Source organism: Streptomyces sp. KM273126 (genome assembly GCF_004337435.2).
Lineage (GTDB): Bacteria > Actinomycetota > Actinomycetes > Streptomycetales > Streptomycetaceae > Streptomyces > Streptomyces acidicola.
The window spans coordinates 4,879,592-4,994,934 of sequence record NZ_SJXB02000001.1 but is presented as its reverse complement, the minus strand read 5'-3'; the positions used below and the strand labels follow the sequence as shown (position 1 = coordinate 4,994,934).

Here is a 115,343-nt window from a genome sequence, read left to right as displayed (position 1 = left end):
CCGGGCCGAAGTAGATGACGTCCGGGTCGTCCGGGTCGGGCCGCTGCGACTCGATCGGGTTGGCGTGCAACTGCAGGTTGTTGAAGATCTCGCCGTCGATCTCGATGGAGAGGTTGCGCGGCTCGGTGAGGGTGAAGCTCACCGTGTCGCCGTCCACCGTGAACGGGATGCCGTAGGACAGGGGGCGTATCCGTGCGGAGCCGATGGCTCCCTTGGACGAGGTGACGGCGACCTCGACGGTGCCCCTGAAGTCGAAAGTGGCGACGGAGGAGTTGAAGACGGGACCGCTGCCCGTGTTCGCGTCGATCTGCTTCGCTCTGGCGCGGTGGACCGGGACCGTCTGCCATGCACCGTCCGGCTTGCGGGCCTTGACGGAGAAGCTCGCGTTGGTCGGGACCCCGCTGGGGATCGGGTACACCACGAGCCGGTCGGCTGCTCCGGGCACGTCGGCTGCTCCCGTCGTGTCGTCGGCTCTCGCGGTGCCGGCCATGGCGCCGACCAGTGAGTACGCGGCGGCGGAGGCGCCCGCGGCCTGGAGGAGGGTGCGCCGGGACGGGCCGGTGCTCTGGATGTCGTTCATCGGTCACCTTCTGCAGGGGAACCACGGGGGGAACGGGACTCGGCACGGGAAGTAACAGGTAGGAAGCGGTTGCTACAGCCGAGTGGCCAGAGCTTCTGCCCGCGCGGAAAGCACGTCAAGGGTCTGCGCCGACTTTCGAAAACTCCGGGCGTTGGTCGCGCAGTTTCCCCGCGCCTCTGAACGACTGGGGCTGCACCCCAGGCTGTTAGGAGCGCGGGGCTGTTTCAACATGCGGCTCCGCCGCGCGGGCGCGACCAGCCACGACGAACCGGCTGCACACCACGGACAGCACCCGGCAGACGAGACCTGATTGACCCCTCACCGGGCGAGACTTACGGTAGAAGACGCTTTCAGAAAATGTTTCCCCACTTCAGGAGAGCCATGCCCAGCGCCCACCTGCCGAGGGCCGTGTTCGCCATGGATCCGGTACACCTCCCCCTGCTCTTCCCCGAGCCCCTCATGGCGCGGCTGCGGCAGACGGCCGAGATCGACCCCACGCTCGTCGTACGGGACTTCACCGCCCCGGCCGCCGCCCCGGCGCTGGCCCGCGCCGAGGTGCTCGTCACCGGCTGGGGCTGCCCGCGCCTCGACACGGACGCCCTGGCCGCGGCACCGAAACTGCGCGCCGTGCTGCACGCGGCGGGCTCCGTCCGCTCGCTGGTCGGCGACACCCTGTGGAAGCGCGGGGTCGCCGTCTCCAGCGCGGTCACCGGAAACGCCCTGCCGGTCGCGGAGTACACGCTCGCCATGATCCTCCTGGCCGGGAAGGACACCTTCACGCACCGCGAGCGCTACCGCGCCACCCACACCTATCCGACCGCCGACGAGACCGCGGCGACCGGCAACCTCGGCCGCCGTGTCGGCGTCATCGGCGCCTCACGCGTGGGCCGCCGCCTCCTCGAACTGCTGCGCCCGTACGACTTCGAGGTCCTCCTCCACGACCCCTATGTGGACGCCGCCGAGGCCGCGGCGCTCGGTGCCCGGTTGGTCTCGCTGGAGGACCTGCTGAGCCACAGCGACATCGTGAGCCTGCACGCCCCGGACATCCCCGAGACCCAGCGCATGCTCGACCGCGGCCGGCTCGCGCTGATCCGCGACGCCGGCGTGCTGATCAACACCTCGCGGGGCGCCCTCGTCGACCACGAAGCCCTCACCGGCGAGCTGCTCTCGGGCCGGCTCAGCGCGATCCTCGACGTCACCGACCCGGAGCCGCTGCCCGCCGCGTCCCCGCTCTACCGGCTCCCCAACGTGTACCTCACCCCCCACATCGCGGGCTCGCTCGGCAACGAACTGGAGCGGCTCGGCCGCATCGTCGTAGACGAGCTGGAACACCTGGCCGCGGGCCTGCCGCTGGCCCACGAGGTGCGGCACGCGGATCTGGCCAGGGTCGCCTGATGCGCACCGCCCGCGTCGCGTCCCGCCCCGTCCACAAGCCGTCCGGCCAGGAGTAACCATGGGATACGGTTTCGCCACCGGTAGGGGTCGGGTACCCGGCTTCTCCGGTGAACGGGACACTACGGTGAAGGAGCCGCAACGGTGAGTCAGCGCAAGGCGCCCAGTGACGCCGGACGGGCGACCATCCGCGACGTCGCGGAACGCGCGGGCGTCTCCGTGGCGAGCGTGTCCCGCGTCCTGTCGGGCAACTACCCGGTCTCGGACGAGCTGCGCCGCCGGGTGATGAAGGTCGTCCGGGACCTGGACTACGTCACCAACGCCCACGCCCGCTCGCTCGCGGGCGGCGGCACACCGACGGTGGCCATCCTCATCAACAACATCACCGGCGCCGCCTTCGCCCACGTGGCCAAGGGTGTCGAGGGCGCGGCCACGCTGCGCGGCTGGCTGTCCCTGGTCGGCACGACGGGCGACGACCCCGAGCGGGAGCTCGCCCTGGTGAACCTGATGCGCCAGCAGGGCGTCGCCGCGGTGGTCCTGCTCGGCGGCGCGTACGACTACGACGAGTACCAGCTGCGCATGGCCCGCTTCGCCCGCTCCCTCGACGCGGCCGGCTCGCACCTCGTCCTGGTCGGCAGGCCGCCCCTGGAGGGCGACGTCCCGGCGACGACGGTCGACTACGACAACGAGAGCGGCGCCTACGCGATGGCCAGCCACCTGCTGTCCGCCGGCCACCGCAAGATCCTGGTGCTGCCGGGGCACGCCGAACTCACCACCGCCCGCAGCCGGTTGAACGGTGCCCGGCGGGCCTTCGAGGCGTACGGCGTGCCCTTCGACCCGGGCATGGTGCGCCACGGGCCGTACGACTACGAGCACGGGTACGAGGCGGTCGAGACGAGTCTGCGGGAGGGCGCGGACTTCACCGCGGTGCTCGCCGGGACCGACGTGGTCGCCGCGGGCGCCATGCAGGCCCTGCGCGCGGCCGGGCTGCGCGTGCCCGAGGACGTCTCGATCGTCGGCTACGACGACATCCCCCTGGCCTCCCAGCTCACCCCTCAACTGACCACCGTGCACGTGCCGTACGAGGAGATGGGCCGCGTCGCACTGCGGGCCGTCGCCGACCGCCGCGAGGGCGGACCGGGCCGGCGCAGGGGCACGGACAGCGAGCACCTGGTGCTGGGCACCCATGTCGTCGTGCGGAACTCGGTCGCACCCCCGGCGCGGCGTGACTGACCCACCGTGCCGGGAGATCGTTTCGTAAACGGTTTCTCGAACTTTTCCACGTCGCCACGGGGCAGCCAGCAACCCCCGCCACCACCCCTGCCCACGCTTCAAAAGTCCCTCCACCTGCACGAATCCCGCCAGGAGGGCGCCTCGGGCTCACCCCGTCCAGTCCCACCCGACGGACAAACCGGCGTAACAAATTGGCCCGCGCCTCTTGCTATGCATCCCGGCCACGTCCTACCTTCCCTGCAACCGCTTACTACAGCTTCTGCTTGGCCGGTCCCCGCATCCGCGAGCCGACGGAACGCGGCCGCCGTTCCTGGCCGGCACCACTGAGCCGCCGTTCTCGTTCTGAGACGCCTGAATTCCAAAGGATCACGGTCAGATGAACTTCACCAGCCCCCGGAGAAGGTTCGCTCGCGCCGCAGTCGCGGGCCTCGCACTGACAGGACTGACAGGTCTGCTCTCCGCCTGCGGCGGTTCCGGCTCCTCGGACTCCGGGTCCGAGGCCTCCGGTCCCGTCACGCTCGACTTCTGGGGCTGGGCGAACGGCCAGGAGGCCGTCGTCAAGGCGTTCAACGCGAGCCACAAGGACGTCAAGCTGAAGTACACCAAGGTCACCGACCAGCTGACCATGCAGAAGCAGCTGACCAACGCGGTCAAGGCCGGCAACGCGCCCTGCCTGCTGCAGAACACCGGCGAGTACGTGACGAGCTGGGTCGCCCAGGGCGCGCTCGCCGACATCACCCAGTACGTCGAGGCCGACAAGGACAAGTTCAACCCCGGCTCGTGGGCCACCGGCCAGGTCCAGGACAAGGTCTACGGCGTCCCCACCAGCTCGGCGCCCGCCTTCACGATCTACCGCACCGACATCTTCGAGAAGTACGGCCTTCAGCCGCCCGCGACCTGGGACGACTTCATCGCCGCGGGCAAGGTGCTGAAGAAGCACGGCATCAAGATCACCAACTACGCCGGTGAGGACCCGAGCACCCTGGAGATCCTCGCCATGCAGGCCGGGGCGCACTGGTACAGCATCGACGGCGACTCCTGGAAGGTGGACTTCCAGGACGAGGGCACCCTCAAGGCCGCGAAGGTGATCCAGGAGATCATCGACAACGACCTGAACTCCAAGCTCTCCTTCGCCGACTACGCGGCCGTGCAGCGCAACTATGACAACGGTGGCACCGCCACCCGGCAGATCTCCACCTGGCAGATGTCCGGCATGGTGCAGAACTTCACCAAGTCCTTCGGCGACTGGGCGCTGTCCCCCTGGCCGGCCTTCAAGGGTGAGGCGCCCAAGACCCCCGCCGGCACCAACCAGAGCGGCAACCTCACCCTGGTGTCCGAGCAGTGCAAGAACAAGGAGCAGGCCGCCCAGGCCGCCCTGTGGATGTCCACCGACAGCGGAGCCGTCGAGACCATGGCGAGCCCGGAGACCGGCAGCGGTGTGATGCCGGCACTGGCCGACAGCGATGCCTACGTCTCCGAGGCGATCTCCGAGAAGCTGCTCGGCAAGAACTACGAGCCGGCCAAGAAGATCGTCACGGACAGCCTGGGCACCGTCACCACCGACTGGACCTTCGGCCCGAACTGGACCGCGATGTTCACGGAGATGCAGGACCAGTGGGCCGCGGTTGTCAGCAAGAAGCAGACGGTGAACGACCTGCTCGCACACATGCAGAAGTGGACGGTCGACGACCTGAAGCGCCGCGGCATCAGCGTCAAGGGCTGAGGCGGACTCCATGATTCGCTCCCAGCGCTGGAAGGGTGCCGCCTTCACGGTGCCCTTCCAGCTCGGCTTCGTCTTCCTCTACCTGCTTCCGATCGGCTACGCGATCTACCAGTCGATGTTCCTGCAGAAGCAGTCCGGACTCGGTCTCGGCGGCGCGACCAGGGAGTTCGTCGGGCTGGAGAACTACGGCCAGGGCCTGACCGACTCGGCGTTCATGACCTCCATCCTGAGGGTGGTGCTGTTCGCCTGCGTCCAGATCCCGTTCATGCTGCTCGTCAGCCTGGTGCTGGCGCTCGCCCTCGACGCGCTCACCTCGAAGGTGGCCGGCCGGTTCCGGATTCTGCTGCTGGTTCCGTACATGATCCCCGGCGTGGTCGCGGCCATCGTGTGGGTCAACCTGTACAGCCCCGAGGTGGGCCCCCTGACGCCGCTCGGCGAACTGTTCGGGTTCCACTGGAACTTCTTCGCCCCCTCCATGGTGTGGCCGGCCATCGGCAACCTGCTGACCTGGCACGGCATCGGCTACAACATGGTGATCATCTACTCGGCGCTCCAGGGCGTGCCCCGTGAGCAGTTCGAGGCCGCGCGGCTGGACGGCGCCTCGGAGCTGCGGATCGCGCTGAGCATCAAGGTCCCGTTCGTGCGCGGGGCGCTCGTCCTGACCACGCTGCTGTCGATCATCCAGATGCTGCAGATCTTCAACGAGCCCGCGCTGTTCCGGAACGTGACCCCGCAGACCGTCAGCGACAGCTTCACCCCCATCATGATCATCTACAACCAGGCGTTCAACGCCGGCAACTACCACTACGCCGCGGCCCTGTCCGTGCTCCTCGCCCTGATCCTCGGCGTCGCGTCCTTCCTCTTCTACCGGCTGACCTCGCGGGAGGCGGACTGATGGCGCTGACGGAAAACCGCAAGAAAAACGGAGCAGAGAACGGCGCGGCACAAGGCGCGGAGAACAGTGCGGAAAGCGGTGCGGAAAACGGCATGGGAACCGCCGCCGCGCCCTCCCGCGGGCGTACCGTCCGGCGGCTCACGCGTCCGGACCCGGCCGCGCGCTCCCGGGGCGGCCAGCGCTTCCTCCTCGTCGGTCTGGCCCTGGCCGGCGCCTACAGCCTGTTCCCCGTGTGGTGGCTGATCGTCGCCTCGACCAAGGACCGCGTGGGGCTGTACCAGAGCAACGGGCTGTGGTTCTCCGGCATGCACCTGTGGGACAACCTGCACCAGGTGTTCACGTACGAGGACGGCATCTTCCTGCGCTGGACCGCCAACTCGTTCCTGTACGCGGGCGTCGGCTCCCTCGGCGGCACCCTCATCGCCCTCGCCACGGGCTACGGGCTGGCCCGGTTCGACTTCCCCGGCCGGAGCGTGGTGTTCGCGGCCGTGGTGGGCTCCTTCCTCATCCCGATCGCACTGCTCACCCTGCCGCTGTACCTGCTGTTCTCGGCGATCGGTCTGGTCGACACCCCCTGGGCGATGCTGATCCCCTGCCTGATCAACCCGTTCAGCGTGTATCTGGCCAAGGTCTACACGGAGGCGACGATCCCCTTCGAGCTACTGGAGGCGGCCCGGATCGACGGCGCCGGGGAGCTCAGGATCTTCTTCAGCATCGTGCTGCGAATGATGACCACGGGCGGCGCGACGGTGTTCCTGCTCGCCTTCGTCAACACCTGGAACGCGTTCTTCCTCCCGCTGACCGTGCTGCGGGGCGAGGAGAACTGGACGCTCAACCTGGGTCTGTACAACTGGTCCGGCAAACGCCTGGAGTCGGGCATCGACGTGACCAGCCTGGTCCTGACCGGCGCCCTGCTCTCCATCATCCCCATGGCGATCATGATGGTCGCGATGCGCCGCTACTGGCGGACCGGCGTCACGCTGGGAGCCCTCAAGTGATGTCTCAAGCGATGTCGTCTCAAGCGATGTCGTCTCAAGGGATGTCGTCTCAAGGGATGTCTCAGGTGACGTCTCCAGTGACGCCCCGCGTGCTGCGCAACCCCGTCATCCGAGGCTTCGCCCCGGACCCGTCGATGGTCCGGGTGGGCGACTGGTACTACGTGGCGACGAGTTCGTTCGAGTGGTACCCGACCATCCCGATACACCGCTCCCGTGACCTGGCCCACTGGGAGTACGCGGGCCACGTCCGGGGCGCGGTCCCCGGGGACTCGCTCGCCGGGGTGCCCGACTCGGGCGGCGTCTGGGCGCCCTCCCTGAGCTGGGACGGCGAACGGTTCTGGGTGGTCTACTCCGTCGTACGCTCGGTCGGCACGCCGTACTTCGACCTGGACACTCACGTCAGTACGGCCACTCACGTGGCCGGGCAGTGGACGGCTCCGCGCAGGGTCGCGAGCCACGGCTTCGATCCCGCGCTGTTCCACGAGGACGGGCGGCTGTGGCTGCTCAACATGCAGAGCGACCACCGCCCCGGCGGGCAGCGCTTCGCCGGGATCGTCATGACCGAGCTGGACCGCGAGACGCTGGGCCCCGTCGGCGACACGCACCTGCTGCTCCAGCACGAACGGCTCGTCGAAGGTCCCAAGCTGCTGCGGCGCGGCGGCTGGTACCACCTGGTGCTCGCGGAGGGCGGCACCGGCGTCGAGCACGGCGTGCTGGTGGCACGCAGCCGCACCCTCACCGGCCCGTACCAGCTCGACACCCGGCCCTTGCTGACCTCCCGGGACGACCGGTCGGTGCCCTTGCAGAAGGCCGGGCACGCGGAGCTGGTCGAGACGCCGGACGGCGGCTGGGTCCTCAGCCATCTGACGGCGCGTCCGCTGCGGACACCGCACGGACCGCGCTGCACGCTCGGCCGGGAGACGGCGATCCAGACGGTGGTCTGGGACGCCGACGGCTGGCCGAGGCTGGGTCACGGGGGATGGCACCCGGCGGTCGAGGTCCAGGTCGGGATCGGGGGCGGGGTCGGGCTCGGAGGCGGGGTCCCCGCACCCGAAGAGGCGCCCGAGCCGTACGTCCCCGAACCGTCCGAGGTCCTGGCGTGGCCGTGGAGCACCCTGCGCTCGTACGCCGACGCCTCCTGGGCCGACACCACCACCTGCCCCGGCCGGATCCGGCTGCGCGGCCGGCACGGGCCGGAGTCCCGGTGGGCGCAGAGCCTGCTCGCCCAGCGGATCACCGAACACCGCGCGGAGGCGCAGGTCACGGTCGAGGCCCGGCCGCGCACCTTCACGCAGGCGGCGGGGCTGGTGCTGTGGTACTCCGCCGAGTCCTATCTGAGCCTGGACCTGACCTGGGCGGAGCCGGAGGGGGAGGCACAGCGCGGTCAGCAGTGGCGGGGCGGCGGGCGTACGGTGCTGAGTCTCGTGGAGCGCGACGAGGAAGGGGCGCGGCAGGCAGCCGTCGTCGAGGTCGACGCACGGAGGCCGGTCACGCTCGGGGTGACGGTCGAGGGTGCCGAGGCCCGCTTCTGGTTCGTCCGGAACCCGGACGGGAACGCGGACGGCGACGGAGACGCGGACGGGAACGCGGACGGCGACGGGGACGTGGACGGGGTTCGCGTGCCGGTCGGGCCGCCGCTGGACTTCAGTCGCCTCTCGGACGACTACGGGTCCCGGCTGCGCTTCACCGGCGCGATGGCGGGCATCCACGCACGGGATCTCGTCGACGCGTCCTTCACCGCCGACTTCAGCGGCTTCCGGCTGACGTGCGTGCCTGACTGAGGAGTCCTCGCCCTCCTCGCACCCGTCGAGCTCCTCGCACTCGTCGAACGCCTCGCTGTTCGACGTTTCGAAAGTTCAGGACCCACGTGATGCCGTGATTCCCGGTGTCTTCACGTCGCCTTGTGGCACATCTAGGGTAGGAAGCGCTTTCTGTCGGGCCGTTTTCGATCACGGCGGAAAACAGCGCTGGTCCAACTTTCGATGGCCCTCGGGCGGGCCGGAGAGGTGGTCTTCGATGGTCCGTTCCGGAAGCGGGGCCGTGGTCCCTGCCGGGGGCACGTCCCGCGAGGGAGGTGCGGCCCGTACGGGAAGTGCGGGCGCCCGTAGGGCAGGTGGCGGCGCGACGACGGGGCCGACACTGGCGGTGGTGGCGCGCGAGGCCGGGGTGTCGGTGCCGACCGCGTCCAAGGTGGTCAACGGGCGGGAGGACGTGGCGCCGGAGACCCGACGGCGGGTGACCGAGGCACTGGAGCGGCTCGGCTACGTCCGCAGACCCCGCGTCGAGGCGGCGAAGACACCTGGCCTGGTCGACCTGGTGGTGCACTCGCTGGACAGTTCCTGGTCGGGCGCGGTGCTGCACGGGGTGGAGGAGGCGGCGCACAACGCGGGCCTGGAGGTCGTGGTGTCGGCCTCGCTGAGCCGGACCCGGGGCGGGCACCCCGAGCGCGCCTGGCTCGACAAGCTGACCGCACGCGGTTCGTCGGGGGTCCTCCTCAACCTGGCCGAGCTGACCCCGTCCCAGTACACCTGGCTGGACCAGCACCGCATCCCGTTCGTGATGATCGACCCCGTCGTCGAACCCCCGCCGGGCGTCCTGTCGGTGGGCGCTGCCAACTGGCAGGGCGGGGTCAGCGCCGTCGAGCATCTGCTCGCGTTGGGCCACGAGCGGATCGCGTGCGTCGGCGGGTACCGGCGCAAGATGTGCAGCAGCGCGCGGATCGCTGGCTACCGCTCGGCGCTCGCGTCGGCCGGGATCCGGCATCGCCCCGAGTACGTCCGACACGGCGACTTCGACGAGACCTCGGCCTACCGCCGCATGCTGGAGCTCCTCGATCTGCCCGAACCGCCGACCGCCGTGTTCGTGTGCTCCGACCAGATGGCCTTCGGGGTGTACCGGGCGCTGGCCGAGCGGGGGATCCGCGTACCGGACGACATGAGCGTGGTCGGCTTCGACGACCTGCCGGAGGCCCGCTGGGCCTCCCCCGGCCTCACCACGGTCCGCCAGCCGCTGTCGGAGATGGCCGCGACGGCACTGCGCCTGCTGGTGCGGCTGATGGCGGGCGAACAACCCGAGGGCACGCGCACGGAGTTGTCGACGCGGCTGGTGGAGCGGGCGAGTACGGGGGCGCCGCGGGGGTGAGGCGCCCCCGTGCGGCCTCGCGGTGACTCGGCTCTCGTACCTCCCGGACAACGGAATGGCACCCCGGTGAACGGAAGGCGTCGCCGGCCCGTACCGTGAGTGGCGGTCCCCGCCTTCGGGCCGGTCCGTCGTACCACCGCACGGTTTCCATGGAAGGACCTCCGGGTTGTCGCACACACCCACTCCGCAGCTTCCGGCAACGGACCACGAGGCGGCCGCTGTTCCGGAGCGATCACCCGACGACGACAACCGGGCCGACGACACCGCAGCCGTGGACGGCGGGGAGACCTCGGAGGAGCCACGGGCGGACGGCAAGGCCGAACCGGCTGATGAGAAAGCCGCGTTGACGGCCGAATCGGCCGAGACGAAAACGAGCGACACGGACGACACGGACGACAAAGGCACAGGCGTCACCGATGAGGCCGACGTCGCTGCGGCCAAGGAGACGGACGCGAGCACCACCCAGCAGCAGACCTCCGACGGCGGCACCCCCGAACAGTCCAGCACCCCCGAACAGTCCGGCACTTCCGCTCAGTCAGCCGAACCCCCACCCCCGCAGCTGGCGCGAACGACGCCCCGGCCTGGCCCGCGCCCTGGCCTGGACCGTCACCGGGCTCGCCCTCGTGCTCGTGCTGTTCGCGCTGATCGTGCCGAACGACATCACGAAGTTCGAACCAGCGAGGTTCGTCCGCATCCCGGCGGAAGGGATTCTCGGCGCCGGGCTGCTGCTCCTCCTGCCGCCGAGGACACGGAAGTTGATGGCGGTGGTCATGGGCGCGGGCCTCGGGCTGCTGACCATCCTCAAACTTCTCGACATGGGCTTCTACTGGACCCTCGACCGGCCCTTCGACCTGGTGCTGGACTGGATCCTGCTGGACGACGCCCAGTCGTTCGTGAAGGACCTGGCCGGCGAGAGCGGCGCACTCGCGGCGACGATCGGGCTGATCGTGCTCGTGGCCGCATTCGTCGTTCTCCTGGTGCTGTCCGTGCTCCGGTTGACCCGCCTCATGGTGAGCAACCGTCACACCACGGGCCGTACGCTGCTCGTCCTCGGCACGGCCTGGATCACCTGCTCCACGCTGACGCTGGAGTTCTCCGGTGTGCCGGTCGCCTCTCACAGCGCGGCCACGCTCGTCGAGAACCGCGTCGAGGCGGTGCGTTCGGGCCTGCGGGACGGCAAGGCGTTCCAGAAGCAGGCGGACGACGACGCCTTCGCCGATGTCCCGCCGGACCAGTTGCTGACCGGGCTGCGCGGCAAGGACGTTCTGATCACGTTCATCGAGAGCTACGGCCGCTCCGCGATCGACGACCCGCAGATGGGCGAGCCGCTGGGCCAGACGCTGGAGCAGAGGACGAAGGAGCTGACGGACGCCGGGTACGCGTCCCGCAGTGGCTGGCTGCGCTCCCCCATCACGGGCGCCGGCAGCTGGCTCGGCCACTCCACGTTCCTGTCCGGTCTGTGGATCAAGAACCAGCAGCGCTACCGCAACCTCGTCTCGGGCGACCGCCTCACCCTCACCGAGGCCTTCCGCCGCACGGGCGCCTGGCGAACGGTCGGTATCGTGCCGGGCACCCAGAAGGCGTGGCCGGAGGGCAAGTACTTCGGCCTGGAGCACATCTACGACTCCGACGAACTCGGCTACAAAGGCCCGAAGTTCAGCTGGTCCACCATGCCCGACCAGTACACCCTGAAGGCCTTTGAGGAGCTGGAGCACGGAAAGAAGGACCGCGGGCCGATGATGGCGGAGATCATCCTGACCTCCAGCCACAACCCCTGGGCGCCCATCCCGAGGACGATCCCCGAGGACCGGGTCGGCGACGGCTCGGTCTACCACTCCCTCCAGAAGGAGGAGGGCAAGGACCCCGCGGAGGTCTGGAAGGACCCCTTGAACGTCCGCGACGAGTACCGCAAGTCCATCGAGTACTCGGTGACCAGCCTCGTCGACTACGTCGCGAAGTACGGCTCGAAGGACACCGTTCTGGTCTTCCTCGGCGACCACCAGCCCAACAAGACGGTCACCGGCGAGAACCCGAACTATGACGTGCCTGTCTCGATCGTCGCGCAGGACCCGAAGGTGCTGGACAAGATCTCCGACTGGGGCTGGACGGACGGGCTCAAGCCCGGCGACAACGCCCCGGAATGGCGGATGGACAAGTTCCGCGACCGCTTCATGACGGCGTTCGGCCCGCAGGGCGGCGGGACGACCTCCTGAGCGGAGCTGCCGAAGTCCGGTGCGGGTGGTCCCGTCACGGGTCCGGGGTATCGGACTGCTGGCGATCGACTGTGCACGGCCGTGTTCTGTAGCGCATGCGTGGAGACATCCAGCAACTGCCGACCCCCCGGGCGGTGAAAGGGCCGCGTCCGCCGGGTGCACGTTGGACACGCCGCGGCCCCGGATGCGCGATGCGTGGCACCCACCCACCCCGGCCCGAACACACAGGTCAGCCGGCGGCAGTGGCCGCTCTCCGATCAGGCCCGAAAGGTCACACGCGCATCGCCCACAGTGTGCCGCTGCCGTCGAGGATCACGATCGAGTCGCCGCTCGCGGCAGGCGCGCTGATGGCCGGGCTGTCGAACTGGCCTGTCCAGAGCGTGCGGCCGTGCTCCACTCCGACGATCCGTGCGCTGGTCCAGCGCTGGAACACTCGTGCCTGCTCTGTCCCGGAGAGCAGGGCGTATGTGCCGGTGGTCTCCACTCTCCGAGAATCGGCTTGCCACCGTTTTGTGCCGTCGTCGGCGGCCAGGCACACCGGTCCCGATCCCGTGGGCAGGACGAACCCACCCGCCACGCTGATCGTCGCCTGTTCCTTCAGGTCAACCTCTTGGTACGAACTGCCGTAGGTCCAGGTCTGCTCGCCGGTGAGTCCGTTCAGTGCGGTCGGTTTCCGGCGGGACCCCGCGGCCAGCGGAAGGAACACCGTGGTGCCCGACACCAGCTCGTCGAGCGGCTGGAAGGCTCCGACGACGAGGGTGTCCGGTTTGGTCTTCTGAAACGGGCTCCGCCACATCACCTCACCCGTGTCCGCCTTGCGGCAGACGAGGTCGACGGGGGCTGTCCTGCCGTCCTCGTAGCAGAGCAGGCCCTCGCCCAGGGGTTGCGCCAGGTCGCCCTGCGGCTGGAAGCCGGAGCGTGTCCACAGCTCCTTGCCCGTCTTGCCGAGTACTGCGGTTCCACCGCTGCAGAGGACCAGGTCGCCGGCCAGGATCGGTGTGGAGTGGTAGGGGGAGGACGCGTCGATCCCCCATCGCGAGGTGCCGGTGCGCGGATCGACTCCGCTCACGTAACCGTCCTCTGAGGTGATCAGCAGGCCGCTGGGCCGGTGCACATCCAGCCTCATGGCGCCGTAGGAGACCGAACGCCCCCACCGGCGCTCGCCGGTGGCAGCGTCGAAGGCGTGCAGCAGTCCGCCTTTGTCCTCGGAGTCCTGGGTCAGGGCGAGTACCGTGCCGCCGACGACCGCGAAGCGGGTTTCCCGGGACCAGGCCACGTCGAGGGACGCCTTCCACAGACGCTCACCGGTGGCAAGGTCGAAGGTGTGGAGCGCGGCGGTCTCCTTCCAGTAGTGACCGGCGGCCACATGACACCGGCCGTCGGCCAGGACGACGTCCGGACCGTCGGAGTTGATCACGTCTACGTCTGCGATCTTCTGCGACCAGGCGACCGGGTCCCGTTCGGGGTCGCCGGTCACGTACATCGCCGCCGCCCCTCCGGCGACCGCGACGGCGGCGACGCCCGCGCCCCTCAGGAGCAGGCTGCGCCGGCTCATCTCTGTTCCACCGGACGGCCCGGCGGGCGCCTGGACCGTAGCTGCCGCCGCGAGGTCGTCGGACACGGAGGCAGCCGGAGACGGTGAGCTCGCCCCTTGCTCCTCCCGGTCGACGACGGTGGGGGTGTAGCGACGGGCCGCGGGTACGGCCTGCCGCTCACCGCCGAAGCGCCGCAGCTCGTCGGCGAGCACGGCGGCCGATTCGTATCGCTCGCTGGGGTCCTTGGCCAGCAGCCGACCGACCAGGCGGTCCCACGGAGCGGAGACGCCGGGCACGAGGCTGCTCGGTGCCGGGGGCGGATCGTGAAGGTGCGCCGTGACATACCCGAGGGTGTCCGGGGAGTCGAACGGCAGCCGCCCGGTGAGCAGTTCGAACAGCACGCACCCGAGGGAGTACAGGTCGCTGCGCTGCTCGGGGCGCCCGCGTGCCTGCTCCGGTGCCATGTACGCGGCCGTGCCCACCATGAAGCCGGTGTGGGTCAGCCGGTCACCGGTGGCCGAGGGGTCGGCGGCGCGGGCGATCCCGAAGTCGAGCACCTTCAGGCTGCCCGAGGCCGTGACGAACAGATTTGCGGGCTTGATGTCACGGTGGAGGATACCGCCGGCATGCGCCTCACCCAGCGCGTCGCACACCTGCGCTCCCCACCGCGCCACCTCCTCCTCGCCGACAGGTCCGCGCCGGACAACGGCGTCCAGGCCCTCGCCCCGGAGCAGTTCCATCACGAGGAACGGCGTCGTGCCCTGGCCGGTGGTTGCCTCACCGAGGTCGTGAACGGTCACGATATGGGGATGCTGAAGCGCGGCGGTGATCCGCGCCTCCCGCAGGAACCGGGCGCGCGCCTCGTCGGCCCGACTGCCGCCGCCCGCAAGCACCGAGATCACCTTGACCGCGACCGGCCGCCGCAGACTGGCGTCCTGCGCCTCCCACACCTCCCCCATCCCGCCGCGCCCCAGCGGGCGCACCAGGCGGTAGCGGTCGGCGAGTATCAGATCCCGGTCGTCCATAGCCCCAAGTCCCCCGGTGGCAAGCGGTTTTTACTGGGCAGCGTTGATCGTAGACCGTGCCCCCCGATGTCACAGGACCTGGGCGACAGCAGACATCGCCCGTCCGCGCTCACGCAGGAACGCACCGGGTCACCCGTCCGGTGCTCCTTGCGGTACCCCAACCGGCCGACCCTGCCCTGGCCCCTGCCACGTCGCGGCGAGAACGAGGGCCCCACCAGGCCGGCGCTTCATGTCCCGACCAGCGCGAGTACACCTCTGCGCGCCCATGTGGTAGGCGGTCAGGATCGCGGATCCGTGCTGGTCACAGCCTCGTTGAGGGCCCTGGCATACTCTGCGAAATGAGATCGCTGCCTGCGGCCAGCACGGTCGCCGCATGGCGGTCGGCGAGCTTGATGCCCCGACATACTGCTAGCCGTCGATGTCGAGCGCTGTGCCGTACAGCCGGTCCACCTTCAACCGGATGACCACCCGGCGCTCGGCGACCAGTTGCTCCAGGAAAGCCTCTTCGTCCTCGGGCTTCGCGGCCTTCGGGATCATGCCGAGCAGTTCCCGCCCCACCGCGTCGCCGGGAACCGTCGTGATCTCGGAAACCTCGGCCTCGCCTTCGGCGACCGCGAACGACCACACGTCGCCGCCCTGCACATGCAGCGCCGCACGCGGGTTACGCCGCAGATGCCCGACCTTGACCCGGTCGGCCGTCGTCGAGAACCGCACCATGCGGGCTTCGGAATCCCAGCTGTACAGCATGGTGGTCAGGTGGGGGTGCCCACTGCGCTTGACGGTGGCGAGCGTGCCGAACTGATGCTTGCCCAGCAGGTGGGAGATGGCTTCCTCGGACAGTGGGCGAGGCGCTGGTCCTTGAGTCATGACATGGTCAACGTCCTTGGCGGCCCAGCAATTTCTTTCATGGACACCGTGAGCCCAACGCCCACTTCCGCATCACGCCCTAGGCCCTGTCGTCAAGGCGCGCCGCCCAGTTGATCCCGCCGAGCAGGTGGGCGCGGAAGTCGTACGCGTGCACCCCGACGGAGCCGCCACCCCCTTCGACGTACGGCGAGAGCCCTGCACGCCCCCGTCGGTCAGCACCTCACCACTGGTGGAGAGGAAGACGACAGCAGCGTACGAGTCGAGGGCCCCCACCAATCCTCCAGCGCGGCCAGGCCCTCTGTCGCGTCCACGTCGAAGGCAACGGGCAGCTCTGGGAGTTACGGACGCATGGTCCGGCCCTGCGCAGTGCCTTCCACGGCCTCCACATACGCACGGGCCACCTCACGGACGGGAGTACCGCCGGTCGAGTCCGCCCCCATGCTTTCCAGGGTCTCCTTGATCCACCCGGGGCTGATGAGATTGATCCGCAGACCCCGCGGCAGCTCTTCAGCCGCGTTGCGGACGAAGCCCTCCAGACCAGAGTTGATGAGGGCCCCCAACGAGCCGCCCGCCAGCGGAGCGGAGAAGGTGCCTCCGGTCAGGGTGACCGAACCGCCGTCCCGGAGATGACGCACGGCTCGCCGGGCCAGCGCGACCTGTCCCAAGAGCTTGCCCCGCACTCCGTCAGCGATCTCGTCATCCGTCGCTGACGCCAGGTCCACCAGCGGGCCACTGGCGGCACAGCACACCACCGCATCCAGGTCCGTCACCTCGCCGAAGAGCGCATCCAGGGAGGCAGGATCTTCCAGATCCACCGTCACCGGGCCTCTACGCGAAGCCTTCACGATCTGGTGAGAAGCCTCCAACGCGCCGGCGACAGCACTGCCGACCGTCCCCGTCGCCCCGATCACAAGTACTTTCATGTCACTGATCATGTCAGTGGTGGCGCCCCTTCCGGGGTGGAAGGTTCGGCAGGGCGCCGACGCTCCGAAGCGGCCGAAGCAATACTTCGGCGGGGGCAGGCCGGTGCCGCAGTGGCGGCATGGGCCGCGGCGGCGGGAAGCCGTCGGACATACGGCCGGGCAGGTCTTGAGGGGGGGCGGGGGCGGCTCACTGAATACGGTCACGCGGCGGCGGGCGCGGATGTGGTTCAGCTGGAGCGGTCCTGGAGGTCGGCCAGGGCGACGGCCCGGCGGATGTACTTGTTCCGGCCGAGGTCACCGACAGTTTTGATCCTCAACGCGGACAGTGCCTCACCGTGGGCGTCCGTCAGTCCCTGCAGCGCGGCCACCGGCGCGTCGAGGACCTCGTTGAGGGAGAGGTTCTCGTACTTCTTGTCCAGGACCTTGTCGAGGTTGCTCTGAACGGGCATGGGTCCCTCCAGGGTTCGTGTGGCGCCCGTACGACGCCGCAACCGGCCTGTGACCGGCTCTGTCCGTTCCACTGTTCCCCCGCGACCGCGGGCGCGCATGCCGGGTGCCGCGTTCGGGGGACGGTGGACGGTGGACGGACGGCGCCGCCCCCGCAACGACTCGGGCAGCAGCAGCCGGACGCACGGACGAACTCAGGAGCGTTCCGGGTGCACTTCGCATCCAGCGAGTCAGAGCCTCAAGCGGCACTGGTCCTCAGCTTCAACGAACACCTGCTGCCCCCAGTAGGCAGTGAGGCGGTGCGCGACATCGACCAGCCGACGGCGGTCTTCCCGCGTGTATGCAGGGAAACGTGCCCAGCCCTGGTCAGCGATCTCGTTGCCGAGTTCGCTGAACAACACAGACCGGAAGCGCCGCTCTTCCTCGTCGGTCAGTGGTGTGCCGGCACCCTCCACCGGCCGCAACCGGACGTTGTAAAGGTCGCGTATCACGATGCGGCTCGCAATCTGCTCAAGGTCCGTTCGCGAGAGCTTACCGGCCCAGGTTCGGCGACAGGCCCTCCCGGGACAGACGGGCCGCCCACCTGATCCCGCCGAGCAAGTGGGCGCGGAAGTCCGCGTCCTCGTACGCCTCCGAGGCGTGTCCGAGCGCGGTGTAGAAGACCCGGCCCGCGCCCTGCTCGCGGCACCAGACCAGCGGATGGTCGGCGCCCATCCCACCGCCGTCGTACGAGGACTCGTCGGCACAGGCCAGCACACGCACCGCCCCGCGCGGGTTGGCCCGGAAGTCGTACCACTCGTCCGTGAACTCCCATACGGCGGGCAGGTGCCGGGTCGCGGGATGTTCCCGGTCCTCGATCACGGCCTTGCCGGGCTGGTACTCGGGGTGGCGTGCGAACCGCGCACCGAGCAACTCGCCGTAGTACGGCCAGTCGTACTCGGTGCAGGCGGCCGCGTGCACCCCGACGAAGCCGCCACCCCCTTCGACGTACGACAAGAGCCGTGCACGCCCCCCGTCGGTCAGCACCTCACCACTGGTGGAGAGGAAGACGACGGCCGCGTACGGGGCGAGGGGCCCCGCCAACTCCTCCAGCGCGGCCGGGTCCTCGGTGGCATCGACATCGAAGCCGAGAGCACGTACGGCGGCCACGCCGGCCGGGATGGAGTCGTGCCGGTAGGCGGTGGTGCGGGTGTAGACGAGGATGCGGGCTGGCATGGTCGCTGACATGGGCAGAAGCATATTTCGGTGCTTCTGCCACCCCCAAGGACCGAAAATTTCGAAGAAGGACCTGCGTAAGCCCACGAAGCCCCCCTGTAACGCTTTTCGCAACCCGCTCCAAGAACAGGTGAAGTGCCTTTGAAGAACTCCGGTGAACCTCCGGCCAGGAGGACCGGTAAGGCCGTTCTATCGGCGCCACGTGGACGCGGTGATGCGTTTCGTGGCCCGGCGTGTCGACGACCCGCACACGGCGGCTGACCTGACGGCCGAGATCTTCCTCGCCGTCCTCGGCTCGGCCCACTCCTACCGGCCGCGCCTCGGCAGCGAGACGGCCTGGCTGTACGGCATCGCACGCAACGTCGTGTCTTCGGAGCGCCGCCGGGTCGCCCGGGAGGCCGAACGCGATCTGCGGTTCTCCGGACGGAGGTTACTGGAGGCCTACGACATCGTCCGTATCGAGGACAAGCTCGACGCGGAGAGCCAGGGACGACGCGCCCTTGCCGCGCTGTCGAAGCTTCCCGAGGACGAGCGAGCCGTCATGGAGCTGATCGCGGTGGACCAGCTCACGGTCACGGAGGCGGCTGCCGCGCTGGGCATCCGCCAGGTGACGGCCCAGGTCCGACTGCACCGGGCGCGCAAGGCGCTGCGGGGGGGGCGGACTCCAAGGCCACCGAGACGATTCCCACATCCGCACAGACCTGCTCCACGGGAGCGGAGACGCCGGATGCAGCGCTGATGTACGTCGCAAGGGGAGAGGCATGAGCACGAGGACGACGTTCGAGGACCGGCTGCTGGGTGAGCTGAAGAGGGAGATCGAACTGCGCGAGGCCGGGGTATGTGAAAGCGAGCCGATGGTTGAGGCCACAACAGGCGAGGGCAAGGCGCGCGCTTCCGTGCACCGTGCGTTGACTCGACTCACTCCGCGCCGCGTCACCGTCGTCGCGGCCGCCTGCGCGGCGGCCTGGCTCGGCGTGGCGGTCGTGCCCGGATCTCCGGCCGCCTCGACGGCGTACGCGGTGGAGCGCCACGGTGACGGCAGTGTCACGCTCACCGTCAAGGACCAGAACATCGATGTCGAGGCCCAGCGTGAACTCGCGAGGAAAGTGCGCCCGTGGGGCATTGAGGTGACCGTTGACGTGCTCGCTCCCCGCTACGTCTGCGACCGCAGCAAAGTCACCTCCGCGATCGCAGCGGTTGATCAGCGGGGCAACCTTGTACCCGTCCTCCCTCTTGAGGTCGCCTGGGACGTCACCCTGCGCCGGGCAACGTGCTGGCCTTCGAGAACACCCGGGGCGGCTCCACACCGCGCGCGGTCAAGTTGTACGAGACCAGGAGTGAGGCCGAGCCGTGCGTCCCGAGGAAGATCGCCCTGCCGAACAGCCGGCCGACGGACTGACCGAAGCGCGTAGACACCGGTCGGAACGCCCCTGGCCGTGGCCCGCACAGTCAGGCATTCAGGTCATTCGGCAATTGGCGGATTTGGGTCAGCCTCGACGGCTCCGGCCCCAAGCCGGACAGGGCCCTCGGTGGCCCAGATCTGCCAATTGCTCTCCCACACCCCAACACCAGCCCCAACTCAGGCCTCACCACCTGGCGCTCGGCCTGGTCGCCTTCAACGGCACGATCCCGCCATGGGAGGGCCTGGTGATCCTGGCCGTGATGTTCCTCGGCACCGCCGTCCACCGGGCCGAGAACGGTCAGAGCACCTGGCGGCGCACAGCCCGCACAGCCGCCGTGGTGCTGGCCTGCGCCGTGGGGAGTTCCTACTGGTACGGCGACGGCTCCCACTTCACGAGGCGCGGCTGGATCGTGGCATTCCTGCTCGCGGTGCTCACGTTCGGTGCCGGACTGGCGGTGCGCCGCCGACGGATACCGCGCCGGCTGACAGGACTGGGAACGATCAGCTACTCCGTCTACCTGGTGCATCCGGTACTGCTGGCGGTGTCCGACGGCACGATCGGCCGGTGTCGGCGGGACAGTCTCGCGCTCGAAGTGGCGTTCTTCGCGGTGCTGCTGCCGCTGTGCGTGCTGACTCACCGTCGCATCGAAGCGCCGAGCCGGACGTGGAGCCGGAAGCTGATGAAGGAACAGACCTGATCACCGGTCGGCGAACGGTGCGAACTCGCGTATGGTCTGGCCCGTGATCATGCCAGCGGTGGCGCCCCTTCCGAAGTGGGAATGTTCGGCATGGGGCCGGCGCTCCGAACCGACCGGAGCTCAATTCGATGTCGACACCACCTCGGATTGACGGATTCACCTCCACCCCCACTGGGCAGTGCCTGAGAATGTCATGAGCACGACTCCCCTTCCCCGCAAGGAGGTCGATCATGTACGTCCGTACGCTGACCGGCGGCCTGGCCGCTGCCCTGGTGGTGTCCCTGTCCCTGACGGCCGGTCAGGCCGTGGCCGCTCCGCCCGACGCGGCGAATGCCCCCTTGGCCGCCCGCGTCTTCACCTACGACGCCAGCGGCTCCGCGGAGTTCAAGAGCGCCGTCGACCGGGGCGCGGCGATCTGGAACGAGAGTGTCGACGCCGTCGAGTTGCGGCCGGTCGCCGCCGGGCAACGCGCGAACATACGGGTCCTCGCGGACGACGGCTGGCCGCGCGCACTGCCCACCACCCTCGGCAACGGAACCGTCTACATCGGGCGCCAGGCCGTCGACGAGGGCCACAACACGATTCGTATCTCGTCCCACGAACTCGGGCACATCCTGGGCCTCCCCGACCGCAAGCCCGGACCGTGCACAAGCCTGATGTCCGGTTCCAGCGCGGGCACCACGTGCACGAACCCCTATCCGAACGCGGCGGAAAAGGCAGAGGTCGAGGGGAACTTCGGCGGCGCGCTCGTCGGCCGGGCCCCGGCGGCCCTTCCAGAGGTGATCGTGGACTGACGCCTACCGCGCACCACACATGAGGAAGACCGAACGCCCGCCTGCGCCCCTGAGGCGGGCGTTCGCGCATCGGGCTCCTACCGCGGGCCTCCTACCGCAGTCCCCCCTTCGGCGTACACCGAGAGCCGAGCACGTACGGCGGCTCACGCCGCTCCGTCCGCGTACCGCCAGAACCCCCGCATCAGGGCCGGTGGGGTCGGGCCGGTCATCGCGACCTGGGTGAGCAGGATGGACACCGTACCGGTGGACGGGGTGATGTGCGCCGCCGTTCCTGTGCCGCCGACCCAGCCGTAGCGTCCCGGGACGTTCCAGGGATCGACGGTCTCGATGTCGACCGAACCGCCGAAACCCCAGCCCTGCCCCTCCAGGAACAGCCTGCCCGCCTCGCGCTGAGCCCGGGTCAGATGGTCGGTTGTCATCAACTCCACCGAGGCGGGCGACAGCAGACGGCGCCCGGCGGCGCTCCCCTGGGCGAGCAGCATCCGCGCGAAGGCGTACCAGTCGTCGACGGTCGACACCAGCCCGCCCGCGCCGGACGGGAACGCCGGCATACGGGCCCACTGCCCGTCAGGGGCGTCGACCAACTGGAAGGCGCCCGGCGGATCGGTTCGGTAGTAGCTGGTGAACCGGTCCAGCTTCCCGGCCGGTACCTCGAATCCGGTGTCGACCATGCCAAGCGGCTCGAACAGCCGCTCAGCCAGGAACTCGGGCAGCGGACGCCCCGAGACCCTGGCGATCAGCACACCCTGGATGTCGGAGCAGGTGTTGTACAGCCAGGCGTCCCCCGGCTGGTGCAGCAGCGGAATGCGGGACAGCTTCGCCATCCACTCGTCCGGCGGCGCGACGGCCTGCGGCTGCGGCGGCCCCTGTTTCAGCTCGCTGAACAGTGGCTGGAGCGCGGGCAGTGAGAAGTCGGACGGGAAACCGTATCCCGCGCGGAAGGTCAGCAGGTCGGCGACGGTGATCTGCCGGGCTGCCGGAACCACGTCGTCGACTGGGCCGGCCGGCGTGCGGACAACGGCCGGTGCCGCGAGCTCCGGCAGCCATCGCGCGACCGGGTCGTCCAGCGTCATCCGGCCGTCCTCCACGAGCATCATGACCGCGGCGGCGACGACAGGTTTGGTGATCGACGCGATGCGGAAGATCGAATCCCGCGCCATCGGAGCGGTGCCCTCGACGTCGGCGACGCCGACCGCCTCCACCTCGGTCCGGTCGCCGCGCGCGACGAGGGCCACCGCTCCCGGCACTGATCCGTCGCTGACGTGTTTCTTCAGGAAGTCGTGCAGGTTGGTCATCGGTTCCCTGAGCCCTTCGGTCCCGCTCGATCCGTATCCGCCCGTATCCGTCCATTCGGGCGGCTGTCAGAAGTGCGACTCCCGAAACGGCACGAAATCATCGGTCGGCCCGCCCGGCCCACCCGTCCCGCCGGGCCCACCCGGACTCGACGGCCGTGAGCCCGCGAACTCGCACCACACGATCTTCCCCGGGTCCCGCTCCCCGACCCCCCACTTGTCCGCCAGCTCCGACACCAGCAGCAGCCCGCGCCCGCCCTCGCCCGGCTCCCGCACGTCGGCCTGCGGCACGGCCGGTACGCCGTCCCCGCTGTCGTGCACCTCGACCCGCACCCCGCCGTCGTACCGCAGCGGCAACAGCCTCAGCAGGAAGCCCCTGCCCGGTGGTACGCCGTGCACGAGGGCGTTGGTGGCGAGTTCGCTGACGCACAGCACGACGTCGTACGCCCGTTCCCGCACGCCCCAGTCGGCGAGCGCCTCCCGCGCGAACGAGCGGGCGGCGGGGACGGAGGCGCGTTCGCGACGGTAGAAGCGTTCACGTGGGGACGGGTGGGGGATTTCTACGTTCACATGGAAAGTGTCACGCTACGTGGCCATGATGAAACAGTGCGTGCATCAGTACAGCGGGTTTGTACGGGTGCACGACGGTGAACGTACGCACGCGGATGGGGAGTTTGGACCGCATGAGCACCAGGACACGGTCACGGACGCGGAGGAACGCGTCAGCCATGAGGATGGTGGGCGCACTGCTCGCCCTCTACCGCCAGGCGGCCGGGTACACACAGAAGTCACTGGGTGACCGGTTCGTCGTCGGTGAGCAGCAGATCGCTTCGATCGAGCAGGGCAGACGACCACTGAAGCCGGACCTGGCGGAGCAGCTCGACCAACTCCTCGATACTAAGGGGGCGTTGGCGGCGGCGTTGGAGTACATGCCGGAGGTGGATCTCGTACCGCTGTGGGCGGAGGAGTATCTGGATCGGGAGCGGGAGGCAATTGCGATCTCGTGGTACGAGGGCGTGGTGATCCCTGGCCTGCTTCAGACCGAGCCGTATGCGCGGGCGGTCTTTCGAAGCCGCGTGCCAGTCTACGACGAGGACGAGATCGAGCAGTTGGTGGCTGCACGCATCGAGCGCTGCAAGGTCCTGCACCACAGGGTGCCGCCGACGACAAGCTTCGTGATCTGGGAAGCAGCGCTACGGGACCGCCTAGGCGGGGACGAGGTGTACTTCGAACAGGTGCGGCATCTACGGGAGTACACCGATCTACCCGCTGTCACCTTGCAGGTCCTGCCTCTTGGGCGCACGTCGCACGCCGGGCTCGACGGCCCGTTCATCCTCCTGGAGACGCCCGAACACCAGCGGCTCGCCTACACCGAGACACAGCGCGGCAGTCAACTGATCGCCGACCCGAACGAAGTGGCGATCCTCAACCAGAAGTATGCGATGCTGCGGACACAGGCCCTTACCACCGAAGACACGAGGGACCTGCTGGACCGTCTTCTGGGAGAGCAATGAGCGGCACCGCGCTTGAGTGGTTCAAGTCCAGCTACAGCGGCAGCGAAGGCGGTGCCTGCGTAGAAGTCGCCCTCCATTCCTCCACCATCCACATCCGCGACTCCAAAACCCCCACCACCCCCACCTCACCGTCACCCCCACCGCCTGGACCGCCTTCCTCAAGCTGGCCGACAACTCCAGTCGTTGAGCTGTTGAGCCGGTTCGGTCACCACACGCACCCAAACGCCGCCACAATGCGTGCATGACCGATGACTGGCAGCAACAGATCCACGCCCTCCACGAGGAGCTGATCCACCGCGACGACCCGGCCGCCTGGGTGCGGGAGGCCGACGCGGTGGAGGCCGCGCTGCGCTATCCCCATCTCGCGTTGCGCGGGCCGGTGTTCGGGATCGCGGTGCAGGACCCGGCGGCCGGGCCGGAGTGGCGGGTGCTGAAGCCGGTGGTGGACGGGATGCCGCAGGTGGCCCGGGACGGGCTGCAGTCACATCTGTTCTTCACGGCGAAGGACGACACCGACGACCGCGCCGTACGGCGGGAGTTGCTCGCGGCCGTAGCGGTGCTGGAGCGTGAGCCCGCGAACGAGGTGGAGGCCTGCGGGGTGCGGTACCGGGTGGTGCGCGGGGACGAGTTCGGGCGGGTCGGGGACGACGGACTGGAGCCGCCCCGGCCGACGGACCCCGAGCCGGTGGAGCGGTCGTGGGAGCGGCAGGCGCGCGACACCGAGTCCCCGGACGTCGGTTTCGTCCTCGATCCGGACCGCGCGGACGGTCCGTCCGCTGGTGCGATGAAACTGGGGCTGCGGGACTTCGCGTACAGGGGCTCCCACTTCCCGGACGACACGTGCGCCGAATCGGAAGGCGCGGTCGCCACCCACCCGGAGCTCGTCCTGTTGCCCACCGGCTTCGGCGTGGTCGAGCGCGGGAAGCACGGCTGGCGGCCGCGCGGCGCCCTCATGGCCACCCCGCACGATGCCCGGCGCATGCTCTACAACGGAATGGACGAGATCTGGGCGCTGTTGTACCAGTTCGACGACGCCAAGAAGGCGAGGTACGCCGAGGCGGCCCAGGAGTACCGGGCGCTCGACCGCGCGGACGAGTTCCGTGTCGACGGCCGGCTCTTCCGGATCTGCCGTGTCGAACGCATGCTCCGCATGGGCGCCGACGGCCCGGAACAGCCGCGCCCCTCGGACGTCGACGAGTACGGCCCGATGAAGATGCATCCGACGATGGACGAGGACGGCACCCTCACGTACGAGTGACGGTCAGCCGCCGGGTCCCACATGGTTGTTCGGTGCCCCGTCCCCCAGCGGTGGCAGATCGCCGCGCTCCACTGGCTGGCCGTGGCGCGGGTGTGGCAGGAGGAAGGCCAGTTCGGCGGAGGTCGGGCGGCGGGCGGCCTCGGCGGCGGCACGCAGGACGTCGCGGTCGATCTTGGCGGTGTCGCCGCCGATGCGGACCGCGTGGCCCTTCTCCGGGACGGCGTACTCGTGCTGTCCGCCCGATGTGCGGTACCAGGCGTCGCCGTCCCGCTCACAGGTCACCGGCCCCATGGCGCCCTGGCCGACCGGCTGCTTCGGACAGTTCTCGGCCGTCATCGTGCCGCGGTCCACGAGAAGCAGGATCTGGGCGCCGCGCTTGTGCGACCAGTACGCGCTGGAGAAGCCGTCGCCGCCGTACACGCCCACCGACTGCCGGACCAGCGTGAACCCGGGGGACTCGGTGACGTGGACGAGTTCCGGCGCGAGGCCCAGGGCCTCCGCCCGCGCCTGTAACTCGGCCCGGTCCGGAGCGGGGCGCCGCGACTCGGGGGCGTCCACCACCTTCTCGTTGCCGCAGGCCGTGATCAGCACGGGCAGGAGAGTGAGGGGAAGCAGTACACGAGCGGCACGGGGCATCACCCCATACTGCCGCACAGGTGTTCCACAGGTGGCGCTCAGAGGGTTTTGCGCAGCGAGTTGTGCGCAGCGGGCGCGGGCGGCTTCCGACGCCTTCCGACATCTTCCGAGGATGCCGCCCGGCCTGCCGACATCAGCCGAAGTAGAGGCTGACGCGGGTGAGAAGGTCTTCGTCCCAGTCGATCTCGCCGCGGATCAGCACGAAGCCGTCACCGGGAACGACGTTGTACGTGTGCATGGTCGCCGACCCCAGGAAGGGGGTGTTGCTGCCGGGCGCGCACTCCGTCAGGGATGCCCACACCAGGTTCCCCGGTACGGCGCCGGGGATGTTGACCCGCAGGTTGAAGATGCGATGCGCCCTGAAGAAGGCCCACCATCCGCCCGTGGCGGCGGCCGCCACCGCTTCGGGGGACTGCACCGCGTCGACCGTGATCACACCATCGGCCCCGGTCACCGGCTCCGACTGCTCAAGTGTCATCTCCCTCTTCTCCTTCACCTTCCAGGGCAGCACTGCCCTCTGTGGCCAGGCACGTTGCCGTGCGGCACGGTCAGGATCCACGAACGCGACGTGCCCGAAAAGAGGGCCCTTTGGCCACTACTTCACCTTCGCACCATTAGTAGCATTTTGGCGTGGGGGCTGGGCGGGCTGCTTGGACTTGCCGAATGGCTCGACCCGGGGTGTCCGATTCCTTCAAGACCTTGTCGCCGCGCCCTGCCTACGGTGGCCACATGACTCCACGATTCGACGCGATCGGCCTGGTCGCCTCCGACATGGCCGCTTCTGTCGCCTTCTACCGCCGTCTCGGATTCGCCTTCCCGGACGGAGCCGAGGCCCAGCCGCACGCCGAGGCCCAACTGCCGGGTGGGCTGCGGCTGTTGCTCGACACCGAGGAGACCGTCCGGTCCTTCCACCCGGCCTGGCAGCCGGGGACGGGCGGCCGGTCCTCGATCGCCCTGCTGTGCGAGAGCCCCGCCGAAGTGGACTCGGTGTACGAGGAGTTGGTGGCCGCCGGCCATCACGGCGAGCTCAAGCCGTGGGACGCCGTGTGGGGCCAGCGGTACGCGGTCGTACAGGACCCGGACGGCAACGGCGTGGACCTGTTCGCCCCGCTGCCCGGCGACTAGGAGCTGAGCCTTGGCCATCCGGCTCCGAACGTGACCGCCCGGGCGAGGCCTACGGTGTGCCGCCGCCCTTCCGGTTACCGCCGGCGTACTGGCCCGCCATCATGACGATGATGCCGGCCAGGAGCAGCACGCTGCCGATCAGCGTCCCGAGCTGACGGGGGCCGGAGTCGCTGATCACCAGTCCGAAGACCAGCTGCCAGCACAGCGCGAAGGCCACCACAAGCTGACCCCAGCCGTAGAGATGCGGGGCGCGGACATGGCGCCGGTTCATGGGAAGCACCCATCCGCGGGTCACCGCCGCAACGCCGGAGGCGGCGATGAGCGACGCCGTCAGGACAACAGGTATGGCGAGGTACAGCTTCACGGTTTCTCCCCTGGGGGCCGGGCCGCGCTGGGCACCGGCGTGATCATGGCACCCCTCGTATCGCACGTCCATACCCGTGCACAAGCCCGTGACCGGCCGAAACACCCCGTACGGCCCTAGGCCCTGTCGGCCTGGCGTCCGAGCAACTGCCCCAGCGACCGTCCCGCCAGTTCCCTCACCTCACGTGCCAGGTGCGCTTGGTCGGCGTACCCGGTCCGGGCCGCCGTGTCCGCGAAGGGCACCCCGCCGCGGGCAAGGGCGAGGGCGCGCTGGAGTCGCAGGACGCGGGCCAGCGTCTTCGGGCCGTACCCGAACGCGGTCAGCGAGCGGCGGTGCAACTGGCGTGCGCTGAGGCCCAGTTCATCGGCGGTCCCGGCGACCGGGCGGCCCGCGTCCAGCGCGGCCACGACCCTGCCCGGCAACGGGTCGGGAGGCCCGGACTCGGCCGCGCGCTCCAGCGCCAGCTCTTCGAGCCCGAGCACCGGATCGGCGGCCGCGTTCACCCTCGCCGCGAGCCGCCGTACCCGGGCGGCCGGCCACAGGTCGGCGAGGTCGACGCGCCGATCGCGCAGCTCGTGCGCGGGGACGCCCAGGAAGGTGGGCGCGGTCCCGGGGAAGAACCGCACTCCGGCCCAGCGCGCGGACAGGTCCTCGGCCCGCCCGGGAACATACGCCCGCGTATCGGGCCCGGCGACCATCAGCCGCCCCTCGCTCCAGAGCAGGTCCATACAGCCGTCGGGGAGTACCAGCCCTGCGTCGGAGCCGGACGGGACGCTGGTCCACACCACCGCGCCCGCCAACCGGGACGCCCTCTCCGCGTACACGTACCCCAGGCTATCCCCGCGTCCTCCCCCGCTCAGGAGCGCGGGACCCTACTCCCCCGGAGGCGGTCCGTCCGCCTGCTTGTTCGCGCTCTTGGCGTGGGTGCGCAGGCGGGATGTCACGTCCTCCGGGGGCAGGAAGCGGGACCAGCGTTCCGGGAACTCGGAGGGCATGTCGGGGTTGGCGGCGTAGTCGGGGTCGGCGTCGCGGGCCGCGGTGGCGCGGGCGACGTACTCGGCGGCCTGCTCGTGGCGCAGCCGCTCGTTCGCGGCACGCGCGGCGGCCGTCGCCGCGGCCGGCCAGACCCGGTCGATGGCCGCGTTGACCGCGGCGCCCACCAGCACCGCGAAGGCCGAGACGCCGATCCAGAGCAGGACGGCCACGGGTGCGGCCAGGGAGCCGTAGATCGTCGGGCCCTCGACCGTGTTCGTCAGGTAGATGCGCAGGAGGAAGCTTCCCAGGACCCACATGCCCAGGGCCACCAGGGCGCCGGGGACGTCCTCGACCCAGGGTGAGCGGACCGGCACCGACACGTGGTACAGGGTGGTCAGGAACACGACCGACAGGACGATCACGACCGGCCAGTACAGGATCTGCACGAGGGTCGTCGACCAGGGCACGATGTTCACGACCTCGTCCGGACCGGCCACCATGAGCGGCAGCGCGATCGAGCCGATCAGCAGCGCCACGATGAACAGCAGGAACGCCATCAGCCGCGTCTTGACGATCCCGCGCACCCCGTCGAGGCCGTACATGACGGTGATGGTGTCGATGAAGACGTTCACCGCCCGGGAGCCCGACCAGACGGCGAAGAGGAAGCCGATGGAGATGACGTCGGGGCGGCCGCCCTTCGTCACGTCGTCCAGTATCGGCTGGGCGATCTGTGTGACCCCCCTGTCGGACAGGACGGTGCGGGACGCCTCCAGGATGTTGTTCTGCAGGCTGGCGATGGTGTTCGCGCCGGTCCAGTCGTCGACGTAACCGAGCAGCCCGATCAGGCTGAGCAGCAGCGGCGGCACGGACAGCAGCGTGAAGAACGCCGCCTCCGCCGCGAGCCCGAGGATGCGGTACTCGATGCACGAGTTGACGGTGTCCTTGAGCAGCAGCCAGGCCGTCCTGCGCTTGGAGACGTTCCGGTAGAGGGCGCGTGCCCGGTGGAGACGGCCGGAGGCGCTTTCAGGAGACTCGGGGGGCTTACTTGCTGGCTGCACGCCCTAAAGGTATCCGTCCTGACAGGCTGACCTCACCTTGTGGTCCCGATGCCGGATACTGGTGACGGTGGCGTTACCGAAGGGTAGGTTCCGGGACATGGCAGCCAGCACCCACGAAGTGACCAATCAGGCTCCGCCCCTGGTGGGGTACGACGTCTTCGCCTCCGACCAGGTCCTCGTGGAGGCGGTCGACCGGCATCTCGCCCCCGGTCTGCTCGACGAGGCGCGCGAGGAGCTGTCGCTGCTCGGGCGCACGGCGGGCTCCGAGCAGGCGCAGGAGTGGGGGGTGCTGGCCAACGAGAACCCGCCGAAGCTGCGCACGCACGACCGGTACGGAAACCGTCTCGACGAGGTGGAGTTCCACCCGGCCTGGCACCGTCTGCTCGGCAAGGGCGTCTCGGCGGGGATGACGGCGGCCTGGGTGCGGCCGGGCGGGCACGTACGGCGCGCGGCCTCCTTCGTGGTCTGGACGCAGGTCGAGGCGGGCCACGGCTGCCCGCTGTCGATGACCCATGCGGCGGTGCCCGCGCTGCGCACCGATCCGGCGCTGGCCGCCGAGTGGGAACCGCGGCTGACGTCGATGGTGTACGACCAGGGGCTGCGGCCCGCCGCGCAGAAGGCCGGCGTCCTCTTCGGGATGGGGATGACGGAGAAGCAGGGCGGCAGCGACGTCCGGGCCAACACGACGTCGGCGCGACCGCTCGCCGAGGACGGCACGTACGAGCTGACCGGGCACAAGTGGTTCTGTTCGGCTCCGATGTCGGACGGCTTTCTGGTGCTGGCGCAGGCTCCGGAGGGACTCACCTGCTTCCTGGTGCCGCGTGTGCTGGAGGACGGCACGCGGAACGAGTTCCGCATCCAGCGGCTGAAGGACAAGCTGGGCAACCGGTCCAACGCCTCCAGCGAGGTCGAGTTCGACGGGACGTGGGCCCGCCGGGTCGGTGACGAGGGCCGAGGCGTGCGCACGATCATCGAGATGGTGGCGGCCACTCGGGTGGACTGCGTGCTGGGCTCGGCCTCGGTGATGCGGCAGGCGGTGGCGCAGGCGGTGCACCACTGCACCTACCGGGAGGCGTTCGGCGGGAGGCTGATCGACAAGCCGCTGATGCGGAACGTGCTGGCGGACCTGGCGCTGGAGTCCGAGGCGGCGACGACGCTGGCGCTGCGGCTGGCCGCGGCCTACGACAACGCGGCCGACGGGTCTGCGGAGGAGCGCGCGTTCCTGCGGCTCGCGGTGCCGACCGCCAAGTACTGGGTGACCAAGCGCTGCACGCCGCTGGTGGCCGAGACCCTGGAGTGCCTGGGCGGCAACGGGTACGTCGAGGAGTCCGGGATGCCCCGGCTGCTGCGCGAGTCGCCGCTCAACTCGATCTGGGAGGGCGCCGGGAACGTGCAGGCCCTCGACGTGCTGCGCGCCCTGACGCGCGAGCCGCAGGCGCTGAACGCCGTTCTGCAGGAGGTGGGCCGGGCCCGTGGCGCCGACCACCGGCTGGACGGCGCCATCAAGAACCTGCTGACGGAGCTCGCCGACCTGGACGGCATGGAGGCCCGCGCCCGCCGCCTCGTCGAACGCCTCGCCCTCGTGCTCCAGGGGTCGCTGCTGGTGCGGTACGCGCCGCCGGAGGTCGCCGACGCGTTCTGCGCCTCGCGCCTCGGCGGCGACTGGGGTGCGGCCTTCGGCACGCTGCCGCACAGCCTGGATCTCGCGTCGGTGGTGGAGCGGGCGCGTCCGGTGAACTGACGGCCGAGGGCGGCTTCGGTCGTACGTCACTGTGAGCGTACGTCACTGTGGGCGTACGTCACATCCGCCGTACGTGACTGCCGCCGTAGGTGACTGCCGCCGTACGTCGCTGCTGGCGTACGTCACTTCCTACGTCGCTGCTGGCGTACGTCGCTGCCGCCGTGCGTCACTTCCGGCCATCCGCCACCACGATCGCCCGCGGCTGCCGTACGGCACGGGCACGCGCTCGACCGACGTAGGGCACGGGCGGGTTCAGCACGAACGCACGACGCGGGGGTGATGCTGCGCCGACACGGCACCACCCCCGCTGTCTCGGCCCCAAGCGACCCCGGGGAAGTGCAGGCACGCCCCCACGCCGCCCGGCACGCACTCTCGCCGCACCGAACGACGCGGGAACGCACCCGCACTTCCCCGGCCCCGCTTGACCGGAGCGCGGCCGCCTCAGCGGGCGACGTTGAACAAGTTTCAAGCACCATACGGCTGTTCGCCAGGGTTGCATGAGGTTGCAACTCCTCAGCTCTCCGTGGCCGGACTGTGCCCCTCCGCGCCGTTCGGCGGCACACTATGAGACCCGCAGTCAACCCACGCACGGACGTCCGTCGCCGTCACGACGGGGGACGGGGACGGACAGGTCTGTCAGATCTGCCGGGAGGATCGAGTGGCGCACTCGCCGATGGATGTCACGCGACTCGCCGCCCAGGACGCGAGACGGGCGGCACAGGTACTCGGCGAGACGCGCGGCGCCGCGCTCGCCGGGGAGCGGCCGAAGGCGGCGCCGCGGCCGGTGATCAGGGAGTCCTGGGACCGCACGGTCCGCGGCGGGGTCGACCCCGACCACGACTTCCGGGCCGATGTGCTCGGCCTGGACGAGGTGGAGCGCCGCCGGCAGACCTCACGGCTGCGGCACGTCCTGCCGGTGCTGCAGGAGGGGTTACTGCCGTTCGCGGACTCCGGGCAGCACATCGTGATCGTCGCCGACGCGGAGGGCCGGGCGCTGTGGCGTGAGGGCAGCCCGTCGGGGCTGCGCCGAGCGGACGGGCAGGGGCTCGGGATCGGCGGGGACTTCCGGGAGGATGTCGTCGGCACGAACGGCGTCGGCACCGCGCTGGTGGCCCGCCGCCCGCTGCAGGTCGTCTCCGCCGAGCACTTCGTGCGCACCCTGCAGTCCTGGGCGTGCACCGGCGCCCCCATCACCGACCCGCGCGACGGGCGGCTGCTGGGCGCGGTGGACATCAGCGGCCCGCTGGAGTCCCATCATCCCGCCACGCTCGCCCTTGTCGGCTCGGTCGCCAAGCTCGCCGAGGCGCGGCTGCGGGATCTGCACCTGTCCTCGCTGGAACGGCTGCGCGCGGTCGCGGCCCCGGTGCTGGCGCGCATCGGCGGCCGGGCGGCGGCCGTGGACACGGACGGCTGGACGGCCGCGGTGACCGGCATGCCGTACACGACCCGGCTGGCCCTGCCGAAGGCCCTCTCCCCCGGCCGGCGCCGGCTGCCCCACCTGGGCACGTGCCAGGTCGAGCCGCTGCCCGGCGGCTGGCTGATCCGCACCGGCGCCGAGTGGCCGGCCGGCGACGACACGACCCGTATCGTCCTGGACCTGGCGCACCCGCGCCGTTCCACGGTGACCGCCTCGGGCGCCGTGGGCTCCTGGACCCACGAACTCAGCCCCCGACACGCCGAACTGCTCTACCTCCTGGCCCTCCACCCCACCGGCCGCACCGCCGCGGCCCTCGCCGCCGACATGTTCGGCGACCCGGCCCGCACGGTCACGGTCCGTGCGGAGATGTCCCGGGTGCGCCGTTACATGGGCGCCTTCCTGGAACACCGGCCCTACCGCTTCACGGAAGGCACGGAAGTCGACCTGCTGCTGCCGGACGACCCGCTGGACCTGCTGCCGCACTCCCTGGCCCCGGGGGTGGTCCGGTCCCGCGCCCGGGCGCTGCACAGGTGAACGGACGGTAGCCCAGGAGTGAGGGATATCCCTGCATTTATGCAGTACCACAACACCGGCAGCGGCCCTCTGAAGTAGCATCCCTCCCAGGCCACCCCACCTGGCTCTCCGTCAACGTCCTGATCATGAGAGGCAGTTGGCCCTTCCTGGGAGGTTGTATGAGTCGCGGTAGGCACCGTCGACGCAGAAGAGGCCGTGCGCTGCGCGCCGGTCTGGCCGGGACCGCGCTCGCTCTGACCGCCGCGGCCACGCTGATCAGCACCTCGCAGGCCACGGGCGGTGACAACCCGGGCGGCCTGAAGCAGCTCACCTCGGCGAGCGAGATCGGCAAGCTCCAGTTGCGCGAGAACCTGGTCGGCAGGACGACCCTGGACACCCTGACGAGCGACATGGGCGGGAACGTCGGCGTAAGCGGCGTCCTGCAGAACGCCAACCACACGATGCGCAACAAGTCCGCCTGCGACGACACCGAGCGGGCGGCCCTCCCGGTCGACCCCGCCGCGAGCCGCGCCTACTGCTGGGACACCCGCGACGCCACGACCCAGAAGTGGCTCCCCCAGTCCGTCACCACCTCCGCCGACGCCGACGACGACGGCCTGTGGGGCGAGGACCGCGTGATCCTGTCCGGCTGGACGCACAACGACGACAAGGCCGGTGAGCCGGCGAAGGACAAGGGACTCGCCCGGGTCGCCTTCATCGACGCGAACGACCCCGACAACCTGAAGTACCGCTGGGTCCTCCTGGTCGCCCCCCTCTCGGGCGGCAAGGACTTCGGTGCCGTGCGCTCCCACATCGGCGGCATGGTCTGGTACCAGGACAAGCTGATCGTCACCGCGAAGAACGGCGCCGGCCGCAACAACGCCCTCTTCGTCTTCGACATGCACCGCATACTCCAGGCCAACGTCAACAGCCACGAGGTCGGCAAGGTGAGCGGCGGCTACTCGGCGCACGGCTACCAGTACGTGCTGCCGGCCGTCGGCTCGTACAGCCTGACGGGCGGCAAGTGCACCGCGTCCGACGACAAGGCGGTCCCCTGCTTCGGCTCCGTCTCGCTGGACCGGACCTCGACACCGAACAGCCTGGTGGCGAACGAATGGTTCAGTTCGACCGGCAGCGAGCCCGCGCGCGTCTGGCGCTACTACTTCAGCACCGCGCTCAGCCGCACGGGCCTGCTGGGCGCGAACTCCCGCGGCATCGTGAACGCGGACGAGGCGTACGAGACAAAGGCGGTCGGCCTGCGGGGCGTGATCTCGCACAAGCCGAGCGGGGAGGACAAGGCCGACTGGTATCTCGCCCAGTCCCCCGGCGGCCGCGGCAAGCACGGCACGCTGTGGCGGCAGAACGCCGACGGCTCCGGCGCCGACGCCGCCCAGTGCACCGCCGACCAGTCGTACGCGTGCTGGGGGCAGCACACGGAGTCCATGTCGTACTCGCAGAACACCGGCGAGCTGTGGACGCTCACGGAGCGGGCGGCGAACACGGACGACCAGTGGGAGCCGGAGGCCATCCCCGAGCGGGTGCTGTACGCGGTACCGCTGTCGGCGGTCAACAGCTCCATGAACTAGAGACACGGGACGCGAGGAAGCAGAGTCCCGGGGTGTGAGGATCCAGGGCCCCGGGGCGCGAAGAACCAGCGCCCCGGGACGTGCGCGCCGGACCCGGTCTTCGTGACCGGTCCAGCCTCATGGTTCCCTGGCTTCCATGTCCACCATCACCGTGACCACCTGGTCCCTGGAGCAGACGTCCCCGGGCGACCTGCTGCCCGCGCGGGCCCCGCAGGGAGATGTCCGGATAGCCCGCTCCGAGGTCCCCTCCCCCGAGTTCAGCCGCTTCCTGTACGCCTCCGTCGGCGGCGACATCCTCTGGACCGACCGGCTGTCGTGGCCGTACGCGCGCTGGCGGGAGCACCTGGACCGGCCCGGCGTGGAGACATGGGTGGCCTACGACCACGGGACGCCCGCGGGGTACGTCGAGCTCGAACCGCAGGACGACGGGGTCGTGGAGATCGTGTACTTCGGCCTCCTCCCGGCGTTCCGGGGGCGGCGCATCGGCGGGCACCTCCTCTCGTACGGGACCGCGCGGGCCTGGGATCTGGCCGAGCGCTGGCCGCGGCTGCCCCCGACCAAGCGGGTCTGGCTGCATACATGCAGCAAGGACGGAGAGCACGCCATGGCGAACTACCAGCGGCGGGGGTTCAGGCTCTTCGACACGAAGGTCGAGCAGGAGCCGCAGGTCCCCGCACCCGGCCCCTGGCCCGGGGCGTAGCAGCACTCCATGACGCATATCACAGCGTCCCGGCATGCGAGACATCCTTGTCCATCATGCGGATAACGGTGGACTGAGTCCAAACTGCCATGACACGCTTCCGTCATGTCTGGAACTGGAATTGCCTTGGTGAGTCGGCGGCACGTCGACCTCGGCCGCATGTCCAGCGCCATCTGTCCGGCGAGCTGATCACACCAGCACCGCCGCATTCTCCCTCCTGCCTCCTCCTGCGCAACGACGCGCACGCATGGCACATCTGCCTCAATGCGCCCATACACGCAGGTCAGAGTCGCATTCCCGCCTGTCCCGAAGGACGTAACCACCATGGCCGCCACCCCGCAACGCCCTGCCACGCCCCGCCGCAAGGTGAGCCGTCACCGTGGCGAGGGTCAGTGGGCCGTGGGTCACTTCACCCCACTGAACGGCAACGAACAGTTCAAGAAGGACGACGACGGTCTCAATGTGCGGACACGCATTGAGACGATCTACTCGAAGCGGGGCTTCGACTCGATCGACCCCAACGACCTGCGCGGCCGTATGCGCTGGTGGGGGCTGTACACCCAGCGCAAGCCCGGCATCGACGGCGGAAAGACCGCCATCCTGGAGCCGGAGGAGCTGGACGACAAGTACTTCATGCTGCGGGTCCGCATCGACGGCGGCCGGCTGACCACGCAGCAGCTGCGCGTGATCGGCGAGATCTCGCAGGAGTTCGCCCGCGGCACCGCGGACATCACCGACCGGCAGAACATCCAGCTGCACTGGATCCGCATCGAGGACGTGCCGGAGATCTGGAACCGGCTGGAGGCCGTCGGGCTGTCCACCACCGAGGCGTGCGGCGACACCCCGCGCGTCATCATCGGCTCGCCCGTCGCGGGGATCGCCGAGGACGAGATCATCGACGGCTCCCCGGCCATCGACGAGATCCACAGCCGCTACATCGGCAGCAAGGAGTTCTCCAACCTGCCGCGCAAGTTCAAGACGGCGATCTCCGGCTCCCCGCTGCTCGACGTAGCCCACGAGATCAACGACGTGGCGTTCGTCGGCGTCGAGCACCCCGAGCACGGTCCCGGCTTCGACCTGTGGGTCGGCGGTGGCCTGTCCACCAACCCGAAGATCGGTGTCCGGCTCGGCACCTGGGTCCCGCTGGATGAGGTCCCGGACGTATGGGCCGGCGTGATCGGCATCTTCCGCGACTACGGCTACCGGCGCCTGCGCACCCGCGCCCGCCTGAAGTTCCTCGTCGCGGACTGGGGTGCGGAGAAGTTCCGCCAGGTGCTGGAGGACGAGTACCTCAAGCGCAAGCTGGCCGACGGTCCCGCGCCCGCCGAACCCGTGGAGCGCTGGCGCGACCACGTCGGCGTGCACCGCCAGCAGGACGGCCGTTACTACGTGGGGTTCGCCCCGCGCGTCGGCCGCGTCGACGGCGCCACGCTGACGAAGATCGCCGAGCTGGCCGAGGCCCACGGCTCGGGCCGGGTCCGTACGACGGTCGAGCAGAAGATGATCGTCCTCGATGTCGCCGAGGAGCAGGTCGAGCCGCTGGTCGAGGCCCTGGAGGCCCTGGACCTGACCGCCAAGCCCTCCCCGTTCCGGCGCGGCACCATGGCCTGCACCGGCATCGAGTACTGCAAGCTCGCCATCGTCGAGACCAAGGCGCGTGGCTCCGCGCTGATCGACGAGTTGGAGCGCCGTATCCCGGACTTCGACGAGCCGATCACCATCAACATCAACGGCTGCCCGAACGCCTGTGCCCGTATCCAGGTCGCGGACATCGGTCTCAAGGGCCAGCTCGTCCTCGACGACCAGGGCGAGCAGGTCGAGGGCTACCAGGTGCACCTGGGCGGCGCGCTCGGCCTGCAGGCCGGGTTCGGCCGCAAGGTACGCGGCCTGAAGGTCACCTCCGAGGAGCTGCCCGACTACGTGGAGCGCGTCCTGAAGCGGTTCCAGGCGGAGCGCGAGGACGGTGAGCGGTTCGCCACCTGGGCCGCGCGTGCCAGTGAGGAGGCGTTGTCATGAGCGAGCGGGCCGCCCCCTTCTACTGCCCCTACTGCGGCGACGAGGACCTGCGCCCGAGCGAAGAGGGGCACGGTGCGTGGGAATGCGGAGCGTGCAGTCGGGCCTTCCAGTTGAAGTTCCTCGGGCTTCTCGCCCGGGGGCTGCGACATGCCGAAAGTGGAGGGGATCAGATATGACCACCGCTCAGGCGGACTCGGACTCATCACTGAACGACGCGGCCGACCCGGAGGCGGCGAAGCGCGCCGAACTGAAGGCGCTCGCCGAACAGGCCGGCCGCGATCTGGAGGACGCGTCCGCGCTGGAGATCCTCCAGTGGGCCGTGGACACCTTCGGCAGGCGTTTCTGCGTGACCTCCTCGATGGAGGACGCCGTGGTCGCGCACCTCGCGTCCCGCGCCAGGCCCGGCGTGGACGTCGTCTTCCTCGACACCGGCTACCACTTCCCGGAGACCATCGGCACCCGCGACGCGGTCGAGGCCGTGATGGACGTCAACGTCATCACGCTCACCCCGCGCCAGACCGTGGCCGAGCAGGACGCCGAGTACGGGCCCAGGCTGCACGACCGCGACCCCGACCGGTGCTGCTTCCTGCGGAAGGTCAAGCCGCTGGAGGAGGGCCTGACCCGGTTCGACGCATGGGCGACCGGCCTGCGCCGCGACGAGTCCCCCACCCGGGCGAACACCCCGGTCGTCGGCTGGGACGACAAGCGTGGCAAGGTCAAGATCTCGCCGATCGCGCGCTGGACGCAGGACGACGTGGACGCGTACGTCACCGAGCACGGTGTGCTCACCAACCCGCTGCTGATGGACGGCTACCCCTCCGTGGGCTGCGCCCCCTGCACCCGCCGCGTCCTGGAGGGCGAGGACGCCCGCGCCGGCCGCTGGGCGGGCCGCGCCAAGACCGAGTGCGGACTGCACGAATGACGCCGCCCCCGACGACACCGATGCCGATGCCGATGCCGACCACCGAGACATCTCCGACCCCCCGGGAGAACCACGTGACGACCGGAGCCACCGTCTGGCTCACGGGTCTGCCGAGCGCCGGCAAGACCACCATCGCGTACGAGCTGGCGAACCGGCTGCGCGAGGACGGCCACCTCGTCGAGGTGCTCGACGGCGACGAGATCCGTGAGTTCCTCACCGCCGACCTCGGCTTCAGCCGCGCGGACCGCCACACCAACGTGCAGCGCGTCGGCTTCCTCGCCGACCTGCTGGCCCGCAACGGTGTGAAGGCGCTCGTGCCGGTCATCGCGCCCTACGCCGACAGCCGCGAGGCCGTCCGCAAGCGCCACCAGGCGGGCGGCACCGCGTACATCGAGGTCCACGTGGCCACCCCGGTCGAGGTCTGCTCCGTACGTGACGTGAAGGGCCTCTACGCCAAGCAGGCCGCGGGCGAGATCTCCGGGCTCACCGGTGTCGACGACCCGTACGAGGAGCCCGAGTCGCCGGACCTGCGCATCGAGTCGCAGAACCAGACCGTGCAGGAGTCCGCGGCCACGCTGCACAAGCTGCTCGTCGAAAGGGGCCTGGCATGACGACCGTCGCCACCATCTCCTCGGAGACCGACAGCCCGTACTGCCTCTCGCACCTGGACGCGCTGGAGTCCGAGGCGGTGCACATCTTCCGTGAGGTGGCGGGCGAGTTCGAACGGCCGGTGATCCTGTTCTCCGGCGGCAAGGACTCCATCGTCATGCTCCACCTGGCACTGAAGGCCTTCGCCCCCGCCGCGATCCCCTTCTCCCTGCTCCACGTCGACACCGGACACAACTTCCCCGAGGTCATCGAGTACAGGGACCGCACCGTCGAGAAGCACAGCCTGCGTCTCCACGTCGCCTCCGTGCAGGACTACATCGACCGCGGCGTCCTGCGCGAACGCCCCGACGGCACCCGCAACCCCCTCCAGACCGTGCCGCTCACCGAGAAGATCCAGTCCGAGAAGTTCGACGCCGTCTTCGGCGGCGGACGCCGCGACGAGGAGAAGGCCCGGGCCAAGGAGCGCGTGTTCTCGCTGCGCGACGAGTTCTCCCAGTGGGACCCGCGCCGCCAGCGCCCCGAACTGTGGCAGCTCTACAACGGCCGCCACGCCCCCGGCGAACACGTCCGCGTCTTCCCCCTGTCGAACTGGACCGAGCTGGACGTCTGGCAGTACATCGCCCGCGAGGGCATCGAACTGCCCGAGATCTACTTCGCCCACCAGCGCGAGGTCTTCCAGCGAGCCGGCATGTGGCTCACCGCCGGCGAATGGGGCGGACCGAAGGACGACGAGACCGTCGAGAAGCGCCTCATCCGCTACCGGACCGTGGGCGACATGTCCTGCACGGGCGCGGTCGACTCCGACGCCACCACGCTGGACGCCGTGATCGCCGAGATCGCCGCCTCCCGGCTCACCGAGCGGGGCGCTACCCGCGCCGACGACAAACTGTCCGAGGCCGCGATGGAAGACCGCAAGCGCGAGGGGTACTTCTAGTCATGAGCACCACCACGGAACTGTCCGAGACCACGCTCCTGCGGTTCGCGACCGCCGGGTCCGTCGACGACGGCAAGTCCACGCTCGTCGGGCGCCTCCTGCACGACTCCAAGTCGGTCCTCGTCGACCAGTTGGAGGCCGTGGAGCGCGCCTCGGCCAGCCGTGGCCAGGAGGCCCCGGACCTCGCGCTGCTGACGGACGGGCTGCGGGCCGAGCGCGAGCAGGGCATCACCATCGACGTGGCCTACCGCTACTTCGCCACGCCCCGCCGCCGCTTCATCCTCGCCGACACCCCCGGCCACGTGCAGTACACCCGCAACATGGTGACCGGCGCCTCCACCGCCGAACTGACGGTAGTCCTCGTCGACGCCCGCAACGGCGTCGTCGAACAGACCCGCCGCCACGCCGCCATCGCCGCACTCCTGCGCGTCCCGCACGTGGTCCTGGCCGTCAACAAGATGGACCTCGTCGAGTACGAGGAGCGGGTGTTCGCGGCCATCGCCGAGGAGTTCACCGCGTACGCGACCGAGCTGGGCGTCCCCGAGGTCACCGCCATCCCGATCTCGGCGCTGGCCGGTGACAACGTGGTGGAGCCGTCGGCGAACATGGACTGGTACGGAGGCCCGACGGTCCTGGAGCACCTGGAGACCGTCCCTGTCAGCCATGACCTGGCGCACTGCCACGCCCGGCTCCCCGTGCAGTACGTGATCCGCCCGCAGACCGCCGAACTCCCGGACTACCGCGGGTACGCGGGCCAGATCGCGGCCGGTACGTTCCGTGTGGGCGACCCGGTGACGGTGCTCCCCTCCGGGCGGACGACCAGACTCGCGGGCATCGACCTGCTGGGCAAGCCGGTCGACGTGGCGTGGACGCCGCAGTCGGTGACCCTCCTGCTGGAGGACGACATCGACATCTCGCGCGGCGACCTGATCGTGCCGAGCAAGGACGCGCCGGCGACCACCCAGGACATCGAGGCGACCGTCTGCCACGTCGCCGACGCCCCGCTGACCGTGGGCCACCGCGTGCTGCTCAAGCACGGCACCCGCACGGTCAAGGCCGTCGTCAAGGACATACCGTCCCGTCTCACGCTCGACGACCTGTCCCTGCACCCGCACCCGGGACAGCTCGTCGCCAACGACATCGGCCGTGTGAAGATCCGCACCGCCGAGGCGCTACCCGTCGACGCGTACGCCGACTCGCGGCGCACCGGCTCGTTCATCCTGATCGACCCGGCCGACGGCACGACCCTGACCGCCGGCATGGTCGGCGAGTCGTTCGCCTCGCCGGAGCCGGTCAAGGACGAGGCCGAGGACGACGGGTGGGACTTCTGACATGAACTCCACCGATTTCTTCTCGACGTTCGCGAAGGAGGGCGGCCGCGTCGGCAGCGGTGACCTCGGGAGCGGGCAGGGCGGAGTGGCGCGATGTGCGCGTTGACGTACGCGCACTGCCTGCGCGCCCTCGCCCCCCACCGCCGTAGACGAAAACCTGCCGACCTCCCGGCCACGACCTGAGAGACCGTGACCGCCGGGCCAACGAGAGGAACCCCTCCCGTGCCTGCCACTCGCTCAGTACTCATTCGGCGCGGCATCACCGCTGCCGCAGTTCTCCCCCTGCTGGCGCTGGCCGCCTGCGGTTACGGTTCCGAGGCCAAGAACAACGACACCGAGAAGGTCGCCGCCGGCGCCAAGAAGATCGACGGTCTCGACACCGTGAAGATCGGCTACTTCGGCAACCTCACCCACGGCACCGCCCTGGTCGGCCGCCATGAGGGCATCTTCCAGAAGGAGCTCGGCGCCACGAAGGCCGCGTACGCGACCTTCAACGCCGGCCCCTCCGAGATCGAGGCCCTCAACTCGGGCTCCATCGACATCGGCTGGATCGGCCCCTCCCCGGCCATCAACGGCTACACCAAGTCCGACGGCAAGAGCCTGCGCATCATCGGCGGCTCCGCGTCCGGCGGTGTGAAGCTCGTGGTCGACCCGGACAAGATCAAGTCCCTGAAGGACGTCAAGGGCAAGCGGATCGCGACCCCGCAGCTCGGCAACACGCAGGACGTGGCGTTCCTCAACTGGATCGCCGACCAGGGCTGGAAGGTCGACGCGGAGAGCGGCAAGGGCGACGTCTCGGTGGTCCGCACGGACAACAAGATCACCCCGGACGCCTACAAGTCGGGCTCCATCGACGGCGCCTGGGTGCCGGAGCCGACCGCGTCCAAGCTGGTCGCCGAGGGCGCGAAGGTACTGCTCGACGAGGCCGACCTGTGGCCCGACAAGAAGTTCGTGATCACGAACATCATCGTGTCGCAGAAGTTCCTGACGCAGCACCCGAAGGTCGTCGAGGCGGTGCTGAGGGGCTCGGTCAGGACCAACGCGTACATCGCCGCCAACCCGGACGAGGCCAAGGCCGCGGCGAACGCCCAGCTCAAGGTGGACTCCGGCAAGGAACTGCCGGCCGAGGTGCTCGACCCGGCGTGGAAGTCGATCCAGTTCACCAACGATCCGCTGGCGTCCACCCTCGACACCGAGGCGGAGCACGCGGTCAAGGCCGGTCTGCTGGAGAAGCCCGACCTGGGCGGCATCTACGACCTGACGCTGCTCAACAAGGTCCTCAAGGCCGAGGGCGAGTCCGAGGCCGACGACGCCGGTCTCGGCGTCAAGTAACCGCGTAGTCCGATCAGTTCCCAGGAGGTGACGACCATGGCCACCGCGCTCGCCAAGGCCGCCGACGGCGTCCAGGCCGTCGAGCACGCCGCCCGTATCGAGCACGTCTCGAAGTCCTTCGCCGGGCCCGCCGGACAGCAACTCGTCCTCGACGACATCACGCTCGATGTCGCTCCCGGCGAGTTCGTCACCCTCCTGGGGGCCTCGGGCTGCGGCAAGTCGACGCTGCTCAACCTGGTCGCGGGGCTGGACAAGCCGACCGCGGGCAGCATCACGACCGACGGGCGCCCCGCCCTGATGTTCCAGGAGCACGCCCTGTTCCCGTGGCTGACCGCGGGCAAGAACATCGAACTCGCCCTGAAGCTCAGGGGGGTTCCCAAGAACGAGCGGCGCGGCCGGGCCGAGGAACTGCTCGAACTGGTCCGTCTGAAGGGCTCGTACGGCAAGCGCGTGCACGAGCTCTCCGGTGGTATGCGCCAGCGCGTGGCGCTCGCCCGTGCGCTCGCCCAGGAGAGCAAGCTCCTGCTGATGGACGAGCCGTTCGCGGCGCTCGACGCGATCACGCGGGACGTCCTGCACGACGAACTGACCCGCATCTGGAGCGAGACCGAGGTGTCCGTCCTCTTCGTCACGCACAACGTGCGCGAGGCGGTCCGGCTGGCCGAGCGCGTCGTCCTGCTGTCGTCGCGTCCGGGCCGTGTCGCGCGGGAGTGGACGGTCGACATTCCGCAGCCGCGCCGCATCGAGGACGCCGCCGTGGCGGAGCTGTCCGTCGAGATCACCGAAGAACTGCGTGGGGAGATCCGCCGCCATGGCCAGCACTGAGACCAAGGCCGACGGGGCCGTCAAGGACGACGCCAAGGGCGCCGTCAAAGGCGGCAACGACCTGGCGGGACTCGAAGCGGGACTGGACGCCCTGGAGACGGTCCAGTCCGGGCGGACGCCGTTCCGGCAGACCTTCGTGCAGAAGATCCTGCCGCCGCTCATCGCCATCGCGCTCGTGCTGGTGGTGTGGCAGGCGCTGATCTCCTTCAACGTCGTCGACGACCCGACCAAGCTGCCCTCGCCCGGCGACGTGTGGGGCGAGATCGAGGACGCCTGGCTGCAGGGCACGCTGCTCGGCTACATCTGGACGAGCGTCTCGCGCGGTCTGCTCGGCTTCCTGCTCGCTCTGGCGATCGGCACGCCGCTCGGTCTGCTGGTGGCGCGGATGAAGTTCCTCCGGGCGGCGATCCACCCGATCCTGTCCGGCCTGCAGTCGCTGCCGTCGGTGGCCTGGGTGCCGCCGGCCGTCATCTGGCTCGGCCTGAACGACCAGATGATGTACGCGGTGATCCTGCTGGGCGCCGTCCCGTCGATCGCCAACGGACTCGTCTCCGGCGTCGACCAGGTGCCCCCGCTCTTCCTGCGGGCGGGCCGCACGCTGGGCGCGACCGGGCTGAAGGGCACCTGGCACATCGTGATGCCGGCCGCTCTGCCCGGCTACGTGGCCGGCCTCAAGCAGGGCTGGGCGTTCTCGTGGCGTTCGCTGATGGCGGCCGAGATCATCGCGTCCTCGCCCGATCTCGGCGTCGGCCTCGGCCAGTTGCTGGAGAACGGCCGCAACACCAGCTCCATGTCCATGGTCTTCCTCGCGATCCTCCTCATCCTGATCGTCGGCATCGCCATCGACCTGCTGATCTTCAGCCCGCTGGAGCGGTGGGTGCTGCGCAGCCGCGGTCTCCTGGTAAGGAACTGAAAGTAGAGCTGGGAGAACCCGAACTCCATGCGCAATCCGGTCCGCCCCGTACGCCCCGTCCTGGTGGTCATCGCTCACGGCAGCCGCGATCCGCGGCACGCCGCGACCGTGCACGGCCTCGTCCGGCGTGTGCGCGCGATGCGTCCCGGACTGCGCGTGGAGACCGGTTTCCTGGACTTCAACGTCCCGTCCGTGCACGGGGTGCTGGAGTCACTGGCGGCGGAGGGCGTGCGGGACGTGGTGGCCCTCCCTCTGCTGCTGACGCGTGCGTTCCACGCGAAGGCGGACATCCCGGCGGTGCTGCGGGACGCGCCGACGCGGCTTCGCATCCGCCAGGCGGAGGTGCTCGGCCCGTCTCCCCTGCTGCTGGCGGCACTCGAACGCCGACTGTACGAGGCCGGGCTGACCCCCGCCGACAAGTCCTCGACCGGGGTCGTGCTGGCCTCGGCGGGGTCCACCGACCCGGAGGCGATCGCAGTGATCGCAGATATCGCGCGGGAGTGGCGGCACACCGGTTGGTGCGCCGTGCGGCCTGCGTTCGCCTCCGCTGCGTCTCCCGCGGCGTTCCCCCGCACGGAGGACGCCGTGCGGGAGCTGCGCGCGCTGGGCTGTGCGCGTGTCGCGGTGGCGCCGTACGTCCTGGCCCCCGGCTTCCTGCCGGACCGTATCGCGCGGGGCGCGGCCGGGGCGGACGTCCTGTCGGACGTGCTGGGGTCCGCGCCGGAGGTGGCGCGGGTGCTGCTGGAGCGGTACGACACGGCGAGGTCGCATCTCTCGCCCCCGCCGCCCCTACCCGTCCCATCCCTGGCGGCTGCCGCCCCGGACCCCGCTTGTCGGCCTGAACGGCCTCGTCCTCAAACGCCGGACGGGCTAAAAATCCCCGCCCCAACCGGCAACATCCAACGCCGCCCCGCGCACTCCAGCTCCTCCGGCGTTTGAGGAGCGGAGGTCCGGGGGCCGGCCCCCGAGACGGGGTCCGGGGCGGAGCCCCGAAGCCCGGGGGCCAGGGGCGCAGCCCCCTCGGCGGGGGCGAAGGGGCGGAGCCCCAGGGGATGGGACGGGTAAGGGCGGCGGGGGCGAGTGAACTCGGGTGGTCAGCGGGGCGGGCTCGTCCTGGCGATTCGTGGGTCGCGGCCACTCAACGCAAGGGCGCGTTCGAAGACGGACGCGCCCTCCGGCACGGACACCGGGTCGGCGAAGCCGTCGTACTTCCGGTAGAGCTCGGCGTGGGTCTCGACCACGTCCAGCACCAGCCGGGCCGCGCCCTCGGAGAAACGGATCTCCTGGCCGGTGACGGCGGCGACGTCCCAGCCGTGGACCGCCATCTCCTTCACGATCATCCCGGCGATGTCGGCGGCGGGCAGCGTGCCACCGCCCAGGTCGACCTCGCCCTCCCACACGGCGGGATCGTCCCAGGCGGCGACGGCACGGTCGAGCTGGTCGGCGTACGCCCGGGCCCAGTCCGGGTCGGCGGCGAAGTCGCGCGTGGTCAGCTCCTCGGGGAGCGGCTTGCGCAAGGCGCGGTGCTCCAGACCGTGCGAGGTGTAGAGGACCCAGTGGTTGACCATGGCGCGGACGTCCCAGCGGGGGCAGTGCGTGGGCGCGGACAACTGCCCCGCCTCGACGCCCCGGGCCACGCGCGCGGCCTCGGCGGCGCATTCGACCATGTACGGGTACACATGCTTGTGCGGATTGTTCCGATCATTCTGGTGCTCATCGCTCATGCGCCCCACGCTAGAGACGGCGCGCTCAGTCCTCTTGAACAAACGCGACAGCCTCGTCGGCGAGGCGTACCAGCTCCGCGATCGGCATCGAGCCCGCCTCCCGGCGCTCGCGCGCGCACGTGTTCGCCAGCCGCTGCAACAGGTCGTTCAGCGGCGTCGGTACGTCGTGCAGGCGCCCCAGCAGCACGATCTCGCCGTTGAGGTAGTCCGCCTCGATGGTGCCGGTGCCACGGGTCAGGGACTGCCAGGAAGAGCCGCCACCGCGCGGTGAGCCGTCGAGCGGCACCAGGGTGATCTTGTCGCCACGGACCTCCCGCTGCTCCTCGGCGCTCGTGTACGCGATCCCGGCCGCGTCGAGCACGGCGGCCCCCTCGGCCCGTACCCGCTCCAGCAACGCCACGGTCTCCTCGCCCTGGGCGGGTCCGGAGACCGCCTCCAGGGCGTTGCCCAGGTTGGACAGCAGCTTGGCGTACTGCCAGCGCGCCACGTCCGGCACCACCGGCGCCTCGAACCTCGACTTCTCCAGGTCGGCGGCGATCAGCCGGGCGGTCTCGTCGGTGCCATGGGGAAAGCGGCCGAGGTGCAGGACCCCGGTGAGCGGGGTGCCGGCGGCGGAGACGACACCGGGTTCGATGTGGGTCGCCGGCAGCCAGACACACATCCCGTACACCCGCCGGAAGCGGCGCAGGGCCAGACGCTGGCTCTCCACGCCGTTCTGGGCGCAGACCAGCGGCAGCCGCTCGGTGGCCGTGCCGCCGCCCGCCACCGGCGCCGGGCCCCACGCCGCCAGCGCGGCCTCGCTGTCCTGGGTCTTCACGGCGAGCACGAGGACGTCGTCCGCCCGCAGTTCGCCGAGCGCGTCAGGTCCGTCGACGGTCGGCAGGCGGTGGGTGAACGCACCGTCCGGCACCCTGAGCCGCAGCCCGCCGTCCCGCAGCGCCGCGTACTGCGAGCCTCGCGCGACCAGGACGACCTCGTGTCCGGAGCCCGCGAGCCGCCCGCCGATCGCGCCGCCGACGGCCCCCGCTCCGATGATGATGTAGCGCATGGAACGAGCCTCGCACAGCAGGTTGCCCTTGCCGACAGGCCCGCTCCATGTCAGTTGTCCGCTGCCGGCGCGGTCATCTCCACGAGTTTGACGACCGTGTTCCAGTTGCGGCTGGTGGCCGTCAGGCCCTTGAGCAGTCGTGGCCTCGACAGGGTCTCGGCCAGCTTGGAGCGGCCCAGGCCGTCGGGTGCGTAGAGGTAGAGGGCGCGGTCGCCGAGGCGGAACTCCTCGGGCAGGAGGGCCTGCTGGTCGACCGAGGCGAAGCGGGCCGTTTCGACGGGGTTCGAGAAGTACGTGACGTGGAGCTGTTTGGGCGCCAGGTCGGCGGCCGGGAAGGGGCAGGCGTCCCGTACGGCCTTCAGGTAGGTGTGGTCGCGCACCAGGACCTCGACAGTGAACCCGAAGTGCTTCTCGACGGCCTGCGCGATGTCCGCCGCGAGGGTGTGCTCGTCACCACCGTCCGTGGTGAAGACCGCGTTGCCGCTCTGCAGGTAGGTGGCCACACCGGTGTGGCCGAGACCCGTCAGCAGCGTACGCAGATCGGCCATCGGCACCTTCTTGCCGCCGCCCACGTTGATGCCGCGCAGCAGCGCCGCGTACGTCGTCATCCGCACAGCGTAATGCCCCAGGTCCGCCCGGCTCCCGGTCCGTGCCTCAGGCCCGTCCGCCCCTGATCGCCAATCCTGATCGCCAATCCTGACCCCACCCTGATCCCCGCCCCTGAGAACCCGAAGTACGTGTAAGGGGCCGCGGTCCTCCCGGATGGGGAGACACCGGGGTCCAGGGGGATGAGTGGTCCGGCCCCGGGTTCACCGGGCAGCACGACGAGACGCTCTTGTCCGGCCCATACCTTCGAGACGAAGGGTGCCGGCAGGGGGCCGTCGCCGCGGACAAGGGGGCTGACCCGTCATGGGGAACGGAGAGATACGGGTGCGGGGCATCGCCGCCCGGGCCGGCGGCTGGAGCGCCCGGCACCGATGGGCGGCCGTGGGTGTGTGGGTGCTGTTCGTCGTGCTGACGATGGGGATCGGCTCGGCGGTGGGCCAGGTCGACATCAAGGGCAGCGACGGGCTCAAGGGGGAGACCAGCACGGCCGCCCACATCATCGAGGAAGCGGGGATCGAGGAACCGGCCGGTGAGACCGTCCTGATCCAGACGAAGGGCGACGGGGTCAAGGCGACGGACGCCGCGTTCCGGGCCGCCGTCGGCGACGTGATGCGGGCCGTCGAGGGCACGGGCCGCGTCACGGCCGTGACCTCTCCGTACGACAGCGACACCATCTCGAAGGACGGTCGCAGCGCGCTCGTGCAGTTCGACATGCGCGGTGACGCGGAGAGCGCGGGTGAGCGCGTCGAGCCCGTACTGAAGGCCGTCGAGGGCGTCCAGGGCGACCACGAGCAGCTGCGGATCGAGGAGATCGGCACCGCGAGCATCGGCAAGACGTTCGACGACGCCTTCGGGGACGACTTCCAGCAGGCCGAGTACTCCGCCGTGCCCGTCGCGCTCGGCATTCTGCTGATCGCGTTCGGCGCGGTGGTCGCGGCGCTGCTGCCGGTGGCGCTGGCGCTCACCGCGATCATGGCGACGGTGGGGCTGATGGCCATCGTCAGCCATGCGATGCCGATGGGCGATGTCGCCAACTCCGTGATGCTGCTGGTGGGGCTGGCCGTCGGGGTCGACTACTGCCTGTTCTATCTGCGGCGCGAACGTGAGGAGCGGGCGGCCGGACGGGACGCGGGGACCGCTCTGCGGGTGGCCGCGGCGACCAGTGGGCGCGCCATCATCGTCTCCGGCGTCACGGTGTGCGTGGCGATGGCGGGCATGCTGTTCACCGGGCTCGCCGACTTCCAGGCGATGGGCCTGGCCTCGCTGATGGTCGTCGCGGTCGCGATGGTGGGGTCCGTGACCGTGCTGCCCGCGCTGCTGTCGCTGCTCGGCGAACGGGTCGAGAAGGGCCGCATCCCGTTCCTGCACCCGGACAAGCGGCGGAGGAAGGACGGCTCGGGCAACGGGGCTTCGGAGGGGAGCCGCTTCTGGACGGGCGTCCTGCGCGTCGTCCTCGCCAAGCCGGCCGTCTCCCTGGTGGTCGCGGCCGGGGTGCTCCTCGCGATTGCCGCCCCCGCGCTGGGCATGAAGACGCAGAACTTCACCCTGGACCAGGAGTTCGGCGACTCGCTGCCGATCGTGCAGACGTACAACCGCGTCAACGATGCCTTCCCCGGCGGCACCGGGCCGGCCGAAGTCGTCGTCAAGGCGAAGGACATAGGCGCCGACGACGTGCAGTCCGCGATCGCCGACTTCCGTGAGCGGGCGGTGAGTTCGGGGGCCTCGCGCGGGCCGGTCGAGGTCGAGGTGCACGACGCGCAGAACCTCGCGTTCGTGTACGTGCCGCTGGTGGGCGGCTCGGACCTGGACAAGGCCGGGGCGAGCCTGGAGAAGCTGCGGGACGAGGTGCGGCCCGCCACGCTCGGCGAGGTCGACGGCGTCCAGGCGCCGATCACCGGCGACGTCGCGGGCTCGAAGGACTTCAACGACCAGCTCGGCGGTGCCGTCGTCCCGGTCTTCGTGTTCGTCGTGATCTTCGCGTTCCTGCTGATGCTGCTGTCGTTCCGCTCGCTGACGATCGCGGTCACCTCGATCGTGCTGAACCTGCTGTCGGTCGGCGCCGCGTACGGCATCCTCGTCGGCGTCTTCCAGCACGGCTGGGGCGCCTCGCTGGTGGGGGCGGAGGGCGTCGGCGCCATCATCACCTGGCTGCCGCTGTTCCTGTTCGTGATCCTGTTCGGCCTGTCGATGGACTACCACGTGTTCGTGGTCTCTCGGATCCGCGAGGCGAGGCTGAAGGGCCGTACGACGAAGGACGCGATCCGGCACGGTGTGGTCACCACGGCCGGGGTCGTCACCAGCGCCGCCGTCATCATGGTCGCCGTGTTCGCGATCTTCGGGACGCTGTCCATGCAGTCCATGAAGCAGATGGGCGTGGGCCTCGCGGCCGCGGTGCTCATCGACGCGACGATCATCCGGGGCGTGCTGCTCCCGGCGGTGATGGCCCTGCTCGACGAGCGCAACTGGTATCTGCCGCAGTGGATGAACCGGCTTCCGGACCTCACGCACGACGAGACGCACGGCGCGCTGTCGCCCGCGCCCGTGCCGCACGAGGGCCGTGCGGGCGAGACGGTACGGGTCTGATCGTGCGGATCTGATCGGTTCCGTGAGGGCGTACGTGGCCGGGGTGGGGGCACCCCGGCCACGTCGTCGCTTGCGGTCGCCCGGCGGACCGCGCGTCACCCGAGCGTCACCTTGTGCGGCTTCACCGCCGCGCGAGTTCGGCCTCGATCAGGTCTGCCGCCCGCCGCGTGCCCCCTTCCTCCGCCATCTGCTTCTGGATCGCCGCCAGCCGCCGCGCCACCTCCGGGTCACCCACGAGTCCGAGTACCGCCTCCCGCAGGGCACCCGCCGTGGCCTCCTCCATCGGCACATGACGGGCGACCCCGAGCGACTGGAGCATGTCCGCGTTGCCGAACTGGTCGACGGCCTGCGGTACGGCGACCATCGGCGTCCCCGTGGCGAGGCCTTCCTGGCTGCCGCCCGCGCCCGCGTGCGTGATGAACGCGTCGGCCTGCCGCAGGACCGCCAACTGCGGTACCCAGTCCCGCACTTCGACGTTCGCCGGAACCGGCCCGAGCGCGGCCGGGTCCACGTGCCTGCCGACCTGGAGCACCATGTGCCAGCCGGGCAGATCACCGAAGGCGGCCACACACTCGCGGTAGAAGGCGGGCTGCTTGGTGAAGGCCGAGCCGAGGGAGACGAGGAGGACCTTCTCCGCGCCGGCCGGCCGCTGCCAGTCGCCCTCCGCCGCACGGTCCCCCTGACAGGCGCCGACGAAGCTGTACACGGTCTCGTCGACCCGGTCGGCGTTCGGCTGGAGTGCCTTCGGGATCAGCACGATCGAGCGAGCGGGGTGGCCGCCGAACCGGTCGGGGTCCTCGGTGATGCCGTTCTCCTCCAGCCACGCGTGGAAGCGGGCGTAGTAGGCCCGGCCGCGCTCGGTCTTCTTCGGTTCGGCCCACATCGGTTCGGCGATCTCCTCCTCGTAGCCGTCCCAGGCGACCAGGTTCGGGGACAGCGAGACCGCCTTGACGCCCCAGCGGTGGGCGAGGACGCGGGCCGGGTACGAGGTGATGTCGTGCAGCACGAGGTCGGGTTCGTCGCCCTCGTACGACTTGATCAGCTGAGGCAGGGCCTGGATGGCGTCGTTCAGGAAGGGCTCCACGTTGTCCAGGAGCGTGCTGCCCCAGGCCGAGGGGTCGTCGTCGGGGGACGGCAGCGTCGAGTGCCAGAGCCTGGGCTCGGCACCGGTCTCGGCGACCTTGTCCGCGAACACCGGCGGGATCGCGTACGTCACCCGGTGGCCGCGCGCGACGAGTTCGCGGATCACTTCGAGGCTGGGGTTCACGTGGCCGTGGGCGGCGATGGAGAACATGGCGATGTGCGAGGTCATGAGCCGACCGTAAGCGAGACGATACGTCTCGTGCAACGCAATTTCCCACCCTGGTCCCCGAGCGCTGAGGGCAGCGCTCAGCGACGACGGCCGCCCCCCTCAGCGCTGGTAGCGCGCCAGCACCAGGTTGCCGTCCTCGACCAGCCGTTCACGCAGCTCGTCCAGGCCGATCGCACCGCTGTAGTACTCCTGGAGGGCGGGAGTGGCGATCTTGTCCTTCCACTCCGGGTAGCCGCGCACGGACTGGGCGGGCGCCGAGCGGAGGTGGGCGGCCAGGGCCGTGCCGGTGGCCCAGTCGTGCTTCCGCGTGCGCAGGGCCGGGTCCCGGAGCGCCTCGGTGCCGGTGGGCAGCATCCAGTCGCCGAGCGCGAGGCGGACCATGTTCTCGGGCCGGAGCATGAAGTCGATGAACGCGGCGGCCTCACGCTGGTGCGGGCTGTCCTCTGCGATCGAGAGCGTCTGCGGACTGACGCCCTGGGCGAGCCCGTCGGCGCCGGCCGGGGCGGGCAGCACCTGCCAGTCGAAGCCCTTGGGCGCCTGCTGCACGATCTGCTGACGGTAGGAGAACCCGAGCGGGACCATCGCGTACCGGCCGCCGAAGAACCCGGGCAGGGTGTCGGAGCCGCCCATGCCGAGCGTGCTGCTCGCCGCGCTGCGGTCGGTGTTCACCTGGTCGTGCACGGTCCGCGGGACGACCGCGTCGGTGTCCTCGAAGCGGATCTCCACCTTGCCGTCCCCGCCCCGGTGGAACATCCGGCCGCCGGAGGAGAGGGAGAGGTTGAGGGTGGCCGAGACCGGTTCCTTGAGCGGCCAGGCCGCGCCGTACTTGCCGTCGCCGCTCAACTCCTCGGTCACGGCGCGGAATTCGGCCCAGGTCCACGGCTTCTCGGGGGTCGGGACGCGTACGCCCGCCTCCTTCAGCCAGGTGGCGTTGGCGACGAGTACACGCGGCTCCTGGAGGAACGGGACGCCGTAGACGCCGTCGCCGAACGTCGTCGTCTCCCAGCTCCGCCGCGGGATGTCGGCCTTCAGCCGCTCGGGCAGCAGATCGGTCAGGTCGGCGAGGTAGCCGCCGTACGCGAAGTCGGCCAGGTCGTCGGAGGCGTCGTGGATGATGTCGGGCGCCTCACCGCCCTCGAAGGAGGTGAGCAGCTGGTCGTGGACGCCGTCCCAGCTGCCCTGGACGTACTCGACCTGGATGTCGGGGTGGGCCGCGTTCCACTCCTTCACCAGCTCCTTGTTGGCCTCCACGGACTCCTGCTGCCAGGCGAGGGACTGGAAGCGCAGGGTGATCCGGCCGTCGTCGCGCCCGCCGCCGGACGAGCAGCCCGCGAGGAGCAGCAGGAGGACCATGGCCAGCAGGCGTACGGTCAGCAGGGGTGCGCGCATCAGTTCTTCACCGCCCCGGCGAGCATGCCGCCCGTGATCCGCTTCTGGATGACCGCGAAGATCACGAGGGAGGGCAGGGTGGCGAGGAAGGCCGCGGCGGCGAGGGGTCCGAGGTCGGCTACGCCCTCGGCACCGATGAAGTGCGTGAGGACGACCGGCAGGGTCTGCTTCTCCGGGCTCTTGAGCAGCACGAGCGCGAAGAAGAACTCGTTCCACGCGGTGACGAAGGCGAACAGGGCCGTCGCCACGATGCCTGGCGCGAGCAGCGGAGCCGTTACCGACACCAGCGTGCGCGCCCGGCCCGCGCCGTCCACCGCGGCCGCCTCCTCCAGCTCGGGCGGCACGGCCCGTACGTACCCGACGAGCATCCACAGCGCGAACGGCAGCGCCCACACCACGTACACCATGATCAGTCCCGGGACGGAGTCGATCAGCCGGAGGTTCTTCAGCACCAGGAACAGCGGGATGATCACCAGCACGAACGGGAACGCCTGGCTGACCACCACCCAGCCGGTGGCCGCCCGCGAGAGCAGGCTGCGCCGCCGGGCGATGACGTACGCCAGCGGCGTCGCGATCAGCACCGCGACGACGGCCGCCCCCACCGCCGCGACCAGGGAGTTGAACAGCGCGTCCAGCAGGGGCTGCTCGTCGAAGGCCTGCCGGAAGTTGGCGAGGGTGGGGTCCTTCGGGATCCAGGTGGGGTGCAGGCTGCCCAGTTCGCGCGGCGGCTTGAAGGCGGTGGAGAGCAGCCAGAGGAAGGGGAAGGCGAGGAACACGAGATAGGCGAGCAGGGCGAGGTACTGGCCGGCACGGGCGGTCCTCCGGGTCCTCATCGCTCCTCACCTCCCCTCAGCCGGCCGACGAGATGGAGCGCGAGGATCACCGAGATCACCGCCACCATCACGCATCCCATCGCCGCCGCGTACCCGAACTGCCCGTAGCGGAAGGCCTCTTCGTAGGCGAACAGCATGGGCAGGCGGGTGCGGCCGCCGGGCCCGCCGTTGGTCAGCACGTACACGAGGGCGAAGGAGTTGAAGTTCCAGATGAAGTTCAGCGCCGTGATGGCGAGAGCCACCGGTCTGAGCGCGGGCCAGGTGACCGTGCGGAAGCGCCGCCAGGCTCCGGCGCCGTCCATCGCCGCGGCCTCGTGGAGTTCGCGCGGGGTGTTCTGCAGTCCGGCGAGCAGGGCGACCGTGGTCTGGGGCATGCCCGCCCAGACGCCGACCACGATGACCGCGGGCAGGGCGGTCGCCAGTCCGCTCAGCCAGTCGCGGCCGTCGCCGAGGCCCAGGTCGCGCAGGGTCTCGTTGAGGATGCCCGCGTCCGGGTTGTAGACGAGGCGCCACATGACGCCGACGACCACCTCGGGCATCGCCCACGGGATGATCGCCAGCGCCCGCGCCAGCCAGCGCAGCCGGAGGTCCTGGTTCAGCAGCAGGGCGAGCCCGAGCGCCAGCAGGAACTGCGGCACGGTCACCCCGACCGCCCACAGCAGACCGATGCGGAACGACTCCCAGAACAGCGTGTCGTGCAGCAGGTCCTGGAAGTTGAGTGTCCCGATCCACTGTGTGGGCGCGGTGCGCCCCGACTGGGCGTCGGTGAACGCCAGCACGATCCCGTAGAGCAGCGGTCCGACACTCAGGACCAGGATGGGCAGCAGCGCGGGCAGGACGAGGAACCAGGCGCCGTGGTCGAGGACGCGACGGCCCCGGCCCGCACCGGGTGCGCGCTTCGTCGGGCGGGGTCGCGGTGGTCGCCTCGGCTCGGTCGCCAATGTCATGGAATCGGCTCCTCTGGGCGGCTCATGAGGGTCTGGCCACCCTGGCGGCCTCCGTCATGGTGCTGAGGGAAGGTCAGGCCGTCAAGGGACCGCGCAGCCCGTCCGACCTGTGCGAATGCGACACTGGCCGGGTTGGCGGGAAACGGTGGCTCGCACGGCGGTTTCAAGCCATGTGAGAGCTACGCGGATGCGGTGCGGGAGCGGCGCGGGAGTGCTGTGCGGCCGGACCGGACGGACCCGATGGACCGGACGGACCAGACGGGCCAGACGGACACCACCCAACAGACACGGCGGACACAACGGAGGCGAAGGATGGACGAGGCACAGGCGCGGGCGATACTCGCCGAGGCGGGGCTGGGGCATGCCGCGGAGTTGCTCGCGCTGGGCGAGAACGCGGTGTTCGCCGCCGGTGACCTGGTGGTCAAGGTCGGCCGCAGCGCCGAACTCCTCGACCGCGCGCGCCGTGAGCTGGACGTCGCGGTCTGGCTCGCCGGAGCGGACATCCCCGCCGTGCGTGCCGCCGAGCCCGAGCCCCGGCTGGTGGACGGTCACCCGGTGACGCTGTGGCAGCGGCTTCCCGACGCCGTACGCCCCGCCGAGCCGCGGGATCTGGCCGGACTCCTGCGGTTGGTGCACACGCTGCCCGACCTGCCCTTCGCCCTTCCCCGCCGTGAACTGCTGGACGGTGTGGAGCGCTGGCTGCGTCTCGCGGGCGACGCGATCGACCCGGCGGACGCCGGCTTTCTGCGCGAGCGCCGCGACGGCTTCGCCGCGGCCGCCGCCGCGCTCGTCCCCCACCTGCCGCCCGGCCCGATCCACGGCGACGCCCTCCCCCGCAACGTTCACGTCGGCCCCGACGGGCCCGTCCTCGTCGACCTGGAGACCTTCTCCGCCGATCTGCGCGAGCACGACCTGGTCGTCATGGCCCTCTCCCGCGACCGCTACGGGATGGCCCCCGCGGCTTACGACTCCTTCACCGCGGCATACGGCTGGGACGTACGGGAGTGGGAGGGCTGTTCGGTGCTGCGGGGGGCCAGGGAGACGGCGAGCTGTGCGTGGGTGGCTCAGCACGCACCCAGCAACGGCAAGGCACTGGCCGAGTTCGAGCGGCGGGTGGCGTCCCTGCGGGACGGGGACGAAACGGTGCGGTGGTATCCGTTCTGAGCGCGACGGCCAGGGGCCGGTCGCTGTCGCTGTCGGCGTCGGCGTCGGGGATAGGGATGGGGATGGGGATGGGGATGGGGATGGATACAACCCCGCGCCCCTTCAGGGCGTCTCCTCGCCCTCGGTGTCCCGGTCCCGGATGATCAGCGCGGCGCGGCGCAGTTCGGCGAGGACCGTACGGACGGCCCTGCGGGCGGTGCGTTCCGGGCGGTGCAGGGCGTCGATGTGACGTCTGGCCTGCACGCCGCTCAGTGGTCTGAGGACGAGCGCCGGGTCCGGGCGCATGGTCCAGCGGGGCATCAGGGCGAGACCGCCTCCGGCGGCGACGGCCTGGCAGACCACCGCGAACTCGTTGATGCGGTGGGCGAAGTGGAGCCTGCGGCCGGCCGCGGCGGCGACGGCCTCCAGGGTGGCCAGGATCGGGAAGCCGTCGTGCGCCGCGATCCAGGGCTCGTCGGCCACGTCTCGCGGGGTCAGCCGCCGCTTGGCGGCCAGCGGGTGGTCGGCGGGCATCGCCACATCGAGCGGCTCGCGCAGCAGCGTGGTCGCGGTCACCGTGCGCGGCCACGGCGGGGCGTGGTCGAGGCGGTGGGCGAGCACCAGGTCGTACTCGCGGGTGAGCCGCGGGAAGTCGCCCTGCGCCACGTCCGCGTCGGCGAGGGCGACCCGTGGGCCGTCCGGTCCGGCGAGGCCGCGCAGCAGCAGCGGGAAGAAGGCGGTGCCCGCGCTGTGGAAGGCGGCCACCGACACCTCTCCGTCCGGGCGGTCCATGAACTCGTCGACCGTGTGCCGGGCCCGCGCCAGCGCGGTCTCCACCTCGATGGCGGCGCCCGCCAGCGCCTGCCCGGCCTCGGTGAGCACCAGCCGCCGTCCGTCCTTCTCGGTGAGCGGAACGGGGATGGAGCGCTGGAGCAGCCGGAGTTGCTGGGAGACCGCCGACGGAGTCACGAGCAGCGCCTCGGCGACCGCGGTGACACTGCCGAGTTCGCCCAGCTCCCGCAGGATCCGCAACTGTCGTTCGTCCACCTCTTCAGTGTAGGGAAGCTAAAGGGTTGTTTTAGAAGCTGGTACTGGGCTTCAGGGACGTCGGCGATGCACCGTAGGCACGTGCCCGATGCCCGCCGTACCGACGCGGTACTCCTTCTGGTCGCGCTCGTCTGGGGTTCCAGCTATCTGTCGGCCCAGACAGCCACCGCGGCTCTCCCCGTGCTGCTGGTCCTAGTGGCGCGGTACGCGCTGTCCGCGCTCGCCTGTCTCGGTCTCGTCGCGGTCCGCCGTGGCAGGCCGCTGTGGACCCGTGACGAGCTCCGGGCCGGTGTGCCCCTCGGGGTCACCCAGGCCGTCGTCCTGCTGGTCGAGACGTATGGTGTCGCGCACACGAGTGCCGCCAACGCGGGGCTGATCATCAGCCTGACCATCGTCCTCACTCCCCTCCTGGACCGCTCGGGTCACCCCGGCGGGCTGCCTCCCCGCTTCTTCGTGGCCGCCGGGGTGTGCGTGGTGGCCGTCGCGCTCCTCATGACCGGCAACGGCTTCCACGCACCCCGCAGCGGCGACCTGCTGATGCTCGGCGCCGCGGTGGTGCGGGCCGTGCACGTGGCGCTCGTCGGACGGCTGACCTCGGGCCGGGCGATACGGCCGCTGCATCTGACGACGGTGCAGACCGTGGTCGGCACCGCGCTGTTCCTGCCGCTCGCCGCCCGCGACCTGCCCGCTCTCGCACGGGCCGATACGGCGACCTGGCTCCAGTTGCTCTACCTCGCCCTGTTCTGCAGCGTGTTCGCCTTCCTCGCGCAGACCTGGGCGGTGCAGCGCACCTCCGCCAGCCGGGCCAGCCTGCTCCTCGGCACCGAACCCGTCTGGGCCGCGGCGGTGGGCATCGCCCTCGCCGGCGAACGCTTCACGCTCCTCACCGGGCTGGGCGCGGCGCTGATGGTCACCGGCACCTACTGGGGCCAGGCCGTCGAACGCGCCCACCGTACGTCCCTCCCCGACCGTATATCCCTCCCCGACGACCGCGCCGACAAGGACCCCGTATGCCGGAGCACGACACTTACCAGGACCTCATCGACCTGCTCGACGCCTGTGCCGTCGACTACCGCCTCATCGACCACGCCCCCGAGGGCTCCACGGAGTCCGTGAGCGCCCTGCGCGGACACCCGGCCGCCGAGGCCGCGAAGTGCATCGTCCTGAGGGTCAAGCTGGACCGGAAGACCACACGCCACGTCCTCGCGGTCGTCCCCGGGGACCGGCGCGTGGACCTGGACGCGGTGCGGGAGTTGTTCTCCGCGCGCTACGTCGGCTTCAGTGACGCGGCCACGGCCGAGCGGCTGGCCCGTGCCGTGCCCGGCACCGTCCTCCCGTTCAGCTTCGACCCGGATCTCGAACTCCTGGCCGACCCCGAGGTCGTCACCCAGCCACGGCTCTATTTCAACGCCGCCCGGCTCGACCGCTCGCTCACCCTCTCCGGCTCCGACTACGCCCGGGTGGCGAAGCCACAGGTGGAACGCATCGCCGAACGTACCTGAGCGCCCCCCGGGGAAGTGCCCGCCGGGGCACTAGACGGCCGGCTCGTCCGCCAACTCACGCATCGGCCAGGACGCGTCCACCACCGCGTCCGTGTCGCCCTTGCGGCGCAGGAAGCTCTGGAAGTCCGCCGCCCACTCCGCGTACCACTCGATCTGGCGGCGGTGCAGCTCCGCCGGGCCGAGGGCCGCGACCTTGGGGTGGCGCTCGGCTATGGCCCGGGCCAGCCGGGCCGCGGCGAGGGCGTCGGCCGTCGCGTCGTGGGCGGAGACGAGCGTGACCCCGTACTCCGTGCAGACCGCTTCGAGGTTCCGCTTGCCGCGGCGGTAGCGGTCCACGGAGCGGTCGATCGTGTACGGGTCGATGACGGGCGCGGGGTCGAGGCCGCCGAGGCGCTCCCGCAGCGACGGCAGGCCGTGGCGGCGAAGCTCGGCGGAGAGCAGGGTGAGGTCGAAGGCCGCGTTGTAGGCGACGACCGGGACTCCCGTCCTCCAGTACGTGACGAGGACGTCCGCGATCGCGTCGGCGACCTGGTCGGCGGGGCTGCCCTCGGTCGCCGCGCGCTCGCTGCTGATGCCGTGCACCGCGACCGCGTCGGCGGGGATCTCCACGCCCGGGTCCGCGAGCCATTCCCTGCGGCCGAGCTGCTTCCCGTCCTTGAGCTCGACGACGGCCGCCGTGACGATGCGCGCCGCGCGCGGGTCCGTGCCCGTCGTCTCCAGGTCGAAGCCGATCAGCAGCTCCTGGTGCCAGCCCATGGTGGCCCCCCTTCTTGGTGGTGCTTTCCCCCAGTGGTCTCCACCCTCGCATGGGCCACTGACAATCCGACGACCGCATTCCGCTTAGCGGCGCGTACGGATCGGTCACGACACCGGTCGTGAGTCCGCCCAGGCCAGTTCGAACTCCTCGCGGTACGTCCCGAAAAGGCCGCCTTCGCCTGGCTCATCCGGCTTCAGCAGTCGCTGGCCTCCGCGCAGGACGAGCACCGGAGCCTCCATCCCGCGGGTACCGCGCAGATACGTCTGGACGACCGCTATGCCGTCCGAGCCGTCGCCGTCCACGAGATAGGCGGTGAAGCGCGGTGTCTCGTCGAAGACCTGGATCTCGAAGGCGCCCGGGTCGCGCAGCTTGGACCGCACCCGGCGCATGTGGAGGATGTTCATCTCGATCGCGCGACTCAGCTCGCCCCGCTTGATGCCGAGTTCACGCTCGCGCCGCTTCACCGCGCTGGACGCCGGGTTCAGGAACAGCAGCCGCACCCGGCATCCCGACTCGGCGAGCCGTACGAGCCGCCGCCCGGAGAAGTTCTGCACCAGCAGGTTCAGCCCTATCCCGATGGCGTCCAGCCGGCGGGCGCCGCCGAAGAGGTCCTCCGCCGGGAACTGCCGCAGCAGCCGTACCCGGTCGGGGTGCACGCCCACGACGTCCGCGTACCGGTCGCCGACGAGGGACTCCACGGCGTCGACGGGCAGCCTGCGCGCGGACGGTACGTCGCTGCCCGCGCCGAGGACCTCCAGCAGCCGGGCCGAGGCGCGTTCGGCCTGGGCCAGTACCGCCTCGGACAGCGCGCGGTTGCGGGAGACGACGTTCCGGGTGACCTCCAGCTCGTCCAGGGCCAGTTCCACGTCGCGCCGCTCGTCGACGTACGGCTCGAAGCACGGCCAGTGCTGCACCATCAGCTCGCGCAGCTGCGGCAGGGTGAGGAAGCTCAGCACGTTGTCGTCGGCGGGGTCCAGCAGATAGCCCTTGCGGCGGCTGACCTCGCGTACGGCGACCGCGCGCTGCACCCACTCCTGTCCGGCGGGACCGGCGGCCGCGACCACCCAGTCGTCGCCGTGGACGGGTTCGTAGATGGGACGCAGAACAGCGGCCACGACGGCGCGCAGCCGCTGTTCGACGAGGTTCAGCCAGATGTAGGCGCGGCCGGCCCGCTGGGCGCGGGTACGCACCTCGCTCCAGGCGTCGGCGTTCCAGTCCAGTTCCGGACCGATGGAGCTTATCTCCATCGGACGCGCCAGGGACACCGCGCCGGGTGGGACATCTGTGGAGTTCCCCTCGTGACCCTCGTCACCAGGAGGCAACTCCAGCCCTCCCGAGCCCACCCGCGCACCGCCTTCCACTCCCCCGAGCTCCACCCCTACTCAACGATCAAGGAAGGGTACTCCGGGAGCGGCAGACGGTGCAGCCGGATGGACACGAGGTTTCTCAACTGCTTTAGTCCGGCTGGCCGTTCTCACCGGCGAGCTCGGCCGGTGTGAGCGGGTTCATGGCCGTGACGTCGCGCGGGGCGATCGAGAAGCCCTGCCAGTGGACCGGCATGGGCTGCTGGTCCTCGTCCCGCGCGATGTGGTGGAAGCCCACGTTGACCCAGGTGATCGGATGCTTGAGGGTCTCACCGTTGACCCACTTGTCGACGGACTTGCCGGACCCGGCGGGGCAGTTGCCGAGGTTGTTGCTGGCGAACTGCTCGCACTTCTTGTACTCGGTGAAGTAGATGTCACGCTTGGTGAAGCTGCGCCCCGGGTACTTCTGCGTGACGCCGGGGACGATCTCGTAGCTGCGGGCGTGGCCGTCCTTGTTCTTGCCGGTCGCGCTGACCACACGCCACCAGCGCATGTTCTTGGCGTCGCCGGCGAGTTCCTTGGTGACCTTGGTGCGGGTGGTCTTGTTGGTGGGCCCCTGATTGGCTCCCGAGGGCGGGCTGACCACGGAGTCGTACTGCTCGATCCGGTTCTTGGAGGAGCCGTCCAGGGCAAAGTTGAGCCGCCAGAAGACGTTGTGGCTGTGGCTCGTGGCCTTCGCCGCGGAACCGTTGCCGATCGGCCAGCCCCGGCCGTCACCCGCGTCGTAGTCACCGGGCGAGAGCATGCCGGTCGCGCCGACGTTCATGGTGATCGTGCCGTCGTCCTGGAATCGCCACTCGGTCATGTACTCGTACCAGCCGACCTTGTTGACGCCGTAGACGAGCAGGTCCTTGCCCTGCGCCTGGTAGACCTTGTTGCCCGTGTCGGCCTGCATGCGGTAGGCATGGCCGCGCGAACGGGTCGTGGTGCACAGGCCCTTGACGTTCTCGCTCTCCGAGGCGGACGCGCCGCGGACCTTCACGGTCTTGATGGTGCCGCCGGGGCACTCGGCCGCGGTCAGGTTCATCTGGCCCTGGCCGAAGCCGTAGCTGGTCAGGTCGTCGTACTCGGCCTGGCCGTCGTCGTACGGGACGTGGATCTGGCCGAGCCTGGCGTTGGTGAGGACCTTGATCGGCTTGGTCTCACCGGGCGGCTGGTAGGAGATGTCCTTCAGGACGATCCCGGCCTCGCGGTCGTGGCTCCAGCACATCCGCCAGGTGGTGCCGGAGGCGAGCTTCTGCTCGATCCGGTAGGCCGTGCTGCAGTTCCAGGTCACGGCGGGTGCGGACTTGGGCTGGGCGGTGGCCGGGCCCGCGGCCGTCGTGAGTCCGGCGGCCAGGGCGGTCACGGTCAGGCCGACCGCCGCCCCGCCTCGGGCACGGTTGATTCCCCGCGGCCGGAGGCCGCTGATCGGACGCTTCGCGCGCATGTAGAACTGATCCCCTTGCAGAGAGCCTGCACAGAGCAGGAAAGTCGGGAAGGCCGGGAAGGCCGGAAAAGTGAAGGGACCCGGGTCAGCCGAGCTTGGCGACCTTGCGGGTGCTCAGGTCGATGATCAGGTCACGGGTGTCGATCCAGGGCCCGTTCTTGACCTTCGTGAAGAGCCGCAGGCACCGCTGCTCGCCGCACTTGGCGAGGGTGTCGGGCTTGGTGCCCGCGTCCGCGCGGAAGACCATGCCGCTGAGGACCAGCTGGTCGGGCGAGGTGAGTTCCTTGCCGGTGGCGTCCTTGTAGTCGGCCTTCAGGTCCGCTCCGACCGGGTCGGCGATCAGGAGCCGGGCGGCCTCTACCGTCTCGGTACGGCTGAACGGCGGCTGCACTCCGCGCTGGGTGTCGGTCTGCTCGACCTTGCCGGTGTCGAGGTTGACGGTCTTGGTGACGAGTGTGTCGTCCTTGTAGTCGTAGAACGTGACCTCCGCGCGGCGAGGCGCGCCCGGGTCGTCCAGTTCGCCCTCGTTCGGCTCGGCGAGCTCGACGTTGATGCTTTCCGGGCCGCTCTCGCCCTCGGCGTTCTCGCTGCTGCGGAGCAGCTGCCGGTTCAGCGCGAGCTGCTCGCCGCGTTTCATCTCGCCGTCGGTGAGCGGGTCACTGCCGGTGCCCTTGTCACCCTCGGCCGGAGCCGCCTCGACGACAGCGGGCCGCACCGCGTCCTGTCCCTGCCCCTGCCCCGCCTGTCCCGCCTGCTGGGCGGCCTGCTGCCCCGTGCTGCCGGACTCGTCCGCGGAGACCGACCCCGGCAGCGTGATCCCCACCATCACAGCTGTCCCGGCCACCGCGATGGCCGCGCCCGCCACCACCTTGCCCAGATGGCGGTGCACTATCTTCCGCACAATTCCCCCTACTCCCCTCGTGTCCCCAGGAGTCCTTGGGTTCCGCTCGTTCGGCATACCGCGTATGCGCGGATGCGCTGGTCGGCAGGTAAGAGGGACGTAAGTCATAGGTGGTTCCATCAGTTTGAGGGAGACTCGGCCGGGAGTCGCCCCCACGGGCACGGCGCAACTGGAAGAGTCGTATCCATGCAGGTCTGGCCTGGACAGGCGTATCCACTCGGTGCCACGTACGACGGCGCCGGCACCAACTTCGCGGTCTTCTCGGAGGCCGCCGACCGAGTCGAACTGTGCCTGCTGCACGACGACGGCTCGGAGACGGCGGTGGAGCTGCGGGAGACGGACGCGTTCGTACGGCACGCGTACCTGCCCGGGATCATGCCCGGACAGCGGTACGGCTTCCGCGTGCACGGACCGTACGCGCCGGAGCGCGGACTGCGCTGCAACTCCGCGAAGCTGCTGCTGGACCCGTACGCGCGCGCGATCAGCGGCTCGGTCACGTGGGGCGAGGAGGTGTACGGCTACCACTTCGGGGCGCCCGAGGAGCGCAACGACCTCGACTCGGCGCCGCACACGATGACGTCGGTGGTGGTCAACCCGTACTTCGACTGGGGCGACGACCGGCGGCCGCGCACCGAGTACCACCACACGGTGATCTACGAGGCCCATGTGAAGGGTCTGACCATGCGGCACCCCGGGCTGCCGGAGGAGCTGCGCGGCACATACGCGGCACTGGCGCACCCTGCGGTCATCGAGCACCTGACGGAACTGGGCGTCACCGCACTGGAGCTGATGCCGGTGCACCAGTTCGTGAACGACCACCGGCTGGTGGACCTGGGCCTGAACAACTACTGGGGCTACAACACGATCGGGTTCTTCGCCCCGCACAACGCGTACGCGTCCTGGGGTGACCGCGGGCAGCAGGTGCTGGAGTTCAAGTCGGCGGTGCGGGCGCTGCACGAGGCCGGGATCGAGGTGATCCTGGACGTGGTCTACAACCACACTGCGGAGGGCAACCACCTGGGCCCGACACTGTCCTTCAGGGGCCTCGACAACCCGTCGTACTACCGGCTCACGGACGACCCGCGCTACTACATGGACACCACGGGCACGGGAAACTCCCTGCTCATGCGCTCGCCCCATGTGCTGCAGCTGATCATGGACTCGCTGCGGTACTGGGTGACCGAGATGCACGTGGACGGGTTCCGCTTCGATCTGGCAGCGACGCTGGCCCGGCAGTTCCACGAGGTGGACCGGCTGTCGTCGTTCTTCGACCTCGTCCAGCAGGACCCGGTGGTCTCCCAGGTGAAGCTGATCGCCGAGCCGTGGGACGTCGGCGAGGGCGGCTACCAGGTGGGCAACTTCCCGCCGCTGTGGACCGAGTGGAACGGCAAGTACCGGGACACGGTACGGGACCTGTGGCGGGGCGAGCCGCGCGCACTGGCGGAGTTCGCGAGCCGTCTCACCGGCTCCTCGGACCTCTACCAGGACGACGGCCGCCGCCCGCTGGCCTCGATCAACTTCGTGACCTGCCACGACGGGTTCACGCTGCACGACCTGGTCGCCTACAACGACAAGCACAACGAGGCCAACGGCGAGGACAACCGCGACGGGGAGAGCCACAACCGCTCCTGGAACTGCGGCGCGGAGGGCGAGACGGACGATCCCGCGGTCCTGGAGCTGCGCGCCCGCCAGATGCGGAACTTCATCGCCACGCTGATGCTGTCCCAGGGCGTGCCGATGCTCAGCCACGGCGACGAGTTCGCCCGCACCCAGCGCGGCAACAACAACGCGTACTGCCAGGACAGCGAGCTGTCCTGGGTGCCGTGGCCCGGCGAGGACGGCGGCGTCTTCGGTGATCTGCTGGACTTCACACGCGCGATGGTGTGGCTGCGCCTGGACCACCCGGTGCTCCGGCGCCGCCGCTTCTTCCACGGGCGCCCGGTGGAGGGCACCCACGACGACCTCTCCGACATCGCCTGGTTCACCCCGGCGGGCGAGGAGATGACCCAGCGGGACTGGGACTCGGCCCAGGCGTCGGCGCTGACCGTCTTCCTCAATGGCAACGCGATCTCCGAGCCCGGCACCCGCGGCGAGCGCATCAGCGACGACTCGTTCCTGCTGCTGTTCAACGCCTCCCCCAAGGCACTGGACTTCCTGATCCCGGTCGACCACGGCCGCCAGTGGCAGGTCGTCGTCGACACGTCCCGCCCTGACGGCGTACCACCGGCGACGGGAGCCAAGGTGCAGGCGGGGGACAGCCTGACGCTGGTGGACCGGAGCCTGACGGTGCTGCAGCGGCCGGCGTAGGCCCATGAGGCGGAGCGGGTGCGCAGGTTCCCGTGCCGAGCGGGTACGTAGGATTCCATGACGTCACCCACGGTGCCCCTGGCCACCTACCGCCTCCAGCTGCAACCGGAGTTCCCCTTCGCAGCGGCGGAGGCGGCCGTGCCGTATCTGGCCTCGCTCGGTGTGTCGCATCTGCATCTGTCGCCGGTGCTGGAGGCCGTGCCCGGCTCCGCGCACGGATACGACGTGGTGGACCACGCGCGCGTGCGGGGCGAGCTGGGCGGGGAGGAGGCGCTGCGGTCACTGGCGCGCACCGCGCGGGCGCACGGCCTCGGGCTGGTCGTGGACATCGTGCCGAACCACATGGCGATGGCCCCCCGGCACAACCGGCCGCTGTGGGAGGTGCTGCGGGAGGGCCCGGGGTCGCCGTACGCGCGGTGGTTCGACATCGACTGGGACGTGCGGGGCGGGCAGGTGCTGCTGCCGGTGCTGGGCGGTCCGCTCGGCACGGAGATCGACCAGCTCGTGGTGGACGGGAAGGAGCTGCGCTACTACGAGCATGTCCTCCCGTTGCGGGAGGGTACCGAGAAGCTGCCCCTGCCGCAGCTCCTGGACGCACAGTGGTACCGGCCGGTGTGGTGGCGGCTGGCCCGTACCGAGCTCAACTACCGGCGGTTCTTCAGCATTTCGGAGCTGATCGGGGTGCGGGTCGAGGACCCGGAGGTGTTCGACGCCACGCACGCGAAGATCCTGCAACTGCTGGACGAGGGGGTCGTCGACGGCCTGCGGGTCGACCATCCCGACGGGCTCGCCGATCCGGACGGGTATCTGCGGCGGCTGCACGAGGCGACGGGCGGCCGCTGGACAGTCGTCGAGAAGATCCTCGCGGAAGGCGAGCCGCTGCCCGCCCCCTGGCCGGTCGCGGGCACCACCGGGTACGACGCGCTGCGGCACGTGGACGGGCTGTTCGCCGATCCGGCGGGCGTCGGTGAACTCCTCGGCCAGTACCGGCGGTTCGCGGCACCGCAGGCCGACCGGGGCGGCCACTGGGAGTCGACGGTGCGGCGCGCCGCCTACAAGGTGCTGGGCCATGAGCTGGCCACGGAGGTCGACCGTCTCACGAGCGCGGCGCACCGGTTGTGCGACCGCTCGCCCGACCTCGCCCTGCGCGACCACGCCCCCTGGTCGCTGCGCACGGCCCTCGTCGAGCTGCTGGTGCGTCTGGAGGTGTACCGGCCGTACACGTCCGGCGACGCCGCCCTGGTCGTCACCGAGGAGGCCGCGGCCGAGGCGCGCACGGTCTTCACAGTGCCGGAGGAGTCCCGGGCCGTCGACACCGTACGGAACCTGCTGCTCGGGCGGGCCGGTGCGGGGCCCGAGGGCATGGAGCTGCGGACCCGGTTCGCGCAGACCGCGTCCGCGCTGCGCGCCAAGTCCGTGGAGGACACGGCGTTCTACCGCTACGTACCGCTGTTGTCGGCGAACGAGGTGGGCGGGAATCCGGGCGGCCCGGCCGTCGCTCCGGAGGTCTTCCACGCCTACTGCGCGCGCGTGCAGCGCGACTGGCCCGCCACGGGCACCGTCCTGTCGACGCACGACACCAAGCGCAGCGCCGACGTGCGTGCCGCGCTGGCCGTGCTCACCGAGTGCCCGCAGCGGTGGGCCGAGGTGCTGGCCGAGATGACCCGTGAGGGTCCCGGCATGCCCGACCCGCAGCTGGCGTGGGCCGCCTGGCAGACGGCGTTCGGGCTGGGCCCCGCCTCCGCGGAGCGGCTCCAGGGGGCGCTGCTCAAGCATGTGCGGGAGGCCGGGCTGCACACGTCCTGGACCGAGCAGGACCCCGCGTACGAGCAGGCGGTGGCCGCCTTCGTGGCGCGGGGCCCGAGCGGCGACACCCGTATGGCCGCCCTCAGGAGCGGCCTGGAACCCCATGTGCGGGCGAATGTCCTGGGCGCCGCCCTGGTCCATCTGACGATGCCGGGCGTGCCGGACGTCTACCAGGGCACGGAGGGCGAGTACCGGGCACTGGTGGACCCGGACAACCGGGAGCCGTTCACGCCCCGGGAACAGCCCTCGGAGAAGTCCCGGCTGACCACGGCCGCCCTGCGGTTGCGCGGCCGGCGGCCCGGCGCCTTCGGGGAGACGGCGACGTACGGGCCGCTGACCGCCGAGGGGCCGGGCGCGGCGCACTGTGTCGCGTTCGTGCGCTCGGGTGAGGTCGTCGCGGCCGTCACCCGGCTGTCGCTGCGGCTGGCCGACGCGGGCGGCTGGCGCGCGACCCGGCTGGCGCTGCCTCCGGGGCGGTGGGCCGACGTCCTCGCTCCGGAGCGGGAGTTCACGGGACACGTGCGTGTGGCGGAGCTCTTCGACCGGCTGCCCGTGGCACTGCTCGAACGCGTCCACGAGGAGCACCGCGGGTAGACCATGACGACGATGTGAGGGACGTTGAGCGTGGCCCACGCGCGCGCGTGGGTCATGCCCGGCCGTACGCGCGCGTGGGCGGGCGTCCGAGGGCGGGCCGCGCACGCGGACCCTGCGCCTCCTTCGCCGCGTGTCTCCCCTCGCCGGGCTCCGAGAGCGCGAACACGGCGCCCGTGTTCGCTCCCATCAGACAGGCGTTGGAGAACGTCTTCGTGTAGGCGACCGCCCGGCCGTCCCACTGGCCGCGCGCCGAAGCGGTGACGGGGGCGTGGACCATCGGGCAGTAGACGTTCTTGGGCGGGATGCGGGCGATGTCGCCGTCCGCGTCCCGGAGCTCCTCGCAGGCCCGGACGGCGTGCCGGTGGCCCTGGGGCGGACCGCAGAGCAGCAGCGTGCCCCGGACCTCCCGGGACCGGGCGACGTCGCCCTGGGCGACCGTGACGTAGAGCCAGTTGCCGGGAACGGTCTCCCGGGGCGCCGGCTGGGCCGGGGCCGAGCCCAGCGCGAGGAGGGCGAGGGCCACCGGCAGGGCGGTGCGTACCGCGTGCGGGATGTGGTGCGTCATTCCCTGTGCATCGGCACGGCGGGCTGCGAGCCCCAGCCCCGCTCACCCGAATGCGAGTCCACGCGCGCGTGCCGCCCGGCCAGCTCGAACGCGGCGACGACCACCCGCGACTGGTACTCCACCTGGCGCGCGACCGGAATCCACCGCGCCCCGAAGCCGTCCCGGTAGTCGGCGCACCACTCGTCGATGAGCCGGTCGAGGTCGGGCAGCGCGCCCGACGGGTCCTGTCCGGCGCGGGTCACGAGCTGGTGCAGCAGTCCCGCCGTGCGCAGGGCCACCCGGCGGGCCGAGATGGCGAGGGCCGTGAGACGGGCCGTGTCGAGCGGTGGCAGGGGGCGCAGAGCGTCGCTCTTGTAGGTGTCGGGGTCCCAGGAGTCGGCGATGTCGGGTCCCACCAGTAAATAGTCGTCCACCGGCGCGAGGAGGCGGGCGGCGTCGGGACCGCCGCGCACCGAGGGGCGTACACGCGCCAGGAGGGCCTCCAGGAGGGCCGTGTCGCGGCGCAGGGAGCGGCTGACGGAGCGGAGCACCGCGTCGGCGTCCGGGGGCGGTGTGGCGTTCTCCACGGACGTCACGCCCCACATGGGCGCCTCGACGACCGCGGTCACCGTTCCGTACCGGTGGGGGTGGAACCACGTGGACTCGACGGCCGCCTCCGTTATGGCGGCGACCCGGTCGCCCGGGCTCGGTGGCGGGATGCGGTAGACGGCGGGGCCCAGCCTCGGCCAGTAGAGGGTGTCGTAGGGGCCGAGTTCGCGTGGGACGCCGAGGCGCGCGGCCGTCCGCTCGACACGCCGGGCGAGGCCGGGCAGGTCGTGGGTCAGCTCGACGAAGGCGCCGCCGACGTCCACGCCGTGCAGGGAGCACTGGAAGAAGGGCCGCAACTCGTCCTGGACGTCGAGCAGGGCGCGGGTCTCCGGCAGGACGGCCCCGTCCGCGCCCTCGGGGAGCCACTCGGGCTGTTCCAGGAAGCCCGGGCGGAAGAAGTTCCGGAAGTAGTTCCCCAGCGTGTACGGGCCCGCCAGCCAGCGCTCGTTGCGGCGGGCGCCGTCCGGGTCGAGGCACAGCAGCAGGTTCCAGGTGACGTCGGCGTCCTCGCACAGCCGTGGCTCGGCGAGGGCCCGCTCCGCCAGGCGCAGGACCGTACCGCCGCCCACGGGTTCGTTGGCGTGCGGTCCGGCGACGACGAGGGTGTGCCGGCTGCCGTGGCCGACGGAGAGCAGCCACAGGGGTGTGCCCGCCCGTGAGGTCCCCACACGGCGCAGCCTGGCGTCCCGGGGGTGCCGGGCGACGAGGGCGGCGGCGCGGGCGGCCAGCTCGTCCACGGTCGGGTAGCGGAGGAGGGGCAGCAAGGCACACCTCCACTATGTGGCGCCGACGGTTCACCTGTTGTGCATGGCGTACGCACAGTCAGTCACGGCTTCGGAGGTACGTCAACACCACGGAAGGTAAGAGGAACTTCAGTATCTCGCTCAGTAAATCCCAGGCCAGAGCTTTGATCGGGAGCCGTCTGTGTCCACGTCGTCCTCGTGATCCTCGTGTATCACTGGGAGGCGAGCCGGAACGCCATCCGCCCGAAGCTCACCTGATCGCCGTCCCGGACGACGGCAGCGCCGATGACACGCCGTCCGTTCACCGTCGTGCCGTTCGTCGAACCGAGGTCGCGCAGCACCCACAGCCCGCCCTGGTGCCTGAGTTCGGCGTGCACGCGGGAGACGGTCTCGTGGCTGAGCCGCAGCCCGTTGGCGGGGTCGCGGCCTATCCGCAGGGGATGGCCGTTGCCCGCGTGGGGCAGCAGCAGCTTGGGCAGCTGCTCGGCCCGCCAGGCCCGGCGCAGCCGTACCGTGAAGCCGGAGACCGACTCGACCGTGCCGAACACCAGTCGGGACCAGCGGCTCTCGGTGGGCAGGTCGGCGGTGAGCGCGGCGAGTTCGTCGGAGCGGCGGGCCACGAGGGCGAGTTCCATGCGCCGGACGAACGTGTCGTGGGAGAGACGCCCGAGGGCGACGCCGTCGCGGAGCACCTTCAGCGCCCGGTCGCGCTCCGCGTCGGACAGGCGCGCGGGGTACGTGTTGAACTCGAAGGACGACGTCACGCTGGTGATTGTCGGGCAGCGCGGCCGGAGTGTCCAGAAATCGAGAAAACGGCCGCCACCGGCAACTGGGTTGTCCCAAGGGGCAAATGGGCCGATTCGAAAGCGAAGTGATCGTGCGTGGCGCACCATGGACGGGCTACCTCACGATCAGCCGACGCGTCGACAAAGGAGCAGCCGTCCATGCAGTTCGAGGTGTGGGCACCGCAGGCCGACCGCGTGACGCTTCATTGCGCGGACTCCACGCGCGCGTTGACACGCGATCCCGAGCGAACGGGATGGTGGACGGGCGAGGCGGACGCGACGGACGGGACACGGTACGGGTTCGCGCTCGACGACGGCCCCGTGCTGCCCGATCCGCGCTCGCGCCGCCAGCCGGACGGGCCGGACGGCACCAGCGCGGTGGTCGACCACGAGCGGTACGCGTGGCGGGTGCCGTGGGCGGGGCGCGCCCTGCCGGGTGCGGTGCTGTACGAGCTGCACGTGGGCACGTACACCCGCGAGGGCACCCTGGACGCGGCGGCGGAGCGGCTCGGGCACCTCGCCGAACTGGGCGTCACGCACGTGCAGTTGATGCCCGTGTGCCCGTTCCCCGGAGTGCACGGCTGGGGGTACGAGGGTGTCTCGCTGTGGGCCGTGCACGAGCCGTACGGCGGGCCCGAGGCGCTGAAGCGCTTTGTCGACCGGGCGCACGAGCTGGGTCTGGGGGTCGTTCTTGACGTCGTGCACAACCACCTGGGCCCGTCCGGCAACCACCTGCCCGCGTTCGGCCCCTACTTCACCGACACGCACCACACGCCCTGGGGCGCCGCCGTGAACCTGGACGCGCCGGGCTCGGACGAGGTGCGCGCGTATCTGGCCGGCAGCGCGCTGGCGTGGCTGCGGGACTACCGGCTGGACGGGCTGCGTCTGGACGCGGTGCACGCGCTGAAGGACACGCGCGCCCGGCACTTCCTGGAGGAACTGTCGACGGCGGTGGACGCGCTCGCCGCCGAACTGAACAGGCCGCTGTTCCTGATCGCCGAGTCCGACCTGAACGACCCGCGGGTCATCACCGCGCGCGCAGAGGGCGGGCTCGGGGTGCACGCGCAGTGGAACGACGACTTCCACCACGCGCTGCACACCACGCTCACGGGTGAGGCCCAGGGGTACTACGCGGACTTCGCCCGCGCCCCCTTCGCCGCCCTGGCGAAGACGCTCACGGGCGGTTTCTTCCACGACGGCACGTACTCGACGTTCCGGGCCCGCCGACACGGCCGCCCGCTGGACCGTACGCGCCTCGCGGCGCACCGGCTGCTCGGCTACACCCAGACCCACGACCAGGTCGGCAACCGCGCCCAGGGCGACCGTCTGGCTGCCGCGCTGTTGCCGGAGTCCCCCGGGCTGCTGGCCTGCGCCGCCGCCCTGGTCCTCACCGCGCCCTTCACCCCGATGCTGTTCATGGGCGAGGAGTGGGCGGCGGGCACGCCCTGGCAGTTCTTCACCGACCACACGGACCCGGAGCTCGCCGAGGCCGTACGCCAGGGCAGGCGCCGTGAGTTCGCGGCGCACGGCTGGGCCGGGGAGGCCACGCCCCGGCCGGGGTACATCGACAACATTCCCGACCCGCAGGACCCGGCGACCCGCGACCGTTCCTGTCTCGACTGGTCCGAGCCGGACAGGGAGCCCCACGCGCGCGTGCTCGCCTGGTACCGGGAACTCATCGCGCTGCGCCACGCCCAGCCCGACCTCACGGACCCCGACCTCGCGGACACCAAGGTCGCCCACGACGAGGACGCCCGCTGGTTCGCGTTCCGCCGCGGTGACGTCCGGGTGGCGGTCAACCTCGGCGGGGAGACTGCGGCGATCCCGCTCGGCGTGCGCCACGCGCGCGTGCTGGCCGCGTGGGAGCCGGTTCGGGCGCCGGGGGCGGACGGGGTGTTGAGCGTGCCGGGCGAGTCGTGTGTGGTGCTGACACAGGACTGAGGCCGGCGCCACTTGCGAACGTCACTTGCGAAGCCCCAGGGGCTACAACGCCTCGTCCGGCCCGTCCCGCAGCTCCGTGACCCGCTCCAGCAGGATCGCCTCCCATGCCCTCCGCAACTGCTTCCGCAGCAGCGGGAGAGGCCCGGCGTCGCGGCCCCGGACCTTCTCGGAGAGGCGGAGCACCGTGTCGCAGCGGGCCAGCCACAGGCCACGCAGACAGGGACGGGCGCCATACCCGGCGAGTGTGGCGGCGCGCACCGCGGCCGGGGCTCCGACGGCGTGGGCGAGGCCGGCGATGTCCTCGGCGGGGTCGCCGACCACCGCGCCGGTCCAGTCGAGGACGCCGCGCACCCGGCCGTCGGCGCTCACCACGAGGTGCTCGCCGTGGAGGGCGTGGTGGACGAGGACGGGGAGGGCGCGGTGAGCTGGGCGGCGGCGGGCGGGGTGAGCTGGGCGAGCCGCGTGGGGTCGAACTCGTCGGCCTGGGCGAGGTTTTCGGCGGCCCGTGCGGCGGCCCTGCGCATCGCTTCCAGGGAGCGCGGCGCGACACGCGGGACGCCGAGCGCCTCGGCCTGCCGGGCGGGAACCTCGCGCAGGCCGGCGAGGAGCCCGGCCAGGTCGTCCTCGCCGACGGCCGAGACGTCGTGGTCCTCGGCGGTGCCACCGGGCAACCGCGTGTCGAGCGTGTAGGCCAGGCCGGCCGCCCACTCGCCGTGGGCGACACTCACCGGGACGGCGACCCCGAGGTGCGGGCGGACCAGGTCACGCAGCCGTAGCTCGCGCCGCTGCCGTACGGCGCGGTCGCGGTCCTGGGCGAGCCGCAGCACATGGCGGGTGCCGACCCACCAGGTGGAGTGCTCGCCGCCCTCGGCGACGGGCCGCACGTCGGGTCCGCCACCGCCCGGCAACAGGGAACGGGCCAGTCGGCGGACGGTGTCCGCGGTGGGGGGCGGTGCCTGGGTCATGGGTCGCGCCGTCGTCATCCGGAGGGGGTCGGGGCTCCTGGCTGCTCGTTCGGTACGGCATGCCCGGCGGGAGACCGGGCACGCCGTACGCGTCATTCGACTATCGCCATCTCGCGCTCCGTGGTGTTGAGGCGGCGCCCGCCGTCCTCGGTCACCGTCACGATGTCCTCGATGCGCACCCCGAAGCGGCCCGGCAGATAGATCCCCGGCTCGACGGAGAAGCACATGCCGGGCACCAGGGGCCGCTCCTCGCCCTCGACCATGTAGGGCGGCTCGTGCGTCGTGACGCCAATGCCGTGGCCGGTGCGGTGGATGAAGTACTCGCCGTACCCGGCCTCCACGATCACGGCGCGGGCCGCCCGGTCGACGTCCTGGCAGGCGGCGCCCGGCCGGACCGCCCGGACGCCCTCCTCCTGGGCCGCGCGCACGATGTCGTGCACCCTGCGCTCCTCGGCGTCCGGCTCGCCGACGTGGACGGTGCGGGAGGTGTCGGAGCCGTAGCCGTGCTTCAGGCCGCCGAAGTCGAGGACCACCATGTCGCCGCGCTCGATGACGCGGTCGCCCGCCTCGTGGTGGGGGTTGGCGCCGTTCGGGCCGGAGGCGACGATCGTGAAGTCGACCTGGGAGTGTCCGAACTGCCGCAGCAGGCCGGCGAGATCGGCGGCGACCTCGGTCTCCCGCCGTCCGGCGAAGCGAACCTCTCGGATCTCCTCGTACGCCGCGTCCGCGGCCGCGCCGGCGGCTGCCAGCCGCTGGAGTTCCGCCGCGTCCTTGACGGCCCGCAGCATCGGCAGGGCCTCGGTGAGGGACACGTAGGCCGTGTCCGGCAGCCGGTTCTGCAGGCCGAGCAGGTGCATGGCCCAGGCGTTGTCGCTGACACCGAAGCGACCACCGAAGCGGCCGGTGCGTCCGGCGCGGCCGAGGAGATCCGCTGCGGCCTCGTAGGGGTCCGTGCCGTCGGTCCAGTCGCGCAGGGCCAGCATCGGCGCCGCCTTCGCCGCGTCCGGCGCCTCCAGGGCCGGAACGACCAGCGCGGGGTCCTCGCCGGGCCGCAGGACCAGCAGGGTCAGCCGCTCCGTCTCCGGCGGCCGGTACCCCGTCAGCCACACCAGGTCGGGTCCGGGCGCGATCAGGATGCCGTCGAGACCGGCGTCGCCTGCGGCCCGTGCCGCGCGTCGCATGCGGGCCGTGTAGTCGTCGGCGGTGAAGGGCTCGGGCGTGCCGGTCATCGTTTCCTCCGTGCGTCGGTTCCTCCGTGCGTCCGGAGTTTCCCAGGGTCCACGGGCAGCATCCTGCCCCTCCCCCGCGGCGTGCGCGAGCCGATTGCGGCGTGGCGTCAGCTCTCCAGTGCCAGCCGCGCCCCGAGCAGCAGCAGAACGCCTCCGGAGACCTGCTCCAGACGCCGGCGCACACCGGTGCGGGACAGCACGGCCCTCATGCGGCCCACGAACCACACGTACACGCTGTAGTAGCCCGTCTCGTAGACCGCCCAGAGCGCCGCAAGCCCGATCATGGTGGGCAGGTGCGCTGCACCCTCGGGCACGAACTGCGGCAGGAAAACCATCCCGAAGATCGCCGCCTTGGGGTTGGCGAGGTTGAGCAGCAGCCCACCCCGGTACGAGGCCCAGTCGCTCTTCTCGGTGCCCGCATACTCGGCCTCCGCCTGCCCGTCGGCACGGCGCGCCTGGCGCAGCGTCTGGATGCCGAAGACGACGAGGACGACCGCGCCGACGATACGCATGACGTCGTACGCGAGCTCCGACGCGGCGAGCAGCGCGGTCAGGCCGCATGCGGCGACGACACCCCATATGAAGACGCCCGTCTCGTTGCCGAGCACTGTGAGGAATCCGGAGCGTCTGCTGCGCAGCGACTGTTTGATGATCAGCACGGTGCTGGGGCCGGGCGAGGCGGCGATCAGCGTGCAGGCGCCGAGGAAGGCGAGAAGCGTGGTCAGCATGGGGCTCATCGTGCCCCAGCCTGCCGATCGTGAGGGAGGCGGGCCGGACGGGGACCCTCCGGCGTGAGTGTCAGGTGACGACCCCGGGGACCGTGGTCAGCAGTTGCCGGGTGCCGTCCGTGTGCCGCACCGTGAGCCTGACCGGTCTGCCGGGGTCCGCGGACGCGACGGCCCGTGCGAGGTCGGCGGCTCGTGCGACGCGGGTACCGCCGAAGGCCAGCAGGATGTCGCCGCGGACGAGGCCCGCGGTGGCGGCGGGGCCGGGGACATGGACGCCCACGACGAGCGCGCCCGCGCCCCTGGAGGAGTCGACGACCTCGGCACCCAGAGTGGCCCGCAGGGCGGTGCTCATGGCCGTGGGAGCTGAACCACCCTGCTGTGCGACGGACGTGGGGGCGTCGGACAGCAGCGTGGAGCCTCCCGGCTGCGGCTGTGCGCCCGGCCGCCCGCCGGACTCACCGGGCGCGCCCTCCTGCTGTCGCAGCTCCGCCAGCTTGCTCATGCCGATGACGGTGGCGCCGACGGTGCCGAGTCCGACCCCGGTCAGGACCAGGGCCGTGGCGGCGAGCAGGGCGAGAAGCGCGGTGGTGAGCCGTTTCCCGCGGCGGGGCGCGGCGTGCGGGCGCCGGGCGGGGCCAGACGGGGCGGACGGGCCGCCACCGCCCGGCTCCTGGCCGGGCATGGGCTTCGGTCGCAACACGGTCTCTTCCATCAGTCGATCGCCTCCGGGAGTCGGTCTACCCGGCGCACGACGGTGCGACGATCCACGAAAGAGTGAGACTGGTGCGGAGGGCGGACCTCAGCCCGTGTGGCCGTCGTGACGGCCGTGCCCGGTGCCGTGGTCGAACTTCAAGGCAACTGGTTCCCCGGGGCGTGGAACACGTCCTTGCGGCCACGCTCGTTGGCGAGAGGGGAATGCACGTGTCCAGCCCGAAATGGAACGGTGAACTCCTGTTGCCGGTGACGACTCGGCGGTCATTGGGGGATCGGCGGTTCATCGGCGGTCAGAGGGGCACCGGCTGCGGCCCCCACGTGAACGGCAGCGCCGGCGTCCGGTCCGGCAGGAAGCCGTGGGCGCGGCGGGCGAGGAACTCGGCGTCGTAACGGCGGACGGTGCGGTGCCAGTTGAGGATGCCGGACAGCCAGTTCTGCAGCTCGGCCACATAGCCCTCCATGGTCGCGCGGGCCTCGTCCGGGAGGTCGAAGTCCTCGTAGACCACAGGCAGTTCGTTCTTCGCTACGTGCTCGAACTGCTGCATGCGCTGGGTCATCAGATCGTGGACGACACCGAGGGCGGTCGGGTAGTCGCAGCCGAAGAAGGTCTGCACGACGAGGATGCTGTTGTGGACCTCGCCCTCGTACTCGATCTCCTTCTGGTACGAGAAGCAGTCGTTCAGGAGGCACGCGTAGTCCATGGCCGCGGTCTCCAGCGACCGGACCGGGCCGCTGCGGTACACCTCCGGCGGGACGGCGGGCCCGTGGCCCATGCGGCACAGACGGAGCGTGAGGTCCGAGCCAAAGGTGGCGCGGCGCATCTCCAGGTAGTCGACCGGGTCCGGGACGCGGTTCTGGATCTGGTTGGCCAGCTCCCACAGCCAGCTCTCGGTCATCACGTCCACCGCGGCCTTCATGTCGCGGCGGGCATCCAGGGTCATCTCGGCCGTGGTGCGCCGCCAGAGGTCGACGAGGCCGCGCTCCATGCCGTTCGTGGGCACGAGGGGCGGCGCGCCGTCCAGGGGCATGCAGGCCGAGAGGCGCTCGGTGCACAGCTTGGCCGCGGCGAGGTCGCGGCGGGCGCCGAACACGAGCGGGTAGTAGTCGTCGGCGTACGTCCCCCAGGCCAGCCACTGGGCGCTGAGGTCGAGCGCCTCCGGGCTGCCGTCCGGGTCCAGGCCCGCGGAACACAACGCCAGGTCGTAGGCGGCGAGTTTGTCCTCGTCCCAGACGCCCTCGCTCAGCATGCCCATGTGGTGCATCCAGGGCACGAGTCGCTGCCGGGCCCCGTCCAGGTCGGGATTGAGGCGGGCCTGGAACGGCATGTAGAAGTCGGGCAGCAGGGACGGGCCGACCTTCTGGAACGGCACGTGGGCGTGGGCGCGCAGCCGCTGCGCCGCGGCCTCGGCGAGCAGCGTGCCCATGTCGGAGGCGGACGTGCCGAACCCTGCCCGGCGGATGAGGGCGGGGCCCGAGAGCACCGCGCCGCCGAGGTCCAGTGGCCCGCGCGTCACGCTGTCGTTCATGTACCGGCTGGAGCGCATGTGCCATTCGTGGCCGCCCGACTGCCAGTCCTGCAGACCCTTCGTGTACGCGGCGACGGCGGCGGCCTCCTGCGGTGTGAGCCCCTTCTCCAGGGCCAGCGCGGGGACTTCGGTGAGCGCCGTGTGCTCGAACTGGTGGAGCCGTGAGGTGAGGACGTCGTTGACGGTCTCGGCCGCTTCCTGGGTCGTACAGCCGAAGAAGGTCTCCAGGACGAGGACGCCGTTGCTGAGCTCGCCCTCGTCCTCGACCTCCCGCTGGTAGGAGAACAGGTCGTTGCGCAGGTGGACGGCGTCGGAGAACGTCTCCATCAGCACCCTGAGCGGCCTCGACTCCGCGACGGGCGCGGGCACTTCGGCGGTCGCGTACTCCACGAGGCCCGCCGACCAGGGGGCGCCGCCGACCTTGCGGCGCATCTCGATGTACTCGACGGGGTTGGCGATCCGCCCCTCGTTGATGTTGGACAGCTCCCACAGCGACTCGTTCAGCAGGTGCTCGGTGGCGACCGCGAAGCGCCTGCGCCAGTCCGCCGACATCGACGGCACCGTGCGCATCCACAGGTCCGCGAGGCCCGCCTCGACGGGATTCTCCGGCTCGGGTACGGGCGTCGCGAGGTCCAGGGGCATGAAGAGCGGAAGCCGGTCCAGGTAGGCCTTGCCGCCGGCGCGGTCCTGGCTGCGCTTGAAGGTCTCCAGGAAGTGGTCGTCGAAGAAGAACACCCACACGTACCAGTCGGTGATGAGCGAGAGCGCCGGGCCGTCGCAGTCGGGGTGCGTGTACGCGCACAACAGCCCGTAGTCGTGCGCCTCCAGGTCGGACTGTTCCCAGATGCCGGAGCCCTCCAGCATGCCCATGTCCCGTGCCCACGCTGTCGAGTGGGCGCGGGCCTCGTCGAGGTGCGGGTTCAGCCGCGCGGGGTACGGCATGTAGAAGTGAGGGAGTACGAAGGGCTGCGTCATGGCCGGGCCCTACCCGTGCCGTCCAGCGTGTATCCGCGAGGCGGCGCATGATCACACCATCGCGTCACCTCCTCGGCCGTGAACGGCCAAGCTTGTATGCTCAGCTGTTCACACCTTGTCGCGCTCCCGACTGCCCCCTACGACAAGACGGTCACGGGTCGCATCTCCTACCGCGCGGCTAGGCCGGTGGTGGGACGGGCATGGTGACAAATGCCCACGCCGAGCGTGCACGGTCGCGCACGTTGACCCCGGCGACAACGTCGGCGGGGCGTGGGGGCACCTCCCGCTCGAGCGAAGTCGAGAGTGGGGGAGAGCCCGCACCGACGACAGCGGAAATGGTCCCGAGTGGGCCGGTTGGCCTTCTCGGTGTGGCCGCAGCGCGGACAGCGCTGCGAGGTGTAAGCCGCATCCACCTCAAGGAACGGCACCCCGGCTTTGCGGGCCTTGTAGGCGAGGTGCTGGCCGAGTTGGTCGAACGGCCAGGAGGAGAGCACGCCCCGCTGGTCGCCACGTAGCCGTACCCGCTCGCGGATCCCGTCGAGTTGCTCTACGGCGACACCACGACCGGTGCTCCCCCACGCTCGGCTACGCTCGCGCGGGAGGTACCCCCATGGCGACGGACACGATCTCCTTGCTGATGCAGTGGTTCACATTGGTGGCATGGCGGCGTTCCTTCTGTGCGCGGCGGGCAAGGCGGCGGGTGGCCGAGCGGGTCTGCTTGGCCTGGAGTTCGGCGCGCTTGCGGGCCTGCCAGCGCCGGTAGCGGCTCAGGCGGCGGCCCTGGTGGTTGACACCATCGGAGTCGGCGGGCGCAGGCGCTCGGCTACGGCGTTTCCGTAACGAGCAGAACACCGCCCTCGCAGCCATCGTCTGCGGCAGCGGATCACCACACTCCCGGCAGTGCCGCCGAGCCGTCCCGTCAGCCCCCACACCCCGGACAGAACACCCTCCGTACTCTTGCCGAGCCGTTGCCACCCGGTCACCGTGGTCGCATGACCTCCTTCCTGCTGCCCCACGAGGTGCACGGCGACGGCACCCACAAGGTGTTCGCCGTGCACGGCTGGTTCGCCGACCGGTCCGCGTACGCGGCCGTGCTGCCCGATCTCGACCGTGCCTCGTTCCAGTACACGCTGGTGGACTTACGCGGGTACGGCCGGGCGAAGAACGCGGTCGGCGCGTTCACGACCGCCGAGGCCGCGGCCGATCTGGTCGTGCTGGCCGACCGGCTCGGCTGGGAACGGTTCTCCGTGCTGGGCCACTCGATGGGTGGCGCGGTGGCCCAGCGGCTGCTGGCCGTCGCCCCGCACCGGCTGCGCCGGGTCGTCGGCGTCTCCCCGGTCCCCGCCTCGGGGCTGGCCCTCCCCCCGGACCAGTGGCAGCTGTTCGCGGACGCCGCCGACAAGCCGGAGAACCGCCGCGGCATCATCGACGTCACCACCGGCGGCCGTCGCCCCGGCGCCTGGCTTGACCGGATGGTCGACCGGTCCCTCACATGCAGCGATGCCAAGGCCTTCCGCGCCTGGCTCGACTCCTGGGCGGGCGAGGACTTCCACAGCCAGGTGGAGGGTGCGGGGGTCCCGGCACTCGCCGTGACGGGAGGTCTGGACCCGGCCCTGTCGGCCGAGCTGATGCGTCAGACGTGGATGCGCTGGTATGCGCGCGGCGAGCTGTTCGAACTGCCGTGGGCCGGGCACTACGCGATGGACGAGGCCCCCCTCGACCTCGTCCGCGCCGTGGAGGACTTCCTGCGCGCCGACCCGGACTCCCCACGATGAGCACGCCGGGCACGCCCGCCCGTCCCCGGCATCACCGGCCTCCAGGGCCGTACCCTCAGGGCCTCACCTGGATCAGCGCGTGCGCGCCGCTCGTCCGCCATCCCTGTCCCTCCGCGGCGACGAGGGCCGGCTCCGTGCGCGCGTCGAGCCCGGCGATCACATCCGACTTGAGGGTGCGCAGGGCCGCCACCGGGCCGGGGAAGTACGCCGTCGGCGTCGTGAACGGGGTGGTCGGCGGCCACAGGCGGTCGCCCACGAGACGACGGTAGTTGAGGTCACCCTTCATGATCGTGAGGTCCGCAGCCGCGAACTCCGCGCGGAGATCGTCCGGCATGTCCGCGTACGGCAGCGGGCCGCACGAGAAGAGGTGCGCGCGGAGGGTGAGGCGTCCGTCGCCCAGGGCGGACCACAGGCTCCGGCCGACGGGCGCTTCGGCGGCCACCAGGTGGCGTACCGCGTCGACGACGTCGGCGGTCGTGGCGTCCGAGACGTAGTACGGGTACGGCTTGAGGTGCAGTACGGCCCGCTCGACGCGGTCGTGCCGGAGGAGACGGTCGGCGAGGAGCAGGTCGGGGATGAGTTCGCGGCCGGCGTTGTCGGCGACGACGACCAGCGTGCCCCCGGTCAGCAGCGGCCACAGCGACTCGCTGTCATCCGCGACGAGTTCGGGGGTGGCGGACTTCTCGTCGCCCGCCTGGATGCGGAAGCCGAGGTCCGCCCGGTTGCCCCACAGCGAGCCGTGGAGCAGGGCCTGGAGCTGCTCCTCGACGGGCAGGCCGTCCAGCCGGTCGAGCGCGGCGATCTCCTCGGCGGCCTGTGGGGTGTCGAGCTCGGCGAGCTTGAACGGGCGGAACGGATCGACGCCCTGCCAGGGGCCGGGGCCGAAGTAGCCGACGGCCTGCAGCAGCCTGCGGTAGAAGTAGCTCTCCGACCACAGGAACGGCACCTCGAACCAGGAGCGCCCTGCGTACTCGTCCACGCCCCACGCCGCCCACCAGGCGTCACCGTCCAGGGGCTCGATCACGCCGTCGACCGCGCTCTTCAGCAGCGCGTCCAGCGCCCGGTGCTGTTCGGGGCCGTACGGGAAGGCGTCCCGTACCTTGCGGATCAACGCGGGGTGGCGTTCGGCCAGCACGCTGTGCGGAAAGGAGGCCGGATCGGCGCTGTGGATGACAGGGGCGTCAGGCATGGTCGGGGGCTCCTCCCTGGCGGACCGGGATACCGGGTGGCAGGGTCACGTCCTTGGCCCGCACATCGAGCCGCGTGCCGTAACCGGCCTCGGTCCACACGTACTTCTGATACTGCTCGGGGGTCAGGACCCCCTGCCAGGGGGTGCCGTCAGCGTAGAACACCGACGCACAGCCGGAGCAGTAGGACGCCGAGCGCGACAGCTCCTCGGCGCGCGCCCGACCCGCCGCCACGACGCGGCGCTCCCGTGCCTCCCCGCGGATCACGACGACCGTGCCGATGAGCAGCAGCACCGCCAGCAGCGAACCGCCGATCGTGTAGAGCGGTTTGTCGTCCTGCACTCCGCTGTACGCGAGGCCGGCGCACACGCCGGTCATCAGCGCGCCCTCGACGAAGTGCAGCCAGGAGTCGCCGCGGGACGCCACGCCCGGCCCGCTCGCCAGCCGGTCGGACAGGCCGTCGTGCACGGACGCCGGGTCGGCGCAGGTCTCCTGGACGGTACGGATCTCGGCTCCACCGCAGCCGGGACAGTTCGCTCGGGCGGGCTCTTCGGCCCCCACACTCTCCATGCGCCCTACGCTAACGGCCGGCCGGTGCCCGCTCGCATCGGCCGGCCGCTTCGCGTGGGGGGCGGTCGGAAAGCTCCTGGTCAGAGGGTCCTGCCGGTCAGCGAGACCCGGGGTGGACCAGTCGGCTCAGAAGATCTGGCACAGAAGATCCGACTCAGAAGATCTGGCACAGAAGATCTGGCTCAGAAGGTCAGCTTCCAGCTGTTGAGGGTGCCGGTGTCCAGCGTGGCCGTGTCCTGGACGCGCAGCTTCCAGGTGCCGTTCGCGGTCTCGCTGGAGGCGTTGACCGTGTAGGTGGTGATGACGTTGTCCGCGGAGTCCGTACCGCTGGCGGACTTCAGGCGGTACGTCGAGCCGTCCGGGGCGACGAGGTCGATCACCAGGTCACCGCGGTAGGTGTGGGTGATGTCGACGCCGACCTGGAGGGCCGAGGGCGCGTTGCCGGTGAGGCCGCTGACGGTGATCGGGGACTCGACGGCCGGGCCGTTGTCCGGGATGGCGAGAGCGGAGGTGCTGGTGAAGGTGGTGCCCCCGGTGGACCCACCGCTCACCGCCTGGACCGTCTTGGCCGCGTCGGCGAGGCCGGCGCCGCAGCCGCCCGAGCAGGTGCCCGGCAGAGCACGCGCGTTGGTCTTGATCGCGGACTCGATCTGGGCCGGGGTCAGCGAGGAGTTCGCCGACTTCATCAGCGCGGCGAGGCCCGCGATGTGCGGGGCGGCCATGCTGGTGCCCTGGTAGTACGCGTACGTCTCGGAGGCCGGGCCCTGCGTGCCGGTGTTCAGCGTGGACAGGATGCCGTTGGCCGTGCCGGTGCTGGTGTCGCCACCGGGGGCCGCGATGTCGACGACCGAGCCGTAGTTGGAGTAGTAGGCCTTGGAGCCGGAACGGCCGAGCGCGGCCACCGAGATGACGTTGCTGCAGCTCGCCGGCGAGTAGTTGGCCGCGTTGGCGTTGCTGTTGCCCGCCGCGACGACGACCGTGGTGCCGCGGTTCACGGCCGCGTTGATGGCGCTCTGGGTCGCGGAGGTGCAGGAACCGCCCCCACCGAGGCTCATGTTGATGACCTTGGCGACGTTGGTGTTGGCGGGGACCCCGGAGACCGAGCCGCCGGACGCCCAGGTGATGGCGTCGATGATGTCGGAGTCGTAGCCGCCGCACCTGCCGAGGACGCGCAGCGGGGAGATCTTCGCGTTGTACGCGATGCCGGCGACGCCCTTGTTGTTGTTCGTCACGGCGGCGATGGTGCCCGCGACATGGGTGCCGTGCCAGGAGGAGGTGGTGGCCCCCCAGCCGCTGCCGCACTCTCCGGCGTTGGTCCAGTCCCCCGGGTCGGCCGGGTTGCTGTCACGTCCGTTGCCGTCGCCCGCGACCGCGGTGTCGGCGATGAAGTCGTAGCCGCCGACCACGTTCGCGGCGAGGTCGGAGTGGGCGACGTAACCGGTGTCGATGACGGCGACGGTCACCCCGCTGCCCGTGGCGATGTCCCAGGCGCCCGGCACCCGCATGCCCGCGGTGGACTCGAAGAGGTCCCACTGCTTGGCGTACTCGGTGTCGTTCGGGGTGGCCAGCGGCTTGTTGAGGCGGTCCGGTACGACGTACGCGACCTGCGGGTCGGCCCGGTACTCGGCGATGACGCCGGAGACGTCCTTCGTGCTGAGGTCGTCCCCGAGGTCGACGAGGGCGGCACCGGAGCCGAGACGGCGCTGGAAACCGAGGTTCTCCCCGGCCTCCTTGCCCTTGGCCTGGGCGTCGGCGTCGGCGGCCTTGTCGGACTTGGCCTCGGCGGCGCCCGGCTTGTAGCCGACGATGAGGCGCTCGGCGGGGACGGAGGGCGCTGCCTCGGCGGGCCCGGCGAGGGCGGAGGCCGTGTCGGCGGCGGGGGCCGTTGTCCCGGCGGGCGTCTGGGCGGCGACGGTGGTGGTCATGCCGGCCACCAGGGCCGCGGAGACCGCCGCGACGGATATCAGCTTCCGTCTCACGGGACGGGAGGAGGAGATACGCAAGGGCTTGCCTTTCTTGGCCGGCTCCGGGCAGTTGCGGAGCGGCGGGGAGTCGCTTCGTCGTCGAAGCGGCAGGGAGGGGGACGAGAAAGGTGCGGCGCTGGGGGCCGGCCTGGCGCGAGCCGACCTTCGGGGTTACTTGTGGGTCGGCTGTGGCTGGAACGATAGGCATCGCCCAGGTCAGGTGAATACGGGGAAAACCCTCGACCGGACAGGGAACTCACCCTCGCTGCCTGCCACTTGGGCCGGTTGGGTCCCCTTTGGTGCGGGTTCCGGCGCCCTGGCCGCGGGCCGGTGCGCGCCGGTGCGCGCCGCCCGCGACCGGCGTTGAACGGACACGTCCGGTGGCTCGTACGAGTCGGTGCACCGTGCCTTCGGCAGACGGGCCGGTGCACCGCTCCCGTCGACGGCCGAGGAGGGTCCACCGGATGGACCGGACACATCGGATTCGCACGAACTCCCCGCACCACCCCACCGCTAGGGGGCTTCTGACGGATCTCCGCGGCGCCGCGCTCACGGCCGCTCTCACCGTCACAGCCCCACTGCTGCTCATGACATGGGCCGCCGCTCCGGCCGGGGCGCACGGCGCGCCGACGGACCCGGTGAGCCGTGTGTCGGCGTGCTCGCCGGAGGGCGGGCAGCGGGCGAGGTCCGCCGCGTGCGAGGCGGCCGTGGCCGCCAACGGGGCGCCGTTCACGGCCTGGGACAACCTCCGGGTGGCGGGCGTGAACGGCCGTGACCGGCAGCTGATCCCGGACGGGAAGCTGTGCAGCGGGGGCCTGCCCGCCTACAAGGGCCTCGACCTGGCCCGCGCGGACTGGCCCTCGACCCGCCTCTCCCCCGGCGCGAAGCTGGACCTCCGCTACCGCTCGACGATCCCGCACACCGGGACCTTCAAGCTGTACCTGACGAAGCCCGGGTACGACCCCGGCAAGCCGCTCACCTGGTCCGACCTGCCCGCGAAGCCGTTCGCCGAGATCACGGACCCGCCGCTGACGGAGGGTTCGTACCGCTTCTCGGCGAAGCTGCCGTACGACCGGTCCGGGCACCATGTGCTGTACACGATCTGGCAGAACACCAGCACGGTGGACACGTACTACTCGTGCTCGGACGTGGATTTCCCGAAAGCCGGGAGTGGGGACTCCGCCGAGGGCGGCAAGGACGCGACGAGCGCCACCGGCGCCGCGGAGGCCGGCGACGCCGCGGACGGGCGGGAGGAGGGCGCGGGTTCCGTGACCGGGACGGAGGACGGCGCGGGTTCCGCGGACGGGACGGATGCTCCGGGCAGCCCGGTGACGTCCGCGACGCGCGAATCGCGCCCGTCGACGTCGCTGATCGCGGGAGGCGGCGCCGCGGCGCTGGTGCTCGCCGCGGGCGCCGCCCTCGTGTCACGCCGGCTCAGGGGGCGGTGACCCTATCCGGGGATCCGACCGGAAGACGTGACCGGAAGGTCTGATCCGAAGCCCTTGTCCGGAGACTCAGTTGACGAAGACCGTGGCGCCGCCCTGGGCGGTGTCGGTGACCGGCGCGTACTTAGCCGTGAAGTAGCCGGTGCTGAAGCACAGGGACGAGCCCGAGGTCCTCGTGAAGGGCTGAGCGGTGAAGTTGATGCTGTTGTCGCCGTTGCCCGACGTTCCGGCGATGCTGGGCGCCTGGTAGACGCAGTTGATGCTGCCCAGCAGGGTCCGCAGGACGACGGTGGTCTGGATGACCGAGCCGGCGGCCGGGGTGACGGTGACGGCGCCCGCCGAGGAAACGGCGGCCGTGTAGGGCAGGTTGTTGACCGTGACGCTGGTGACGCCGAGGACGCCGGTGACGTTGCTGGTGCAGCTGCCGAAGGTGTGCTCCTTGACCGACTCGGTGGCCGTGCCGGGCGCCGCCGGGTTGTCCGTGACATCGGCCTTGAACGTCGACGCGGCGCAGGAGACACCGCTCGTCCCGGTGGCGCTGGAGTAGAAGTTGGCGGTCGTGCCGGAGGCGAGCGAGGCGCTGAGCTCGTCGCCGACCGCGACCGCGTTACCGCCCGCGCTGCCGGTGGTCAGGACGGTGCCGGCGGCGGAGGCGGGGGTGACACCGGCCGCCAGCACGAGGGCGGTGGCGGTGCCGGCGAGGGCCATGAGGGACTTCGTACGCATGGGGGTGCCTCTTCTCGGAATGAGGGCTGCGGGTGGGTGCGCGCGAAAGACGGCGGCGCGATGTGGCTCACCGCCGGACGACGGGACACGGCCCAAGAGGGGGGAAGGAGACCGTGTCGGCGTTATGGAGGGGGGTGATCCGGCGCCACGGATCCGGGGGAAACCAGGGAGAGTTCTAGACCTCCAGGAGAGCCAACGTCAAGGCGCAGCAAGGAAGTTGATGGAACGTCACTTCAGTACTGCTGACTCCGGCGCCAAGATCGCTCACATCAAAGGGTGTTGAACGCAGGACGAAAAGCCCGAGGTGAGAGCGTTCCCCCTCTTCACAGGTAGGGCACAACCAACATCCTTTTGCCACAACTCCCTTGACCCTTGAATGTAACCACGGGTAACTTCCTGGTCGGCTACTGCGGCGTAGCAATCAAGCGCCGCAACCGCTGTCCGCGCCAGGACAACGTGCCGTTTGATTTCCCGCCTATCGCGTTGACAGTGCCCAGGGAGCAGACATGGCCTCACCCGCGGACGCCACGGCGTCCAACGACTCCACCCCCGTCAGACCGGAGAGGCGCGGGCGGGTCCGCATGCGCCGCGCCGCCGTGATGGCGGTGCCGGCCACGGCGCTCACCGCGGCTCTGATGATCCTCACCGCCGAGGGCGCCCTCGGGGTCCAGTTCGCCATCTCCGGCATGCCGTTCGTGGTCACCGCCGACAAACTCGAAGGCAAGGGCTTCGCGCAGTACGGCTCGCTGGACGAGATGATCCCAGACAGCCCCAACCAGGGCGACACCGGCGGCCAGGTCCTCGTCGTCACCTCGGTCGTGAAGAACGGCAAGCTGAACAACCTCTGCCAGAGCGTCGACCTCGGCGGCATCAAGCTCGTCCTCACCGCCGGCGGCGGGTCCACGCCCGTGAGCGTGAAGAACCTCGCCATCGACTCCGACGAGATCAAGGGCGACGCCGCGTTCAACAACATCGAGATCGGACGCGACTCCAGCACCTTCGACAAGGTCGACCAGAAGGGCCCCAAGGGCGTCTACGGCCAGCAGGCGGAGAAGGTCGTCATCACCGACCTGTACCAGCACAACTACGCCGCCACCGCCGCCGTCTTCAAGCTGCCCGACCTGCGCATGTGGTTCGGCGACAAGGGCTGCCCCCAGTGAACCGCTTCCACGAGTGGAGGGGGCAGCGGCCCTTCGCGGGCGGGCTGCTGCTCGCCCTGGGCGGCACCGAGATCCTGGTGACCATGAAGGCACCCCTCCCGGTCATCCTGCACATCGGCATGCAGGGGCTCGCCGGGTACCTGATACCCGGCGTGATGATCGTCTGCGGGCTGCTGATCATGTTCAACCCGGCGCAACGGCTGTTCTACTCGATCATCGGTGTGCTGCTCTCGGTCGGCACCTGGCTCACCTCCAACATCGGAGGGTTCCTCATCGGGCTGGTGCTCGGCGTGACCGGCAGCGTGCTGGCCTTCGGCTGGCTCCCGGACCAGGAACCCCGCAAGAAGCGGCACCTGCTGCGCCGTCACCGCGACCAGGCGTCCCCCGCCGCCACCCCGTAGAACCGGTCTCAGGTCCGGCCGGAGCGGGAGTTCAGAGCGCGGGCCGGGCCGTGAGGGCCGCCGACAGCGCGGCGTGGAGGTGGGCCGGGTCCGTGCACTCGCGGCCGTACGCCACGGGGACGTGCCAGTACAGGCCGGGGCCCTTCGTGCGGCGCGGGGGCGGGACGGCCACGTGGCTGCCGTGGCCCAGCACCTGGACCTCCGGGAGCCGCCAGTCGGCCGCCTCACCGGGCGGGACCAGCCAGTACAGGATGTCGCCGTAGCCGTCCCTGATGACCGCGCCGGTCTCGTCGCCGAGGACACCGAGCGCCCGGACACCCGGCGCGAACGGCACACGCACCGCGTCCCACCAGCAGCCGGCGGCCAGGGTACGCACCTCGGCGCCATGGGTGGACATCCATCGCGGGACCCTGCGGACTGTCATCACGTCACCGGCCTTACTGAGGGTTCTTCGACCGTAACGAGCACGTCGGGCCGTCGGCTTGTCGCGGCGCGCACGGGAGTTGTCGGCGCGCGCACGGAAGTTCCCTCCGTGCGCAGCGCTCACAGATGCTCTCCTCGGCGAAACTACTGTGGCGTAGGGTGACGGGCCGTACGGATGGTTCGACTGCCCGGGAGGCCCCCATGGGACACCCAACCCCCTTACTGATAGACGCGACCGGCCGTGACATCCACGGCGAAGCCGCCCGGATACGCGCGAGGGGCCCGCTCACCCGCGTCGAGCTCCCCGGCGAGGTCGAGGCATGGGCGGTCAGCAGCCCCGACCTGCTGAAGCGGCTGCTCACCGATCCGAGGGTGTCCAAGGACGCGCGACAGCACTGGCCCCGGTTCATCGACGGCCGTATCACCCCGGACTGGCCGCTGTTCACCTGGGTCGCCGTGCACAACATGTTCACCGCGTACGGCGGCGACCACAAACGCCTGCGCACCCTCGTGTCCAAGGCCTTCACCGCACGCCGCACGGCCGCGCTCAAGCCCCGTATCGAGGCGATCACCAGGGAACTCCTCGACGACATCGAGAAGGCCGGGACCGGCTCCGAACCCGTCGATCTGCGCGAGGCGTTGTGCTACCCGCTGCCGATCCGGGTGATCAGCGAACTGTTCGGCCTGCCCGCGGAGAACAGCGCAGAGCTGCGGAAACTGGTGGAACGCATCTTCGACACCTCCGGCGAGCCGGGCGAGATGACCGCCGCCTACGAGCGGCTGTACGCCGTGCTGGGCGAACTCGTCGCCGCCAAACGGCAGTCACCCGGCGACGACCTCACCACCGGACTGATCACGGCCCGCGACGAGCAGGGCGACACCCGGCTCAGCGAGCAGGAGCTGCTGGACACGCTGGTGCTGATGGTCAACGCGGGGTACGAGACCACGGTCAACCTCCTCGACAACGCGATCCACTCCCTGCTCACCCACCCCGAGCAGCTCGCGCACGTACGGTCGGGCCGGGCCTCCTGGGACGACGTGGTGGAGGAGACGCTGCGCCGCGACGCCCCCGTCGCCAGCCTGCCGCTGCGGTACGCCGTGGAGGACATCGCCCTCGGTGAACTCGGCGGCCCCGAGGAGACGGTGATCCGCAAGGGCGAACCGATCCTGGCCGCCTACGCCGCCGCCGGTCGCCACCCCGAACTGCACGGCGCGGACGCGGACGCCTTCGACGTCACCCGGGCCGACAAGGAGCACCTGGCCTTCGGGTACGGCGTCCACCACTGCCTGGGCGCACCGCTGGGCCGCATGGAGGCCATGGTCGCCCTGCCCGCCCTGTTCGAGCGATTCCCCTCCCTCGAACTCGCCGCAGACAACGAGGAGTTGGGCCACGTGGAGTCCTTCATCTCCAACGGTCACCGCCGCCTGCCGGTACGTCTCGGCTGACGGCACCAGGGCCTGTTCCGAGCTCCTCGTCGTCCGCGCGGTGCGCAGGCGGGGAACTCGGAACGGGCCCCGGCCGTACGGGAGGGTCACTCCCCGCGCCACCACGCCAGCAGTCGGGCCCAGCCGCTCTTCGGGCGGCCGGGCTCGGCCGTGGGGAGTGCGTACTGCGCGCTCGGGCTGTACGGGCCCGCCGCCGGTCCGCTCCGGGGTGCCGGCGCCGCGTCCGCGGCCGGTGTGGTGACGGCGGTCGGCGGGAACGTCACCGGCAGTGCGGCGAGCGCCCGGTGGAAGGGGCCGGGACGCCACTCCAGCTCATCGACCGGCACGGCCAGTTCGATGTCCGGCAGACGGTCGAGGAGCTTCTCCACCGCCACCGCAGCGATCAGCCGGGCCTCGCTCTGCGCCGGGCACTTGTGCGGGCCGGCGCTCCAGGCCAGGTGGGCGCGGTTGCCCGCCCGCTGATCGGAGGACAGGGCGGGGTCGGTGTTGGCGGCGGCGAGGCTGACGACGAGGGGATCGCCCGCCCTGAGCAGCGTGCCCTCGTACATGACGTCGTGCCTCGGGTAGTGCACCGCGTAGTTGGCCATCGGCGGATCGGTCCACAGCACCTCGTCGAGGGCGTCCTCCACCGGCATGCTGCCTCCGGAGAGGCTGCCCGCGAACCGGTCGTCGGACAGCAGCAGCCGCAGACCGTTGGCGATCAGGTTCTGCTGCGGCTCGGTGCCCGCGCCCATGAGCACGACGAGGCTGTGCACCATCTCGTCGACCGCGAGTTCCGCCGGATGCGCCAGCAGCCAGGACGTCACGTCATGGCCGGGCCTGGCCCGCTTCAGCTCGACCAGTTCGATGAGGGTGGTCGTCAGCAGCTCGTTGGCCTTCTCGGCGTCCACCCCGTCGAAGATCCCCGACATGCCCTCGACCAGCCGGACCCCGTAGTCCGCCGGGCACCCGAAGAGGTGGTTGAAGACGAGCAGCGGCAGGACCTGCGCATACTCGCCGAGCAGGTCCGCCTCCCCCGTCGGCGCGAACCGGTCGATGAGCGTGTCGGCGCTGCGCTCCACATAGCCGCGCAGCGTGTTCGGGTCGACGCGGGCCAGGCTGTCGGTAATGGCGCCGCGCAGCCGCCGGTGCTCCTCGTCGTCGGTGAACAGGGCGTTGGGCCGGTACATCATCATCGGCACGACCGGGCTGTCCATGGGGACGGTGCCGTCGGCGAGGTCGTTCCAGCGACGCGGGTCCTTGGCGAAGGTCTCCGGGGTGCGCAGGACGTGCAGGGCGGCGGCGTACGACGTGACGAGCCTGGCCCGCACACCGGGCGCGAGCTCGACGGGCGCGGTCGGCCCCTTCTTCCGCAGCCGGTCGTAGACGGCGCCGGGATCGGAGGCGAACTCGGGGCCGTACATGGGCTCGTGGGCCGGGCAGCCCGAGGGCGGAACGGGCGGTACGGGTGGGACGGAGGTCACGCGTGCTCCAGTTTGCCGGTGCGGCCGATCAGATACTCGACGAGGGCGATCAGCGCCCGCGTGGACGACTCCTGCTCACGGGCGTCGCAGCGGACGAGCGGGGTCTCCGGCAGCAGGTCGAGGGCCTCGCGCACCTCGTCCAGCTCGAACACGGGCGCGCCGTCGAAGTGGTTGACGGCGACCGCGTACGGCAGCCCCAGATCCTCCAGGACGCCCATGACCTCGAAGGACTGGTCGAGCCGCCGGGTGTCGGCGAGGACGAGCGCACCGAGGGCGCCCCGGGTCATGTCCTGCCACAGCTCGGCGAAGCGCTGCTGGCCGGGCGTGCCGAACATGTACAGCACGAGGCGGTCGCTGAGGGTGAGCCGGCCGAAGTCGAGCGCGACGGTGGTGGTCGTCTTGTCGCGCGTACCGGCCAGGTCGTCGACCACGGCACCCGCCCGGGTCATGACCTCCTCGGTGCGCAGCGGCCGGATCTCGGAGAGCGAACCGACGAACGTGGTCTTGCCGACCGCGAAGTGACCGACGACCAGCAGCTTGACCGCGGTCTTCACGGTGGGAAGCAGATAGACGTCGGACGTGGCGTCAGAGGCGGGCGCGGAGCCCATCGAGGACCTCCTCCAGGATGCGGATGTCGAACGCCGGGTTCGCCGGAACGTACGGAGCACGGGTGACGAGATGGCCGCTGTCCATGAGGTCGGCGACCAGCACCTTGGTGACGCTGACCGGCAGCGCCAGGTGCCCGGCCACCTCGGCGATCGACAGTGCGCCGGGCCGGCACAGCTCCACCACCCGGCGCTTCTCCGGACTGAGACCGGTCAACGGCAGGTCTTCCCCGGTGACCACCATCGTGACCAGGTCCAGGGTGTTGCGGGTCGGGAAGGCGCGGCCGTCCGTGACGACGTACGACCTCACCAGTCGCTCCGGAGGGCGGCGCCGGGAGGTCATGCCGGGCTGCCGGTGTCCAGCCGGGCCGGGCTCGTCAGCTGCTGGCCGAGCCGGTCGACCAGCTTGTGCATGCGGTACGTCACGGCTTCCATGTCCACGTGCTCGCTGGTGGAGACCGCGAGGTAGGTGCCCTCACCGGCGGCTATGAGGAAGACGAAGCCGTGCCCGAACTCGATGAGCGTCTGCCGCCACGGAGTGTCCGGGGTTCCGCAGAACTCGGCCGTGCTCCGGCTGATGGACTGCAACCCGGCGAGCCCCGCCGCGAACCGCTCGGCGTTGTCCTGGTCGATCTGGGCGGAGTGGGCGCGCAGCATGCCGTCGGCGGAGAGCAGGATCGCGTGTCGCGCCTCGGGCACCTTCAGCACGTCGTCGAGCATCCAGCCCAGTTCGTTCGTCGTGGGCTCGATCATGCGTGGGGGGTCCCTTCATCGTGGTTGCGCGTCGCCTGCGTGGCTTCTTGCGGGGCGGGGTCGTCTCGTACGGCGCCGGAGTCGCGGTTCCGCTCCGGCTCGGGTTCCTTGCCGAGGACTTCCCACACGGGCTCGTACCGCGGGGTTTCCGGCGCGGATTCCGGAGCGGAGGCACGGCGTATGGCTTCGAGAGCGGCCTCGAACCGGTCCGTCTCCCCGGCGGCGGCGTCGCCCGCGGCTTTCGGCGCGTCCTCCGTGGGTGCGGTGCTCTCACTCCGTGCGCCGTCACGCACGGGCTCGTAGGCCGCCGTCTCCGGGGCGGGCGGTACGGGCTCCTCCGACGCTTCCCGGCGCTCGGCCTCGCCGACCGTCCGCTCTCCCCGCTCCCCCGCCTCGCGGCCGAAGCGGGTGCCGCGGGCGAAGGCGCCCATGATGCGGGCGTTCTCCTCGGGCGAGCGGGTGGGGGCGTCCTCCGTCGAGGCGGAGGCGGACGGGGCCGGGGGTGGGGCTGTGGCGGCCTTCGACGGGGTGCGACGGCGCCGCTTCGGCAGACCGCCCACCGTCGTGCCCTCCTGCTCCGTCCGGTGCGAGGCGAATTCGGTCACGGACTCCGGCTCGGGCTCGGGCTCGGGTGCGGGGGTACGGCGCGCGGGCGTCTCAACGACCACGGGCTTCGGGGCCGGGGTGTCCGCGTGGGTGAGCAGGCCCGACGGGACGAACACCACGGCGCGGACACCGCCGTACGGCGACCGTGTGTCCACGGAGACGCTGAAGCCGTAGCGCCGGGCGAGCACACCGATGACGGAGAAGCCGAACTGGGGCGGGTCGTCGAGGCGGGTCACGTCCACCGAGAGCCGCCCGCTCAGCAACTCGCCCGCGCGCTCGACCGCCTGCCCGTCCATGCCGACGCCGGCGTCGTCGATGACCACGCACGCGCCGTTGTGCACGGCCTGGACATTGACCTCGACGTGGGTGCCCGGCTGCGAGTGGCGGGCGGCGTTGTCGAGGAGCTCGGCGACGGCGAGGACGACGGGCTCCACCGCGCGGCTCTCGACGGCGAGGTCGACCTGGCCGGTGACGCGGACGCGCCGGTAGTCGCGGATACGGGACGTCGCACCGCGGACGACCTCGACCAGCGGTGAGGTCGCGCGCTGGCGCCCCGGCCAGGAGCCGCACAGCACGGCGATGGCCTGGGCGCGGCGGCCGAACTGGGCGTTGGTGTGGTCGATCTCCATCAGGTCGCGCAGCACGTCGGGGCGGTCGTGCCGCTCCTGCATCTCGGAGATGGACACCTGCTGCTCGTTGGCGAGGGCCTGGATGGAACGCATCGACGCCTTCAGCGCGGCCTTCGCGGACTGGTCGGCGCGTGCCTGCGCGTGCTCCACGGCGCCGGAGAAGCGGGCCAGGATCTCGTCGAGACCCTTCGCGAACTCCGTGTCGGCCAGCCGGGCGTCGAGGGGGCCGGGGACGGGCTGGTGCGAGGAGTCCGCGAGGGCGGGGAGGCGGACCAGGACCATATGGCGCAGTTCCTCGTCGCGTGCGCGCAGTCCGTCCGCGAGGACCACGCTGCGTCCGCGCTGCCGACGGGTGATCCCGTGCTGACGCAGCAGAAGCACGGCAGTGGCCAGCAACAGCGCGGCCAGGCCCCAGGTCACCGCCTCCGGCATGGGCTCGGTCATGAGGTCACAAGTCCTTACGTCACGTGCATAATTCGCCACGTCCTCACGTCGCCTCGGGCGCGCATGAGTGGGCGGAGCGCCTGATGGTAGTTCCATGACGGCGCGCCCACTTTCCCTCACACGCAGGGAAGTTGCCGTGGGGCGCACGGCTGGTGCGCGCGGCGCGGGAGGGTGCGCGGCACGCAACTCCGGCATATGCCCTGGCTGATGGTCGCCCATGGCAACTGGTGGCCCACTAGGGTTTCCCGCAGTAACAGCCGGTGTACGCGAACGGAAAGCGTCGCCCGGCCGTACAGAAGAGCATGTACGACACGGTCGGGACCCGTCACCGCGAAGGAGATTCGTTGCCCGCGGGAAGCTACACCGTCGAGTCGCAGACCACTTCGGATGTGGAACCGCACGAACGCGCCGACTTCTGGAGCGAGCACATCGGGGCGTACCACTCCCGGATGGGCTTCAGATACACCCGGCCCGACAGCTTCCACGGCGAGACGATCCGCCAGCTCACCGGGGCCTACCAGCTCGTCAGGTACTCCTCGGACGAGGTGGAGTACAGCCGGACCCCGCGTCAGGTGCGGCACGATCCCGACGAGGACTACCGTCTGCTGCTCCCCGTGCGGGGGGAGATCGTGCTGCGGCAGGACGGCCAGGAGGCCCGGCTCACCCCGGGGACGGGTGCGCTGGTCACGTTCGGGGCGCCGTTCCTGTGCCACCAGGGCGCGGACATCGAGGCGTTCATCCTCACCGTCCCGGCCTGTGAGGTGGACGGCCCGCTGAACCGGAAGTCACCGGTGGCGACGGGCTTCGACCTGACCCGCGGTCTGGGCCGGATCGTGCACTCGATGCTGAACGACCTGCACGAGGAGCGCGACCACCTCACCGACCCTCAGTTCAACGCCGTCTCCGACCGCATCGTCGAACTGGTCTGCATGCTCACCGTCGGCGACGACCGCCCCGACGCACCCGGTCACCTGGGCGAGGTCGAGGCCATGGTCCGCCGCTATGTGCGCGAGCACGCCTCCGACGCGGGCCTCACGGGTACGTCGATGGCGCATGCCCTGGGCTGGTCGCTGCGCCAGATACAGCTCGCCCTGCAGCGCGCGGGCACCACGCCCCGCGATCTGATCCGCGAGGAGCGTCTGCGGCTGGTCCGTGACCGCCTTCAGTGCGCGGAGTGCGAGCACATGACGATCACGGACCTGGCCCACGCCTCGGGCTTCTCCTCGGCCAGCACGCTGAGCACGGCGTTCCGGCAGCGGTACGGCGTGAGCCCGCGTGAGATGCGGTACCGGTCCCGCTGACGCGGAACCACCTCCGGGCCGGCTCCCGCCGAGCTGCCCCGCCCTCGCCCCGAAGGATTCCGCTTTCCCGGATCCGGAACGCAGGTCAACCGGCCCCGGACGCCACCGGCCCGATCACACGCATGAGCCACACGTCCGCCGATCCACCAGGCAGCCAGCCCGGGAACCCGGTGAACCGTCGCATGTCCGGTCCGGACAACCGGCGTTACGTTGTACACCGATATTCGGACACCCGGCGCCACGGAGAAGCGCACATCGAACTCCGTGCCCTTACCACCTGAATCAGCCAAGCGGACCCGGTGAAGCCCGGGCCGACAACCCGGGGGAGCGACCGGCCACGACACACCCGCAGGCCACTTCACCTGACCTTGCCCGGAGCCGCTCAGCCGGGGAACGCTCCCGCGATCCCGCTCGTGCCGAGGCGCTCGAAGCGTTCCTGGACGTTGGCCGCGAACGCCTGCTGCTCGCTGCCGGAGTAGGCCTGACCGGTGATGTTCATGGCCACGGTCAGAACACCGCTGATGGGAGCGCCCGGCGAGGTGCGCACCGGGGTGCACAGGAAACTGAACTCCTGTGGCTGCGGGTAGTCGTACGTGGCGATCTGGGCGCGGCCGAGCGTGGCGGGCCGGCCGCCGTGGAAGGCGTCGTCCATCGCGTTGAAGACCCCGATGGACTCCAGGCCCGGCAGTGCCATCCTGCCCGGGCTGAACTGCGGGACCATGCCGAAGGCCTGGCCCTGCTTGCCGTTGGCGTACCGCAGCAGATGGTTCGGGCCCTCGGTGAGCATGATCGGGAAGGGGGCGCCGTCGAAGACCGCGAAGAGTTCCTGCTGCTGGGCGAGCAGGCTGTCGCGCAGCTTGAAGTCGGCGAGCAGGGTCTCGGTGAGCTCCTGCATGTGCTCCCGTATTCGGCGGTCCCAGGCCCGGGGCTTGAAGTCGGCGACACACACGGTGCCGAGCACCATGCCGGTGTTGTCGCGCAGCGGGGTGCCCAGGTACGAGCGCACGCCCAGGTCGTTGACCAGGGCGTTTCCCTTGAAGCGCGGGTAGTCGAAGACGTCGTCCAGGGCGAGCTGGGACCCCTGGGCCACCACGTGCGGGCAGAAGCCGTAGTCGCCGGGTGCCTCTCGGGAGAGGTTGCTCAGGTCGAAGGGGATGGCTCCGTGGTCGGGGTCCGCCTTGTCGTCGGGCGAGGAGGTCGGCACATACATGCCGCGGAACATCTGCCGCTCGTCGTTGATGAAGTTCACCATGGCCAGCGGGGACTGGGTGAAGCTTGCCGCGAGCCGGGCGACACGGTCGAAGGTGGCTTCCGCGTCGACGTTGTTGAGGCCGAGAACCTGCAGTCGCAGCTTGCGCTGATCACCCGCGAGGCGCGTCTGCTCGGATGTGGTCAGGGGATCCATGAGGTCAGATGAAAGCAGAATATACGACTCCGCGGATCACCCCACCCCTTAAATTCCGTCCCACTTGGCTCATCATCAACACCTGGACGGCCGGGGCGACGTGACCTCAGGACCCCGCTTGAGCACCTGAGGGCCCCTCCGGTCCGGCCACCTCGTGCGCATGCCCAATCTCAGAGTCTGTCCAACTATTTACAGGTTTCAACCTCGGGCGATCACTTCCCGCCAATCCTTGGGCGGGAAACGGGCGGAAACGATTTCGCGTACGACAATCGTGCGGTGGGCCGATTTTCGACGATCGCCTGTGCGGCGCGCTGGGGAGAGAGGGCTTGAGTCGGTGGGGCAAGTGCGGTTCGGTACGCGGGCACCACGACGCGAGTGTGGGCGGGAACACCCTGGCGTCCTGGACGGTTTCACGCCAAGATCCACTGTGCGCACAGCACCACGGTGCACTATCCGGATCGGTCGGCCGCCGTTCCGGTTAGGCGCAAGCCACGCACCTAGCCGCACGGCGGTGACCCCGGTCGACGAGGTCCGGGAACTCGCCTCACACTCGTAACCCGTTCCCATCCGCCCGCAGCCGGGGACCCCGGTGGTGAAGCGGACGTCAAGCGCGCCATCACACACGCTCATCGACGAAGCAGTGAAGGAGAGTTCCGTTGAAGAGGTCGGACGTGGACTCACGGTCCGTGGCAGTGGTCGGTATGGCCTGCCGACTCCCCGGCGCATCCGGGGCCGATGAACTGTGGGCCCTGCTGCGCAGCGGTAGCGACGTCACGAGTGAAACCCCACCGGAACGTTACGATGTCGACGCTCTGTTCGATCCCCATCCCGGCCCCGGCAAGCTCGCCAGCCGACGCGCCGGGTACGTGGATGCCGCCGGCTTCGACGCCGAGTTCTTCGGGCTGTCCGGAGCGGAGGCGGTCGAGCTCGACCCCCAGCAGCGGCTGCTGCTGATGACCGCGTGGGAAGCGCTGGAGGACGCGGGCCAGCGGCCCGACCAGCTGGCCGGCAGTCGAACCGGGGTGTTCGTGGGCAACGCACGGGCGGACTATCTGGAGCTGGCGCTCCGGCAGGGCCCGGAGGCGGTGACCGCCGCCCACCTCCACAACTTCCGCTCACTGCTGGCCGCCCGACTGTCCCACTTCTACGACCTTCGCGGGCCCAGCGTCGTCGTGGACACGGCGTGCTCATCGTCGCTGACCGCCGTTCACCAGGCGGTGCAGAGCCTGCGGGCCAGGGAGACTCCCCTCGCCCTGGTGGCCGGGGTGAACATCAAAATACGCCCCGATGAAGGTCTGGTGATGACCGCGGCCGGGGGCATGTCCGCCGACGGGCGCAGCCGGTTCGGGGACGCGGCAGCCGACGGGCACGCGCCGAGCGACGCGGTCGGTGTCGTCGTACTGAAGCCGCTCACGGCCGCCCTCGCCGACGGGGACCGCATCCGCGCCGTCATCCAGGGCAGCGCCGTCGGCAACGACGGCCGCACCAGCGACTCGGTGCTCAACTCCTCGCTCACCGGGCAGCTGGAGGTGCTGCGCTGGGCGTACGAGGACGCCGCACTGGACCCGGCCGAGGTGGACTACGTGGAGGCGCACGGCTCCGGCTCCCCCTCCTTCGACCCGCTGGAACTCACCGCGCTGGGCCAGGTGCTGGGCCGGGGGCGGCCCACCAACCGGCCGCTCCTGGTGGGATCGGTGAAGACCAACATCGGGCACGCGGAGGCCGCCGGCGGTCTGGCCGGGCTGATCAAGACGGTGCTGTGCCTGGAGCACGGGAAGGTGCCGGCCAGCCTCCACCTGAGCACCCCGAACCCCAAGGTCCCCTGGGACAGGCTGCCGCTGGCGATACCCGGCGCCCTGTGCAAGCTGCCTGACCGGGGCCGGCCGGCCGTCGCGGGCGTCTCCGCACAGGGCTCCTCGGCGCTCAACGCGCATGTGGTCCTGCGCCAGGCCGACGCCCCCAAGTCCCGCGTGAGGGACGCAAAGCCGGGCAAACCATACGTACTCCCGCTCTCCGCCCGTACGCCCGCGGCCCTCGACGCCCTGGCCCGCAGGTACGCCGAGCACCTCTCCCCCACCGGACCCGGCTGGGCCCACTCGGTGCGGGACATCTGTTTCAGCGCGGCCACCCGCCGCCAGCACCACGAGCACCGGATGGCCGTCGTCGGCGCCACCCACGAGGAACTGGTCGCCGCGCTCACCGGGATGCCGGGCGCGGGCGGCGAGTCCGAGCTCGCCGCCCAGTACCGCAGGGGCGAGCACGTGGACTGGAACAAGGAGTTCAAGAGGGGCGGCAACTACGTGCCGCTCCCCCTGTATCCCTGGCAGACAAAGCGGTACTGGCAGGGCGAGGGGACCACCGCCGACGACAGCGACCTGACCTCATGGGTGCTGCGCGAGCACGCCCGCACCGGTTTCGACGACGGTTCCACCCTCACCGAGATCGGCATCGACTCCCTCGCGAAGCTGCGCATCGTCGTCGAGCTGACGAAACGGTCCAACCACGAGGTCGACCCCGAGGAGTTCGGCCGGCTGCGCACGGTCGGCGAACTACGCGAATGGACCCGGGCTCTGGAGGCCGCGGCGCGATGACTGATCCGCAGATCCGGACCCCCGAGGACGACCACGCGGCGAGCGAGCCGCGGTCCCCGGGAGCAGTCGGCAGGGGCACGGGGGTTGCTTCACGGACAGCGGACGGGGTGCCCGCGGACGCGGTGCTCACCCCACAGCACAGAGCCGGGACGAGCGCGGCCGACGCCGGCGCGCCGGACCCGGCGAGAGCCACGGCCCGCGGCAGCGGGATCCCGGAGGTCACTCCACTGACCTCCGGCACCGGGACGGTGAGCCACCCGGTGACCCTCTACGACTGGTTCGCCCGGTCCGCCGACGAGTTCGGGGACTCGGTGGTCGCTCTGGAGGTCGACGGCGAGGAGCTCACCTACGCACGGCTGCGGGACCTCGCGGAGCGGATCGCGGGGCGGCTGGTCGCGGCGGGGGCCGGTGTCCCGCCGCGGCGGGTCGGGCTGATGGCGAGCCGGTCGGTGGTCTCGTACGCGGGCTACCTGGCGATCCTGCGGGCGGGCGCGACCGTCGTCGTGCTCAACCCGGAGCATCCGGCGGGGCGGACCGCCGACATCGCACGGGCGGCGGAGCTGGACCTCGTCCTCACGGACACGCCCGGAAACGATCCAGCCATTCCTCAACTCGTCCTGGTGCCAAGTGAGTTGGGCGATCTGGTCGCCGAGGCCAAACCCGACATCGAGTACCCACGGGTCACTCCGGACGATCTCGCGTACATCATCTTCACGTCCGGCTCGACCGGTGCACCGAAGGGTGTGCCGATCACTCACCGCAACATCTCGGCCAATCTCAGTCATGTGGCGTCCCGTTACGACATCGGGCCGGGCAGCCGCCTCTCACAGGCCTTCGAGCTCACCTTCGACGGCTCGGTGCACGACCTGTTCGTCGCCTGGGCGGGTGGGGGAACGCTGGTGGTGCCGGCGCGCAGCCAGCTCCTGTCCCCGGTGAAGACCATCAACGCCCTGCGGCTCACCCACTGGTTCTCCGTGCCGTCCCTCATCGCCTTCGCCTCCCGGCTGGGCACCCTGAAGCCGGGCAGCATGCCGACGCTGCGGTGGAGCATCTTCGGCGGCGAACCCCTCACGCTGGCGGCGGCCCGCGAGTGGCGGGAGGCCGCACCGGACAGCGCCCTCGAAGTGCTGTACGGCCCGACCGAGCTGACCATCTCCTGCACGGGCTACCGCTTCCCCGCCGACCCCGCCGACTGGCCCGAGACTCCCAACGGCACGGCACCGATCGGCAGCTGCTTCCCGACGCTGGACTTCCTGCTGCTGGACGAGGACGGCAAGCCCTCCGACGACGGCGAGCTGTGCATGCGCGGTCCGCAGCGGTTCCCCGGCTACCTCGACGCGGCGAACAACCCCGGCCGCTTCGTCGAGCTCGACGCGACGGGCCGACCGGCCGAGGGGCACTGGTACCGCACCGGGGACCATGTGGCCCTCAAGGACGGCCTGCTGATCCACCTCGGGCGCACCGACCAGCAGGTGAAGATCCGCGGCCACCGGATCGAGCTCGGGGAGATCGAGGCGATGCTGCGCGAACAGGACGGCGTGCGGGACGCGATCGTGCTCGCTGTTCCCGCGCCCGACGGCGAGCCGGAACTGGAGGCCGTGGTCAGCGGTCCCGGCTGCGACCCCGACGCCCTGTTCGCGGGACTGCGTGACCGGCTGCCGCCGTACATGCTGCCCCGCCGGATCTCCGTCCTCGACCTGCTGCCGCTCAACCCCAACGGCAAGATCGACCGACGGGCCCTGATCACGGAACTCTCCCGCTCCCGCTGAACCCCGTCCCCGCCACACCCCCCACAACCTCCCTCCATCCCCCACCCCTCCCCAACCGCTCAACTCAATACCGCAAGTGAGGCACCCACATGTTCGACGCCATCGTGGTCGGGGCGCGCTGCGCCGGGGCCCCGACCGCCATGCTGCTGGCCCGTGCGGGACACCGGGTCCTCCTGCTCGACAAGGGGGCCTTCGGCTCCGACACCCTCTCCACCCATCTCATCCACCAGCCGGGCATCGCGACCCTCGCCCGCTGGAACCTGCTCGACACCCTGCGCGCCACCGGCTGCCCGCCCCTGGACCGGGTGTCGTACGAGGTGGCGGACATACGGCTCGAAGGATGCGCCCGGGGTGTCGAGGGCCAGCGCGCCGCGTACGCCCCCCGGCGCCATGTCCTGGACGCCGTCCTGGTCGAGGCCGCGATCGCGGCCGGCGCCGAGTACCGCGAGAAGTGCCAGGTGACCGGTCTGCTGTACGACGACACGGGGCGCGTCGTCGGTGTCGAGGGCAGGCACGGCGGGCAGCCCTTCAGCGAGCGCGCCCACCTCGTCGTCGGCGCCGACGGCATGCGCTCCACGGTCGCCGGCCTCGTCGAGGCGCCGTATACGGTCGAGGATCCCCGGCTGACCTGTGCGTACTACACGTACTTCACGGGCGTACCGGCCACCTTGGAGCTGCACGAACGGGCCGGGGCCTGGGTGGCGGCGGTGGCCACCCACGACGACGCGACCCTGCTCCTCGCGTACTTCCCGCAGTCCCGCTTCGACGAGGTCCGCGCGGACGCGTACGGCGCCTATCTGGAGCAGATCCGCACCACCGCACCCGGACTGTACGAGCGCCTGGACGGCAGGGAACCGGTCGAGCGGCTGCGTGGCACGGGCGACCAGCGGAACTACTTCCGGCAGGCGTCCGGTCCCGGCTGGGTGCTGATCGGCGACTCCGGTCATCACAAAGACTCCATCACCGCACGCGGAATCAGCGATGCGTTCATACAAGTGGAATCTTTTGTGAAACATGCAGGTCCTGTACTGGGAAGCAATCCGGAACGGCTCGATGCCGCGCTGGACGAGTACGCCAAGGACCGCGACAACACCCTCACGGCGGGCTACGAGGCCACGCTGGGGGTCGCTCAACTGGATCCGCACGAGCAGCGGTTGTCGCTGTTGAGGGCGGTGCAGCAGGACGCCGAACTCACATCGATCTACTTCGACACGGTGGCCGGAATCGGTTCGGCCGGCGCACTGTACACCCCAAAACTTCTAGCACTTTTGTGATTTCCGTCAACTGGTGTGAATGCCCCGGAAGTTGTGGTCGGGCGGATGCTGACGGTGAGCCGATGGCCTGGTACGGTTCACCCGGCCGCTGACATATGCCCAGCCCTTGTCAAGGCGGCACGCGCGGGGGATCTCGGGCACTGCGCACCAAACGCCCCGACCGTTCAACCAGTGTTTCGCTGTCGTACGAGGAATCAGATGCCAGGCACCCGGGACCGGCGGACACGTCACAGGTCCGCCTCTCGCAAGAATCTCCGGTTCTCGTTCGTCGTGCCGTTCGTCGTGCCCGCAGTCCTCGCCACTGGTGTGTGGGGCTACACGGCGGTCGGACTCGTCGACGAGCAGATGCAGCTGCGGGCCGAGACGGACCGAGCGTCCGCCGTCGCCGGTCCCGCACAGGAGCTCATCAACCGGCTCCAGGAGGAGCGCCGTCTCACCGCCATGTGGCAGGCGAGCCGCAGCGACGACGCCCGCACGGAGCTGGACGAGGCGCGCGAGAAGACGGACGCCGCCGTCGCCTCCTACCTCACGAAGTCCTCCTCCGGGCTGGACACCCCGGCGTTGACGAGCGCGGGCAAGAAGCTCGGCGAGGCGCTGGACAACCTGGTCGAGCGGCGGAAGGCGCTCGACGAGCGCCGCCTGGGCGGCACCGCCGCCTTCCAGTACTTCACCGGCGCCATCACCAACGGCACCGATGTGATCGCCGCGGCCCTGGACAGCGACGACGTGTCCCTCGCCCAGGCGGGCACCGCCACGACGGCTGTCATCCGGCTGACGGAGATGCTCTCGCGCGAGGACGCGCTGATCTCCGGCGCGCTGCCCTCACGGCAGATGAGCGAGACGGTCCGCGCCCAGTTCCTGCAGTACCAGGCGGTCCAGCGGGAGTTGCGGGCCGCGCTGACCGCCCGTGACCTGCCCGCCGGCGGGGCCACCTCCTTCGGGGAGATCACCGACAGCCGCCAGTGGACGTCGATCGGTGCCGTCGAGGACGCCGTCACGGGCGCCCGCGGCACGGACCTGCCCCAGCCGGCGCCGTCGTGGCCGGACGCCGCCGGGACCGTGGTCGGCGACCTGCAGACGCTGGGCGCCGACTCCGTGCGCGGCGTGGGCGACTCCGCCTCCGACCGCGCCGGGGACCTGCTGATCGGCGTGCTCCTGGGCACCGCGGCCACACTGGCCGCGCTCGTCGCCGGCGCGCTGCTGGCGCTGCGCGGCCACCGCTCCTCCATGGACCGGCTGACCGAACTCCAGCAGAAGACCGAGGAACTGTCCGGTGTCTGGCTGCCGCAGCTGCTGGCCCGCATCGAGCGCGGCGAGCGCATCGAGCCGCAGCCGGTCGCCCCCCAGGCCCACCACTCCGCCGACGAGATCGAGCGGCTCGGCGCGGCCATCGACCACCTCGGCCGTGTCGCCGCCGACACCGCCGTACGGCAGAGCCTCGGCCGCGAGGGCACCGAGAAGGTCTTCGCGCAGCTCATCCGTCGCACGCAGATCCTCATCCACCGCCTCATCTCTCTCCTGGACGACCTGGAGCGCAAGCACGAGGACTCCGACCTGCTGAAGGACATCTTCAAGGTCGACCACCTCGCCACCCGCGTCCGGCGGCACGCGGAGAACCTGGTGATCCTCTCCGGCGCCCCGCCGAGCCGCCGGATGACCGCGCCCGTCTCCATCACCGACGTGATGCGCAGCGCCGTCGCGGAGACCGAGGCGTACACCCGGGTCAAGGTGAAGAACCTTCCCGCGGACCGGCGTCTGGCCCTGACCGGCCGGGCCGTCGCCGACGTGACCCACCTGCTCGCCGAGCTCATCGAGAACGGCACGAGCTTCTCCCCGCCGGAAACGCAGGTGTTCCTCAGCGCGACGAAGGTGGCCAAGGGCCTCGCGGTGCACGTCGAGGACCACGGCCTCGGCATGCCGGACGACATGCGCGAGCAGGCCAACGAGTTGCTCGCGCACCCGCCCAAGCTGGACATGACGGCGCTGGGCGAGGACCCGCGCCTCGGTCACTTCGTGGTGGCCCGGCTCGCCGAGCGGCACAAAATCAAGGTCGAGCTGCGCGAGTCGGTGTACGGCGGCACGCTCGTCGTCATGCTGCTGCCCTCGGAGCTGCTGGAAGAGATCGACTCGCCGGTCCTGGACCAGCTGAAGTCGGCGGCCGCGACGGTGAACCAGGTGCAGGCGCCGAGCGAACGCCCCGGCATCGGCGGGTCCGGCGCGGCGGACACCGACATGCCTCCGGCGGTGGCCGAGACCGCGCTCGCCGGGGTGGGCGCCGGTGCCGGGTCCGGCGGCGCGGGCGACGTGATCGCCGGATCGGCGGTCGTCTCCGCCTCCGCCGGTGACGTGCTGACGCACACGCGGATGCCGGACTACAGCGGATTCCCCGACTACGGCGGTGCGGGTCTGCTGCCCCCCTCGTCGGGCAACGGGGCGTCCGGCGAGTCCGGTCCGACGGCATGGGCCGCCCCGCAGGAACACCCCGTGCACCACGCCGAGCCCGGCCACGGTCATCCCGGGGACTGGAGCGTACGGTCCGGTGCGGAGTCCACGGCCGGAGCGGGAATCGGTGCCGGTGCGGGGCTCAGCGGTGGAGCGGGACTCAGCGGCGGAGCAGGGCTCACCGGTGGTCCGGGACTCAGCGGCGGAGCAGGGCTCAGCGCGGGTGCGGGCACGGGAGTCGGCGCCACGTCGATGTCCCGTGGTACGGGTATCGACGCCGGTGCCAGGGCCTCGGCCCGCGGTGCCGACGCGAGGCCGGGCGGCGAGCCCCACAGGTCCGCCCCCACCCGTGGCTCGGCCCCGGCACCCGCTGCGAACCCGGCGCAGGACACCGGCCCGCTGACCACTCCCACGATCCTGCCGCAGCGCACCCGGGGAGCCAGCCTCGCCCAGCAGCTGCGCAAGGAGGCGGTCCACCAGCCCGGGAGCGACAGTGGAGAGGCCGGACTCTCACCCGATGCGTCGGCCCGCGCCATGATCGCCATACAGCAGGGCCTGAAGCGGGCCCGGATCTCCGACGACACCGACGACCGGGAGGCACCACGGCCACCGCGCGACCCCGGCGCCCACTGACGGGCGCCACAAGCGCCCCCACGACTTGGCGCTCTCCCCGACGCGCCACCTGACCGGCGCACCCAGGCGCCAACTAACTGTGAGGAACATTCAGGAATGACTGAGCAGGTACACTCCGGTCCCCAGCTGGACTGGCTCCTGGACGGGCTGGTGGAGCGGATACCGGAGATCCGTTGCGCCGTCGTACTGTCCGGGGACGGCCTCCTCATCGGCAAGTCGAGGGACATCCGCCGCGACGACGCGGAGCACCTTTCCGCGGTCGGCTCGGGCATGCACAGCCTCGCCCGGGGGGTGGCACGCCACTTCCACGGCGGAGAGGTCCAGCAGACGGTCATCCAGATGGATCGGGCGTTCCTCTTCGTCACCGCGGCCGGCCAGGGCGCGCGGCTCGCCGCCATCGCTTCCGAGGAGGTCGACGTCGGGATGATGGCCTTCGAGATGGGCACGCTGGTCAAGCAGGTGGGCAAGTACCTGTCCGCCGCGCCACGCGTGGAGGCCCCGGCCGGTTACGTGCGGGATGCGTGAGCCCCGTTGGCTCGACGATGAGCAGGCCGGGCGCCATGTCCGTCCGTACGCCATCACCGGCGGTCGGACGCGCCACAGCCAACACAACTTCACCCTCATCACGCTCGTCGTCTCACGGCATGACCACGAGTGGGACCACGACCACTTGGAACCGGAGTCCATGGCGATCCTGGCACTGTGCCGGGATCGCGCGGTGGCGGTGGCCGAGATCGCCGGCCAGCTGGACCTGCCGGTGAGCGTGGTGAAGGTGCTCTGTGGAGACCTCCTCAACGGCGAGCTGATCATTGTCCAGTCCCCGCCCGCGCTGAGCGAGCAGCCGAGCGTGGAACTCATCGAAAGGGTGATGGATGGTATCCGTCGGCTCTGAGAAGGTCATGCCGACCGCATTGAAGATCCTCATCGCGGGCGGATTCGGCGTGGGCAAGACCACCATGGTGGGCTCGGTCAGCGAGGTCGCGCCGCTGGAGACCGAGGAGCGGATCACCGCGGCGAGTGTCGGCGTGGACGACCTGGCGGGCGTGGAGAAGAAGGTCTCCACGACGGTCGCCATGGACTTCGGACGGATCACCATCTCCCCCGAGCTGGTGCTCTACCTGTTCGGCACGCCCGGCCAGGACCGCTTCTGGTTCATGTGGGACGACCTGTCCACCGGCGCCCTGGGGGCCGTGGTCCTGGCGGACACCCGCCGTCTGGACGCGTCCTTCGCCTCGATCGACTTCTTCGAGGCCCGGGACATCCCGTTCGCCGTGGGTGTCAACTGTTTCGACGGCCGCCGTGAGGCCAGCGCCGATCAGGTCCGCCAGGCCCTCGACCTGGATCCCTCCACCCCGGTCGTCCTCTGTGACGTCCGCGAACGGGGCTCAGCCAAGGCGGTCCTCCTCGCGGTCCTGGAGGCCGCCCGGGCCCAGGCGGCGGCCCGGCTGGCGACGACCGGCCACTGACACCTGTCAGGTCGGCGACTCCCCGGCTCTGGCGAGGAGTTCGTCCCGCCTGATGGGGTCGGTCAGGGTGGCCGGGACGGTGCAGGCGTGGGCGCCGGCGATGGCGCCGTAGAGGCCGCGCCTCTCCGGGGACTCACCGGAGAGGTGGCCGAAGAGATAGCCCGCGGCGAAGGCGTCACCGGCGCCGTTGGAGTCGATGATGCGGGCCTCGGGTGTGACGGCGGGAATGTGGGTCAGCTCGCCGTCGACGAGTTGGAACGCCCCGTCGGCGCCGGCCGTGGCGACCACCACCCGGGCGCGACCGCGGGCGGCGATCCCCCGCATGGTCCTCTCCGGGTCCTTCAGCGCGGCGACCGACACGAAGACGAGGTCCGCCGCGAGAGCGAAGGGCTCGTGGTACGGGTTGACGCCGTCCCAGTCGTGCAGGTCGGTCGAGATCGTCACGCCCGTTTCCCGGAGCAGCGGCAGGGCGTGGGCGCACGGGTGCGAGAGGGACACATGGACGTGACGGGCGGCCGTGGCGAGGGCCCGCACGGTGTCCTCCGGCAGCCGGTCCGCGTCCCGGGTGCGGGTGCTGTCGTACAGGGAGAGCCGCCGTCCGTCCGGGGCGACCAGGTTCACCGCGCGTCTGGTGCCGCTGGGCAGGGGCACGGCGGTGAGCGGGATTCCCCGCTCACGGTGCAACGCGCGGACCAGGTCGCCCTCGTGGTCGTCGCCGATCATGTCGAGGTGGTGTGTCCCGAGGCCCAGCGCGTGCACGCCGGCCGCCAGGAAGTCGCCGGTCTGGCCCGCCCGGGTCTCGATCGTGGGCACCATGTAGCTGTCGGCGAACGGGAGCGGCAGCTCGGGGACGTACACGATCGTGTCGACCCCGGCTCCGCCGAGGACGAGGACGTCGATGCCGTCCGCGCCCTCGGGGGTCCCGTGTTCCGCGCCGTCCGCCCCGGCTCCGCTGCCGCCCAAGCTCCCCGCTCCCCCGCCGTGCTCCTCGATCACGGGCCAAGGGTACGGCGGGGACGGTCAGTTCGGGGAGCCCGGAGACCAGTGCGGTGTGCTGCCGGTGAGTCGGCAGACGGCGACGTACAGCGGAATGGGCGGAGTGTAGGGCCAGTCGCCGTCGGGGCCGTGGATCAGGCGCGGGCCGCCGGGCCGGAAGCTCGGCCGGGTGTGTGTCCCGGGCGGGTGGGCCACGCGGGCGCCGATGGCGTAGCGGGTCCCGGCCGGCCAGGTGACGTCGATGTGGGAGCCGGAGGGGACGATCCACCACCACAGCTCGTCGTCGGCGAAGACGCAGCCCACCCGGGGCAGAGTCGCCATGATCCGCTCGCCGTGTTCCCGGGAGGTCCCCACCGCGTCGTAGCCCAGGGTGGTGGAGAGCCCCACGGGCAGGGCCAGTCGTGCGGGCCGGGGATCACGCGGACGGGGTACGGAGGGGGTGTGCGGCCACAGGTCAGGGGAATGCTGGAGTTCCATGCGGCAGGTGCCCTTCGGCCGAGCGGGGGACGGGCCGGGTGACGTGGGAGGACGTGACCGCCGGTCGGCGGGCCGCCGGGAGGGGCACGGCCGCCGTCAGCGGTGGCGCGCTGCCGTCGGGCGGTGCTGTCACGCCCTTCGTCACCGGACGCGCCGTGCTCGACGGCGCCTCGGACCCGCGTATCGGCGACGCGGCCTCCCACACCGGGGACCGGGTCTCCCGCACGGGCGAGTCGACGGCTGCCGGGGCCGGCTCGGCCGGCCGCCAGGCGAGTTCGGCCCAGACGACGCTTCCCGAACCGTGGGCGCTCGCGCCGGCCCCCCAGTCGCTGGAGAGCGCGCAGACCAGCATGAGGCCGCGCCCGTTCTGGTCGTCGCTGTCCGGCTGCCGTTGCTCCGGCAGCGTCGCGTCGCGGTTCTGGTCCTCGACCTCGACGCGCAGCCGTCCGCCGCCGAGGTTCAGACGGCACACGACACGGTCGCTCCTCGTGTGCGTGAACGCGTTGGTGACGAGTTCGGAGATCACCAGGACGGCGTCGTCGCACAGTTCGGGCGCCGCGCCCCACGCGTCCAGCACCTCCCGCACGATCTCCCGGGCCTGCCGCACCGAGGCGGGTGTCGCGGGCAGGCCGAACACCTCGGATCTGCGGGGGTGTTCGGGCATGCGGGAGTACACGGGCTCGGGCGACCGGCCATGCGCCCGGTCGTCGTCCCATGACTGGTCGCCGTCCCACGACGGGGGTTCGCCAGGCAATCGGTCCAAAGGCTGGGGGAGGGAGGGCGGAGCCATCGCCGTTCGCCTTTCGTCTGACTGCACACCTGAGCCGGTGCCGGTGCCGCACCACGGGACGGTGTCCGTTCCGCACCGTCCCCTACCGGTCGGGCTTCACCACGAGATCCGCCGTGACGTGCGGAAACTCGCTGCCGAAAACTCCGTGTCGCAGCCCCATCTCCCCCAACGGAACTACTGGGTCTCCTCGTTCACCGGTCGTGGACGGTATGACCACTGTGACACCTGCCAACATCGGCTCGCAACCGCCAAGTTGAAATTTGCATTTTGTAGGGTGCATGCTTCCCCTCGTCCATTGGTGATCGTGACAGAGTGCGACATCGCTGCCCGGCGTGTACGCGTGAGGGGTGACGGCGTGACCGCGGAAACCGACTGGGGCGGTGCCCCCTCCGTGCTGCGGATGATCCTCGGCAGGCAACTGGAGGAGCTGCGCACCCGTGCCGGTCTGACGTTCGAGCAGGCGGGCGAGGCGATCGGCGTCAGCCACTCCACGATCCGCCGGCTGGAGGCCGCCAAGGTCGCCCGGCTGCGGCTCCCGGACGTCGAGAAGCTGCTCCAGGTGTACGGCGTCCGGGACCAGCAGGAGATCGACACCTTCCTGAAGTCGGTCCGTGAGGCCAACAAGCGCGGCTGGTGGCACACGTACCGTGATGTCCTGCCGGACTGGTTCGCGGCGTACCTGAACCTGGAGCAGGCGGCCCTCCACATCCGCGCGTACGAGGCGGAGTTCGTGCACGGGCTGCTGCAGACCGAGGCGTACGCACGCGCCCTGCTGAGCGCCGGCAACCCGCACGCTTCCCCCGAGGCCACCGACCGCCGGGTGGCGCTGCGCATGCGACGCCAGGAACTGCTCACCCGACCGATGCCCCCGCGCGTGTGGATCGTCATGGACGAAACGGTCCTGCGCTGGCCGGTCGGGGGCTCCCGGGTGATGCGGGAACAGGTGGACCACCTGATCGAGCTCAACCGGCTGCCGCATGTGACCCTGCAGATCATGCCGTTCAGCAACGGCCCGCATCCCGCCATGCGGGCCGGCGCGTTCCATCTCTTCCGGTTCAGGGCGCCCGAACTGCCCGACATCGTGTACCTCAACGGGCTGGTCGGCGCTGTGTACCTCGACAAGCCGGACGATGTCGTGGTCTACCGGGAGGCCCTGGACCGGTTGGGCGCCCAGTCGGCGCCCGCCGGAAAGACCGAGGCCGTCCTCGGTGCCCTACGCAAGGAGCTCTGAATGCACCACCACACCCACCACTGCACACCCGACCCCGTACGCAACGGAATGCCCTCCCGTGACCTCGGCACGCAGGGCTGGTCCAAGCCCTGGAGCGACGACGTCGGCGGCGCCTGCGTGGAGGCGAAGAAGCTCACCGACGGCCGCGTCGCCCTCCGCCAGTCCACCGACCCCGACGGCCCCGCCCTGGTCTTCACCCCGCACGAGATGTACAGCTTCCTGACCGGCGTGAAGGCGGGTGACGCCGACTTCCTCCTCTGATCCCCCTTTTTGTTAACCCCTTTGTTTTTACTGAGTGTTCAACTCTGAACCACGACTTCGAAGAGGAGGGACCGCGTTGTCCGACAACGGATGGCCGGCCGACAGGATCGACACCGAGAACGCCCACTCGGCGCGTATCTACGACTACATCCTCGGCGGCAAGGACTTCTACCCCGCCGACCAGGAGGCGGGCGACGCCATGGCGCAGGAGTGGCCGGCCCTGCCGGTCCACATGCGTGCCAACCGCGACTGGATGAACCGCGCCGTGCGCTGGCTCGCCGAGGAGGCGGGCATGCGCCAGTTCCTCGACATCGGCACGGGCATCCCCACCTCACCCAACCTCCACGAGATCGTCCAGTCGGTGGCGCCCGAGTCCCGGGTCGTCTACGTGGACAACGACCCGATCGTCCTCACCCTGTCCCAGGGTCTGCTCTCCAGCACGCCCGAGGGGAAGACGGCGTACATCGAGGCCGACTTCCAGGACCCGGAGGCCGTCCTCAACTCCCCCGAGTTCCGGGAGACCCTCGACCTGGGCAAGCCGGTCGCGCTGACCGTGATCGCGATCGTCCACTTCGTCCTGGACGAAGACGACGCGGTCGGCATCGTGCGCCGCCTCCTGGAGCCCCTCCCCTCCGGCAGCTACCTCGCGATGACGATCGGCACCGCCGAGTTCGCGCCGGAGGAGGTGGGCCGCGTCGCCCGCGAGTACGCCGCCCGCAACATGCCGATGCGGCTGCGCACGATCGACGAGGCCCACGAGTTCTTCGAGGGCCTCGAACTGGCCGAGCCGGGCATCGTCCAGGTCCACAAGTGGCACCCGGACGGCACGGGCGAGCAGGACATCCGGGACGAGGACATCGCGATGTACGGAGCGGTGGCACGCAAGCCGTAGCGCGCGGCACATCCATCCGGCCCCGGTGCGCTTGTCGCGCCGGGGCCGAGCCGTCCACGTCGAGCCCGGTGCTGTGTGCTGCGTCGCGCGGGCGGCCCTGGAGTCCAGGACCGCCCGCGCCGCCGTTCGTACGTCGATGCAGCCCGTACGTCAGTCCAGGCCGGCCGACTTCAGCCAGGCCTTGGCGACGTCCAGCGGGTCCTTGTTCTCCAGCTGCACCTGGGAGTCCAGGTCGAGCAGCGTCTTGGTGTTCAGCTTCGCCGAGACGGCGTTGAGCGCGTCGACGCCCTCCTGGGAGAGGCCGGACTTGTGGACCAGCGGGGTCACGTTGGCGAACCCGAAGAGGTTCTTCGGGTCCTGCAGGACCACGAACTTCTCCTTGATGATGGTCGGGTCCGTGGTGAAGAGGTCCGCGGCCTGCACGGTGTTCTTCTTCAGCGCCGCCTGGGTCAGCGGACCGCCCGCGTCGAGCGCCTTGAAGGACTTGAACTCCAGGCCGTACTCCGCCTTCAGCCCCACCAGGCCCTGGTGGCGGGTCTGGAACTCGGGCGAGCCGCCGATGACCAGGTCGGGGGCGGCGTCCTTGAGGTCCGCGAGGGTGGACTCGGGGTTGAGGCCGTACTTCTTCGCGGTCTCGGCGTTGACCGTGACGGAGTCCTTGTCCTCGGCGGGCGACGACTCCAGCAGCGTCAGCTTCGAGTCGAGCTTGGCCTGTACGGCGGCGTTCACGGCCTCGGCCGACTTCTGCTCGGCCTTCTTGTCCAGGTATGCCAGCAGCGAGCCGTTGTACTCGGGCAGGACCGTGACGGAGCCGTTCTTCAGCAGACCGTAAGTGGTCTCGCGGCTGCCGATGTTCGGCTTGTACGTGACCTTGATGCCCTTGGCCTTCAGGGCCTCGCCGTAGATGTCGGCGAGCAGGATGCTCTCGGTGAAGTTGTTGGAGCCGACGACGACGGTGTCGCCGGACGCCTTGCTGTCGAGCGGGTTGTCCGCCTGGTCGTCGGAGGAGCCGCACCCTGCCAGCAGGGCCGTGGTGGCGGCGAGCGCGACGGCGGCGGCGGCACCTGGGTGCCTGCGGATGGACCTGCGGCTGGGAGCGGTAGAAGTCACGATTCCGTTCCGGACTGGGAGGGTGAGGGACTCTTACGGGATGGTCTTGTCCTGATCCAATCCACCCGGATCCAGATGCGTCAAGAGCAACCAGATCACCGATTCGCTTCGACTCTTACCCAATTGTGATCAATGGCGAGCCTGTTGAGACGCTAGTCTCACCTCGGCCGACAGCGGGGCAAGTTGAGCGGACGACGATGTCGGAGTCACCTTGCACCCCCTCTGCGATGTCCGTTCCCTTTCTGGCTGTATGCTCCCGTTCCGCTTCGACGAACGGCCAAATCCGGTCAAGAAACGGTCACGTAAGGCTTTCGTGCGCCATGTAACGCCCACTAAGGAGGCCTGGTGTCCACGAACGAGGCGGGCACGCCCTCGCCCGAGCTCCCGGCACCGCGGAACCGCACACGCGGTGTCCTCGGCATCCGCGGTTTCGCCGACCGGTGGCCGTTCCGGCGCAAGCTCAACATCCTCGTCGGCGTACCGCTCGCCGTGGTCGCCGTACTGCTCGCATACCTCATCACCGACCAGGTGGGACAGGCCCGTGACGCGGACGCCGCGGCCCAGCTCGTCCGTGACAGCGTGCAGGTGGCGGTGCTCGTCGACCGCGTGGAGGTCGAGCACCAGCAGGCCATCCTGCTCTCCGTGCGCCACGAGGCCGTCCAGAGCGACGCCGGGCCCTCGCCGGCCTCGTACCGCAAGGCCCAGGCAGACCTGGACGCCCAGGTGCAGAAGGTGCGCGACACCTTCGGCGACCGGCTCCCGGACACGGAGGCACAGGCCCTGAGGGAGATCGACGGGCTGGACGACCTGCGCCGCACCATCGAGTCGGGCTACACCCCGGCCGACAACATCGACCCGGCGTACATCAGCGCCACCAAGAGCGTCATCGACGGTCTCGGCCTCGAACACAACGCCGCCCTCGCGGCCTCCTTCACCGGCAACCTGCTCGACTCCCTGCTGCACGCCGACGCCTCCCACAGCGCCTTCGAGACCAGCGTCTTCTCCGCCCGGACCGGTGACAGCAACGCGCTGATCGAGTTCATCAACGCGGTCAGCTTCGACGAGCAGTACGCCTTCCAGGCCGACCGCTTCAGGCGGTTCGCCACCGAGGCCCAGAGCGACGAGCTGAGCGGGATCAGGTACAACCCCTCGCAGGCCACCATCCTCCAGCACTACGCGGAGCTGCAGATCGAGCCCGGCGAGCTGCAGGCCGAGTCCCCCGCCGAGATCCGCCGGGCGTTCGGCGCGGCGCTGGACTCGTACCCCGTCTACCGCGAACAGGCCGAGAACCGGCTGAAGATCACCACCTCGCTCATCGGCCAGATCGCCGACGGCGCCGACCACGTCTCCGAGGCCTCGTACGAACGGGCCATCGGGCTGCTGGGGCTCGCGCTGCTCGGCTTCGTCGGCTGGCTCGCCTTCTCGGTGGCGGTCCGCCGCTCGGTGGTCATGCCGGTGCAGGCCCTGACCGGGGCCGCCCGCGAGGTGGCCGATGTCGCCGGACGCGAACTGGCCCGCGTGGCCGACGACGACGCCGAGGACGCGGGACCGCCGCGGCTGCGCGAGATGCCGGTCACGGCGCGCGACGAGATCGGCGAACTCGCCGGGGCGTTCAACCGCGTACAGACCACCGCGGCCGCGCTGCTGGAGCGACAGGTGCTCAGCCGGCGCAACGTGGCCGAGATGTTCGGCAATGTGGGACGCCGCGTCAGCAACCTGACGACGCGTCAGCTCTCGCTGATCGACGCGGTCGAACGCGGCGAGACCGACCCGGCCCTGCTCGAACGCCTCTACTCCATCGACCACATCGCCGTCCGGCTGCGCCGCAACGCGGACAGCCTGATGCTCCTCGCCGGCATCCGCGAGACCGTACTGGACTCCGGGCCCGCCTCCCTCACCGACGTCGTCCGCGCCGCGCTCGGCCAGATCGAGGGCTTCCAGCGGGTACGGCTCACCGCCCGGACCCAGGTCATGGTCGAGCCGGACATCATCGGCGACCTGACCTTGATGGTGGCCGAACTCCTGGAGAACGCCGTCTCCTTCTCGCCCGCCGACAGCCACGTCGAGGTGGGCGTCAGCAGTACCGCCGAGGGTGCGCTGATCGAGGTCGCCGACCACGGCCTCGGTATGAGCCCCGAGCGCCTCGCCGAGGAGAACGCCCGGCTGGTACGCCGTGAGCGCCTCGACCTGGCGCCGACGAAGGTCCTCGGCCTGTTCGTGGTGGGTACGCTGGCGCGCCGCTGGGGTATCGAGGTCACCCTGGCCCGCACGGTGGGCGGCGGCCTGACCGCCCTGGTGACCGTCCCGACGTCACTGCTGCTGACGATGAGCCCGGTGGGAGTGGAGGCCGCGGGCGCCTCCGGCGGTTCGGGGACGGCCGACGAGGGTGTCGGTGGCAGCTCGGCGACGGCCGGTGCGGGGGCCTCCGGGATCTCGCCAGCAGTCGGTACGGGCGCCGCCGCGACATCGGTAAAGGCCAGTACGGGGGCCTCCGGGACCTCGGGAACGGCCGGTGCGGGCGCCACCGGGGCATCGGTAACAGTCGATACGGGGGCCGTCGCGACATCGGTAAAGGCCAGTGCGGGCGCCACCGCGACATCGGTAACGGTCGCGGCGATGAGTAGCGGTGCGGACGGCGGCGCAGGAGCCGCCGCCCAGGGCTCCCCCGAGCCCTCCGCACCCTCCGGGCCGCTGCCCTCCACCGTCGTCCCGGCCGGTGCCGCCGACGCCGGTCGCCCCGCCGCGCTCCCTCACCGGGTCCCCCGCCGCACCACGGAGCCTGCCGACGGACAGCCGTCCCGGCCCGCCCAGGAGCTGTCCGCAGGTGCCCCGTTCGTCCCCGGCCCCCGGAACGGCGACGCCACCTCGGCTCCCCGGGATGCGGCGAAGGAGGCTCCCAGTGGCTCCGCCCGGCC

The 115,343-nt window shown here is 70.7% G+C and carries 102 protein-coding genes and 4 pseudogenes (2 of these 106 running past the window's edge); 55 read left to right on the top strand and 51 right to left on the bottom strand.

The window, feature by feature from the left end; translation table 11 throughout:
* Positions 1–580: the 5' portion of an Ig domain-containing protein gene (locus E0500_RS21370; RefSeq protein WP_131563494.1), read on the bottom strand. 1,223 nt of this gene lie to the left of the window's left edge; the window shows 580 of its 1,803 coding nt (coding positions 1–580); it begins with the start codon at positions 578–580; its stop codon lies beyond the left edge, outside the window.
* A 381-nt stretch (positions 581–961) separates the two neighbouring features.
* Here E0500_RS21370 and E0500_RS21365 point away from each other — a divergent pair, with 381 nt between their 5' ends.
* The 8 genes from E0500_RS21365 (at position 962) to E0500_RS21330 (ending at position 12,175) form a co-directional block, all read left to right on the top strand.
* On the top strand, positions 962–1,975 hold the full coding sequence (locus tag E0500_RS21365; protein WP_181587085.1) for a hydroxyacid dehydrogenase: 1,014 nt from the start codon (positions 962–964) through the stop codon (positions 1,973–1,975).
* 141 nt (positions 1,976–2,116) lie between these two features.
* Positions 2,117–3,205, top strand: a complete 1,089-nt coding sequence (locus E0500_RS21360; protein WP_131563493.1) for a LacI family DNA-binding transcriptional regulator — start codon at positions 2,117–2,119, stop codon at positions 3,203–3,205.
* A gap of 376 nt (positions 3,206–3,581) precedes the next feature.
* Entirely contained in the window at positions 3,582–4,928 is a 1,347-nt protein-coding gene (locus E0500_RS21355) for an extracellular solute-binding protein (RefSeq protein ID WP_181587084.1), read from the top strand.
* A gap of 10 nt (positions 4,929–4,938) precedes the next feature.
* Entirely contained in the window at positions 4,939–5,823 is an 885-nt protein-coding gene (locus E0500_RS21350) for a carbohydrate ABC transporter permease (protein WP_131563491.1), read from the top strand.
* A gap of 92 nt (positions 5,824–5,915) precedes the next feature.
* A complete protein-coding gene (locus E0500_RS21345; protein ID WP_131563507.1) occupies positions 5,916–6,821 on the top strand; it encodes a carbohydrate ABC transporter permease in 906 nt (301 codons plus the stop codon).
* 56 nt (positions 6,822–6,877) lie between these two features.
* Positions 6,878–8,602: a family 43 glycosylhydrolase gene (locus tag E0500_RS21340; protein WP_131563490.1), complete on the top strand. Its 1,725-nt coding sequence runs from the start codon at positions 6,878–6,880 to the stop codon at positions 8,600–8,602.
* Between the two features lie 235 nt (positions 8,603–8,837).
* Positions 8,838–9,962 carry a LacI family DNA-binding transcriptional regulator gene (locus E0500_RS21335; protein WP_131563489.1) on the top strand — a complete coding sequence of 375 codons (1,125 nt, stop codon included), beginning with the start codon at positions 8,838–8,840 and terminating at the stop codon, positions 9,960–9,962.
* A gap of 623 nt (positions 9,963–10,585) precedes the next feature.
* Positions 10,586–12,175, top strand: coding sequence for a sulfatase (locus E0500_RS21330; protein WP_309505106.1), 1,590 nt, complete (start codon positions 10,586–10,588; stop codon positions 12,173–12,175).
* A gap of 271 nt (positions 12,176–12,446) precedes the next feature.
* On the opposite strand, the gene E0500_RS21325 is transcribed toward E0500_RS21330, so the two are convergent.
* From E0500_RS21325 to E0500_RS21300, 6 genes are all read right to left on the bottom strand, one after another.
* On the bottom strand, positions 12,447–14,735 hold the full coding sequence (locus E0500_RS21325; protein WP_131563488.1) for a protein kinase domain-containing protein: 2,289 nt from the start codon (positions 14,733–14,735) through the stop codon (positions 12,447–12,449).
* A gap of 408 nt (positions 14,736–15,143) precedes the next feature.
* Positions 15,144–15,602, bottom strand: a complete 459-nt coding sequence (locus E0500_RS21320; protein ID WP_131563487.1) for a PPOX class F420-dependent oxidoreductase — start codon at positions 15,600–15,602, stop codon at positions 15,144–15,146.
* 338 nt (positions 15,603–15,940) lie between these two features.
* Positions 15,941–16,525, bottom strand: a complete 585-nt coding sequence (locus E0500_RS21315; RefSeq protein ID WP_131563486.1) for a short chain dehydrogenase — start codon at positions 16,523–16,525, stop codon at positions 15,941–15,943.
* A 227-nt stretch (positions 16,526–16,752) separates the two neighbouring features.
* A complete protein-coding gene (locus E0500_RS21310; RefSeq protein WP_131563485.1) occupies positions 16,753–16,974 on the bottom strand; it encodes a hypothetical protein in 222 nt (73 codons plus the stop codon).
* Positions 16,975–17,202: 228 nt separating this feature from the next.
* Positions 17,203–17,463: a hypothetical protein gene (locus tag E0500_RS21305; protein WP_131563484.1), complete on the bottom strand. Its 261-nt coding sequence runs from the start codon at positions 17,461–17,463 to the stop codon at positions 17,203–17,205.
* A gap of 40 nt (positions 17,464–17,503) precedes the next feature.
* A complete protein-coding gene (locus E0500_RS21300) occupies positions 17,504–18,187 on the bottom strand; it encodes a ThuA domain-containing protein (RefSeq protein ID WP_131563505.1) in 684 nt (227 codons plus the stop codon).
* Between the two features lie 214 nt (positions 18,188–18,401).
* Between E0500_RS21300 and E0500_RS21295 the strand changes: the two genes are divergently transcribed.
* The 4 genes and pseudogenes from E0500_RS21295 to E0500_RS21280 all read left to right on the top strand — a co-directional run bounded on the left by E0500_RS21295 (position 18,402) and on the right by E0500_RS21280 (position 21,081).
* Positions 18,402–18,926, top strand: coding sequence for an RNA polymerase sigma factor (locus E0500_RS21295; RefSeq protein WP_131563504.1), 525 nt, complete (start codon positions 18,402–18,404; stop codon positions 18,924–18,926).
* Between the two features lie 531 nt (positions 18,927–19,457).
* Positions 19,458–19,586: a hypothetical protein gene (locus tag E0500_RS43980; protein ID WP_258573621.1), complete on the top strand. Its 129-nt coding sequence runs from the start codon at positions 19,458–19,460 to the stop codon at positions 19,584–19,586.
* Positions 19,587–19,780: 194 nt separating this feature from the next.
* Positions 19,781–20,287, top strand: a pseudogene (locus tag E0500_RS21285) (acyltransferase family protein); the annotation flags it as partial.
* Positions 20,288–20,517: 230 nt separating this feature from the next.
* Positions 20,518–21,081, top strand: coding sequence for a snapalysin family zinc-dependent metalloprotease (locus E0500_RS21280; protein ID WP_131563483.1), 564 nt, complete (start codon positions 20,518–20,520; stop codon positions 21,079–21,081).
* A 143-nt stretch (positions 21,082–21,224) separates the two neighbouring features.
* On the opposite strand, the gene E0500_RS21275 is transcribed toward E0500_RS21280, so the two are convergent.
* A complete protein-coding gene (locus E0500_RS21275) occupies positions 21,225–22,376 on the bottom strand; it encodes a serine hydrolase (RefSeq protein WP_131563482.1) in 1,152 nt (383 codons plus the stop codon).
* Between the two features lie 66 nt (positions 22,377–22,442).
* Entirely contained in the window at positions 22,443–22,943 is a 501-nt protein-coding gene (locus tag E0500_RS21270; protein WP_165934995.1) for an ATP-binding protein, read from the bottom strand.
* Between the two features lie 158 nt (positions 22,944–23,101).
* Here E0500_RS21270 and E0500_RS21265 point away from each other — a divergent pair, with 158 nt between their 5' ends.
* The 3 genes and pseudogenes from E0500_RS21265 to E0500_RS21255 all read left to right on the top strand — a co-directional run bounded on the left by E0500_RS21265 (position 23,102) and on the right by E0500_RS21255 (position 25,145).
* The gene (locus tag E0500_RS21265; protein ID WP_258572883.1) at positions 23,102–23,887 is read left to right on the top strand and encodes a helix-turn-helix transcriptional regulator; all 786 of its coding nucleotides are present in this window, start codon (positions 23,102–23,104) and stop codon (positions 23,885–23,887) included.
* A pseudogene (locus tag E0500_RS21260) lies at positions 23,884–24,074 on the top strand (DUF397 domain-containing protein). Before E0500_RS21265 ends, E0500_RS21260 begins: the two are co-directional and overlap by 4 nt.
* 54 nt (positions 24,075–24,128) lie before the next feature.
* Complete coding sequence (locus E0500_RS21255) at positions 24,129–25,145, top strand: DUF5954 family protein (protein WP_131569393.1); 1,017 nt, start codon at positions 24,129–24,131, stop codon at positions 25,143–25,145.
* Between the two features lie 3 nt (positions 25,146–25,148).
* Here the strand turns inward: E0500_RS21255 and E0500_RS21250 are convergent, their stop codons facing one another.
* Together E0500_RS21250 and E0500_RS21245 are read right to left on the bottom strand one after the other, a co-directional pair.
* Entirely contained in the window at positions 25,149–25,781 is a 633-nt protein-coding gene (locus tag E0500_RS21250; protein ID WP_131569395.1) for a hypothetical protein, read from the bottom strand.
* 133 nt (positions 25,782–25,914) lie between these two features.
* Positions 25,915–26,259, bottom strand: coding sequence for a hypothetical protein (locus E0500_RS21245; RefSeq protein WP_131569397.1), 345 nt, complete (start codon positions 26,257–26,259; stop codon positions 25,915–25,917).
* A 251-nt stretch (positions 26,260–26,510) separates the two neighbouring features.
* Between E0500_RS21245 and E0500_RS21240 the strand changes: the two genes are divergently transcribed.
* The gene (locus E0500_RS21240; RefSeq protein ID WP_181587083.1) at positions 26,511–26,906 is read left to right on the top strand and encodes a VOC family protein; all 396 of its coding nucleotides are present in this window, start codon (positions 26,511–26,513) and stop codon (positions 26,904–26,906) included.
* Between the two features lie 49 nt (positions 26,907–26,955).
* Here the strand turns inward: E0500_RS21240 and E0500_RS21235 are convergent, their stop codons facing one another.
* The 3 genes from E0500_RS21235 to E0500_RS21225 all read right to left on the bottom strand — a co-directional run bounded on the left by E0500_RS21235 (position 26,956) and on the right by E0500_RS21225 (position 29,303).
* Positions 26,956–27,270, bottom strand: coding sequence for a hypothetical protein (locus E0500_RS21235; RefSeq protein ID WP_131569401.1), 315 nt, complete (start codon positions 27,268–27,270; stop codon positions 26,956–26,958).
* A gap of 116 nt (positions 27,271–27,386) precedes the next feature.
* Positions 27,387–28,094 (bottom strand): helix-turn-helix transcriptional regulator, encoded by a 708-nt coding sequence (locus tag E0500_RS21230; RefSeq protein WP_131569402.1) that lies wholly within the window; start codon positions 28,092–28,094, stop codon positions 27,387–27,389.
* A 48-nt stretch (positions 28,095–28,142) separates the two neighbouring features.
* Positions 28,143–29,303 (bottom strand): YihY/virulence factor BrkB family protein, encoded by a 1,161-nt coding sequence (locus tag E0500_RS21225; RefSeq protein WP_131569403.1) that lies wholly within the window; start codon positions 29,301–29,303, stop codon positions 28,143–28,145.
* 97 nt (positions 29,304–29,400) lie between these two features.
* Between E0500_RS21225 and E0500_RS21220 the strand changes: the two genes are divergently transcribed.
* The 15 genes and pseudogenes from E0500_RS21220 to E0500_RS21155 all read left to right on the top strand — a co-directional run.
* Entirely contained in the window at positions 29,401–31,044 is a 1,644-nt protein-coding gene (locus E0500_RS21220; protein WP_165935169.1) for an acyl-CoA dehydrogenase family protein, read from the top strand.
* Positions 31,045–31,717: 673 nt separating this feature from the next.
* The gene (locus tag E0500_RS21215) at positions 31,718–32,995 is read left to right on the top strand and encodes a GAF domain-containing protein (protein WP_131569404.1); all 1,278 of its coding nucleotides are present in this window, start codon (positions 31,718–31,720) and stop codon (positions 32,993–32,995) included.
* A 158-nt stretch (positions 32,996–33,153) separates the two neighbouring features.
* Positions 33,154–34,560 carry a hypothetical protein gene (locus E0500_RS21210; protein ID WP_131569406.1) on the top strand — a complete coding sequence of 469 codons (1,407 nt, stop codon included), beginning with the start codon at positions 33,154–33,156 and terminating at the stop codon, positions 34,558–34,560.
* A gap of 136 nt (positions 34,561–34,696) precedes the next feature.
* A complete protein-coding gene (locus E0500_RS21205; protein WP_131569408.1) occupies positions 34,697–35,260 on the top strand; it encodes a GNAT family N-acetyltransferase in 564 nt (187 codons plus the stop codon).
* 105 nt (positions 35,261–35,365) lie between these two features.
* Entirely contained in the window at positions 35,366–35,449 is an 84-nt protein-coding gene (locus E0500_RS44995; protein ID WP_309486338.1) for a putative leader peptide, read from the top strand.
* Between the two features lie 135 nt (positions 35,450–35,584).
* A complete protein-coding gene (locus E0500_RS21200; RefSeq protein WP_131569410.1) occupies positions 35,585–37,276 on the top strand; it encodes a nitrite/sulfite reductase in 1,692 nt (563 codons plus the stop codon).
* Positions 37,273–37,452, top strand: coding sequence for a hypothetical protein (locus tag E0500_RS43975; protein WP_131569412.1), 180 nt, complete (start codon positions 37,273–37,275; stop codon positions 37,450–37,452). The genes E0500_RS21200 and E0500_RS43975 overlap by 4 nt, the downstream gene beginning before the upstream one ends.
* The gene (locus E0500_RS21195; RefSeq protein WP_131569414.1) at positions 37,449–38,198 is read left to right on the top strand and encodes a phosphoadenylyl-sulfate reductase; all 750 of its coding nucleotides are present in this window, start codon (positions 37,449–37,451) and stop codon (positions 38,196–38,198) included. Before E0500_RS43975 ends, E0500_RS21195 begins: the two co-directional genes overlap by 4 nt.
* 32 nt (positions 38,199–38,230) lie before the next feature.
* On the top strand, positions 38,231–38,809 hold the full coding sequence (gene cysC, locus E0500_RS21190; protein WP_181587259.1) for an adenylyl-sulfate kinase: 579 nt from the start codon (positions 38,231–38,233) through the stop codon (positions 38,807–38,809).
* Positions 38,806–39,741, top strand: coding sequence for a sulfate adenylyltransferase subunit CysD (cysD, locus tag E0500_RS21185; RefSeq protein ID WP_181587082.1), 936 nt, complete (start codon positions 38,806–38,808; stop codon positions 39,739–39,741). The genes cysC and cysD overlap by 4 nt, the downstream gene beginning before the upstream one ends.
* A 2-nt stretch (positions 39,742–39,743) precedes the next feature.
* On the top strand, positions 39,744–41,072 hold the full coding sequence (locus E0500_RS21180; RefSeq protein ID WP_181587081.1) for a sulfate adenylyltransferase subunit 1: 1,329 nt from the start codon (positions 39,744–39,746) through the stop codon (positions 41,070–41,072).
* Positions 41,073–41,294: 222 nt separating this feature from the next.
* Entirely contained in the window at positions 41,295–42,404 is a 1,110-nt protein-coding gene (locus E0500_RS21170; RefSeq protein ID WP_131572061.1) for an aliphatic sulfonate ABC transporter substrate-binding protein, read from the top strand.
* 36 nt (positions 42,405–42,440) lie between these two features.
* Positions 42,441–43,229, top strand: coding sequence for an ABC transporter ATP-binding protein (locus E0500_RS21165; protein ID WP_131572062.1), 789 nt, complete (start codon positions 42,441–42,443; stop codon positions 43,227–43,229).
* The gene (locus E0500_RS21160) at positions 43,216–44,142 is read left to right on the top strand and encodes an ABC transporter permease (protein WP_131572063.1); all 927 of its coding nucleotides are present in this window, start codon (positions 43,216–43,218) and stop codon (positions 44,140–44,142) included. The genes E0500_RS21165 and E0500_RS21160 overlap by 14 nt, the downstream gene beginning before the upstream one ends.
* Before the next feature lie 27 nt (positions 44,143–44,169).
* Positions 44,170–44,910: pseudogene (locus tag E0500_RS21155) on the top strand (sirohydrochlorin chelatase); the annotation flags it as partial.
* A 326-nt stretch (positions 44,911–45,236) separates the two neighbouring features.
* Here E0500_RS21155 and E0500_RS21150 read toward each other — a convergent pair.
* The 3 genes from E0500_RS21150 to E0500_RS21140 are packed head-to-tail and all read right to left on the bottom strand — an operon-like array spanning position 45,237 to position 47,522.
* Entirely contained in the window at positions 45,237–45,866 is a 630-nt protein-coding gene (locus E0500_RS21150; protein WP_181587080.1) for a TIGR03086 family metal-binding protein, read from the bottom strand.
* Positions 45,867–45,891: 25 nt separating this feature from the next.
* Positions 45,892–46,914 carry a ketopantoate reductase family protein gene (locus E0500_RS21145; protein WP_131570729.1) on the bottom strand — a complete coding sequence of 341 codons (1,023 nt, stop codon included), beginning with the start codon at positions 46,912–46,914 and terminating at the stop codon, positions 45,892–45,894.
* A 50-nt stretch (positions 46,915–46,964) separates the two neighbouring features.
* Positions 46,965–47,522 carry a DUF1697 domain-containing protein gene (locus E0500_RS21140; protein WP_131570731.1) on the bottom strand — a complete coding sequence of 186 codons (558 nt, stop codon included), beginning with the start codon at positions 47,520–47,522 and terminating at the stop codon, positions 46,965–46,967.
* Positions 47,523–47,823: 301 nt separating this feature from the next.
* On the opposite strand from E0500_RS21140, the gene E0500_RS21135 reads away from it, so the two are divergent.
* Positions 47,824–50,103 (top strand): MMPL family transporter, encoded by a 2,280-nt coding sequence (locus tag E0500_RS21135; protein ID WP_131570733.1) that lies wholly within the window; start codon positions 47,824–47,826, stop codon positions 50,101–50,103.
* 121 nt (positions 50,104–50,224) lie between these two features.
* Here the strand turns inward: E0500_RS21135 and mgt are convergent, their stop codons facing one another.
* The 4 genes from mgt to E0500_RS21115 form a co-directional block, all read right to left on the bottom strand.
* The gene (gene mgt / locus E0500_RS21130) at positions 50,225–51,415 is read right to left on the bottom strand and encodes a macrolide-inactivating glycosyltransferase (protein WP_131570735.1); all 1,191 of its coding nucleotides are present in this window, start codon (positions 51,413–51,415) and stop codon (positions 50,225–50,227) included.
* Between the two features lie 99 nt (positions 51,416–51,514).
* Entirely contained in the window at positions 51,515–52,804 is a 1,290-nt protein-coding gene (locus E0500_RS21125) for an ABC transporter substrate-binding protein (RefSeq protein ID WP_131570737.1), read from the bottom strand.
* On the bottom strand, positions 52,804–53,637 hold the full coding sequence (locus tag E0500_RS21120; protein ID WP_131570739.1) for a carbohydrate ABC transporter permease: 834 nt from the start codon (positions 53,635–53,637) through the stop codon (positions 52,804–52,806). The genes E0500_RS21125 and E0500_RS21120 overlap by 1 nt, the downstream gene beginning before the upstream one ends.
* The gene (locus E0500_RS21115) at positions 53,634–54,584 is read right to left on the bottom strand and encodes a carbohydrate ABC transporter permease (RefSeq protein WP_131570741.1); all 951 of its coding nucleotides are present in this window, start codon (positions 54,582–54,584) and stop codon (positions 53,634–53,636) included. Before E0500_RS21115 ends, E0500_RS21120 begins: the two co-directional genes overlap by 4 nt.
* Before the next feature lie 312 nt (positions 54,585–54,896).
* Between E0500_RS21115 and E0500_RS21110 the strand changes: the two genes are divergently transcribed.
* A complete protein-coding gene (locus E0500_RS21110; RefSeq protein WP_131570742.1) occupies positions 54,897–55,748 on the top strand; it encodes a phosphotransferase enzyme family protein in 852 nt (283 codons plus the stop codon).
* A gap of 102 nt (positions 55,749–55,850) precedes the next feature.
* Here the strand turns inward: E0500_RS21110 and E0500_RS21105 are convergent, their stop codons facing one another.
* Positions 55,851–56,774 carry a LysR family transcriptional regulator gene (locus tag E0500_RS21105; RefSeq protein WP_131563645.1) on the bottom strand — a complete coding sequence of 308 codons (924 nt, stop codon included), beginning with the start codon at positions 56,772–56,774 and terminating at the stop codon, positions 55,851–55,853.
* Between the two features lie 66 nt (positions 56,775–56,840).
* On the opposite strand from E0500_RS21105, the gene E0500_RS21100 reads away from it, so the two are divergent.
* The gene (locus E0500_RS21100) at positions 56,841–57,890 is read left to right on the top strand and encodes a DMT family transporter (protein ID WP_220140565.1); all 1,050 of its coding nucleotides are present in this window, start codon (positions 56,841–56,843) and stop codon (positions 57,888–57,890) included.
* Positions 57,785–58,276 (top strand): YbaK/EbsC family protein, encoded by a 492-nt coding sequence (locus E0500_RS21095; protein WP_131563646.1) that lies wholly within the window; start codon positions 57,785–57,787, stop codon positions 58,274–58,276. Before E0500_RS21100 ends, E0500_RS21095 begins: the two co-directional genes overlap by 106 nt.
* Before the next feature lie 30 nt (positions 58,277–58,306).
* Here the strand turns inward: E0500_RS21095 and E0500_RS21090 are convergent, their stop codons facing one another.
* The 4 genes from E0500_RS21090 to E0500_RS21075 form a co-directional block, all read right to left on the bottom strand.
* A complete protein-coding gene (locus E0500_RS21090) occupies positions 58,307–59,032 on the bottom strand; it encodes a 3'-5' exonuclease (RefSeq protein ID WP_131563647.1) in 726 nt (241 codons plus the stop codon).
* Between the two features lie 105 nt (positions 59,033–59,137).
* Positions 59,138–60,376, bottom strand: a complete 1,239-nt coding sequence (locus E0500_RS21085) for an SAV2148 family HEPN domain-containing protein (protein ID WP_131563673.1) — start codon at positions 60,374–60,376, stop codon at positions 59,138–59,140.
* Positions 60,377–60,488: 112 nt separating this feature from the next.
* Positions 60,489–61,826, bottom strand: a complete 1,338-nt coding sequence (locus E0500_RS21080; protein ID WP_131563648.1) for a copper amine oxidase — start codon at positions 61,824–61,826, stop codon at positions 60,489–60,491.
* A gap of 85 nt (positions 61,827–61,911) precedes the next feature.
* Positions 61,912–62,727 carry a Tat pathway signal sequence domain protein gene (locus E0500_RS21075; protein WP_131563649.1) on the bottom strand — a complete coding sequence of 272 codons (816 nt, stop codon included), beginning with the start codon at positions 62,725–62,727 and terminating at the stop codon, positions 61,912–61,914.
* Positions 62,728–62,913: 186 nt separating this feature from the next.
* On the opposite strand from E0500_RS21075, the gene glgX reads away from it, so the two are divergent.
* The gene (glgX, locus tag E0500_RS21070) at positions 62,914–65,034 is read left to right on the top strand and encodes a glycogen debranching protein GlgX (RefSeq protein WP_131563650.1); all 2,121 of its coding nucleotides are present in this window, start codon (positions 62,914–62,916) and stop codon (positions 65,032–65,034) included.
* A gap of 57 nt (positions 65,035–65,091) precedes the next feature.
* Positions 65,092–67,434, top strand: coding sequence for a malto-oligosyltrehalose synthase (treY, locus tag E0500_RS21065; protein ID WP_131563651.1), 2,343 nt, complete (start codon positions 65,092–65,094; stop codon positions 67,432–67,434).
* 52 nt (positions 67,435–67,486) lie between these two features.
* Here the strand turns inward: treY and E0500_RS21060 are convergent, their stop codons facing one another.
* The 3 genes from E0500_RS21060 to E0500_RS21050 all read right to left on the bottom strand — a co-directional run bounded on the left by E0500_RS21060 (position 67,487) and on the right by E0500_RS21050 (position 70,094).
* Positions 67,487–67,999: an SSI family serine proteinase inhibitor gene (locus E0500_RS21060; protein WP_131563652.1), complete on the bottom strand. Its 513-nt coding sequence runs from the start codon at positions 67,997–67,999 to the stop codon at positions 67,487–67,489.
* Complete coding sequence (locus E0500_RS21055; protein WP_220140563.1) at positions 67,996–69,351, bottom strand: M14 family zinc carboxypeptidase; 1,356 nt, start codon at positions 69,349–69,351, stop codon at positions 67,996–67,998. Before E0500_RS21055 ends, E0500_RS21060 begins: the two co-directional genes overlap by 4 nt.
* A gap of 191 nt (positions 69,352–69,542) precedes the next feature.
* On the bottom strand, positions 69,543–70,094 hold the full coding sequence (locus tag E0500_RS21050) for a DUF1707 and FHA domain-containing protein (RefSeq protein WP_131563653.1): 552 nt from the start codon (positions 70,092–70,094) through the stop codon (positions 69,543–69,545).
* Between the two features lie 180 nt (positions 70,095–70,274).
* Between E0500_RS21050 and treZ the strand changes: the two genes are divergently transcribed.
* Positions 70,275–72,056, top strand: coding sequence for a malto-oligosyltrehalose trehalohydrolase (gene treZ / locus E0500_RS21045; RefSeq protein WP_131563654.1), 1,782 nt, complete (start codon positions 70,275–70,277; stop codon positions 72,054–72,056).
* Between the two features lie 42 nt (positions 72,057–72,098).
* Here treZ and E0500_RS21040 read toward each other — a convergent pair whose 3' ends face one another.
* The 7 genes from E0500_RS21040 to E0500_RS43965 all read right to left on the bottom strand — a co-directional run bounded on the left by E0500_RS21040 (position 72,099) and on the right by E0500_RS43965 (position 79,060).
* A complete protein-coding gene (locus E0500_RS21040; RefSeq protein ID WP_181587079.1) occupies positions 72,099–72,764 on the bottom strand; it encodes an aminoglycoside phosphotransferase family protein in 666 nt (221 codons plus the stop codon).
* A gap of 349 nt (positions 72,765–73,113) precedes the next feature.
* Complete coding sequence (locus E0500_RS21035) at positions 73,114–74,250, bottom strand: aminopeptidase P family protein (RefSeq protein WP_131563656.1); 1,137 nt, start codon at positions 74,248–74,250, stop codon at positions 73,114–73,116.
* Positions 74,251–74,357: 107 nt separating this feature from the next.
* On the bottom strand, positions 74,358–74,978 hold the full coding sequence (locus E0500_RS21030; RefSeq protein WP_131563657.1) for a LysE family translocator: 621 nt from the start codon (positions 74,976–74,978) through the stop codon (positions 74,358–74,360).
* A 70-nt stretch (positions 74,979–75,048) separates the two neighbouring features.
* Positions 75,049–75,678: a PDZ domain-containing protein gene (locus E0500_RS21025; RefSeq protein ID WP_399119592.1), complete on the bottom strand. Its 630-nt coding sequence runs from the start codon at positions 75,676–75,678 to the stop codon at positions 75,049–75,051.
* Between the two features lie 304 nt (positions 75,679–75,982).
* Complete coding sequence (gene cyc2 / locus E0500_RS21020) at positions 75,983–78,193, bottom strand: germacradienol/geosmin synthase Cyc2 (RefSeq protein WP_131563659.1); 2,211 nt, start codon at positions 78,191–78,193, stop codon at positions 75,983–75,985.
* A 167-nt stretch (positions 78,194–78,360) separates the two neighbouring features.
* Positions 78,361–78,726, bottom strand: coding sequence for a transposase (locus E0500_RS43970; protein WP_309505236.1), 366 nt, complete (start codon positions 78,724–78,726; stop codon positions 78,361–78,363).
* A gap of 52 nt (positions 78,727–78,778) precedes the next feature.
* On the bottom strand, positions 78,779–79,060 hold the full coding sequence (locus E0500_RS43965) for a hypothetical protein (RefSeq protein WP_258572881.1): 282 nt from the start codon (positions 79,058–79,060) through the stop codon (positions 78,779–78,781).
* A 125-nt stretch (positions 79,061–79,185) separates the two neighbouring features.
* On the opposite strand from E0500_RS43965, the gene E0500_RS21010 reads away from it, so the two are divergent.
* Positions 79,186–79,968 carry an alpha/beta fold hydrolase gene (locus E0500_RS21010; protein ID WP_131563660.1) on the top strand — a complete coding sequence of 261 codons (783 nt, stop codon included), beginning with the start codon at positions 79,186–79,188 and terminating at the stop codon, positions 79,966–79,968.
* Between the two features lie 55 nt (positions 79,969–80,023).
* On the opposite strand, the gene E0500_RS21005 is transcribed toward E0500_RS21010, so the two are convergent.
* From E0500_RS21005 to E0500_RS20995, 3 genes are all read right to left on the bottom strand, one after another.
* Positions 80,024–81,157: a damage-control phosphatase ARMT1 family protein gene (locus E0500_RS21005; protein WP_131563661.1), complete on the bottom strand. Its 1,134-nt coding sequence runs from the start codon at positions 81,155–81,157 to the stop codon at positions 80,024–80,026.
* Positions 81,150–81,725, bottom strand: coding sequence for a hypothetical protein (locus E0500_RS21000; protein ID WP_131563662.1), 576 nt, complete (start codon positions 81,723–81,725; stop codon positions 81,150–81,152). Before E0500_RS21000 ends, E0500_RS21005 begins: the two co-directional genes overlap by 8 nt.
* Positions 81,726–81,907: 182 nt before the next feature.
* The gene (locus E0500_RS20995) at positions 81,908–83,650 is read right to left on the bottom strand and encodes a S8 family peptidase (protein ID WP_399120229.1); all 1,743 of its coding nucleotides are present in this window, start codon (positions 83,648–83,650) and stop codon (positions 81,908–81,910) included.
* A gap of 503 nt (positions 83,651–84,153) precedes the next feature.
* Between E0500_RS20995 and E0500_RS20990 the strand changes: the two genes are divergently transcribed.
* Positions 84,154–85,137, top strand: a complete 984-nt coding sequence (locus E0500_RS20990) for a lytic polysaccharide monooxygenase (RefSeq protein WP_131563664.1) — start codon at positions 84,154–84,156, stop codon at positions 85,135–85,137.
* Positions 85,138–85,203: 66 nt separating this feature from the next.
* Here E0500_RS20990 and E0500_RS20985 read toward each other — a convergent pair whose 3' ends face one another.
* Complete coding sequence (locus tag E0500_RS20985) at positions 85,204–85,860, bottom strand: Tat pathway signal sequence domain protein (protein ID WP_131563665.1); 657 nt, start codon at positions 85,858–85,860, stop codon at positions 85,204–85,206.
* Between the two features lie 506 nt (positions 85,861–86,366).
* Between E0500_RS20985 and E0500_RS20980 the strand changes: the two genes are divergently transcribed.
* Positions 86,367–87,020, top strand: coding sequence for a DUF6230 family protein (locus tag E0500_RS20980; RefSeq protein WP_131563666.1), 654 nt, complete (start codon positions 86,367–86,369; stop codon positions 87,018–87,020).
* The gene (locus tag E0500_RS20975; RefSeq protein ID WP_131563667.1) at positions 87,017–87,421 is read left to right on the top strand and encodes a DUF6114 domain-containing protein; all 405 of its coding nucleotides are present in this window, start codon (positions 87,017–87,019) and stop codon (positions 87,419–87,421) included. Before E0500_RS20980 ends, E0500_RS20975 begins: the two co-directional genes overlap by 4 nt.
* 31 nt (positions 87,422–87,452) lie before the next feature.
* Here the strand turns inward: E0500_RS20975 and E0500_RS20970 are convergent, their stop codons facing one another.
* Positions 87,453–87,818 (bottom strand): hypothetical protein, encoded by a 366-nt coding sequence (locus tag E0500_RS20970; protein ID WP_258572880.1) that lies wholly within the window; start codon positions 87,816–87,818, stop codon positions 87,453–87,455.
* 227 nt (positions 87,819–88,045) lie between these two features.
* On the opposite strand from E0500_RS20970, the gene E0500_RS20965 reads away from it, so the two are divergent.
* On the top strand, positions 88,046–89,290 hold the full coding sequence (locus E0500_RS20965; protein WP_131563668.1) for a cytochrome P450: 1,245 nt from the start codon (positions 88,046–88,048) through the stop codon (positions 89,288–89,290).
* 86 nt (positions 89,291–89,376) lie between these two features.
* Here the strand turns inward: E0500_RS20965 and E0500_RS20960 are convergent, their stop codons facing one another.
* From E0500_RS20960 to E0500_RS20940, 5 genes and pseudogenes are all read right to left on the bottom strand, one after another.
* A complete protein-coding gene (locus tag E0500_RS20960) occupies positions 89,377–90,693 on the bottom strand; it encodes a cytochrome P450 (protein WP_131563676.1) in 1,317 nt (438 codons plus the stop codon).
* A gap of 56 nt (positions 90,694–90,749) precedes the next feature.
* Entirely contained in the window at positions 90,750–91,361 is a 612-nt protein-coding gene (locus E0500_RS20955) for an ATP/GTP-binding protein (protein ID WP_131563669.1), read from the bottom strand.
* On the bottom strand, positions 91,339–91,701 hold the full coding sequence (locus E0500_RS20950; RefSeq protein ID WP_131563670.1) for a DUF742 domain-containing protein: 363 nt from the start codon (positions 91,699–91,701) through the stop codon (positions 91,339–91,341). The genes E0500_RS20955 and E0500_RS20950 overlap by 23 nt, the downstream gene beginning before the upstream one ends.
* Positions 91,698–92,111, bottom strand: a complete 414-nt coding sequence (locus tag E0500_RS20945) for a roadblock/LC7 domain-containing protein (RefSeq protein ID WP_131563671.1) — start codon at positions 92,109–92,111, stop codon at positions 91,698–91,700. The genes E0500_RS20950 and E0500_RS20945 overlap by 4 nt, the downstream gene beginning before the upstream one ends.
* A 374-nt stretch (positions 92,112–92,485) precedes the next feature.
* Positions 92,486–93,790, bottom strand: a pseudogene (locus E0500_RS20940) (ATP-binding protein); the annotation flags it as partial.
* Between the two features lie 344 nt (positions 93,791–94,134).
* On the opposite strand from E0500_RS20940, the gene E0500_RS20935 reads away from it, so the two are divergent.
* Positions 94,135–95,091, top strand: a complete 957-nt coding sequence (locus tag E0500_RS20935) for a helix-turn-helix domain-containing protein (protein WP_131571468.1) — start codon at positions 94,135–94,137, stop codon at positions 95,089–95,091.
* A 382-nt stretch (positions 95,092–95,473) separates the two neighbouring features.
* Here the strand turns inward: E0500_RS20935 and E0500_RS20930 are convergent, their stop codons facing one another.
* The gene (locus E0500_RS20930) at positions 95,474–96,496 is read right to left on the bottom strand and encodes a GAF domain-containing protein (RefSeq protein WP_131571465.1); all 1,023 of its coding nucleotides are present in this window, start codon (positions 96,494–96,496) and stop codon (positions 95,474–95,476) included.
* A 656-nt stretch (positions 96,497–97,152) separates the two neighbouring features.
* Here E0500_RS20930 and E0500_RS20925 point away from each other — a divergent pair.
* From E0500_RS20925 to E0500_RS20895, 7 genes are all read left to right on the top strand, one after another.
* Positions 97,153–99,087, top strand: coding sequence for a type I polyketide synthase (locus tag E0500_RS20925; RefSeq protein WP_131571462.1), 1,935 nt, complete (start codon positions 97,153–97,155; stop codon positions 99,085–99,087).
* Positions 99,084–100,856 (top strand): amino acid adenylation domain-containing protein, encoded by a 1,773-nt coding sequence (locus tag E0500_RS20920; protein WP_165935237.1) that lies wholly within the window; start codon positions 99,084–99,086, stop codon positions 100,854–100,856. The genes E0500_RS20925 and E0500_RS20920 overlap by 4 nt, the downstream gene beginning before the upstream one ends.
* An 89-nt stretch (positions 100,857–100,945) precedes the next feature.
* Positions 100,946–102,130, top strand: a complete 1,185-nt coding sequence (locus E0500_RS20915) for an NAD(P)/FAD-dependent oxidoreductase (protein WP_131561624.1) — start codon at positions 100,946–100,948, stop codon at positions 102,128–102,130.
* 198 nt (positions 102,131–102,328) lie between these two features.
* Entirely contained in the window at positions 102,329–105,205 is a 2,877-nt protein-coding gene (locus E0500_RS20910) for a nitrate- and nitrite sensing domain-containing protein (protein WP_165934932.1), read from the top strand.
* A gap of 96 nt (positions 105,206–105,301) precedes the next feature.
* A complete protein-coding gene (locus tag E0500_RS20905; RefSeq protein ID WP_131561620.1) occupies positions 105,302–105,730 on the top strand; it encodes a roadblock/LC7 domain-containing protein in 429 nt (142 codons plus the stop codon).
* Entirely contained in the window at positions 105,723–106,097 is a 375-nt protein-coding gene (locus E0500_RS20900) for a DUF742 domain-containing protein (RefSeq protein WP_131561617.1), read from the top strand. The genes E0500_RS20905 and E0500_RS20900 overlap by 8 nt, the downstream gene beginning before the upstream one ends.
* Positions 106,078–106,671 (top strand): ATP/GTP-binding protein, encoded by a 594-nt coding sequence (locus E0500_RS20895; RefSeq protein ID WP_131561615.1) that lies wholly within the window; start codon positions 106,078–106,080, stop codon positions 106,669–106,671. The genes E0500_RS20900 and E0500_RS20895 overlap by 20 nt, the downstream gene beginning before the upstream one ends.
* Before the next feature lie 6 nt (positions 106,672–106,677).
* Here the strand turns inward: E0500_RS20895 and E0500_RS20890 are convergent, their stop codons facing one another.
* From E0500_RS20890 to E0500_RS20880, 3 genes are all read right to left on the bottom strand, one after another.
* Complete coding sequence (locus tag E0500_RS20890; protein WP_309505235.1) at positions 106,678–107,571, bottom strand: adenosine kinase; 894 nt, start codon at positions 107,569–107,571, stop codon at positions 106,678–106,680.
* Positions 107,572–107,691: 120 nt separating this feature from the next.
* Entirely contained in the window at positions 107,692–108,144 is a 453-nt protein-coding gene (locus tag E0500_RS20885) for a hypothetical protein (protein WP_131561612.1), read from the bottom strand.
* Entirely contained in the window at positions 108,122–108,898 is a 777-nt protein-coding gene (locus E0500_RS20880; protein ID WP_258572879.1) for an anti-sigma regulatory factor, read from the bottom strand. The genes E0500_RS20885 and E0500_RS20880 overlap by 23 nt, the downstream gene beginning before the upstream one ends.
* A gap of 391 nt (positions 108,899–109,289) precedes the next feature.
* On the opposite strand from E0500_RS20880, the gene E0500_RS20875 reads away from it, so the two are divergent.
* The 3 genes from E0500_RS20875 (at position 109,290) to E0500_RS20865 (ending at position 111,318) form a co-directional block, all read left to right on the top strand.
* Entirely contained in the window at positions 109,290–110,165 is an 876-nt protein-coding gene (locus E0500_RS20875; RefSeq protein ID WP_131561610.1) for a helix-turn-helix transcriptional regulator, read from the top strand.
* Positions 110,166–110,426 (top strand): DUF397 domain-containing protein, encoded by a 261-nt coding sequence (locus E0500_RS20870; protein WP_131561607.1) that lies wholly within the window; start codon positions 110,166–110,168, stop codon positions 110,424–110,426.
* Positions 110,427–110,502: 76 nt separating this feature from the next.
* Positions 110,503–111,318: an SAM-dependent methyltransferase gene (locus E0500_RS20865; protein WP_131561605.1), complete on the top strand. Its 816-nt coding sequence runs from the start codon at positions 110,503–110,505 to the stop codon at positions 111,316–111,318.
* A 150-nt stretch (positions 111,319–111,468) separates the two neighbouring features.
* Here the strand turns inward: E0500_RS20865 and E0500_RS20860 are convergent, their stop codons facing one another.
* Positions 111,469–112,428: an ABC transporter substrate-binding protein gene (locus E0500_RS20860; protein WP_131561602.1), complete on the bottom strand. Its 960-nt coding sequence runs from the start codon at positions 112,426–112,428 to the stop codon at positions 111,469–111,471.
* A 345-nt stretch (positions 112,429–112,773) separates the two neighbouring features.
* Between E0500_RS20860 and E0500_RS20855 the strand changes: the two genes are divergently transcribed.
* Positions 112,774–115,343, top strand: the 5' portion of a protein-coding gene (locus E0500_RS20855; protein WP_131561600.1) for an ATP-binding protein. Its footprint extends 262 nt past the window's final position; the window shows 2,570 of its 2,832 coding nt (coding positions 1–2,570); it begins with the start codon at positions 112,774–112,776; the stop codon falls past the right edge of the window.

Coding starts and splice junctions, on each gene's coding strand:
- E0500_RS21365 (WP_181587085.1), top strand. CDS start 962: ATGCCCAGCGCCCACCTGCCGAGGGCCGTGTTCGCCATGGATCCGGTA.
- E0500_RS21355 (WP_181587084.1), top strand. CDS start 3,582: ATGAACTTCACCAGCCCCCGGAGAAGGTTCGCTCGCGCCGCAGTCGCG.
- E0500_RS21350 (WP_131563491.1), top strand. CDS start 4,939: ATGATTCGCTCCCAGCGCTGGAAGGGTGCCGCCTTCACGGTGCCCTTC.
- E0500_RS21345 (WP_131563507.1), top strand. CDS start 5,916: ATGGGAACCGCCGCCGCGCCCTCCCGCGGGCGTACCGTCCGGCGGCTC.
- E0500_RS21340 (WP_131563490.1), top strand. CDS start 6,878: ATGTCTCAGGTGACGTCTCCAGTGACGCCCCGCGTGCTGCGCAACCCC.
- E0500_RS21335 (WP_131563489.1), top strand. CDS start 8,838: ATGGTCCGTTCCGGAAGCGGGGCCGTGGTCCCTGCCGGGGGCACGTCC.
- E0500_RS21325 (WP_131563488.1), bottom strand. CDS start 14,735: ATGGACGACCGGGATCTGATACTCGCCGACCGCTACCGCCTGGTGCGC.
- E0500_RS21320 (WP_131563487.1), bottom strand. CDS start 15,602: ATGACTCAAGGACCAGCGCCTCGCCCACTGTCCGAGGAAGCCATCTCC.
- E0500_RS21315 (WP_131563486.1), bottom strand. CDS start 16,525: ATGAAAGTACTTGTGATCGGGGCGACGGGGACGGTCGGCAGTGCTGTC.
- E0500_RS21310 (WP_131563485.1), bottom strand. CDS start 16,974: ATGCCCGTTCAGAGCAACCTCGACAAGGTCCTGGACAAGAAGTACGAG.
- E0500_RS21300 (WP_131563505.1), bottom strand. CDS start 18,187: ATGCCAGCCCGCATCCTCGTCTACACCCGCACCACCGCCTACCGGCAC.
- E0500_RS21295 (WP_131563504.1), top strand. CDS start 18,402: ATGCGTTTCGTGGCCCGGCGTGTCGACGACCCGCACACGGCGGCTGAC.
- E0500_RS21280 (WP_131563483.1), top strand. CDS start 20,518: ATGTACGTCCGTACGCTGACCGGCGGCCTGGCCGCTGCCCTGGTGGTG.
- E0500_RS21275 (WP_131563482.1), bottom strand. CDS start 22,376: ATGACCAACCTGCACGACTTCCTGAAGAAACACGTCAGCGACGGATCA.
- E0500_RS21265 (WP_258572883.1), top strand. CDS start 23,102: ATGAGGATGGTGGGCGCACTGCTCGCCCTCTACCGCCAGGCGGCCGGG.
- E0500_RS21255 (WP_131569393.1), top strand. CDS start 24,129: ATGACCGATGACTGGCAGCAACAGATCCACGCCCTCCACGAGGAGCTG.
- E0500_RS21250 (WP_131569395.1), bottom strand. CDS start 25,781: ATGCCCCGTGCCGCTCGTGTACTGCTTCCCCTCACTCTCCTGCCCGTG.
- E0500_RS21245 (WP_131569397.1), bottom strand. CDS start 26,259: ATGACACTTGAGCAGTCGGAGCCGGTGACCGGGGCCGATGGTGTGATC.
- E0500_RS21240 (WP_181587083.1), top strand. CDS start 26,511: ATGACTCCACGATTCGACGCGATCGGCCTGGTCGCCTCCGACATGGCC.
- E0500_RS21220 (WP_165935169.1), top strand. CDS start 29,401: ATGGCAGCCAGCACCCACGAAGTGACCAATCAGGCTCCGCCCCTGGTG.
- E0500_RS21215 (WP_131569404.1), top strand. CDS start 31,718: ATGGATGTCACGCGACTCGCCGCCCAGGACGCGAGACGGGCGGCACAG.
- E0500_RS21210 (WP_131569406.1), top strand. CDS start 33,154: ATGAGTCGCGGTAGGCACCGTCGACGCAGAAGAGGCCGTGCGCTGCGC.
- E0500_RS21205 (WP_131569408.1), top strand. CDS start 34,697: ATGTCCACCATCACCGTGACCACCTGGTCCCTGGAGCAGACGTCCCCG.
- E0500_RS44995 (WP_309486338.1), top strand. CDS start 35,366: ATGTCTGGAACTGGAATTGCCTTGGTGAGTCGGCGGCACGTCGACCTC.
- E0500_RS21200 (WP_131569410.1), top strand. CDS start 35,585: ATGGCCGCCACCCCGCAACGCCCTGCCACGCCCCGCCGCAAGGTGAGC.
- E0500_RS43975 (WP_131569412.1), top strand. CDS start 37,273: ATGAGCGAGCGGGCCGCCCCCTTCTACTGCCCCTACTGCGGCGACGAG.
- E0500_RS21195 (WP_131569414.1), top strand. CDS start 37,449: ATGACCACCGCTCAGGCGGACTCGGACTCATCACTGAACGACGCGGCC.
- cysC (WP_181587259.1), top strand. CDS start 38,231: ATGCCGACCACCGAGACATCTCCGACCCCCCGGGAGAACCACGTGACG.
- cysD (WP_181587082.1), top strand. CDS start 38,806: ATGACGACCGTCGCCACCATCTCCTCGGAGACCGACAGCCCGTACTGC.
- E0500_RS21180 (WP_181587081.1), top strand. CDS start 39,744: ATGAGCACCACCACGGAACTGTCCGAGACCACGCTCCTGCGGTTCGCG.
- E0500_RS21165 (WP_131572062.1), top strand. CDS start 42,441: ATGGCCACCGCGCTCGCCAAGGCCGCCGACGGCGTCCAGGCCGTCGAG.
- E0500_RS21160 (WP_131572063.1), top strand. CDS start 43,216: ATGGCCAGCACTGAGACCAAGGCCGACGGGGCCGTCAAGGACGACGCC.
- E0500_RS21150 (WP_181587080.1), bottom strand. CDS start 45,866: ATGAGCGATGAGCACCAGAATGATCGGAACAATCCGCACAAGCATGTG.
- E0500_RS21145 (WP_131570729.1), bottom strand. CDS start 46,914: ATGCGCTACATCATCATCGGAGCGGGGGCCGTCGGCGGCGCGATCGGC.
- E0500_RS21140 (WP_131570731.1), bottom strand. CDS start 47,522: ATGACGACGTACGCGGCGCTGCTGCGCGGCATCAACGTGGGCGGCGGC.
- E0500_RS21135 (WP_131570733.1), top strand. CDS start 47,824: ATGGGGAACGGAGAGATACGGGTGCGGGGCATCGCCGCCCGGGCCGGC.
- mgt (WP_131570735.1), bottom strand. CDS start 51,415: ATGACCTCGCACATCGCCATGTTCTCCATCGCCGCCCACGGCCACGTG.
- E0500_RS21125 (WP_131570737.1), bottom strand. CDS start 52,804: ATGCGCGCACCCCTGCTGACCGTACGCCTGCTGGCCATGGTCCTCCTG.
- E0500_RS21120 (WP_131570739.1), bottom strand. CDS start 53,637: ATGAGGACCCGGAGGACCGCCCGTGCCGGCCAGTACCTCGCCCTGCTC.
- E0500_RS21115 (WP_131570741.1), bottom strand. CDS start 54,584: ATGACATTGGCGACCGAGCCGAGGCGACCACCGCGACCCCGCCCGACG.
- E0500_RS21110 (WP_131570742.1), top strand. CDS start 54,897: ATGGACGAGGCACAGGCGCGGGCGATACTCGCCGAGGCGGGGCTGGGG.
- E0500_RS21100 (WP_220140565.1), top strand. CDS start 56,841: ATGCACCGTAGGCACGTGCCCGATGCCCGCCGTACCGACGCGGTACTC.
- E0500_RS21095 (WP_131563646.1), top strand. CDS start 57,785: ATGCCGGAGCACGACACTTACCAGGACCTCATCGACCTGCTCGACGCC.
- E0500_RS21090 (WP_131563647.1), bottom strand. CDS start 59,032: ATGGGCTGGCACCAGGAGCTGCTGATCGGCTTCGACCTGGAGACGACG.
- E0500_RS21080 (WP_131563648.1), bottom strand. CDS start 61,826: ATGCGCGCGAAGCGTCCGATCAGCGGCCTCCGGCCGCGGGGAATCAAC.
- glgX (WP_131563650.1), top strand. CDS start 62,914: ATGCAGGTCTGGCCTGGACAGGCGTATCCACTCGGTGCCACGTACGAC.
- treY (WP_131563651.1), top strand. CDS start 65,092: ATGACGTCACCCACGGTGCCCCTGGCCACCTACCGCCTCCAGCTGCAA.
- E0500_RS21060 (WP_131563652.1), bottom strand. CDS start 67,999: ATGACGCACCACATCCCGCACGCGGTACGCACCGCCCTGCCGGTGGCC.
- treZ (WP_131563654.1), top strand. CDS start 70,275: ATGCAGTTCGAGGTGTGGGCACCGCAGGCCGACCGCGTGACGCTTCAT.
- E0500_RS21035 (WP_131563656.1), bottom strand. CDS start 74,250: ATGACCGGCACGCCCGAGCCCTTCACCGCCGACGACTACACGGCCCGC.
- E0500_RS21030 (WP_131563657.1), bottom strand. CDS start 74,978: ATGCTGACCACGCTTCTCGCCTTCCTCGGCGCCTGCACGCTGATCGCC.
- cyc2 (WP_131563659.1), bottom strand. CDS start 78,193: ATGACGCAGCCCTTCGTACTCCCTCACTTCTACATGCCGTACCCCGCG.
- E0500_RS43965 (WP_258572881.1), bottom strand. CDS start 79,060: ATGGCTGCGAGGGCGGTGTTCTGCTCGTTACGGAAACGCCGTAGCCGA.
- E0500_RS21010 (WP_131563660.1), top strand. CDS start 79,186: ATGACCTCCTTCCTGCTGCCCCACGAGGTGCACGGCGACGGCACCCAC.
- E0500_RS21005 (WP_131563661.1), bottom strand. CDS start 81,157: ATGCCTGACGCCCCTGTCATCCACAGCGCCGATCCGGCCTCCTTTCCG.
- E0500_RS21000 (WP_131563662.1), bottom strand. CDS start 81,725: ATGGAGAGTGTGGGGGCCGAAGAGCCCGCCCGAGCGAACTGTCCCGGC.
- E0500_RS20995 (WP_399120229.1), bottom strand. CDS start 83,650: ATGACCACCACCGTCGCCGCCCAGACGCCCGCCGGGACAACGGCCCCC.
- E0500_RS20990 (WP_131563664.1), top strand. CDS start 84,154: ATGGACCGGACACATCGGATTCGCACGAACTCCCCGCACCACCCCACC.
- E0500_RS20985 (WP_131563665.1), bottom strand. CDS start 85,860: ATGCGTACGAAGTCCCTCATGGCCCTCGCCGGCACCGCCACCGCCCTC.
- E0500_RS20980 (WP_131563666.1), top strand. CDS start 86,367: ATGGCCTCACCCGCGGACGCCACGGCGTCCAACGACTCCACCCCCGTC.
- E0500_RS20970 (WP_258572880.1), bottom strand. CDS start 87,818: ATGTCCACCCATGGCGCCGAGGTGCGTACCCTGGCCGCCGGCTGCTGG.
- E0500_RS20965 (WP_131563668.1), top strand. CDS start 88,046: ATGGGACACCCAACCCCCTTACTGATAGACGCGACCGGCCGTGACATC.
- E0500_RS20960 (WP_131563676.1), bottom strand. CDS start 90,693: ATGTACGGCCCCGAGTTCGCCTCCGATCCCGGCGCCGTCTACGACCGG.
- E0500_RS20955 (WP_131563669.1), bottom strand. CDS start 91,361: ATGGGCTCCGCGCCCGCCTCTGACGCCACGTCCGACGTCTATCTGCTT.
- E0500_RS20950 (WP_131563670.1), bottom strand. CDS start 91,701: ATGACCTCCCGGCGCCGCCCTCCGGAGCGACTGGTGAGGTCGTACGTC.
- E0500_RS20945 (WP_131563671.1), bottom strand. CDS start 92,111: ATGATCGAGCCCACGACGAACGAACTGGGCTGGATGCTCGACGACGTG.
- E0500_RS20930 (WP_131571465.1), bottom strand. CDS start 96,496: ATGGATCCCCTGACCACATCCGAGCAGACGCGCCTCGCGGGTGATCAG.
- E0500_RS20920 (WP_165935237.1), top strand. CDS start 99,084: ATGACTGATCCGCAGATCCGGACCCCCGAGGACGACCACGCGGCGAGC.
- E0500_RS20915 (WP_131561624.1), top strand. CDS start 100,946: ATGTTCGACGCCATCGTGGTCGGGGCGCGCTGCGCCGGGGCCCCGACC.
- E0500_RS20910 (WP_165934932.1), top strand. CDS start 102,329: ATGCCAGGCACCCGGGACCGGCGGACACGTCACAGGTCCGCCTCTCGC.
- E0500_RS20905 (WP_131561620.1), top strand. CDS start 105,302: ATGACTGAGCAGGTACACTCCGGTCCCCAGCTGGACTGGCTCCTGGAC.
- E0500_RS20900 (WP_131561617.1), top strand. CDS start 105,723: ATGCGTGAGCCCCGTTGGCTCGACGATGAGCAGGCCGGGCGCCATGTC.
- E0500_RS20895 (WP_131561615.1), top strand. CDS start 106,078: ATGGTATCCGTCGGCTCTGAGAAGGTCATGCCGACCGCATTGAAGATC.
- E0500_RS20885 (WP_131561612.1), bottom strand. CDS start 108,144: ATGGAACTCCAGCATTCCCCTGACCTGTGGCCGCACACCCCCTCCGTA.
- E0500_RS20870 (WP_131561607.1), top strand. CDS start 110,166: ATGCACCACCACACCCACCACTGCACACCCGACCCCGTACGCAACGGA.